Origin of the sequence: Cytobacillus firmus DS1 (assembly GCF_000565285.1) — a bacterium.
In the GTDB taxonomy this organism is placed as follows: domain Bacteria; phylum Bacillota; class Bacilli; order Bacillales; family Cytobacillaceae; genus Cytobacillus; species Cytobacillus firmus_A.
Genome location: NZ_APVL01000015.1, coordinates 1 through 111618 on the forward strand (window position 1 = coordinate 1; position 111618 = coordinate 111618).

At 42.3% G+C, this 111618-nt stretch carries 109 protein-coding genes, 2 pseudogenes and 3 riboswitches; of the genes and pseudogenes, 39 read left to right on the forward strand and 72 right to left on the reverse strand.

Features of this window, described 5'->3' with window-relative positions; translation table 11 throughout:
• Positions 1 to 349: 349 nt before the first annotated feature.
• Positions 350 to 1288 carry an alpha/beta hydrolase family protein gene (locus tag PBF_RS17875; RefSeq protein WP_035331612.1) on the reverse strand — a complete coding sequence of 313 codons (939 nt, stop codon included), beginning with the start codon at positions 1286 to 1288 and terminating at the stop codon, positions 350 to 352.
• A 125-nt stretch (positions 1289 to 1413) separates the two neighbouring features.
• On the opposite strand from PBF_RS17875, the gene PBF_RS17880 reads away from it, so the two are divergent.
• Positions 1414 to 1740, forward strand: coding sequence for a hypothetical protein (locus tag PBF_RS17880; protein WP_035331614.1), 327 nt, complete (start codon positions 1414 to 1416; stop codon positions 1738 to 1740).
• Between the two features lie 52 nt (positions 1741 to 1792).
• Here the strand turns inward: PBF_RS17880 and PBF_RS17885 are convergent, their stop codons facing one another.
• Positions 1793 to 2122, reverse strand: a complete 330-nt coding sequence (locus tag PBF_RS17885; protein WP_081757315.1) for a winged helix-turn-helix transcriptional regulator — start codon at positions 2120 to 2122, stop codon at positions 1793 to 1795.
• Positions 2123 to 2403: 281 nt separating this feature from the next.
• Here PBF_RS17885 and PBF_RS17890 point away from each other — a divergent pair.
• The 4 genes and pseudogenes from PBF_RS17890 to PBF_RS17905 all read left to right on the forward strand — a co-directional run bounded on the left by PBF_RS17890 (position 2404) and on the right by PBF_RS17905 (position 5571).
• A pseudogene (locus PBF_RS17890) lies at positions 2404 to 3599 on the forward strand (MFS transporter).
• A gap of 20 nt (positions 3600 to 3619) precedes the next feature.
• Complete coding sequence (locus tag PBF_RS17895; RefSeq protein WP_035331620.1) at positions 3620 to 4453, forward strand: aldo/keto reductase; 834 nt, start codon at positions 3620 to 3622, stop codon at positions 4451 to 4453.
• 461 nt (positions 4454 to 4914) lie between these two features.
• Positions 4915 to 5043 carry a hypothetical protein gene (locus PBF_RS27065; RefSeq protein ID WP_268745126.1) on the forward strand — a complete coding sequence of 43 codons (129 nt, stop codon included), beginning with the start codon at positions 4915 to 4917 and terminating at the stop codon, positions 5041 to 5043.
• A 15-nt stretch (positions 5044 to 5058) separates the two neighbouring features.
• A complete protein-coding gene (locus PBF_RS17905; protein WP_035331626.1) occupies positions 5059 to 5571 on the forward strand; it encodes a hypothetical protein in 513 nt (170 codons plus the stop codon).
• Positions 5572 to 5603: 32 nt separating this feature from the next.
• Here PBF_RS17905 and PBF_RS17910 read toward each other — a convergent pair whose 3' ends face one another.
• The 4 genes from PBF_RS17910 to PBF_RS17925 form a co-directional block, all read right to left on the reverse strand.
• Entirely contained in the window at positions 5604 to 7232 is a 1629-nt protein-coding gene (locus PBF_RS17910) for an ATP-binding protein (RefSeq protein WP_035331629.1), read from the reverse strand.
• Between the two features lie 141 nt (positions 7233 to 7373).
• Positions 7374 to 7715, reverse strand: a complete 342-nt coding sequence (locus tag PBF_RS17915; protein ID WP_035331631.1) for a zinc ribbon domain-containing protein YjdM — start codon at positions 7713 to 7715, stop codon at positions 7374 to 7376.
• Positions 7708 to 8490, reverse strand: a complete 783-nt coding sequence (locus PBF_RS17920) for a hypothetical protein (RefSeq protein WP_035331633.1) — start codon at positions 8488 to 8490, stop codon at positions 7708 to 7710. Before PBF_RS17920 ends, PBF_RS17915 begins: the two co-directional genes overlap by 8 nt.
• A gap of 3 nt (positions 8491 to 8493) precedes the next feature.
• A complete protein-coding gene (locus PBF_RS17925) occupies positions 8494 to 8823 on the reverse strand; it encodes a PadR family transcriptional regulator (protein ID WP_035331636.1) in 330 nt (109 codons plus the stop codon).
• A gap of 599 nt (positions 8824 to 9422) precedes the next feature.
• Here PBF_RS17925 and ahpC point away from each other — a divergent pair.
• Both ahpC and ahpF read left to right on the forward strand, forming a co-directional pair.
• Positions 9423 to 9986: an alkyl hydroperoxide reductase subunit C gene (gene ahpC, locus PBF_RS17935; RefSeq protein WP_009335870.1), complete on the forward strand. Its 564-nt coding sequence runs from the start codon at positions 9423 to 9425 to the stop codon at positions 9984 to 9986.
• Between the two features lie 14 nt (positions 9987 to 10000).
• Entirely contained in the window at positions 10001 to 11530 is a 1530-nt protein-coding gene (gene ahpF / locus PBF_RS17940) for an alkyl hydroperoxide reductase subunit F (RefSeq protein WP_035331639.1), read from the forward strand.
• 133 nt (positions 11531 to 11663) lie between these two features.
• On the opposite strand, the gene PBF_RS17945 is transcribed toward ahpF, so the two are convergent.
• The 9 genes from PBF_RS17945 to PBF_RS17985 all read right to left on the reverse strand — a co-directional run bounded on the left by PBF_RS17945 (position 11664) and on the right by PBF_RS17985 (position 19411).
• Positions 11664 to 12458: a Cof-type HAD-IIB family hydrolase gene (locus PBF_RS17945; protein ID WP_081757316.1), complete on the reverse strand. Its 795-nt coding sequence runs from the start codon at positions 12456 to 12458 to the stop codon at positions 11664 to 11666.
• Between the two features lie 18 nt (positions 12459 to 12476).
• Positions 12477 to 13148 carry a transaldolase family protein gene (locus tag PBF_RS17950; RefSeq protein ID WP_035331643.1) on the reverse strand — a complete coding sequence of 224 codons (672 nt, stop codon included), beginning with the start codon at positions 13146 to 13148 and terminating at the stop codon, positions 12477 to 12479.
• Between the two features lie 87 nt (positions 13149 to 13235).
• Positions 13236 to 13601, reverse strand: a complete 366-nt coding sequence (locus PBF_RS17955) for a PTS glucitol/sorbitol transporter subunit IIA (protein WP_035331645.1) — start codon at positions 13599 to 13601, stop codon at positions 13236 to 13238.
• 76 nt (positions 13602 to 13677) lie between these two features.
• Positions 13678 to 14691 carry a PTS glucitol/sorbitol transporter subunit IIB gene (srlE, locus tag PBF_RS17960; protein WP_035331647.1) on the reverse strand — a complete coding sequence of 338 codons (1014 nt, stop codon included), beginning with the start codon at positions 14689 to 14691 and terminating at the stop codon, positions 13678 to 13680.
• Between the two features lie 21 nt (positions 14692 to 14712).
• Positions 14713 to 15264 (reverse strand): PTS glucitol/sorbitol transporter subunit IIC, encoded by a 552-nt coding sequence (srlA, locus tag PBF_RS17965; protein WP_035331648.1) that lies wholly within the window; start codon positions 15262 to 15264, stop codon positions 14713 to 14715.
• 16 nt (positions 15265 to 15280) lie between these two features.
• On the reverse strand, positions 15281 to 15730 hold the full coding sequence (locus tag PBF_RS17970) for a transcriptional regulator GutM (protein WP_035331650.1): 450 nt from the start codon (positions 15728 to 15730) through the stop codon (positions 15281 to 15283).
• Between the two features lie 32 nt (positions 15731 to 15762).
• On the reverse strand, positions 15763 to 17682 hold the full coding sequence (locus PBF_RS17975) for a BglG family transcription antiterminator (RefSeq protein WP_035331652.1): 1920 nt from the start codon (positions 17680 to 17682) through the stop codon (positions 15763 to 15765).
• A 128-nt stretch (positions 17683 to 17810) separates the two neighbouring features.
• On the reverse strand, positions 17811 to 18611 hold the full coding sequence (locus PBF_RS17980; RefSeq protein WP_035331654.1) for an SDR family oxidoreductase: 801 nt from the start codon (positions 18609 to 18611) through the stop codon (positions 17811 to 17813).
• Positions 18612 to 18793: 182 nt separating this feature from the next.
• Positions 18794 to 19411, reverse strand: coding sequence for a DUF3298 and DUF4163 domain-containing protein (locus tag PBF_RS17985; protein ID WP_200870066.1), 618 nt, complete (start codon positions 19409 to 19411; stop codon positions 18794 to 18796).
• A 127-nt stretch (positions 19412 to 19538) separates the two neighbouring features.
• Here PBF_RS17985 and PBF_RS17990 point away from each other — a divergent pair, with 127 nt between their 5' ends.
• From PBF_RS17990 to PBF_RS18000, 3 genes are all read left to right on the forward strand, one after another.
• Positions 19539 to 21272, forward strand: a complete 1734-nt coding sequence (locus PBF_RS17990) for an ABC transporter ATP-binding protein (RefSeq protein ID WP_035331656.1) — start codon at positions 19539 to 19541, stop codon at positions 21270 to 21272.
• Between the two features lie 165 nt (positions 21273 to 21437).
• On the forward strand, positions 21438 to 21662 hold the full coding sequence (locus PBF_RS17995) for a hypothetical protein (protein WP_035331657.1): 225 nt from the start codon (positions 21438 to 21440) through the stop codon (positions 21660 to 21662).
• A 381-nt stretch (positions 21663 to 22043) separates the two neighbouring features.
• Positions 22044 to 23258, forward strand: coding sequence for an MFS transporter (locus PBF_RS18000; RefSeq protein WP_035331658.1), 1215 nt, complete (start codon positions 22044 to 22046; stop codon positions 23256 to 23258).
• 176 nt (positions 23259 to 23434) lie between these two features.
• On the opposite strand, the gene PBF_RS18005 is transcribed toward PBF_RS18000, so the two are convergent.
• Complete coding sequence (locus PBF_RS18005; protein ID WP_035331659.1) at positions 23435 to 24484, reverse strand: NAD(P)/FAD-dependent oxidoreductase; 1050 nt, start codon at positions 24482 to 24484, stop codon at positions 23435 to 23437.
• Between the two features lie 225 nt (positions 24485 to 24709).
• On the opposite strand from PBF_RS18005, the gene PBF_RS18010 reads away from it, so the two are divergent.
• The 8 genes from PBF_RS18010 (at position 24710) to PBF_RS18045 (ending at position 32198) form a co-directional block, all read left to right on the forward strand.
• Positions 24710 to 25558: an ABC transporter ATP-binding protein gene (locus tag PBF_RS18010; RefSeq protein ID WP_035331660.1), complete on the forward strand. Its 849-nt coding sequence runs from the start codon at positions 24710 to 24712 to the stop codon at positions 25556 to 25558.
• Positions 25506 to 26435 (forward strand): iron-hydroxamate ABC transporter substrate-binding protein, encoded by a 930-nt coding sequence (locus PBF_RS18015; protein ID WP_035331661.1) that lies wholly within the window; start codon positions 25506 to 25508, stop codon positions 26433 to 26435. Before PBF_RS18010 ends, PBF_RS18015 begins: the two co-directional genes overlap by 53 nt.
• A 100-nt stretch (positions 26436 to 26535) precedes the next feature.
• The gene (locus tag PBF_RS18020; protein WP_035331662.1) at positions 26536 to 27546 is read left to right on the forward strand and encodes a FecCD family ABC transporter permease; all 1011 of its coding nucleotides are present in this window, start codon (positions 26536 to 26538) and stop codon (positions 27544 to 27546) included.
• A complete protein-coding gene (locus PBF_RS18025) occupies positions 27543 to 28550 on the forward strand; it encodes a FecCD family ABC transporter permease (RefSeq protein ID WP_035331663.1) in 1008 nt (335 codons plus the stop codon). The genes PBF_RS18020 and PBF_RS18025 overlap by 4 nt, the downstream gene beginning before the upstream one ends.
• Positions 28551 to 28660: 110 nt before the next feature.
• A complete protein-coding gene (locus tag PBF_RS18030; protein ID WP_035331664.1) occupies positions 28661 to 29482 on the forward strand; it encodes a manganese catalase family protein in 822 nt (273 codons plus the stop codon).
• Positions 29483 to 29741: 259 nt separating this feature from the next.
• Entirely contained in the window at positions 29742 to 30449 is a 708-nt protein-coding gene (locus tag PBF_RS18035) for a polysaccharide deacetylase family protein (protein WP_035331665.1), read from the forward strand.
• Entirely contained in the window at positions 30446 to 31033 is a 588-nt protein-coding gene (locus PBF_RS18040; RefSeq protein ID WP_035331667.1) for a DedA family protein, read from the forward strand. The genes PBF_RS18035 and PBF_RS18040 overlap by 4 nt, the downstream gene beginning before the upstream one ends.
• 16 nt (positions 31034 to 31049) lie before the next feature.
• Positions 31050 to 32198 (forward strand): MGDG synthase family glycosyltransferase, encoded by a 1149-nt coding sequence (locus PBF_RS18045; RefSeq protein ID WP_035331669.1) that lies wholly within the window; start codon positions 31050 to 31052, stop codon positions 32196 to 32198.
• A 66-nt stretch (positions 32199 to 32264) separates the two neighbouring features.
• Here PBF_RS18045 and PBF_RS18050 read toward each other — a convergent pair whose 3' ends face one another.
• The 5 genes from PBF_RS18050 to PBF_RS18070 all read right to left on the reverse strand — a co-directional run bounded on the left by PBF_RS18050 (position 32265) and on the right by PBF_RS18070 (position 36736).
• Complete coding sequence (locus tag PBF_RS18050) at positions 32265 to 33101, reverse strand: DUF6843 domain-containing protein (protein ID WP_035331670.1); 837 nt, start codon at positions 33099 to 33101, stop codon at positions 32265 to 32267.
• A 258-nt stretch (positions 33102 to 33359) separates the two neighbouring features.
• The gene (gene tenA / locus PBF_RS18055) at positions 33360 to 34049 is read right to left on the reverse strand and encodes a thiaminase II (RefSeq protein ID WP_035331672.1); all 690 of its coding nucleotides are present in this window, start codon (positions 34047 to 34049) and stop codon (positions 33360 to 33362) included.
• Positions 34050 to 34108: 59 nt separating this feature from the next.
• Positions 34109 to 34210, reverse strand: a riboswitch (TPP riboswitch).
• A 140-nt stretch (positions 34211 to 34350) separates the two neighbouring features.
• Positions 34351 to 34839 (reverse strand): energy coupling factor transporter S component ThiW, encoded by a 489-nt coding sequence (gene thiW / locus PBF_RS18060; protein WP_035331674.1) that lies wholly within the window; start codon positions 34837 to 34839, stop codon positions 34351 to 34353.
• Positions 34840 to 34953: 114 nt separating this feature from the next.
• Positions 34954 to 35069, reverse strand: a riboswitch (TPP riboswitch).
• A 69-nt stretch (positions 35070 to 35138) separates the two neighbouring features.
• Entirely contained in the window at positions 35139 to 35522 is a 384-nt protein-coding gene (locus tag PBF_RS18065; protein WP_035331676.1) for a DUF302 domain-containing protein, read from the reverse strand.
• A 104-nt stretch (positions 35523 to 35626) separates the two neighbouring features.
• Positions 35627 to 36736, reverse strand: a complete 1110-nt coding sequence (locus PBF_RS18070) for an alpha-hydroxy-acid oxidizing protein (protein WP_035331678.1) — start codon at positions 36734 to 36736, stop codon at positions 35627 to 35629.
• 161 nt (positions 36737 to 36897) lie between these two features.
• Here PBF_RS18070 and PBF_RS18075 point away from each other — a divergent pair, with 161 nt between their 5' ends.
• Complete coding sequence (locus PBF_RS18075) at positions 36898 to 37269, forward strand: PaaI family thioesterase (protein WP_035331679.1); 372 nt, start codon at positions 36898 to 36900, stop codon at positions 37267 to 37269.
• 57 nt (positions 37270 to 37326) lie between these two features.
• Here PBF_RS18075 and PBF_RS18080 read toward each other — a convergent pair whose 3' ends face one another.
• Positions 37327 to 38175 carry a TVP38/TMEM64 family protein gene (locus PBF_RS18080; protein WP_035331680.1) on the reverse strand — a complete coding sequence of 283 codons (849 nt, stop codon included), beginning with the start codon at positions 38173 to 38175 and terminating at the stop codon, positions 37327 to 37329.
• 291 nt (positions 38176 to 38466) lie between these two features.
• Positions 38467 to 38604 (reverse strand): hypothetical protein, encoded by a 138-nt coding sequence (locus PBF_RS26200; RefSeq protein ID WP_160169269.1) that lies wholly within the window; start codon positions 38602 to 38604, stop codon positions 38467 to 38469.
• A 144-nt stretch (positions 38605 to 38748) separates the two neighbouring features.
• Between PBF_RS26200 and PBF_RS18085 the strand changes: the two genes are divergently transcribed.
• Positions 38749 to 39297: a GNAT family N-acetyltransferase gene (locus PBF_RS18085; protein WP_035331682.1), complete on the forward strand. Its 549-nt coding sequence runs from the start codon at positions 38749 to 38751 to the stop codon at positions 39295 to 39297.
• 51 nt (positions 39298 to 39348) lie between these two features.
• Here PBF_RS18085 and PBF_RS18090 read toward each other — a convergent pair whose 3' ends face one another.
• The 5 genes from PBF_RS18090 to PBF_RS18105 form a co-directional block, all read right to left on the reverse strand.
• Positions 39349 to 40131, reverse strand: a complete 783-nt coding sequence (locus PBF_RS18090) for a TerC family protein (RefSeq protein WP_035331687.1) — start codon at positions 40129 to 40131, stop codon at positions 39349 to 39351.
• Positions 40132 to 40145: 14 nt separating this feature from the next.
• Positions 40146 to 40271 (reverse strand): FbpB family small basic protein, encoded by a 126-nt coding sequence (locus PBF_RS25540; RefSeq protein ID WP_076258308.1) that lies wholly within the window; start codon positions 40269 to 40271, stop codon positions 40146 to 40148.
• Positions 40272 to 40590: 319 nt separating this feature from the next.
• The gene (locus PBF_RS18095; RefSeq protein ID WP_035331689.1) at positions 40591 to 41586 is read right to left on the reverse strand and encodes a hypothetical protein; all 996 of its coding nucleotides are present in this window, start codon (positions 41584 to 41586) and stop codon (positions 40591 to 40593) included.
• Positions 41587 to 41760: 174 nt separating this feature from the next.
• Entirely contained in the window at positions 41761 to 41967 is a 207-nt protein-coding gene (locus tag PBF_RS18100; RefSeq protein ID WP_035331691.1) for a twin-arginine translocase TatA/TatE family subunit, read from the reverse strand.
• Positions 41968 to 41982: 15 nt separating this feature from the next.
• Positions 41983 to 43737 (reverse strand): alkaline phosphatase D family protein, encoded by a 1755-nt coding sequence (locus PBF_RS18105; RefSeq protein ID WP_035331692.1) that lies wholly within the window; start codon positions 43735 to 43737, stop codon positions 41983 to 41985.
• Between the two features lie 309 nt (positions 43738 to 44046).
• On the opposite strand from PBF_RS18105, the gene PBF_RS18110 reads away from it, so the two are divergent.
• Positions 44047 to 44364, forward strand: coding sequence for a hypothetical protein (locus PBF_RS18110; RefSeq protein ID WP_035331694.1), 318 nt, complete (start codon positions 44047 to 44049; stop codon positions 44362 to 44364).
• 235 nt (positions 44365 to 44599) lie between these two features.
• Here PBF_RS18110 and PBF_RS25940 read toward each other — a convergent pair whose 3' ends face one another.
• The 5 genes from PBF_RS25940 to PBF_RS18130 all read right to left on the reverse strand — a co-directional run bounded on the left by PBF_RS25940 (position 44600) and on the right by PBF_RS18130 (position 49550).
• Positions 44600 to 44725, reverse strand: a complete 126-nt coding sequence (locus PBF_RS25940) for an FbpB family small basic protein (protein WP_139325615.1) — start codon at positions 44723 to 44725, stop codon at positions 44600 to 44602.
• Between the two features lie 68 nt (positions 44726 to 44793).
• Complete coding sequence (purU, locus tag PBF_RS18115) at positions 44794 to 45660, reverse strand: formyltetrahydrofolate deformylase (protein WP_035331784.1); 867 nt, start codon at positions 45658 to 45660, stop codon at positions 44794 to 44796.
• 138 nt (positions 45661 to 45798) lie between these two features.
• Positions 45799 to 45899: riboswitch (glycine riboswitch) on the reverse strand.
• Between the two features lie 158 nt (positions 45900 to 46057).
• Complete coding sequence (locus PBF_RS18120; protein WP_035331696.1) at positions 46058 to 47245, reverse strand: MFS transporter; 1188 nt, start codon at positions 47243 to 47245, stop codon at positions 46058 to 46060.
• A 133-nt stretch (positions 47246 to 47378) separates the two neighbouring features.
• Positions 47379 to 48017, reverse strand: a complete 639-nt coding sequence (locus PBF_RS18125) for a glycosyl transferase (RefSeq protein WP_035331698.1) — start codon at positions 48015 to 48017, stop codon at positions 47379 to 47381.
• 168 nt (positions 48018 to 48185) lie between these two features.
• Complete coding sequence (locus PBF_RS18130) at positions 48186 to 49550, reverse strand: aspartate kinase (RefSeq protein ID WP_035331700.1); 1365 nt, start codon at positions 49548 to 49550, stop codon at positions 48186 to 48188.
• A gap of 335 nt (positions 49551 to 49885) precedes the next feature.
• Here PBF_RS18130 and PBF_RS18135 point away from each other — a divergent pair, with 335 nt between their 5' ends.
• The gene (locus tag PBF_RS18135) at positions 49886 to 51028 is read left to right on the forward strand and encodes a PP2C family protein-serine/threonine phosphatase (RefSeq protein WP_035331702.1); all 1143 of its coding nucleotides are present in this window, start codon (positions 49886 to 49888) and stop codon (positions 51026 to 51028) included.
• 78 nt (positions 51029 to 51106) lie between these two features.
• Here the strand turns inward: PBF_RS18135 and PBF_RS18140 are convergent, their stop codons facing one another.
• From PBF_RS18140 to PBF_RS18160, 5 genes are all read right to left on the reverse strand, one after another.
• On the reverse strand, positions 51107 to 51919 hold the full coding sequence (locus tag PBF_RS18140) for a CheR family methyltransferase (RefSeq protein ID WP_035331704.1): 813 nt from the start codon (positions 51917 to 51919) through the stop codon (positions 51107 to 51109).
• A gap of 79 nt (positions 51920 to 51998) precedes the next feature.
• The gene (locus PBF_RS18145) at positions 51999 to 54782 is read right to left on the reverse strand and encodes a response regulator (protein WP_035331706.1); all 2784 of its coding nucleotides are present in this window, start codon (positions 54780 to 54782) and stop codon (positions 51999 to 52001) included.
• 433 nt (positions 54783 to 55215) lie between these two features.
• Positions 55216 to 57963: a dynamin family protein gene (locus PBF_RS18150; protein WP_035331708.1), complete on the reverse strand. Its 2748-nt coding sequence runs from the start codon at positions 57961 to 57963 to the stop codon at positions 55216 to 55218.
• 499 nt (positions 57964 to 58462) lie between these two features.
• Positions 58463 to 59665 carry an MFS transporter gene (locus PBF_RS18155; protein WP_035331710.1) on the reverse strand — a complete coding sequence of 401 codons (1203 nt, stop codon included), beginning with the start codon at positions 59663 to 59665 and terminating at the stop codon, positions 58463 to 58465.
• A 175-nt stretch (positions 59666 to 59840) separates the two neighbouring features.
• Complete coding sequence (locus PBF_RS18160) at positions 59841 to 60605, reverse strand: alpha/beta hydrolase (RefSeq protein WP_035331712.1); 765 nt, start codon at positions 60603 to 60605, stop codon at positions 59841 to 59843.
• 283 nt (positions 60606 to 60888) lie between these two features.
• Here PBF_RS18160 and PBF_RS18165 point away from each other — a divergent pair, with 283 nt between their 5' ends.
• The 3 genes from PBF_RS18165 to PBF_RS18175 all read left to right on the forward strand — a co-directional run bounded on the left by PBF_RS18165 (position 60889) and on the right by PBF_RS18175 (position 63511).
• Positions 60889 to 62580, forward strand: a complete 1692-nt coding sequence (locus tag PBF_RS18165; RefSeq protein WP_035331714.1) for a glutamine--tRNA ligase/YqeY domain fusion protein — start codon at positions 60889 to 60891, stop codon at positions 62578 to 62580.
• Positions 62581 to 62704: 124 nt separating this feature from the next.
• The gene (locus tag PBF_RS18170; protein WP_035331716.1) at positions 62705 to 63055 is read left to right on the forward strand and encodes an ASCH domain-containing protein; all 351 of its coding nucleotides are present in this window, start codon (positions 62705 to 62707) and stop codon (positions 63053 to 63055) included.
• 9 nt (positions 63056 to 63064) lie between these two features.
• Positions 63065 to 63511 (forward strand): hypothetical protein, encoded by a 447-nt coding sequence (locus PBF_RS18175; protein WP_035331718.1) that lies wholly within the window; start codon positions 63065 to 63067, stop codon positions 63509 to 63511.
• A gap of 153 nt (positions 63512 to 63664) precedes the next feature.
• Here PBF_RS18175 and PBF_RS18180 read toward each other — a convergent pair whose 3' ends face one another.
• Positions 63665 to 64390: a glycerophosphodiester phosphodiesterase gene (locus PBF_RS18180; protein WP_035331719.1), complete on the reverse strand. Its 726-nt coding sequence runs from the start codon at positions 64388 to 64390 to the stop codon at positions 63665 to 63667.
• 200 nt (positions 64391 to 64590) lie between these two features.
• On the opposite strand from PBF_RS18180, the gene PBF_RS18185 reads away from it, so the two are divergent.
• From PBF_RS18185 to PBF_RS18200, 4 genes are all read left to right on the forward strand, one after another.
• On the forward strand, positions 64591 to 66042 hold the full coding sequence (locus tag PBF_RS18185) for a TerD family protein (RefSeq protein ID WP_035331720.1): 1452 nt from the start codon (positions 64591 to 64593) through the stop codon (positions 66040 to 66042).
• Between the two features lie 188 nt (positions 66043 to 66230).
• Entirely contained in the window at positions 66231 to 67049 is an 819-nt protein-coding gene (locus PBF_RS18190) for an MBL fold metallo-hydrolase (RefSeq protein WP_235192291.1), read from the forward strand.
• Positions 67050 to 67160: 111 nt separating this feature from the next.
• A complete protein-coding gene (locus PBF_RS18195) occupies positions 67161 to 67508 on the forward strand; it encodes a hypothetical protein (RefSeq protein WP_035331722.1) in 348 nt (115 codons plus the stop codon).
• Between the two features lie 116 nt (positions 67509 to 67624).
• Positions 67625 to 68587, forward strand: a complete 963-nt coding sequence (locus PBF_RS18200) for a D-2-hydroxyacid dehydrogenase (RefSeq protein WP_035331723.1) — start codon at positions 67625 to 67627, stop codon at positions 68585 to 68587.
• 26 nt (positions 68588 to 68613) lie between these two features.
• Here PBF_RS18200 and PBF_RS18205 read toward each other — a convergent pair whose 3' ends face one another.
• Positions 68614 to 69291 (reverse strand): DUF421 domain-containing protein, encoded by a 678-nt coding sequence (locus PBF_RS18205; RefSeq protein WP_035331724.1) that lies wholly within the window; start codon positions 69289 to 69291, stop codon positions 68614 to 68616.
• Positions 69292 to 69458: 167 nt separating this feature from the next.
• A complete protein-coding gene (locus tag PBF_RS18210; RefSeq protein ID WP_051488945.1) occupies positions 69459 to 70427 on the reverse strand; it encodes a DMT family transporter in 969 nt (322 codons plus the stop codon).
• 297 nt (positions 70428 to 70724) lie between these two features.
• Between PBF_RS18210 and rpiA the strand changes: the two genes are divergently transcribed.
• Entirely contained in the window at positions 70725 to 71408 is a 684-nt protein-coding gene (rpiA, locus tag PBF_RS18215; RefSeq protein ID WP_035331726.1) for a ribose-5-phosphate isomerase RpiA, read from the forward strand.
• A gap of 38 nt (positions 71409 to 71446) precedes the next feature.
• On the opposite strand, the gene PBF_RS18220 is transcribed toward rpiA, so the two are convergent.
• From PBF_RS18220 to PBF_RS18270, 12 genes and pseudogenes are all read right to left on the reverse strand, one after another.
• Entirely contained in the window at positions 71447 to 71728 is a 282-nt protein-coding gene (locus PBF_RS18220) for a cupin domain-containing protein (protein WP_035331727.1), read from the reverse strand.
• A 27-nt stretch (positions 71729 to 71755) separates the two neighbouring features.
• Positions 71756 to 73045 (reverse strand): TRAP transporter large permease, encoded by a 1290-nt coding sequence (locus PBF_RS18225; protein WP_200870067.1) that lies wholly within the window; start codon positions 73043 to 73045, stop codon positions 71756 to 71758.
• Positions 73042 to 73518, reverse strand: a complete 477-nt coding sequence (locus tag PBF_RS18230) for a TRAP transporter small permease (protein ID WP_035331729.1) — start codon at positions 73516 to 73518, stop codon at positions 73042 to 73044. The genes PBF_RS18225 and PBF_RS18230 overlap by 4 nt, the downstream gene beginning before the upstream one ends.
• A 79-nt stretch (positions 73519 to 73597) precedes the next feature.
• Complete coding sequence (locus tag PBF_RS18235) at positions 73598 to 74626, reverse strand: TRAP transporter substrate-binding protein (protein ID WP_035331731.1); 1029 nt, start codon at positions 74624 to 74626, stop codon at positions 73598 to 73600.
• 34 nt (positions 74627 to 74660) lie between these two features.
• Positions 74661 to 75290 carry a bifunctional 4-hydroxy-2-oxoglutarate aldolase/2-dehydro-3-deoxy-phosphogluconate aldolase gene (locus PBF_RS18240; protein WP_035331733.1) on the reverse strand — a complete coding sequence of 210 codons (630 nt, stop codon included), beginning with the start codon at positions 75288 to 75290 and terminating at the stop codon, positions 74661 to 74663.
• Positions 75291 to 75316: 26 nt separating this feature from the next.
• A complete protein-coding gene (hxlB, locus tag PBF_RS18245) occupies positions 75317 to 75874 on the reverse strand; it encodes a 6-phospho-3-hexuloisomerase (RefSeq protein ID WP_035331734.1) in 558 nt (185 codons plus the stop codon).
• Positions 75871 to 76494 carry a 3-hexulose-6-phosphate synthase gene (gene hxlA, locus PBF_RS18250; RefSeq protein WP_035331736.1) on the reverse strand — a complete coding sequence of 208 codons (624 nt, stop codon included), beginning with the start codon at positions 76492 to 76494 and terminating at the stop codon, positions 75871 to 75873. The genes hxlB and hxlA overlap by 4 nt, the downstream gene beginning before the upstream one ends.
• A gap of 9 nt (positions 76495 to 76503) precedes the next feature.
• Positions 76504 to 77457 (reverse strand): sugar kinase, encoded by a 954-nt coding sequence (locus PBF_RS18255; protein WP_035331737.1) that lies wholly within the window; start codon positions 77455 to 77457, stop codon positions 76504 to 76506.
• A 24-nt stretch (positions 77458 to 77481) separates the two neighbouring features.
• Positions 77482 to 78483: a LacI family DNA-binding transcriptional regulator gene (locus PBF_RS18260; RefSeq protein WP_035331739.1), complete on the reverse strand. Its 1002-nt coding sequence runs from the start codon at positions 78481 to 78483 to the stop codon at positions 77482 to 77484.
• Positions 78484 to 78658: 175 nt separating this feature from the next.
• Positions 78659 to 78913, reverse strand: a pseudogene (locus PBF_RS26855) (M28 family peptidase); the annotation flags it as partial.
• A 121-nt stretch (positions 78914 to 79034) separates the two neighbouring features.
• Positions 79035 to 79595 carry an FAD-dependent oxidoreductase gene (locus tag PBF_RS18265; RefSeq protein ID WP_035331741.1) on the reverse strand — a complete coding sequence of 187 codons (561 nt, stop codon included), beginning with the start codon at positions 79593 to 79595 and terminating at the stop codon, positions 79035 to 79037.
• A 92-nt stretch (positions 79596 to 79687) separates the two neighbouring features.
• Positions 79688 to 79918, reverse strand: coding sequence for an excisionase family DNA-binding protein (locus PBF_RS18270; protein ID WP_035331742.1), 231 nt, complete (start codon positions 79916 to 79918; stop codon positions 79688 to 79690).
• A 205-nt stretch (positions 79919 to 80123) separates the two neighbouring features.
• On the opposite strand from PBF_RS18270, the gene PBF_RS18275 reads away from it, so the two are divergent.
• Positions 80124 to 81782 (forward strand): PAS domain-containing sensor histidine kinase, encoded by a 1659-nt coding sequence (locus PBF_RS18275; protein ID WP_035331743.1) that lies wholly within the window; start codon positions 80124 to 80126, stop codon positions 81780 to 81782.
• Positions 81783 to 81834: 52 nt separating this feature from the next.
• Here the strand turns inward: PBF_RS18275 and PBF_RS18280 are convergent, their stop codons facing one another.
• The 3 genes from PBF_RS18280 to PBF_RS18290 all read right to left on the reverse strand — a co-directional run bounded on the left by PBF_RS18280 (position 81835) and on the right by PBF_RS18290 (position 85425).
• Positions 81835 to 83001 carry a toxic anion resistance protein gene (locus tag PBF_RS18280; RefSeq protein WP_035331745.1) on the reverse strand — a complete coding sequence of 389 codons (1167 nt, stop codon included), beginning with the start codon at positions 82999 to 83001 and terminating at the stop codon, positions 81835 to 81837.
• A complete protein-coding gene (locus tag PBF_RS18285) occupies positions 82998 to 83654 on the reverse strand; it encodes a 5-bromo-4-chloroindolyl phosphate hydrolysis family protein (protein WP_035331746.1) in 657 nt (218 codons plus the stop codon). Before PBF_RS18285 ends, PBF_RS18280 begins: the two co-directional genes overlap by 4 nt.
• Positions 83655 to 84321: 667 nt before the next feature.
• Complete coding sequence (locus PBF_RS18290) at positions 84322 to 85425, reverse strand: SH3 domain-containing protein (RefSeq protein ID WP_035331748.1); 1104 nt, start codon at positions 85423 to 85425, stop codon at positions 84322 to 84324.
• 258 nt (positions 85426 to 85683) lie between these two features.
• On the opposite strand from PBF_RS18290, the gene PBF_RS18295 reads away from it, so the two are divergent.
• A complete protein-coding gene (locus PBF_RS18295; protein ID WP_035331749.1) occupies positions 85684 to 87600 on the forward strand; it encodes an alkaline phosphatase family protein in 1917 nt (638 codons plus the stop codon).
• Between the two features lie 80 nt (positions 87601 to 87680).
• Here the strand turns inward: PBF_RS18295 and PBF_RS18300 are convergent, their stop codons facing one another.
• The 6 genes from PBF_RS18300 to PBF_RS18325 all read right to left on the reverse strand — a co-directional run bounded on the left by PBF_RS18300 (position 87681) and on the right by PBF_RS18325 (position 93522).
• Entirely contained in the window at positions 87681 to 89144 is a 1464-nt protein-coding gene (locus PBF_RS18300) for a PAS domain-containing sensor histidine kinase (protein ID WP_035331751.1), read from the reverse strand.
• 105 nt (positions 89145 to 89249) lie between these two features.
• Entirely contained in the window at positions 89250 to 90629 is a 1380-nt protein-coding gene (gene rlmD, locus PBF_RS18305) for a 23S rRNA (uracil(1939)-C(5))-methyltransferase RlmD (RefSeq protein ID WP_035331753.1), read from the reverse strand.
• A gap of 297 nt (positions 90630 to 90926) precedes the next feature.
• Complete coding sequence (locus tag PBF_RS18310; RefSeq protein ID WP_035331755.1) at positions 90927 to 91862, reverse strand: diacylglycerol kinase; 936 nt, start codon at positions 91860 to 91862, stop codon at positions 90927 to 90929.
• A gap of 253 nt (positions 91863 to 92115) precedes the next feature.
• Positions 92116 to 92733 (reverse strand): TetR/AcrR family transcriptional regulator, encoded by a 618-nt coding sequence (locus tag PBF_RS18315; protein ID WP_035331757.1) that lies wholly within the window; start codon positions 92731 to 92733, stop codon positions 92116 to 92118.
• Between the two features lie 54 nt (positions 92734 to 92787).
• Complete coding sequence (locus PBF_RS18320) at positions 92788 to 93045, reverse strand: hypothetical protein (RefSeq protein ID WP_035331759.1); 258 nt, start codon at positions 93043 to 93045, stop codon at positions 92788 to 92790.
• Positions 93046 to 93162: 117 nt separating this feature from the next.
• A complete protein-coding gene (locus tag PBF_RS18325; protein WP_035331760.1) occupies positions 93163 to 93522 on the reverse strand; it encodes a hypothetical protein in 360 nt (119 codons plus the stop codon).
• Positions 93523 to 93891: 369 nt separating this feature from the next.
• Between PBF_RS18325 and plsY the strand changes: the two genes are divergently transcribed.
• The 3 genes from plsY (at position 93892) to PBF_RS18340 (ending at position 96789) form a co-directional block, all read left to right on the forward strand.
• Positions 93892 to 94518 (forward strand): glycerol-3-phosphate 1-O-acyltransferase PlsY, encoded by a 627-nt coding sequence (plsY, locus tag PBF_RS18330; RefSeq protein ID WP_035331762.1) that lies wholly within the window; start codon positions 93892 to 93894, stop codon positions 94516 to 94518.
• Positions 94519 to 94999: 481 nt separating this feature from the next.
• Positions 95000 to 95659: a DUF421 domain-containing protein gene (locus PBF_RS18335; protein WP_035331764.1), complete on the forward strand. Its 660-nt coding sequence runs from the start codon at positions 95000 to 95002 to the stop codon at positions 95657 to 95659.
• Positions 95660 to 95763: 104 nt separating this feature from the next.
• Positions 95764 to 96789 (forward strand): STAS domain-containing protein, encoded by a 1026-nt coding sequence (locus PBF_RS18340; protein WP_035331766.1) that lies wholly within the window; start codon positions 95764 to 95766, stop codon positions 96787 to 96789.
• Positions 96790 to 96973: 184 nt separating this feature from the next.
• Here the strand turns inward: PBF_RS18340 and PBF_RS18345 are convergent, their stop codons facing one another.
• Positions 96974 to 97738 carry a metallophosphoesterase family protein gene (locus PBF_RS18345; RefSeq protein WP_035331767.1) on the reverse strand — a complete coding sequence of 255 codons (765 nt, stop codon included), beginning with the start codon at positions 97736 to 97738 and terminating at the stop codon, positions 96974 to 96976.
• 163 nt (positions 97739 to 97901) lie between these two features.
• Here PBF_RS18345 and PBF_RS18350 point away from each other — a divergent pair, with 163 nt between their 5' ends.
• Positions 97902 to 98834, forward strand: a complete 933-nt coding sequence (locus tag PBF_RS18350) for a manganese-dependent inorganic pyrophosphatase (protein WP_035331769.1) — start codon at positions 97902 to 97904, stop codon at positions 98832 to 98834.
• 537 nt (positions 98835 to 99371) lie between these two features.
• On the opposite strand, the gene PBF_RS18355 is transcribed toward PBF_RS18350, so the two are convergent.
• From PBF_RS18355 to gatC, 5 genes are all read right to left on the reverse strand, one after another.
• Positions 99372 to 100439: an NAD(P)H-dependent flavin oxidoreductase gene (locus PBF_RS18355; protein WP_035331770.1), complete on the reverse strand. Its 1068-nt coding sequence runs from the start codon at positions 100437 to 100439 to the stop codon at positions 99372 to 99374.
• Complete coding sequence (locus tag PBF_RS18360) at positions 100440 to 101018, reverse strand: thioredoxin family protein (protein ID WP_035331771.1); 579 nt, start codon at positions 101016 to 101018, stop codon at positions 100440 to 100442.
• A 683-nt stretch (positions 101019 to 101701) separates the two neighbouring features.
• Complete coding sequence (gene gatB / locus PBF_RS18370) at positions 101702 to 103129, reverse strand: Asp-tRNA(Asn)/Glu-tRNA(Gln) amidotransferase subunit GatB (RefSeq protein ID WP_035331773.1); 1428 nt, start codon at positions 103127 to 103129, stop codon at positions 101702 to 101704.
• A 12-nt stretch (positions 103130 to 103141) separates the two neighbouring features.
• Complete coding sequence (gatA, locus tag PBF_RS18375; RefSeq protein WP_035331788.1) at positions 103142 to 104599, reverse strand: Asp-tRNA(Asn)/Glu-tRNA(Gln) amidotransferase subunit GatA; 1458 nt, start codon at positions 104597 to 104599, stop codon at positions 103142 to 103144.
• 13 nt (positions 104600 to 104612) lie between these two features.
• Positions 104613 to 104903 (reverse strand): Asp-tRNA(Asn)/Glu-tRNA(Gln) amidotransferase subunit GatC, encoded by a 291-nt coding sequence (gene gatC, locus PBF_RS18380; RefSeq protein WP_035331774.1) that lies wholly within the window; start codon positions 104901 to 104903, stop codon positions 104613 to 104615.
• A 225-nt stretch (positions 104904 to 105128) separates the two neighbouring features.
• On the opposite strand from gatC, the gene PBF_RS18385 reads away from it, so the two are divergent.
• Positions 105129 to 105482 (forward strand): cupin, encoded by a 354-nt coding sequence (locus tag PBF_RS18385; RefSeq protein WP_035331775.1) that lies wholly within the window; start codon positions 105129 to 105131, stop codon positions 105480 to 105482.
• A gap of 201 nt (positions 105483 to 105683) precedes the next feature.
• Here the strand turns inward: PBF_RS18385 and PBF_RS18390 are convergent, their stop codons facing one another.
• Both PBF_RS18390 and aceA read right to left on the reverse strand, forming a co-directional pair.
• Positions 105684 to 106118 carry a YueI family protein gene (locus PBF_RS18390; protein WP_035331776.1) on the reverse strand — a complete coding sequence of 145 codons (435 nt, stop codon included), beginning with the start codon at positions 106116 to 106118 and terminating at the stop codon, positions 105684 to 105686.
• A gap of 207 nt (positions 106119 to 106325) precedes the next feature.
• Complete coding sequence (aceA, locus tag PBF_RS18395; protein ID WP_035331777.1) at positions 106326 to 107615, reverse strand: isocitrate lyase; 1290 nt, start codon at positions 107613 to 107615, stop codon at positions 106326 to 106328.
• A gap of 305 nt (positions 107616 to 107920) precedes the next feature.
• Between aceA and PBF_RS27130 the strand changes: the two genes are divergently transcribed.
• Both PBF_RS27130 and putP read left to right on the forward strand, forming a co-directional pair.
• Complete coding sequence (locus tag PBF_RS27130; RefSeq protein WP_035331778.1) at positions 107921 to 108760, forward strand: STAS domain-containing protein; 840 nt, start codon at positions 107921 to 107923, stop codon at positions 108758 to 108760.
• Between the two features lie 445 nt (positions 108761 to 109205).
• The gene (gene putP, locus PBF_RS18405; protein ID WP_035331779.1) at positions 109206 to 110675 is read left to right on the forward strand and encodes a sodium/proline symporter PutP; all 1470 of its coding nucleotides are present in this window, start codon (positions 109206 to 109208) and stop codon (positions 110673 to 110675) included.
• 113 nt (positions 110676 to 110788) lie between these two features.
• On the opposite strand, the gene PBF_RS18410 is transcribed toward putP, so the two are convergent.
• Together PBF_RS18410 and PBF_RS25945 are read right to left on the reverse strand one after the other, a co-directional pair.
• Positions 110789 to 111340, reverse strand: coding sequence for a cysteine hydrolase family protein (locus PBF_RS18410; protein ID WP_035331781.1), 552 nt, complete (start codon positions 111338 to 111340; stop codon positions 110789 to 110791).
• A 114-nt stretch (positions 111341 to 111454) separates the two neighbouring features.
• The coding region (locus tag PBF_RS25945; protein ID WP_152539703.1) for an aldehyde dehydrogenase family protein at positions 111455 to 111618 on the reverse strand (164 nt) is incomplete at its 5' end.

Genomic DNA, 111618 nt, shown 5'->3' on the forward strand with positions numbered 1-111618 from the left:
TCCATATAAGAGTTGATTAAGCTCGAGTTGTCTTTTCAAAAAAAGACTAATGTTTAAACGTTGACGTTTCTGTTTTGTTTAGTTTTCAAAGAGCTAATGTGCTAACTTCTTTCGAAGTGACAACGATATTCATCTTACCATCTTCCCTTATGGAAGTCAACAGCATTTTTCACTTTTTTCTATTTGACATTCAAACAGATTAAAAGCTTTTTTCTTTGCCGCTGAGCGAATACCTCTTAGCGACAAAAACTATCTTACAATAATTCAAAACCTAAAGTCAATACTTTATATAAAAAAATTGCATACGCCATAATTTTTCTTTAAACCATGCGCATGCACCTTTTCTTTTTCAGAGAATATACTTCTTCGTCCATTCTTCAATTATGTCCAGCATTTCAGCGCTCAGCGGCTTTAAAAGACTTTTTTTATAAATTGACTTCAGCTTTAGCATAGAGGTTTCTTCTTCCTGATCCCTAAGAAGATGGTTCATATTCGGGATATTATAGCTCTCAGCTGGGCCATTCACTTTTTCAGCAAAAAGATGTACATGCTCAGGATCCACTTGAACATCTTTCTTGCCGGTAATGGCAAGAACGGGACATGTAATAGCAGACAAATCTTCTTCCATATTATATTGAAAATGCTCTCTAGCCCATTTTGCATTGATCTTTGTAAATCCTTTTTTCATCACTGCCTCTTCTGACTCCATCATTTCATCGAAAAGTTTCTTTTGTTTGGAAGCAGCCGTTTTATGAACTTTTAAGGCACGGAGAATAAAGCCATTAACCCCCTTCATCTCTTTAACTTCCTCTTCCAGCAGTTTCACTTGCAGCTCAGAAGCATTCCTGACATTTTCTGCGTGACCAGCAAGGAGGATAATACCCGCAGCTTCTGTCTTCTTATTAATAGGAGGAATTAATGTACATCCTTCACTGTGACCCAGCAGAAAAATCCTTTCCGGGTCAATTTCCGGCAGATCCCGAGCCGCCTTCACAGCTGCTATCCCATCGTTAACTAAATCCCACATGCCTGTTTGATAAAAATCACCGCCGCTCACCCCGGCTCCCCGCTTGTCATATCTAAGAACCGCCACGCCAGCGGATGCAAAAAACTCAGCAAGCATCTTATAAGCATTCATCTGCATAACCTTCGCATTGCCATCCCGGTCAACTGGGCCCGAACCATGAATTATAATAACAAGAGGAAGCTTTCCTTCTGACTCCTTCGGAAAACTCACTGTTCCCTTTATTATTATATCTGTATTAAATTCCACCTCACGTTCTTTCATTATGAGTACCCCCCTATTAATGTCTTTACTCATTAGACGCATACTAATAAATATCGTTCATTTTTTTTATTTTTTTGAGGCAATACTAAGAGCAATTCTTATTTGTATTAGAAAGGGCTGATTTTGTGCCAAGGAAAGCAGCATCAGCAAACAGCGGGGAAGAGACCAAGAAGGATAATGATCCACTATTAAATATACCTATCAAAAGAAGTGAGGATGAAATCGGCAAGCTAAATAGGATGTTAGCTTCTGTTTTAAATTATCTATCCGATGATGAGGTAGAAGAAATTGATATCGAGTATCTGCTTGCAAATACAGAAGGATTGCGGGAATGGTGGGACCAATACAGGGAAAATAATAAGAAACAAATCGAGGAAGAAATTAAGAAGTCACTTGGCTCTTTATCGCTTGAGGAGCTCGAGAGTATCCGAGAACAAATAAAGAGTAAATAGCTTAGCCATTAAAAAGGACTCGTTTGCTTAAAGCATACGAGTCCTAACTTTTTTATTGTTCCACAAGCTCTCCGCCTGTTAACTCAATATGTCCTTCTCCCCAGTTACACATTGCATCAAGAATCGGGCGAAGTGACCATCCGTAATCTGTTAAAGAATATACAACCTTAGGGGGCACTTGATCAAAAACAGTGCGGTTTACAACCCCATCCGCTTCAAGTTCGCGAAGCTGCTGAGTCAGCATTTTTTGCGTAATCCCAGGCATAAGGCGTTTAAGCTCGCTGGTACGCTTTTCACCTTTAATTAAATGACACATGATTACAACTTTCCACTTCCCGCCAATCACATCTAATGTAGCTTCTACCGGAATATTGTAAGCCAACTTCATTCCCCCTCTTTTTGATAGGAACTAAAAAGTACCTACATTACTTTGAAGTGCGTACTATTCATTTCGAATCATGCCATCCATAATAGCATAAGGAAGCATAAAACAAAATGGTGAAATTGACTATAGGTTACTTTTTAGTGCCTGCATTACTTTAAAGTACGTACTGTTCACTATGTTTGACATGCTCCATAATATCTATCATAAGATTGATTGGCCAAGGCGCCTGGCTATGCTTTCTTAACTGCTATTACATTAATAAGGAGGATTCATTGCTAATGAATTCAATTGCATTAAATAGACAAAAAGAAACAGGCGGCACTCCAGCCCTTTTTGCACTGGCAATCAGCGCATTCGGCATAGGGACCACAGAGTTTGTCCCTGTAGGGCTTTTATCTACTATATCAGGTGATTTGGGAATTTCCATTACATTGGCCGGTTTATTGATTTCCGGTTATGCCATGGGAGTTGCCATTGGTGCGCCTATACTAACTGCTTTGACCAGTAAAATGAACAGAAAGTCTTTGCTTATGTCATTAATGGTTTTATTTATCATTGGAAATTCTGTCGCAGCCATGTCTTCGTCTTTTGCTCTTTTGCTGACTGCGCGTTTTATAACAGCTTTTTCACACGGCATCTTTTTCTCAATTGGTTCGACCATAGCTGCTGATTTAGTACCTGAAAATAACGAGCCAGTGCGATCGCTTTTATGTTCACCGGTTTGACTGTCGCAACCGTGACAGGTGTACCGCTCGGAACGTTTATTGGACAGATATTTGGCTGGAGAGCCACCTTCTGGGGAGTGGCCTTTCTGGGGATAATTGGAATTATCGCCAGTGCCATACTGATTCCGGCAAATCTTAAACAAGCACCAGCTTCCAAGTTTAGTGAACAGCTGAAAATTTTAAACAGCGGAAAATTACTTTTAGCATTTAGCATTACTGCACTCGGGTACGGAGGAACATTTGTAGCTTTTACCTATCTGACACCCCTTCTCGAAGATGTAACAGGATTTAGCGCAAAATGGGTCAGCTTTATTCTGCTTGCTTACGGCGTGGCCGTGGCGATTGGCAATGTTCTTGGGGGTAAAGCTTCTGATAAAGATCCATTAAAAGCGTTATTTTGGATGTTTACTCTGCAAGCCATTATTTTAGGCCTTCTCACTTTTGCAGCACCTTTTAAAATTCTTGGGCTTATTGCTATTTTTCTAATGGGCTTATTTGCTTTCATGAATGTGCCAGGCCTTCAAATTCTGGTGGTAAACCTGGCTGAGAAATATGTTCCTTCAGCTGTCAATGTGGCTTCCGCATTAAATATCGCAGCTTTTAATATCGGGATTGCTATCGGCTCATTTGCTGGCGGACTGATCGTCGACTCTATCGGCTTAATTCACACACCGTGGATTGGCGGAGTAATGGTGCTTGGGGCCGTGTTGCTTACTGGATGGCTAAAAAAACTTGAGAAACAAACTTAACTAATTAAGGAGTGTCTTATATGAATAATCTATCTTTATCAAGTACTGCAGCACTTGCAAATGGAGTTAAAATGCCCAGGATTGGCCTTGGTGTATTTAAGGTGGAAAAGGAAGAAGAACTAATAACCGCTGTTAAAGCAGCTATTGAGATTGGATATAGAAGCATCGACACAGCTTCCATCTACGGCAACGAGGAATGGGTGGGAGAAGCCATCCGCCTTTCTGGCTTTAATAGAGAAGAGCTTTTTATCACTTCAAAAGTGTGGAATTCCGACCAGGGCTATGAAGCAACTCTTAAGGCGTTTAACACCACAATGGAAAAAATGGGACTTGAATATCTTGACCTTTATTTGATCCATTGGCCTGTTGAGGGGAAATACACAGAAACTTGGAGAGCACTGGAAGATTTATATAAAGAAGGTAAAATCAAAGCGATTGGCGTCAGCAACTTTCAGATCAGCCATTTAGAAAATCTATTGAAAACAGCTGAAATCAAACCAATGATTAATCAAATTGAATTGCACCCGAAATTGGCTCAAACTGAACTTCGTGACTTTGCTGCCAAACATGATATGCACATTGAAGCGTGGGCTCCACTTATGCAAGGCGGATTATTTGAAAATGGGATTCTGAAGGAACTTTCTGAAAAATATGGAAAAACCATTGCGCAAATTGTCCTGAGGTGGCACCTGCAAAACGGCATTATTGCCATTCCTAAGTCAACAAAACCTCATCGCATCAAAGAAAATGCAGATTTATTTGATTTTGAACTATCTCACCAAGACATGGAATTGATTAATTCCTTAGATGAACATTTACGCGTTGGACCAGATCCTGACAACTTTGATTTCTAAATATATCGAGACGAGGAGCAGCAGGCTCCTCGTTTCTTCTTATTAACACGATCAGATAACTAAATAAAACAGCCCCTAATGAACAAGATAAGAAGAAACAAGTTAATCCATTGAGACAAAGGGGGTTCATGCACAATGATTTTTCTTATTTACCTCGTGATCAATATATCCGTATTGTTGGTTTTTATTAAACTAAAGAAACATCTGCATATATTGGAAACCCTCATCTATTGGATGTTAAGCTCCTATCTTTTTCAAAATTTTTCAGCCCTATGCTATATGAACTTCAAAACTCTCATCATTCCGGAACAACTGAGTTATGAATTCGCCCATTTCCTTAATCGAATTTTGCTTTTCCCTGCATTCATGGTCCTCTTTTTGAACTATTTTCTTATCCAGAAAACATACAAGAGAAAGCTCCTTTTAATAATCTTTTTTATCTTGATCTTAGGCGGGCTGGAATGGCTTGGGCATACAACTGGAGTGCTGATTCATATCAATTGGAAAATTTGGTGGTCATTTACTTTTTGGCTGCTGTCACTACTGATTTTAATCGGCTTTATGAATTTTTTCCGGAAGATACTATATAGAGGAGTCTAGGCTGTATGAATGTAACATTTGATTGGAATGAATGGTTCTTTATTTTGACTTCTGCGATTGTAATACTCTTATTTCTGCCGATCCGAAAGTACTTTCCTCCAGTTTTAGTTATAATCATATGGGTTTATAACCTTGCATTGGTTGCGACCATTGATTACTTTCTGCTGGCCACGCCTTTTCGGATGTATATATTTGGTGACAACCCTACTTATGAACTATCGGGAGCCCTTTTTCATTTTTTCATGTATCCCTGTTCCGCTCTGATTTTTTTATTTGGCTATGACCGCTGGGAACTCTATGGCAAGAAGTCTATTTGGTACATACTGGGCTGGAGTGCATTTTCCATATTCTTTGAATGGCTTACTGTTAAAAATCATGCACTCATCTATACAGGATGGAAACTGGTCTATTCAATCCCGGTTTATCCGGCAGCGGCTGTCTTGCTCATTATTGTGTTTCGTTTTGCAAAAAAGAGACTTATGGATCCGGAGCTTGAAGGTTCATCCAAGATATATTGAAAAAAGCAAGGTCTCCCCCTGCTTTTTTCAATTTATGTAATTGCTTTTAAAAGCGGCAATGTAATCTCTATTAAAGTACCTTCACCAATCTTGCTTTTATATACGATGCTTCCATGATGCTGCTTAATGATCTTATGGCAAATCATAAGTCCCAGGCCAGTCCCTTTTTCTTTTAATGTATAAAAAGGTTCACCCAGTCTCGGCAGAAATTCGTCAGGTATTCCGCACCCCTGATCCTGAAAAGAGACAATACATCCCCCGTCATTATTACTCTTGAGGGAAATCTCAATATCCCCTCCGTTACCCATAGCCTCCATGGCGTTTTTTAAGATATTCAAAAAAACCTGCTTGATTTGGTTTTTTTCACATAATATCAAAAAATCACCATAAGCAATATTCAGCTTGAACTGGATACCGTTCATATTTGCCTGAGGGGATAATAACTCGACTGTCTTTACTATAATATCCTTTAAATCCGCAGTATCCATTTGTATTGCCTGCGGTTTTCCAAGCGTAAGCATTTCAGTGGTGATATTTTCAATGCGTTCCAGCTCACTGAGCAGCAATTCATTAATTTGGGTATTGTCGCTTCTATAAAGCTGCAGGAACCCTTTGATGGTTGTAAGCGGGTTTCTGATTTCATGGGCAACCCCCGCTGCGAGCTCCCCGACAATTGATAATTTCTCAGACTGCAAAAGAAATTCCTCCGCTTTCTTCCGTTCAGAAATATCCCTGCTGATCATGACAACATGCTCGATTACACCATTTTCACCCTCAACCGGCATACACCGTGACTCAAATTCAATCCAATGGCCATCTCTGTGTTTTAGCCGGAACTCCATTGCCATTCTCTCATTATTTTCGAATATCCTTTGCATGCCTGCCTGAAAATTTTCTGCTTCATCAGGATGAATAACAATATCTACTTCCATCTTTTGCAGTTCCGGCACTTCATATCCTAAAACAAACTCATGAGACGGAGATAGATAACTCAAACTGCGATCTCTGTCCATGACAGCGATAAGGTCTGAAGTATTCTCAGCGATTAGCCGGTATTTAGACTCACTTTCTTCCAGCGTCTTTTCCATCTGCTTTTTTGCTGTGATGATTCGAATCAGCCTTTCAAAGGATTCAATCAGCAAGCTTCCAACAATGACACCAAGTCCCACAAACAGAAGATATTGCAGATGAAAAATCAGGCTGTCCCTAAAAACGTTAAAAATGACCGGTACCGTAATAATATAAATGATACAATACACACCATATAATATGGCCGTTTTTCTAACTGCCTTATGGTGCTGGGTATATCTATGTATGACAGTAAAAGCAATCAAAATAAGCAGTACTCCTATTACGGCAGGCAGCCAATTCTCACTGACTGCAAGCCTTGTGGCAAGAGCAATAATTGCGGTAATAACCCCTGCTCCCGGCCCCAAATAGGAAAATGCCAAAATCAGAATGGCATAGCGAATATCATAGGAATAACCCTGCTCGTTAAAAGATAAACCCACAAGAATGACAGAAATAATTCCTGCATATATGCCGCCCAAAAGATGCAGGTCCTTAAGCGGTTTATGACTGATAAACGAGCGGAGAATTAAAGGTACACTGACCAGTAATGAAAAAATGGAGAGATTGACAATGTAGTCTAATAGTATCAAGGAGGCTCCCACCTATATTGAGAAATTCTTAATATTCTTTCTTTATCATAAACCAGCGGTGATGACCTTTCCACTACTATTTTAAGACCCGCAAAAGGAAATGTAAAAAAGCCAATCCATGGAAGGATAGGCCCTTTTTCGTTACACTATCTTCACAAACCCCGATTTCAGCTTCATGGCGCCAAAACCTTCAATCTTACAGTCAATATCATGATCACCGTCCACAAGACGAATATTTTTCACCCTGGTTCCAATCTTAATGACTGAAGAGGTGCCTTTCACTTTAAGATCTTTAATGACGGATACCGTATCTCCATCAATTAGTACATTTCCATTAGAATCCTTAAACACCTTTTCCTTCTCAAGACTGTTGATTTCAGATTCAGCTGCCAACTCATGTGCACACAAAGGACATACAAAGAGCAGCCCGTCCTCGTACGTATACTCTGAACTGCATTTCGGACAATTTGGCAAGCTAGACATTTCGTTTTCCTCCATTGTTCAGCATTTTTTTCCGTTTAACCATGAATACGAATATCATGATTGCCGCTATAATAACGAATGCGATAACAGTATATAAAATATATGTTGGATCTTCATTCACATCCTGTGGAATAAACCGATTGGCAATAGGTCCCATAGATATAAACAGGGGAATTATAATCGTAAACCATGTTTTTGTATAAATAGCAGAAACAATAAATATAACCGCACAAACAGCCACAATTACATTATTCTGAAAGGGCGTTGCTGTAAAGACTGGTTCAAACCCCTGTTTCTGATTCCAAAGTAAAACCATAACCAAAATACCTGTCACAGCAACACCAGTTCCTAAAAGAAGAACTGCACTCCACTTGGAATGAAGAAATTTAGGAAGCACTCTGAAAATCAGAACACTATAAGCCCCGACTGCAATTACTCCTGCGATAATAGCGATCCAAAGTGTACCTTTGGATAAAGAAAAGTTCCCTTCAATTGCAGGACCTATGCTGACATAAGCACCCAGCATAAGAATCATCAGCGGCACCAGCCCCGCCATCTGACGATAATCGGTAGTCATTGATTCCCCAATGCTTTTCATATATTGCTTTGGGCTGTCCCCGATAATATGAGATACATCTTTCCCATCGGCTTCAGCTTCCATTAAATGCACTTCAAGCTCTTCTGTAATTTCATTTATTTCATTATCGTTTTTCCCTTTTGACATCAGGTAAAAACGAAGCTCTGTCAAAAACTGTTCAGACTCTTTTGAGACCATTCTTCATATCCCCCTTTTATTCAATACATTGTCAACAGATGAACTTACCTGTTCCCAGCGCCCGATAAACATCACCAGCTCCTGCTCGCCCTTTTCAGTTAATGTGTAATATTTTCGTTTAGGTCCGGCAGTTGACTTTCGCAATGTGGCACTGATCAGCCCTTCTTTTTGCATACGCAGAAGCAGCGGATAAATAGTGCCTTCGCTCAATGAGCGAAATCCATATGACTCCAATTTCGCCGCCAATTCATATCCATATATCTCTCCTTCTTTAATTATGGCTAGCAAACAACCGTCAAGAATCCCTTTTAACATTTGCGTCGTATCTGACATTCACCTTACTCCTTCCACTACCTTGTATTACATGATAATTACCTGCTGTTAAATACCTTGCAATACAAGATATACTTTAAATATAAACCACACTATATTGTAATGCAAGGTATTTTTATAAAAATAGGGAATTTTTTACTTATTCAATCAAACGTTTGATTAATCAATTTTTACTGTCATATCGATTGTTTCCAGTCAAAGAGGGAATAATAATTTAATGTGGACCAGCCACTGCTTACTTATGCTTAATCACATTCTCAATTATAAACTTAAATCTCATATTAGTTGAGATTGGTACAGGCAAAAAAAGGGTAATAATGATAAGAAAGAGTTATACTGTTGTTAACAGAATCAAGTCTGCTTTTAAAGTTCCATTCCGTACTGATTTCACCTTTAATAAAAGCGGAATTTATAAAGGCTTATTATCTTGGCATTTAATATTTCCGCCATCCAGCCGAAAAGGGGCAAATTTCACAGCTTTTCCCTTGACAAAAAAATCATCGTATATGATAATTATTACCGAATTAGAATTATTATTAAATAGTTCGCTATTTAATTAATAATCATATCACTCAACCACTTTAAGGAGGAATTTAATCATGGCATTAATCGGTTCAGAAGTACTACCATTCGCAGCAAAAGCTTACCATAACGGTGATTTCATCGACGTTACTGAAGAAAACTTCAAAGGAAAGTGGAGCGTAGTATGCTTCTACCCTGCAGATTTCACATTCGTATGCCCAACTGAATTAGAAGACCTTCAAAATGAATATGCAACTTTAAAAGATATGGGCGCAGAAGTTTATTCTGTATCAACTGATACTCACTTCACTCATAAAGCGTGGCACGATAACTCAGAAACAATCAATAAGATTGAATACGTTATGATTGGTGACCCTAACCAAAGAATTTCCCGCAACTTCGAAGTTCTGAACGAAGAAGATGGACTTGCAGAACGCGGAACATTCATCATCGATCCGGATGGCATCATCCAAACTGTTGAAATCAACGCTGGCGGAATTGGCCGTGACGCAAGCCAGGTTGTAAGCAAGCTTAAAGCAGCTCAATATGTACGCAACAACCCAGGTGAAGTTTGCCCGGCTAAGTGGAAAGAAGGATCTGAAACACTTAAGCCAAGCCTTGATCTAGTAGGTAAAATCTAAGGAGCACGATAATCATGTTACTTGATGCAGATATAAAAGCACAATTAGCTCAATATCTTCAGATGATGGAGGGTGACATCCTTCTAAAAGTCAGCGCTGGATCAGACAAAGTATCCAGTGACATGCTGGCTTTAGTAGATGAGCTGGCCAATATGTCCTCCCACATTAAAGTTGAGCGCACTGAATTACAAAGGACGCCAAGCTTTAGTGTAAATCGTCCAGGTGAAGATACTGGCATTACCTTTGCAGGCATTCCTCTTGGACATGAATTTACTTCCTTAGTGCTTGCTCTGCTTCAAGTTAGCGGAAGAGCACCTAAGGTTGACCAGAAAGTCATCGACCAGGTGAAGAAGATTGAGGGCGAATATCGTTTTGAAACTTATGTCAGCTTAAGCTGCCACAACTGCCCTGATGTAGTCCAGGCTCTTAACGTCATGAGTGTTCTTAACCCTAATATTTCGCACACTATGATTGATGGTGCTGCTTACAAAGAAGAAGTAGATGCTAAAGAAATCATGGCAGTGCCGACAGTTCTTTTAAATGGCGAATCATTCGGCAGCGGCCGTATGTCCCTTGAAGAAATTCTGGCGAAAATAGGGACAGGCCCTGACGCATCAGAATTTGCAGATAAGGATCCTTATGATGTGCTTGTCATTGGCGGCGGCCCTGCTGGATCTAGTGCTGCCATCTATGCAGCACGCAAAGGTATCCGCACCGGCATCGTTGCTGAACGCTTTGGCGGCCAGGTCATGGATACTTTAGGCATCGAAAACTTCATTAGTGTGAAGCACACAGAAGGACCTAAGCTTGTTGCAAGCCTTGAAGAACACGTGAAAGATTATGGCATCGATGTCATGAATCTGCAGCGTGCCAAGAGACTTGAAAAGAAGGACCTTGTTGAAATCGAACTTGAAAACGGTGCTGTTTTGAAAAGTAAATCAGTCATCCTTTCAACTGGTGCACGCTGGAGAAACGTCAACGTGCCAGGCGAAGCAGAATTCAAAAACAAAGGGGTCGCTTACTGCCCTCACTGTGATGGACCATTATTTGAAGGCAAAGATGTAGCTGTTATCGGCGGAGGCAACTCCGGTGTTGAAGCAGCGATTGACCTTGCAGGGATTGTTAACCATGTAACGGTTATCGAATTCAATCCTGAATTGAAAGCAGATGCCGTTCTGCAGGAACGTCTGAACAGCCTTCCAAACGTAACGGTTGTCACAAATGCCCAGACAACTGAAATTACCGGAACTGACAAAGTTAACGGTATTTCATACATGGATCGTGAAACAGAAAAAACACATCATGTTGAACTGCAAGGTGTGTTCGTCCAAATCGGCCTGGTTCCTAACACGGATTGGTTAGGCGACCAGATCGAGCGTACCCGCTTCGGCGAAATCGTTGTAGACAAGCACGGTGCCACAAACATCCCTGGCGTATTTGCTGCAGGAGACTGTACAGACAGTGCCTACAAGCAAATAATTATCTCCATGGGATCCGGCGCTACTGCAGCTCTTGGTGCGTTTGACTATTTGATCCGAAATTAATTTTCAACCTAAAACCGCTTACTGCATTTGCAGGAGCGGTTTTTTCACACTCAAAAAAGTGCTTATTCCCGCACATTTTATACAGCGGAGAACAAGCACTTTAAGATTCATATAAAAAACCACTATTTAGAAATTAATAAACTAGTTTACTGTCTAATAAACCACACATTAATAAACCATTTAATATACCATCTTCATCATGTGAATTAGTTACATATCTCGCCGCCTTTTTAACATTATCTAAAGCATTCCCCATTGCAATAGGATGCTCAACCAACTGGAACATTTCCAGGTCATTTAATCCATCGCCAAAGGCATATGTTGATTCTCTTGGTATGCTTTTTGACGTGAGCAGCCTCTCAATTCCGGTTGCTTTAGAAGTACCAGCAGGATAAATATCACAGCCAAACGGAGAGTTCCTCACAAATTGGAAGTAAGGAAAACGCTCCTGATAATAGGCTTCTTCCCCTACTTCACAGAATATCAGCATTTGATGAATGGTCTCATTTAAGTATAGGCGATCATCTATTGGCGGATATACACCGCCAACCCGTTCATAGTTCTTTGTAATTAAATCTGAATTCCCGCCAGTAACCGTTATGTTTTCCGCATTGTAAAAAGCCAATTCATGTCCGTTTCGAAAAGAGCCTTCATGCAATGCCTTTACTTCATTAACATCTAATGGGTTCTCATATATTATTTCACCCTCATAAATAACATATTGGCCATTCATAGCTACACAGGATCGTATTCCTGTTTCCTCCATAACATATCCTATTTCCATTATCGTTCTTCCTGTAGCAATAACAGGCTCTACCCCTTGCTCTCGAATCCTATGAATCGCCTCAATTGAACTGCCTGCTACTTTTAAATCACTTGTTAAAAGTGTTCCGTCCAAATCAAAGAATACTATTTTTTTCTCCACCATTTTCCCCCTGCTTTCTTTTTAAGAATGGATTAAATCGATTCCATAGGCTTTCTGCCATTCTTCTTTAAAAACTTTAACGTCAGAAGCTGTAGCAGGAAAAGCAATGAATTTCTCAATGAGTTCCGGGCTGGCCGTAATTGTTTCTGCGCCAGCCAGGCAAACATCATGAATTTGCTGGACATTCTTAAAGCTTGCTGCGAGAATTTCTGTTGACAGCTGGTAGCTTTCAAATAATTGAGCAATCTCTGATACTGTGTTTACGCCGCTGCCTGTTAAATTATCAATCCTGTTCACATAAGGCGCCACATACTTAGCCCCCGCCAATGCAGCCATAAGTGCCTGAAATGAAGTATAGATCGTTGTTGCCAATACTGGGATCTTTTCTTCAGACAATATTTTAATTGCCTTAAGGCCTTCCTCTGTTACAGGAATTTTCACTGCTAGTTTTCCAGTTAATTCACTCATAATAAAATTAGCTTCTTCAATCATTTCTTCAGCAGTATCACCGACTAACTGCACAAATAATTCTTTCTCCTCGCCAATTACTGCTCTAATTCCTTTTAGCAATTCCAAGAAAGGACGATCTTCTTTTACAAGAATAGATGGGTTCGTTGTAACCCCTGAAATCGGATAATATTCATTTAGATGACGTATTTGCTCAATATTTGCGGAATCAATATATAGTCTCATTTTAGTCCTCCTCAAAAAATAGAGACTTAACCTTTTTAGATTAAGCCTCATTGTTTGTACGTCAGCAGAGGTTAATCATCTGCTTCATTATTCGCTGACAATCTTTAATTCAGTATTTAGATCAATAGGAGGAATTTCTTTACTTTCTAAATACAAGGTTCCTGGAAGCTCAGCCTCTTTCATGCCATCAAACCTTAAGGTAATATGGCCAAGTGTAGTAAGGTTACGCTGTACAAGATTACCGACGGCTGTAATTTCAAATGCTTCATTATCTATAAGCAGCTTTTGGCCCTCTTTAATTTCACCGTCTGTATTTACGACATCGATGTTGTAGCAAAAGTCCTTTAGATCCTGGGGAGCCTCATTCCCGAATAAAATAAACATTTTTTCTTCTAGAAATGTGTTTGCAAATGGACCAACATTTTTGATTTTGTTTTCATAAATCTTTTTCATAGCATTAGCATCAACGAGGAGTTGTGCTTGAACGCCTCCTTCTACTTCTAATTTGGTATAGTAATAGAACTTCTTTTTATTCGTATAATCCGAAGCTTGCCAGCCAGGCTACGAACACCCTCGGGACACCTATTAAGAAACGAGAATACAAAACAGATGGCACACCAACTTCTACTGTCTCTGGTTCAGCATCTGCCAGCCCTAAACCTACTGGAATAAAGTCACAGGCATTTTGAGTGTTAATAGCAAACAATGCTGGAAGAGCAAGGTTTGGCGGGATATTGCCTTTACCAATTTCAACCCCAATTAATGTACCAATAACCTGTGCGATAACCGCACCTGGTCCGAGTAATGGAGATAAGAATGGAAGCGAACAAATAAAACCGATCAATAGCAGTCCCCAAATGTTTCCTGCTAAAGGTGCCATGACATCAGCAAACACATTTCCAATTCCCGATCCCTGGATAATTCCAATTAATAGGGATACAAAGGCCATGAATGGTATGATGGTATTGATCATTGTTTGAACCGCATCACGTGCAGCCTGATAGAAAGTATTTATTACTTTTCCGGCACCTAAGCCAAACTTAGTTATAATGCTCTTATTTTTATTGGCAGCCAGCGTTTGGGAAATCTTTTTATCTGTGCTGTACTTATATTCTTTTTCCGGCTCAGGAAGCTTTTCTGCCGCTGCAGCTACATGCACTTCTGCATCATCCGCAGGTTCAATTTGATCTTTCCCAACAGAAGATACATAAATATCTTCAGTGATAAATTTAGCCAAAGGGCCTGTTTTGCCTGTCGGCATAATATTAATCGTTGGAATGCGTTTTTGCGGATAAATTCCGCAGCGCAGGGTACCGCCGCAGTCAATAATGGCAACCATGATTTCCTCATCTGGTACAGAGGTTTGGAACCCATTCACAGGCTCAGCACCTGTTAACTCTGCAATTTTCTCAACAATATCAGGCTCTGAACCACCGCCTGTAATATAGACAATTTTATTTCTTTTATCTGTAGGAGTAATCGTCAGCGGACCTCCGAACCCTCCACTGCCTTTTACAACTTTAATAGAACGATATTCAGCCATATCCTTAACCCCCTCAAAATCCTAGTGATTTAACTTAACTTCTGTTTTCAATTTAATTCCCTGCTGTTTTTCAACCATTTTTGTTGTGAAGTCCGTAATCCATCCTGCAAAGAAATTCATGACAAGACCAACCAGGAGGTAACGGACAGCCAATTCTGCTGTACTGAAACCAAGTGTTTCAATTCCTGCTGCAATACCGAGGAAGATAAATAGTTCACCAGGGTTGATATGCGGGAACAAACCATTGCTTGTATGACAGAAATAAGCTCCAGATGCATAGTAGCTTGGCTTATATTTTTCAGGTAAAAAACGCCCCAATGATAATGCCATCGGATTACCAAGCATAAAGGAACCAACAAACGGAAGAACCATATATCTTAATAGCGGGTTTTTCGATGATGCTTTTGCCAGCCTGTTAATTCGTTTCTCTCCAATAATTTGAATCAGCGTATTCATAGCCACTATTAAAAGTAATACAACTGGGACAATGCCGGTCATCCATGAAATGAAAACATCAGCGCCAGTTTGAAATAATTTCATAAAGCCTTCAGCAAATTTAATGATAAAATCCATTACCTTTCACCTCTTATTATTTTTTTATAGCAACAGTACGTTCAGCCTTCAGCATCATGTTCTTAAAAAGACTATTCTTTTCAGGAATGACTCCTCCGCTCATGATCGTCTTGTAATTGGATACTGCATCGAGGATGGCTTGCTTCAAGAGCTTATTGCAATGGACCAAATCCTCCTCTTTTAACGTTCTGATGTTCTTATCTTCAAAACCTGGCAAGTCCTTAACCTTTGCCATGATGGTAACTCCTTGCATTTTTTGGGCCTTTAAGATTCTTCCGCTATTTGAAACGGCAAAAAGGACAATGGTTCCCGCTCTAAACTTCCCAGGTTTCTTGCCAATGGCAACTTTGCCTATTCTTCTCAGCTCCGCATAGGAATTTGAAAAATGCTTTATTTGCAGAAACCCAAGTCCCATTTGAACCAGAAATGCCCCTGCGATAAAAATCATGATTACTAGAATATTCATTGGTTTTCACTTCCTAACATTTGATTCAGTTATTACCTGCTTGCATAAATCAGGCATTTGCCTAATTCTTCATAGCTGGATGAGTGTGCCATCTGATCGATCAGCTGATCGTCAGCTGCAATCCTTATGATTTCGTCATAAATTTTGACTAAGAGGCTCGCATCATAATCTGTTTGCTTTGGAATCCCTAATAAAAAGACCAGTTTAATTTCTTTTCCGTCAGCCAGGACGTTTTCCGGAAAGACCCCCAGCGACAGTTCAATTTTGTCTGTTGCGGTATTACTGGTGTGAGGCAAAGCTATGTACCGGTCAAATACCATCGAACCTTTAGCTTCCCTATCTGTTAATCTTTCTTTAAATCCCGCATCTAAGTATCCTTTATCCACTAAATGATCAACCATGTTCATCACATTTTCTTGATAGCTTTTGCGGCTGTCCAAGTGAAAAAACTTATCTTTATTAATTAACAGCTTCACGAGTGAATTATGCTGGCCCTCATCTTTAAGCTTAAATTTTTGCAGATAGGTCACTTTTTCAATTTGTTTTGAAACACTACTTTCATTGAATATTTCGTCAATCATAATGATTGGAGCATCGGTTTCAAATCCAAGCTTTACCGTTGTAAAAACAATATTGTAATGATCCAATAACTCTTTCGAAGCATCTGACTCAGCAAAAAGATCGATTTGAGTATTGGGATTTAAGACACGCTGAAGCTGTATCGCCACCAGATTGGCTGTTCCCCGGCCTGTGCCGCAGATGACAGCAACCTTCTGCAATCGTTTGGTTTTTACATCATTTTGAGTAATAAACACCCCAAAATAAAAGGCTATATATCCAAGTTCATCCTCTGAAACGTTTACCCCATATTCGTTTTCAATTACTTGACCAGCAATTTCTGCCATTTTATAGGCAACAGGATACTTCTCTTTCACATCTGCAAGCAGCGGATTATTGATTCGAATATTAAACATGAGGCGATTTAACATAAACGTTAAATGATATTGCAGATCTTTAAAAAACTCTTCATTTTCCAAAATGATGTCCTTTTCAAATCCCAGCTGTTCCATAATTAAGTTTAGAAGATTTTTTATTTCATCCGTAATGTTGATATCTGCCATGCTTCGAGTATTCGTCGGTGTCCTTCTTCCTGCAATTGGTATCGTAATGAACTGGATTTCCCGCTGCGGAATTTTGATTGGAAGCTGTTTTTCTATTGCCTCCGCTATCTCCTGGGCGAGCTGATAATCCTTAGTGTTCAATAATCGATTGTGCTTATCGCTCATCTTCTCAATAGAATGGCCTTTTAAAAATCGATCCAGCATGACAATAATGGATTTCATTAACCTGTCTTGTGTGGACGATTCAAAATCATGCTGCTGAGAGATCCTTGCTACTTGTTCTTTAATATCCTCATCAAGGGGATATTCGCTATATAGGTAGTCATACACGTTATCAAGAATAAAAAAGCGCAGATCCAGCTCACTGCCGGTTAGGTACATTCCGCTGTTTTGTTTACCGCGGATGGATAGATTGTATGTTTCTAATGAAACTGCAGCTCTTTTTAATTCATTTACAAGCGTTGTCTTACCTATATTCATTGCAAATGCTAATTCATCGAGTGTATTCGTTTCATCGCTGTTTATTAAATGATCAATAATAAAAGCAATCCGGCGCTGTGGTGAATCCAGCATAGCTTTGTCTGATTTAAATTTTCCGATAAAGTCTTCAAACAACTGATCATCCTTAATATCCAGCCAGTAGCCTTTTCCTCTTTCATTCTCTAATACAGCAATGCCGTCTAAGTCACTATTAAGCTGCTTAATATAATTGCGGATAGTTCGGGTGCTTACTCCGATTTTCTCTGCCAGATAATCTAACGGACAATATGTTTTTTTCCTGACAAGCTCAATGATTTGAAAGACTCTTTCATCTATACTTACATCAGTCATGTGATCACCACCTCCTCCGTTAAAATGAATGGCATAAATTATATCAGAATAATTTAAATAATGTTATATATTTTTAGAAGGTTTCCGATATCCTCTATTCATTTGATCTGCTTTTATCATCATTTGTATTATCCCCTGGATTTGCCTCCGGAAATATTGAAAGTTGTTCCGGTTACATAACTTGAACGGTCTGAAGCCAGGTAAGAGACTAAATCACCAACCTCTTTAAGCTGACCCTCACGCCCCAATGGAATTGACTTGCTATAATCAGTGTTCAATCCATCGACTGTAACTCCCCTTGTGTAAGCTAAAGCCTTTTCATACGCTGGCGTTCTTAAACCTGTTGTTTCCAAAATTCCAGGAGCAACAGCTACAACACGGATATTAAACTTACCCAGTTCCTTTGCCCATGCACGAGTAAATGAAATGATGGCACCCTTTGTTGCAGAGTAGCAGCTTTGTCCGGCTGAACCTTCTTGTCCAGCTTCTGAAGCGATATTAATAATAACTCCCTTGTTTTCCTTTACCATTTCTTTAGCAGCTGCCTGTGAACAAAGATATGGACCTTTTTGATTAACAGCCACCATAAGATCAAAATCTTTCTCACTCAGCTCATATTCCGGCCTTTCTCCAGCGGCATCGACCAGCAGGCGGGGTAAGTTAATACCGGCATTATTGACAAGGATATCCACTGAACCAAATAAATCGACGGTTTGGGCTACCATTTGATCAACGCTTTCTTTTTTCGTGACATCACATTTAATAAAATACGAACCATTTGCCTGCTGTCCATTTTCCCCATTTATATCCGAGACGACAACTTTAGCTCCGTTCTTAATCAGCTCTTCTGTAATTTGCAGGCCGATGCCAGAGGCACCGCCCGTTACGATTGCGACTTTTCCTTCCAATTCAAGCCAAGAACCACTCATATTTTTCTCCTCCCAATCCCTATTATGTAAAGCGGTTTCATTTATGGTTTAAGTATAGGTACATGGAAGGATAAGATTAATACACTCTTTTTCACCCTAAAGTGAAAACGGTTGCTATAATTAAATTTAAGTACACTGTAAATTAAAAAAGGACACTGCCAAAACAGCATCCCACCCTTCATTTAATTCACCGCCATCCTCTCCAGCGGCCCATTTTCATCAATTATATCCTGCAGATCATAAACGGATATAGGAAACATTGGGAATCCATACGCATAAGGCGTGATTTCATATAATTGGAAATAGACAACAAGCGCTTTATCTGCAATGTAAAAATCCTGGTCTGGTTTAATTGCAGTAAAATCAATCAGGAGCGGGATGTCTCTTTCTTTGATTTGCACAGCAATCAAATCAGAAAGCCGTTTTACATAGTCGCTTCCCGGCTTAAATAAATCCTTAAGTGCCGCCTGCTTTCCCTTCTGAAGATCAAACGTCAGTGATTTTATAACTGTCATTCCATGGGCAGCATGGTAATGATACACATAGTTGCTCAAAGACAAACTCAGCACATCCCGCTGATTATTTTTAATCTCATAATATCCATACAAATCCACAACGGTTGTATCCATATTGCCTGTCTGTTCGTTAATGAGCTGCTGGTTTTGCCTGATAATGGTATTGTTTATAGATTCCTGGAGCTGCTTATTCTGCATGCCTGATACACGGGGATAATAAACGACTTTGGTGGGCCCGGTGCTGATTGTCATCGTTTTGATGCCTACCGGAAAGTTGATTGCCACGGCCATCCATCCTTTTTGTTTTTTAACACATCCTATTCATCGGATTGGCATTAAGGTGCATAACAGGTAAATGGAAGTTTCAATGGTATATAATGATATCGATATATAAGAGACAGGAGCACATAAAATGGATAAAAAGCAAACCAGCCTAAAACCATTCATTTCACTCATACTATCAACCAAAATTCCAAAAACTGCCCTCATCATTGGTTTAACAGCGAGCATTTTAACCACCCTGACCGGCCTGGTGGTTCCACTGCTGACCAAAAACCTGGTGGACGGTTTTTCAGTTGAATCTTTAAGCGTTCCGCTCATCATCGCAATCGGGGCAGCCTTTATCCTCCAGGCGATTATCAGCGGGATTTCCATATACCTGCTGAGCTATGTGGGACAAAAAGTGGTAGCGCGGCTCCGGGACAGGATGTGGATGAAGCTCATAAGGCTGCCGGTCCGCTATTTTGATCAGCAATCCAGCGGCCAGACTGTCAGCCGCGTAGTTAATGATACCAGCATAGTCAGGGAGCTGATTACCAATCACTTTCCGCAATTCATTACCGGGATTATCAGTATTATTGGTGCAATTATCATCCTGCTTGTGATGGACTGGAAAATGACACTGCTGATGCTCACTTCTGTTCCTATTACACTGGCAATTATGATTCCGCTTGGCCGAAAGATGGCAAAAATATCCCGGGGCCTTCAAGATGAAACGGCCATCTTTACCGGAAACATTACCCAGACACTCGGTGAAATCCGCTTAATGAAGTCTTCTGCTGCAGAGCAAAATGAAGAAGAAAAAGGTTTGGATGGCATCGGCAAACTGCTTGGCTACGGTTTGCGGGAAGCACGCATTTTTGCCCTCATTGGCCCGACGATGTACCTGATCATGATGGTGGTCATCGTCATGATCATCGCTTATGGAGGCATGCGTGTGGCCAGTGGAACGATGTCAACAGGTTCTCTTGTAGCCTTTTTGCTGTATTTGTTCCAGATTATTATGCCAATCACTTCATTTGCGATGTTTTTTACACAGCTGCAAAAAGCGAAAGGCGCGACAGAACGGATCATAGAAATCTTAGAAGAGCCATTGGAGGATGGACAGGACGGCATCGAGATGGATATCAGCGGCAAGCCGATTATTATCCAAAACGTTTCTTTCTCCTATAGTGCAGATGAGAGTGTCCTGGAAAATATCTCACTCGAAGCACAGCCAGGACAGATGATTGCATTAGCAGGTCCCAGCGGAAGCGGAAAAACCACTCTGTTTGGATTGCTTGAGAGATTTTACGAGCCAGCTGAAGGTGAAATTAAAATTGGCCTTACACCCATCCAGCAGATATCGCTTAAATCCTGGCGCAGTCAAATCGGTTATGTTTCACAGGAAAGTGCAATGATGGCAGGTACAATCCGCGAGAATTTATGCTATGGACTGGAAAATCCCGAAAACATTCCGGATAAGGAATTATGGGAAGTTGCAAAAATGGCATATGCCGATCAATTCATTGCAGATTTTCCGAAAGGACTTGATACAGAAGTTGGTGAGCGGGGCGTGAAGCTTTCCGGAGGGCAAAGGCAGAGGATTGCCATTGCGCGCGCATTCCTTCGCGATCCTAAAATATTGATGATGGACGAAGCTACAGCAAGCCTTGACAGCCAATCGGAAGGCATCGTCCAGCAGGCTCTTACCCGCCTAATGGAAGGACGGACAACTTTCGTCATCGCCCACCGCCTTTCAACAATTGTCGATGCGGATCAAATTGTCTTTATTGAAAAAGGCCGGGTGACAGGCATTGGCACACATTTTGAATTAACACAAACTCATGAGCTATACAGGGAATTTGCCGAGCAGCAGCTTGCATAAGAAGCAGCCAGTCTATTGCAGACTGGCCTTTTTGCTGCAGATCTTGTAAGTCTAAATCTTATGATAAAATGTGACAAATTATCCATATAAACAGGAGGTTAAGTTCCTTATAATGGAATTAGGATCTTCATAGGATACACCAACCCAAGAAGGAGGTTGCGGACTATGCCATTAGATCATACAAAAAACATGCTTGAAACGTTAAAGTACTACAGCGATTGCCAAATCACCCAAACGTTTACCAAAGATCAATCACAGATTCTAGTGGTTCGTTATATAAAAGAGTCTCATTCTTTTGAGGTTACTTATACGGGAACTTCACAGAAAAGGACATATCCTTCCATTGATTCTGCCGCGGTTGCGATTGAACAGGCAATCGGCAGTCATTAATTCCTCACAAATCATTCATATCAATAAAAATACGCAGCCTGTACTCTCTATCCCGTGCCAGTACTGCGTCCACACCCTTTCAATCAAACGTTTGATTGATTTTTTTCTGCTTATTATTGTCCATTTACCGTGCTATTTCAACCTGAAGAACCTTCTTAATCTCCCTGCTGTCTTTTGCCAGAATGCTTTTCACATTTGGCCCTCTTTAACCATAATTGTCTTTAATTGAATAAACATGCCTATTTCCTCCTCTATTCTTTTTTGCTATTATAATTGATAACGATTTTCATTTTCATCTGTTTTAAAAAATAGATTCATTATTTTGTAAGTTTATAGTATCTTTAGATTATCGAAATTTTACTAAAATTGTGAGGCCGTTATATGTGGAGAAATAAAAATGTATGGATTCTTTTAGCTGGTGAATTTATAGCAGGTCTGGGCCTTTGGCTTGGCATAATAGGAAACCTCGAGTTTATGCAGGAAAAGGTTCCTTCTGATTTCCTGAAATCACTTATTCTTGCATCTGGTTTGCTGGCGGGAATTGCAGTCGGCCCCCTTGCCGGCAGAATTACAGACCAGCTGAATAAAAAGACGGTAATGCTCGGAGCAGGCTTTGTGAGGGCTATTAGTGTTATTTTCATGCTGATTGCTATTCAAACAGGATCTGTGTGGTGGATGGTTCTGTTCCTCGTTCTTATTCAATTGTCAGCGGCCTTTTACTTTCCTGCACTGCAGGCAGCCATCCCTCTTGTAGTTGCAGATAAAGATTTGCTGCAGCTGAATGGTGTACACATGAATGTGTCCACCCTTTCAAGGATATTGGGTACAGCATTGGCTGGTGTTCTGTTAGTCATTCTGCCATTATCCATGCTTTATATCGGATCGTTGGTCGCTTACCTGGCTCTATTCGGATTAACCTGGTTTATGGACTTCGAGGAAAAAAGGGAACAGCCAGGCACAGGAAAAGAGTCAGCCGGGAGCAGCGGAGGATTCAAGGAGGTTTTCCCGATTATTAAAGGCCTCCCTATTGTTTTCATGACACTGATCTTAACCCTGGTCCCTCTGCTGTTTCTTGGCGGTTTCAACCTGATGGTCATTAACATAAGCGAGCTTCAGGACAGTTCATCCATTAAAGGATTAATTTATACTGCAGAAGGAATCGGCTTCATGCTCGGAGCATTTATCGTCAAGCAAATCAGCCAAAAACGTTCGCCTTATGCTATTTTATTTTTCTTCTCATTTGTCATTGGCGTCTCACAGCTGCTTCTGTACTTTGCAGATGTGCCCGTACTATCCATTGCAGCCTTCTTTGTATTCGGGTTTGCCGTTGGCTGTTTCTTCCCAACTGCAGCCACCATTTTTCAAACAAGGGTGCCGAAGGAATTCCACGGAAGATTCTTCTCCTTCCGAAACATGCTTGATCGTGTTATTTTCCAAATTGTGCTCCTGCTGACAGGTTTCCTGCTGGATGCCGTCGGACTTCAGGTAATGGTGGTGATCTTTGGCATTCTATCCTTAGTCATGACAGCTGCTTTCTTTGTAAAATTCAAGCAAATTCGGACAGAAGTACAGATAAAAGAAAAGATCAGTACGTAAAAAACCGGCTCACATCGTGTGGGCCGGTTTTTTACAGTTATTTTGCCTTAATTCCTGGCGTTTTTTCAGTTTATGTGCGGATAGCCTTATTTTATGGGCGGATAAAATTTTTTCTGTGCGCATAACCCGGTTTTATGTGCGGATAAAAAAATTATGTGCGCTTAAGTTTTTTGTCCCTAGCGAACCAGCTGCTTCACCAATTCCCGGTTCCGTTTCTTAAAAACATCATTATGGGATGAAACCATCGCTGCCCCGGCTGCATCAGGTTCAATGTACTGCTTCGCTTTATTTACTGCATTTGCAGCATCCTGGAAGGCTCCGGCGATTAAGTGAAGCTTGCCGTCATGCTTAAGAATATCACCGGCAGCATATAGCCCTTCAACTGACGTCTCGCTGTTTGCATTGCCGGCAATATAGAAATTTTCCAGCATATTAATATTCAAATTGCTATTTTTCAAGAGTTCCGTATCCTGCTCATATCCATGGTTAATCACCACTTCATCGATGGCAAGATATGAAACCTCACCCGTTTCATTATTGGTCAATTCCACCTGTTCAATTTCCTCGTGATTTCTGCCGGCAATTAATTTGGTGATGGACGTATGGTTAATGCAGATAACCGAACTATTCATCAGCTGTGAAACCTGAGCTTCATGGCCAGTTAACGCATCCCGTCTGCAAGTGATGTATACCTGCCTGGCAACGGGCTCCAATTCATTGGCCCAATCTACTGCCGAATTGCCTCCTCCTGACACAATAACTGTTTTATCCTTAAAATGGGCAAGAGACTTGACTGTGTAATTTAAATTGGAGACCTCAAAGCGCTCTGCGCCTTCAATTTGCAGCTTTTGCGGCTTTAGAATTCCGCTGCCTACGGCCACAATTACTGTTTTTGAAAAATGCTCTTCGCCTGAAGACCCTTTCAAAACAAAAACTCCATCTTCATTCTTACTAATGGATTCCACCTTTTCATTTAGGACAACCGTCGGATTAAAGGTCAGCCCCTGCTCGACCAGCTGTTCAATCAGCTTTGCTCCTGGAGTAGGAGTCAACCCGCCGACATCCCAAATCATTTTTTCAGGATACACATGGATCTTTCCGCCCAGATGGGGCTGAAATTCAATCAGTTTTGTTTTCATTTCCCTTAAACCGCTGTAAAAAGTGGAGTAAAGTCCAGCCGGGCCTCCTCCAATAACTGTTACATCATAGATCTCCATCTGCTTCATTCCCGTTCACTCCTATAACCAATTACTATTGATTATCATTCTCACTTCAACTATACGTCCTTTCTTCCCCTTTTACAATGAAATTTTTTCTGAGGCTATTTCCTTTAAATTCTATTGACAGAAAAAACAGATAGACTTATAGTAAAAAAGAACCGAAATTGATAATCATTATCACTAGCAGGAATGCAATCGAAAATATACTCTCACATAAACGGAGGTTACATAATGGTCCGTCTATATACAGATGGCTTGAACATTGGGTATAGCGAACGACTAATTGTAAAGGATCTCAGCGTCCAGATTCCCGATAAGAAAATCACAACAATCATTGGTCCAAATGGCTGTGGGAAATCAACCCTTTTAAAAGCCATTACCCGGATCATTTCCCATCAATCAGGCACTGTCATCTTAGATGGGGAGAACATTTCAAAGGAAAATACGAAAATTCTTGCCAGGAAGATGGCAATCCTGCCTCAAACACCGGAAAGTGCAAGCGGTTTAACAGTAGGCGAGCTGGTCTCATATGGCCGCTTCCCTTATCAAAAAGGATTCGGAAGATTGACGAAAAAGGATTATGAAGTCATCGACTGGGCACTCGAAGTGACAGGCACTAAAGAATTTAAATTCCGGCCAGTTGACGCTTTGTCAGGCGGCCAGCGCCAGAGAGTGTGGATTGCCATGGCACTTGCACAGGAAACCGATATCATTTTCCTTGATGAACCAACCACCTATTTAGATATGGCACACCAGCTTGAAGTTCTCGAACTTCTTCAAAAGCTGAACGAGGAACAGGAGCGCACCATTGTAATGGTCCTTCATGATTTAAACCAGGCAGCCCGTTTTGCTGACCATATCGTCGCACTAAAAGATGGTGAAATTGTTAAATCAGGAAGCTATGAAGAAGTCATTACACAGGATGTTTTAAGGAAAGTGTTCAATATTGATGCAGTCATTGGACGCGATCCCCGCACAAACAAACCAATGTGTATAACTTATAATTTACTAAAAGGAGAAAATCCACATGAAGAAACTATTGATGATCCCATTTACGATCTTGCTGCTTCTGCTAATTAGCGCCTGCGGCAATACAGAAGAAAAAGATACAAACTCGTCTGAACCTAAGGAAGATAAAAAATCAGGTACGATCACATATGAATCTGAGACTGGACCGGTTGAGGTCCCAGCTGATCCTAAAAGAGTTGTCCTCCTTTCAGGCTTTACTGGAAATGTCATGCAGCTGGGCGTAAATATTGTCGGTGTGGATACCTGGTCCAAAAATAATCCTCGTTTTGAAGAACAATTGAAGGATGCTGAAGAAGTATCTGAAGATAACCTTGAAAAAATAATTGAATTAGAACCAGACTTGATTATTGCCTTATCTACTGTTAAAAACTACGATAAGCTTAAGGAAATTGCACCAACTGTAACGTATACATGGGGTAAACTAGATTATCTTTCTCAGCATGAGGAAATCGGCAAGCTGCTTAATAAAGAGGAAGAAGCAAAGAAATGGGTAGCTGATTTCAAACAGCGCGCGGAAGCAGCCGGGGAGGACATTCGTGCAAAAATTGGCGAAGATGCAACCGTTTCTGTATTTGAAATCTTCGACAAACAGCTTTATGTTTTTGGCGATAACTGGGCACGCGGAACTGAAATTCTGTATCAGGCAATGGACTTAAAAATGCCTGAAAAGGTTAAGGAAATGGCCCTAAAAGATGGCTACTATGCCATTTCAGCTGAAGTGCTTCCGGAATATGCAGGAGATTATATTGTTATAAGCAAATACTCTGATGCAGATCATTCATTCCAGGAAACCGATACGTACAAAAATATCCCTGCTGTGAAAAATAATCGTGTCTTTGAGATGGAAGGCAATGGCGCTTCCTTCAGTGATCCAATCACACTTGATGCACAGCTGGAGTTCTTTAAAGAATCATTTTTAGGCAACTAATACTGCAGGAGGGATTCTTAGTTTTTAGGAATTCCTCTTTCCTATTTAAAAAGACAGTTCCCGAATGGCAAAAATAAACCCGAAGAAAGATGGAAGTACAATGACTAAAGATGCTCAATCCTTCATTCCATTTATATATAAACTTGCGGCAGGCTTCATCATTTTTGCCGGTATGTTTGTGGCTGCTTGTGTGTTCGGGGCAGCCGATGTGACGGTCAGAGATGTTTGGCTTGCACTAACCTCCAATGCTTCCGGAGAAAAAATCTCCATTATTCGTGAAATCCGTCTGCCCCGTGAAATTGCGGCCATTTTTGTCGGAGCAGCTCTTAGCATCTCTGGAGCCATCATGCAGGGAATGACAAGAAATCCTCTTGCTGATCCAGGCCTGCTCGGATTAACGGCCGGAGCAAATGCTGCACTTGCCATAACTCTTGTTCTAATCCCTTCAGCAAATTATATTGGAATTCTGTTCGCCTGTTTCATCGGTGCGGCTATCGGTGCAGGGATGGTTTTCGGCATTGGCGCCATGAGAAAAGGAGGCTTTTCTCCGATTCGAATCGTTTTAGCCGGAGCCGCTGTTTCTGCCTTCCTTTTTGCAATAGCTGAAGGGACCGGCATCTATTTTAAGATTTCAAAAGATGTCAGCTTGTGGACAGCAGGCGGGCTTGTCGGCACATCCTGGAGCCAGCTGCAAATTATTGTCCCGGTTATCTCAGCAGGCATACTCGTTTCCCTTTTTCTTTCCAAGCAGCTTACGATACTCAGCTTAAACGAAGAAGTGGCTGTAGGCTTGGGGCAGAATACGACTCAAATTAAAATCATCCTGTTTATTTTAGTCACCCTGCTTGCAGGGGCAGCTGTTGCACTGGTCGGCAATATGGCATTTATCGGATTGATGGTACCTCACATCGTCCGTGCTTTAGTCGGAACAGATTATCGTTTTATTCTTCCCATGTCAGCTCTCACAGGAGCGACATTTATGCTTCTTGCCGATACACTCGGGAGGACCATCAATGCTCCTTACGAAACTCCTGTTGCGGCCATCATTGCCGTAATGGGGCTGCCTTTCTTCCTGTTCATTGTTCATAAAGGGGGTAAGGCGTTCTCATGATTCAGCCGGAATTAGTTAAAAAACAGCGAATTTTAATGGCCGTTTTATCCGTACTGATTATTGTTACCATTGTTATTGGAATGGGATTAGGATATGCCTCCCTTTCCTATGACCGGTTAATCCCTACCATCCTGGGACAGGGAACTTTTAAAGAGGAGTTTGTGTTATTTTCCATACGGCTGCCAAGAGTGTTTATTACAGTGTTAGCCGGTATGGCACTGGCACTATCGGGTGCGATTTTACAGGGAATTACACGCAATGACCTGGCGGATCCAGGCATCATCGGGATAAATTCAGGTGCAGGGGTTGCGATTGCCATTTTCTTTCTGTTCGTTCCGATTGAAGCTGGCACTTTCATCTACATGCTGCCGTTATGCGCATTTTTCGGCGCCTTGCTTACTGCTATTCTCATCTATGCTTTTTCCTATAAAAAAGACGAGGGGCTTCAGCCAGTGAAAATGGTGCTCGTTGGAGTCGGGTTCTCCATGGCGCTATCCGGTGTGATGATTGTCCTGATTTCTTCAGCTGAAAGAGAGAAAGTCGATTTCATAGCAAAATGGCTATCAGGGAATATCTGGGGAACGGATTGGCCTTTCATCTGGGCACTCCTCCCCTGGCTGCTTCTGCTTATTCCATTCACTTTATATAAAGCAAATCGCTTGAATTTATTAAGCTTAAGTGAGCCTGTCGCCATCGGCATAGGGGTATCCATTGAAAAAGAACGGATTGGCCTTCTGCTTACAGCCGTTGCATTGGCAGCTTCAGCTGTGTCTGTAACCGGCGGAATTGCCTTTATCGGCTTAATTGCTCCGCACATGGCTAAAGCGCTTGTAGGGCCAAGGAATCAGCTTTTCATTCCGATCGCTATTCTATTAGGAGGCTGGCTGCTCCTATTCGCCGACACGCTCGGCCGGAACCTGGCTGATCCGGACGGCCTGCCAGCCGGAATAATGGTTGCGATTATCGGAGCTCCATATTTTATGTATTTATTATTAAAGAAATGACGTGCCGGCCTGCACGTCATTTTTTTTATTATTTATGTTTTTTTCTGGAATTCCTGGGCAAATATATAGAGTCTTATCATTTAACAGTTTAATAGATTGGAGGAATTTAGATGTTTTTTCATGTAAAAGAATTGCAATTTGAAGCAAAGCCGGAACGTCCGGATCCCGTTTTTGCGAAAAAGCTGCAAGAATTGATTGGCGGCCAATATGGTGAAATGACTGTTGCCATGCAATACATGTTTCAGGGCTGGGCCACTCGCGGAAATGAAAAATATCGTGATCTTCTCCTCGATATTGGAACTGAGGAAATTGGACATGTGGAAATGCTCGCGACAATGGTTGCCAGACTGATGGACAATGCCCCAATTAATCAGCAGGAAGAAGCAGCGAAGGATCCAGTCGTCGGTGCGATCATGGGAGGAATGAATCCTCAGCATGCCATTGTCTCCGGACTGGGCGCACGACCGGCTGACAGTGTTGGGAACCCTTGGATGGGCACTTATATTACAGCCAGCGGGAACTTATTGGCAGACTTCCGTTCAAACTTGAATGCAGAATCACAGGGCCGTCTGCAGGCTGCACGTCTCTATGAGATGACAGATGATAAGGGCATTAAAGATCTGCTTTCCGTCCTGATTGCCAGAGACGCCTACCACCAAAACCAATGGGCTGCAGCAATAGCAGAGCTTGAGGAAAAAGAAGGCCTGCTTGTCCCCAGCACCTTCCCGCGGGAAAATGAACGCACAGATATCGCTTACACACTCTACAACCTGTCAGCAGGCGAAGAAAGCAGCACTGGCAGATGGGCACAGGGCCCTGCTCTTGATGGCCAGGGAGAATACAAATATGTAAGCAATCCGAAGCCTGAAGGAGACAAGCCTGTGCTTAAGCCTGCACCTCCAAATCTTCATAATACATTGCCAATGGATTAAAATAATTCCGAACAAAACAGGCTGATGCATTCAGCCTGTTTTACTATTCAATCAAACGTTTGATTGAATTGGACCGGTTTCCCTCATTAATTTCCGACTCTCCATTGACTTCCTTCAAATTTTTTATATGATAAAACCATCTCACCTTAAATCATGAATGGAATAATTTCCTTACATTCACACTGAACATTAAGGTTATCCTCACTATTAAAAGGGAATGAAAATAAGTGATTCACCCGCTGGAAAGGATCTTGTTTGTATGATTTATTTTATTACCGCAGCACTGATTATATTTATTAGTTATGCAGTTCTGCCCACTGTGCTCATACGATTGCTGAATTGGGGAATTGTAAAAGATATAACGGAACCAAATTCCATTGCATTAACCTTTGACGATGGTCCAGATCCCCAGTATACTGCGAGACTTCTCGATGTCTTAAAAAAGCATGAAGCAAAGGCAGCCTTTTTTGTTGTCGGGGAAAAAGCAGCCAAGCATCCATTGCTGCTTAAAAGAATGCAGGCAGAAGGGCATACAATTGGCATCCATCATTATCGGCATATCTCAAGCTGGATCCTTTCACCGGGATCATTAAAAAAACAGCTGGTGCAAACAAAAAAAGTTATAGAAGCTGCAATTAATGAAGAAGTCTATTTCTACCGTCCGCCATGGGGCCACTTCAATTTATTTACCCTTTGGATTGCAAGGAATTATAAGATTATTATGTGGTCGGGGATTTTCAAAGATTGGAAGACCAAGCATATCAGGAATACCCTTTCCGAATCGCTGGCAAAGGAAACCGTGCCTGGCCGTATTTTTCTTCTCCACGACAGCGGTGAAACTCTTGGCGCCGACTCTAGTGCACCTGAGCATATGATTGGCCATCTGGACGAGTATTTGCAGCAGGAAGCACTAAAAGGGATCCAATTTGTTTCTTTAAAAGAAGTATATCCGGGGCATCGCATATGAGTACTGAAACAATTATTGAATTTATTTCGTCATACGGGTATTGGATTATCTTTTTATTTTTATTTTTCGGGATTGTCGGCATTCCAGCTCCGGAAGAATCGCTATTATTCCTGATTGGCGTGTTAATTGGAAATCACAAATTAAGCTTTGCCGAATCTGCTGTGTGCGCAGAAGCAGGTGTGCTGCTCGGAATGCTTTCAGCCTATTGGATCGGTAAAAAAGCAGGTACACCCTTTCTCAGAAAATATGGCAGATATATCGGGATCACTGAAAAAAGATGGAATACCGCACAGAAAAAATACATGGAAAATCATCGTTTTATGATTTTTGCGGGTTTTTATATGCCGGGAATACGTCAGATTAGTCCTTACTTTGCCGGCATTTCAAAAGTTCCTTTTCATCAGTATCTTCTATATTCTGCGGCAGGCTCCCTCAGCTGGGTTCTCCCTATAATTGCTGCCGGATACTTTGCAGGAAGCTTATTTGATATAAATCCTGAATACGTGCCATACCTCGGGGTTCTATTATTAGCTGTATTCGTAATCTACATGCTCTTTAAGTATGCCAAAAACAAACTCAAGTGACAGAAAGGAGGGTATTATGAAAGTTCTCCTGCTCCCATTATTTCAATTCCCTACGGGACATTCAAAAGTTGCCAAAACCCTACAGGATAATATTAAAAGCCAATATCCTGATGCGGAAATCAAAATAGTGGACTTTCTTTCCTATTGCAGTGATAAGCTTGAAAAGCTGGTCTCAGGCATATATTTAAAAGGATTCCTGGGTGCCCCTTTCCTTTACAGGGCATTATATTACACCATTATGTATAAACAGCATCCTTTTAAATTGCAGCCTGATTTACAGGTTCTATCCTATTATTTTGAAAGAAAAATGAAGAAGTTCCTTGATGAAGAAAATCCTGATTTAATATTTTGCACTCATTCTTTTCCTTCCGGGATCATCAGTTCTCTAAAGCAAAAGGGACGATACCTGGACATTACTGCGGTGAATGTTTACACGGATTTTTTTATAAATGATATATGGGGAAAACGGGGAATTGACTTTCATTTCGTTCCTCATCCTGAGGCGAAGGAAGAGCTTATTAATAAACACCATATTTCGGATGAACAAATTTTTGTTACCGGCATTCCGGTTCATTCTGCCTATCACCTCCCGGCTCCATTTAAGAAAGATAACCGGATACGCCATATCCTGGTTGCCGGAGGAAACAGCGGCTTAGTAAACTGTGATTTTATAGAATCTATACAAAAGGTTCCGCATATTCAATTTCTGATCCTTTGTGGAAATAATGACGAATTATATAGCTCACTTCAAGCTCTTGATTCAAAGCAAATCGAGCCTATTGGATATATTGAAGACCCATATGAAATGAACCAGCTGTATAATAAAGCGGATGCTATTTTGACCAAACCAGGCGGAGTCACAATTAGTGAAGCACTGCAAAAGAAACTTCCGATTCTGGTCCATACCTCACTTCCGGGACAAGAAGAGATCAATTTAGACTATTTGCTTGAGAAAAATCTGGTGACTGTTATTTACGACAGGCAAATTACTGAACAGCTTAATAACGAAGAAGCTATGCTTAGTCTACGAAAACACATTGATTCTTATCTGGAAAAAGTCACTTGCCCATTGGACTATGCCATCTTCATTTCAATTAAAAGCACCGGCAGAAAAACGCCGGACACTGTTCATTCCCTGAGAGCCGTTCCAACTATTATAAAGTAAACCTTCAGGTCATTTTTCTAGCCTAAAATAATTTAACAGCCTGAGATCTCCAGGCTGTTTTTAATTTCAATCAAACGTTTGATTGATCAATCCTTCTTCATAAAGAATATCCTCAATACCAGGGCCATTTCCTTGATCAGCTATGTCCTCCTCACAGCCAACCGAAAAATAAGTATACGAATAATCATATCCGTCTCCCTGTACACCGCCTGCTCCGCCATGTGAAATACAGCTTTCCGGTATAGGTTCACGCTCTCCCTTGTCATCCACATAATAGTACAAGTCTTCAATGTACCCTTCACTCTGCGGTAAAGAGGTAATCGCATATCCCCTGTCATTCACCCGAAATACATCATACTCTCCTTCTGACTCAGGCACAGGTGCATTTTCTATTTCATGAACAATTCTCACCTGACCAGCATACCCTTTTGGAATAAGATATAGATCATGAGTTTTTTCTTCCAGATCTGCCTTCTGGAGCATCCAAAAGAACCCTATCGGCAGCAGGCATGCTACGAGGAAACCGGCTGCATTCAAGGTAACCTTCCTGCTTCCCGGCATCTCGCGGTCCCATTTCCGCCACTCGTCCACTAAAAAGAAAAGGACCGCAGCAATTAATGCGTAATAAGCAAACCCTTCCATAATAAAATAAGTCACAGCAGCTAAAAAGGTATGTATAAATGCAGATGCAGGGAATCGCCATACTGCCAGATTTCTGGTTAAAAACTCAGAAAGGAGTGAAACCGGAATACCGTATATAATATTTCCGAATAAACAGTACAAAAAAACCACAATCAGGAAAAAAGAAAACAGTTCCCCTTCAGAAAAGAAAAAGAGAAGCCAAAATCCAAAGGTAAAAAGAATGGAAGCCTGCAGGGCTGTTTTTATTTTTGATCCCAGCATAGAATGAGTCAATCCCTTCTTTTATTGTGAATATTTTCACATATATTCTAGCACAGATACTTGGTTAAACCCAATATATATCATAAATGTGACATACCCATCTATACAGTTTTCTTATCACTTGAACGCCTGCACTGCATAGACAGATGCAGGCGTTTTTATTATTAAGAAAATATAAATATTGAACTTCGATAACTGTCTAGCGCAAGCAGCCTGCCCCCTCGAGGTGTCGGGGGTGAGTGAGGCTCTTACGCTTATCTATCTGACTGCTGCCGTGTTGCCCGCCGGCCACTCTTCGCAGGTATAAGCCATCTCCCAGAAGCCAAGCTCCAGCTGGCAGCTTTTTCGGAAAGCATCCTTCATTCGCTGCCTTTCTTCCGGTGATGCCGCACCAGCAAGCTCATCCAAACGGTTCCTCATATTCATGGTCACAGCTTCGACCCTTAAATTTGCATAAAAAGAGATCCATGGATAAAACGGATGGTTCTCATCCGGCTCATATTGCTTCATGAGTTCAAGCCCAATCTCCCAATAAGTCCATGGGCAAGGCAATAATGCAGCAAGGATCTCACCCATGCCGCCTGTGTGGGCATGATACATCATATGCTTAACATAATGATCAGCTGTTGGAGGGAGCGGATAGCCCTGCAATGCTTCGTAATCCACGCCAATCTGCTGGCAAAAATTATGGTGGGGATGTACTTCGCTGTTCAATACAAATTCTATTTGCTGATTAAAATAAGCAATATCCTTACGCTCTGCAGACTTTGAAATGGCAATCCCATAAATATGCATGAACGCATTCAGATACTCAAAGTCCGCTTTAATGTAATGGGCCAGCGCCTCTTTCGGCACGTCCCCTCTCCCGATACCCTGGACAAACGGGTGCTCAAATATCAGCTGAAACAAATCTTCATTTTCCTTGCGCAGAATCTCTGAAAAAGTCATAAAAAATAGCCTCCTTATTTAATTCAGAAGCTGCCGGGGAAAAAGCATGAGGATATAGATCGAGGTCCTCACTGCTTCCCTGCGCTGGCATTATCCAGATCAGGTTCCAAGGGACAAAGGAAAAGCTCCTTATCTCAGCCGTAGCGCCCCTAGCAGTTTTCTAACGTTTTTAATTGTTTTTTTACCAACTTTCTTACTTGAGGTTTTTCGCTCATAACTCTTGAAATTCGCTAATAAAATCGGGTTGTTCTTCTTGCACCACTCGTTTGAGTTTACTCAACAGCTTTCTAGTCAAAAATTCTCATATATTCTGAACCAAATTCTTCTCTTTAACCTTCGCCAATACCATCCAGCCTATCGCCGCACCGGCAATGCTGCTGACCAGAAACGGCGGCACAAAGAAGAATGCACCCGTCGCACTGCCCATGAGTATATTTGCGTACGGAACGGCAAACAATGCACCGATTATGCCGGTGCCCACCACCTCTCCAACGGCAGCCCATATTTTCCGGCCGAATTTCAAATAAAGAACACCAGCCAAAAACGCACCAATCATGCCGCCTGGAAACGCAAGCAGTGTCCCGAATCCCAGCAAATTACGAAGCAAAGCAATCATAAAAGCAACGGCTGCTGCAGGCAGGGGTCCAAGCGTCACCGCGGCCAATACATTCACCGCATGCTGGACCGGATAGGCCTTGGCTATACCTGCTGGAAACCAGAGCAAATGGGATCCCAGTGTTCCAATTGCCGTTAATAAAGCCATAGTAGTTAACAATCGGGTTCTGTTCATCTAAACCTCCTTTCTAAACGGGCAGCCTGATTGCTTATCCGGATGAGAAGTATGTATACAAAAAAGCCAGATCCCCACAAAGGACCCGGCTTGGTTTAAGTATATGAATCGACATATTGTCAAATCCTACTTCCCTCCGCTGGCATTAACCAGATCAGGTCCATAAGAGTCGGAAAGCTATAAGCGCTTTCCTCTCAGCCCGCACATTCGGGGCACCCCTAGTAGTTACATAGATATTTAATTTGATAAGCTGTTTCAAGCTTAACAAATTATTCCGGAACTGTCATCAATCTTTTAGCTTATATACTTTTCTTGATGCACTGGATTAAGCGTTCTTCAATTTCTGCTGCGATGCTCTGAACAGATTCGTCATTGATTAGCTCAATCATACTTGTCGGTTTTGGCATGCCAATTTTCGTTTTGCCCTCATTCTCATAGACGACAATTTTACAAGGCAGGAAGTAGCCGGCCATTTTATTCTGTGTTAAAACGCGATGTGCTTCATTCGGATTACATACCTCTAATACATGGAATGCCTCGTTATATTCCAATCCTTTTTCCTGCAGCTTCTCCTGTACATTAAACTGCCATAGAACTCCAAACTGTTCGTCCTTCAGACTTCCTTCCAGTGAGGATATCGCTTCTTCTATTGATTTTTCGGTTTCAACTGTGTAATCGAACATGACTGCATCTCCTTTAGTATTGGCATATTAATTATGTACCCCTATAGGTATACTATTAAACACAGTCTCAACTGTCAACAAGCCAAGTTTTTTAAAAAAAAGCTTTATCGAATTAACTGCAGACCGGCAATATCCTTTAAGCTCCCCACCCCTGCCAGTGAAAGCGACACTTTAGTTTCTTCTATAAAGTTGGCAAGCACTTTTTCAACTCCATTCTGCCCGCCAATGGCCAAGCCGTACACATACGGCCGTCCCAGGCAAACGGCGTCGGCTCCCAGCGCGAGAGCTTTAACCACATCTGAACCTCGGCGAATGCCGCTGTCAAACAATACCGGAATCCGTCCTTTAACCTCCTTTGCAATCGGTTCAAGCGCATCAATCGCCGCAATCACCCCATCAAGCTGTCTGCCGCCATGATTGGAGACAATGATTCCGTCTATTCCTTTTTCAACAGCGAGCCTGGCATCTTCAGGGTGAAGTATGCCCTTTAATAAAATTGGCAGACTTGTTTTCTCTTTTAATCTGGCAACATGCTCCCAGCTTAATGTTGGATGATGAATATTATCAAGGATTCCCTGTACGACATCTCCATCCTGGAGAGAATCCATAAAGACTGGATCGCTTTCATAATTTGCTTTTCCATAGCCAAGCTTTAACGGGGAAAAATTGTTTCTTAAATCGGCTTCCCTCCATCCCATCATCACCGTATCAACCGTTAACACAATTGCCTCATACCCCGCTTCCTCCGCACGGCGAACCATACTGAACGATACTTCTTCATAATTGGACCAATATAATTGGTACCATTTTGGACTCGTGCCTGTTGCATTAGCGATTTCTTCAATGGAATAACTGGATACTGTGCTCTGGATAAAAGGAACTCCAAACGAAGCTGCTGCCCGTGCAGATGCCAGCTCTCCCTCATTATGTTCAAGCCGCTGCATCCCAATCGGTGCCAGGAAAACCGGGTAAGGATATGTTTTCCCAAATAATTTCACACTTATATCCGGCACTGAAACATCTCTTAGCATCCTCGGTACTATTGAGTATCTTGCAAAGGATTCGATATTCTTTTTCAGCGTTTCTTCCCCGCCGGCTCCTGATTGGACATAGCCAAATCCGCCTGCTCTCATCACTTTCACTGCTTCCTCTTCAAGCTCCTTAAATGAAATAGGAAAGTTTTCTGCGAAACTAATATTCTCTACATTTGCCACTTCCAGCCCCGCCTTTTTTTGAATTTATTGAAAATAATATCATTTTTTTTGATTTTAAGAAACCTTGTATTAATTTATACAGCCTCTTCTCAACAAATTAGCAGGGATTTTACAAAAAATCGGGAATACCATTTTAACTTTAATAAATTGGAGTGTAGCACATGCTTATCAAACAGCCTTTTGATGAATTTCTGAAATTCCATTACGAAAGAATCAGTGAAAGCCATATGAAAGTTACCTTGCCCATCCAGCCGCTCTTTATTAACAGCGCAGGCCTGGTGCATGGAGGAATTATTTCCACTCTTGCGGATGTAGCGATGGGGAATATTTTCGAGCCGGATGAAAATCAGAAGCAGTCCGTTGTGACCGCTGACTTGAAGGTCAGTTTCTTAAAGGGGGCGACAGGGGAATATCTAGTTGCCGATGCTCACCTTGTGAAAAGAGGACGGACACTCAGCCACACAGATTGCCTGATTTATAACGATCAGAATCAGGTGGTTGCCAAAGCATCCGGAATTTTCGCATCTATTTAGAGTGAACAATCCTATCGTTGCGTGAATAGTTTCGCTGACAGCGATAGGAGGAACCATTTAAAGCTTACGGAAAATCCTAATAGCTTCTTTTCTTCTTTTATAAAAGTGAAAAACACTGTAAAATACTCCTATCGCCATTGAAACAACAAATAAAAGCTGTAAGCCGGATAAAGATAGTGCATTTGCGAATGAAAGAGAGTAAGCCAGCAGCAAGGAAGTTGCTATTTTGGATATAGACGCAATTCCCAGGAACTTTTTAAATGAAACACCACCCATTCCTGCTCCAACACAAATGATCTCATCCGGCAATATCGGAATAACAAACAGCAGGACTAGTATGGTGTTTTCATTTCTCTCCATGTATTTTTTGTATTTGTCCAGATGCCGCTCCTTTATAAACCTCGATACAAGCTTTACTCCCCCTATCCTTGCAGTCCAGAACATAACAATAATCCCCGAAAGTGTACCTGTGAATCCAAGAAAGGCAGCGGCAGCAGGACCGAAAACGGCACTTCCTGCAGGCAGTGTGACGGCTTCAGGAAGCGGCAAAAGGATGGGCTGTAAAAAGCAAACCAGGAAAAAAATGAGCTTACCTTCCGCTTCATATTCCCTCAGTATACTCTCGAGCCCATAGGCATCAGTCAGAACGAGTATTTTTGTTAAATAAAAAGTAATAAAAACGATTAACAGCAGACTGAACATATAAATCAGTGCCAGTCTGCTGTATTTCACCCGTGATAACCTGCCTGCAGATATAAAGTAAAAATCCATCACTAATATGGCAGCCATGCCTGTACTAATAACCCATTTATACGCAGGCAAAAGTGTCGGCATAAAATTAAACAATATATATAATGATATTAAAATGATAAGCCCGTGCAAACTAACTTCTATTTTTCCATTCATACATTTTCCCCTTCTTGCTTTTCTTAACTATAGTTTAAAAAAGAATACAAGAAGGATTAAGCTCCCTCAGCATTAAAATAATCTAAGGCCAGAGACTTAGATAAGAAAAGCGCAAGCGCCTTGCCCACCCCCGACAAGCACAAGACGAGCCTCACGGAAAGGCGTCCTTTGCCTTTTTGGGAGGATCGGCTTGTGACCTCGAGGGGGTAGGCTGCTTGCGCTAGACAGTTATCGACGTTCAAAATTTTATACTTTCTTACCTTTTAAAAAAGCAGGATTATCCTGCTTTTTCTAATACTCTATCTCATCATAATCCTTAGGCTGCGGAACCGGCTGATCCCCTTTATATTTTCCAAACTCATTGACAAGCTCCCTCTCCTCTTTTGGACCTTGTGCCTGTTTTTTATTTTGCTCATCTCTTCTGGTCAATTCAATTGCTCCTTCCTTATAGTTCTTTAAATTAATATGTGCTCATTACTATTATTTAAAGCATACTTTAGAAGGATTTTTCCTGAACTCTGTAAAATAGATAAAAAACAGCACGTTCAGATGATTAATAAGAAGGAGATTCCCATGTTAAAATTAGAACCTTTTACAGAAAAAGATTTCGATTTGCTCATCAGCTGGATTAGCACACCAGAATTAATGGTTCAGTGGAGCGGTGCCCATTTCAAATTCCCGCTTGATCACGAACAGCTTGCTAAGTATATACGCTCTGCGAATCTGGAAACCAGCTCTGATTATATCTGCAAAGTTATTGCAAACGATGAAATCGTCGGTCATATCTCCCTTGGCAGAGTAGACCGTGTCAACGAAACTGCGAGAATTGGCAAGGTTTTCATCTGCCCTGCAGCACGGGGGAAAGGGTATGCTTCAGAAATGATCCATCAAATCCTGAACTTAGCCTTCCAGAAGCTGAAATTAAATAGAATCAGTCTCGGGGTTTTCGATTTTAATCTGCCTGCTATTAAGATATACGAGCAGGCAGGTTTCCAAAAAGAAGGGCTTCTCAGGCAGACCAATAAAGTTAGAAATGATTATTGGAACTTAATAGAAATGAGCATCCTGAAAGATGAATGGCAGGCCAGCGCCGGGCTCATGGGTATTCAATCAAACGTTTGATTGAATTGTGCTCATTAAAAAAACAGGGCGGATAACCTCCGCCCTGTTTGATCAGCTTGCTTTTTCCTCTGCTGGCACTTCCTGTTTTTCCTTGGAAAGGAACCATCCAGCTAACGCTATTCCAATTAAGACTACATAGAAAGTAGCTTTCCATTCCGTCGATTTGGCAAATCCTTCAGGCAGGATCGCCAGTGCCGGATGGGACATTGTGTAGACAGCCAGTTTGACACCAACCCAGCCGACAATACCAAATGCTGCAACCTCAAGTCCAGGTCTCCTGTGAAGCAGATCCACAAAGAGGTTAGCAGCAAAACGCATAATGATCAATCCGATCATACCGCCGGCAAAGATGACAAAAAACTTTCCGCCGTCTAGTCCACCTACATGGCCAAGTCCTGAATCCGGAAGAGCTACAGCCAGGGCGACTGCTGCCAGAATAGAATCTACAGCGAATGCTATATCAGCCAGTTCAACTTTAAAAACTGTCAGCCAAAAACCAGATTGTTTCTTTTCCTTCGTTATTTCTGCCTCTTCCTCGCCTTTTTTCACAAGGAACTTTCTTAATATGTGATTAGCCGCGATAAACAGAAGGTATAGCGCTCCAATGGCTTGAACCTGCCATACATCTACTAAATATGAAATCGCAAATAACGATCCAAAGCGGAAAACAAACGCTCCAGCCAACCCGTAAAATAAAGCCTTCTTCCTCTGCTCCTCAGGAAGGTGTTTAACCATAATCGCCAGGACCAGCGCGTTATCAGCAGCCAATAAACCCTCCAGCGCCACAAGCAGCAGCAGCACCCATCCATACTCAAGTATTAGTGATAATTCCATCTAAGCATCCTCCCTTATTTCACCTTTGTGTATTTTTCGTCTAAACGCTTTTCAATTTTCTCAAGCATTGCTTGATCTCTCAGCAGCTCTTCTTTGTTTTTCTTAATTAATTCAGCAAATGATATCTTAGCTTTTTTCATCTTGGTCTCCTTTCCTTTATTTTTTAAGTATTGAAAGCTTCGCACTGTTTCCCTGCAGTTATGTCGATTGAGGATTTTCATTACCCGTCATTTTAGGGCAATAAAAAAACCTCTACCAGCAAGCGGTAAAGGTTTTAAAAAACAAAAAGACCTTTACCTGAAACAGGCAAAGGTCTTGCTAACAACGTTAAGGTTGCCAACAAAGCCGGGAGCTCTTAACTCCGAAATGACGACTCTGCTGTAAAAGCTACTCCCCTTTAGGAGAAACTATTCAACTATTTAAATTAATGATATTCCATTTTGTTCAAAATGTCAATGCTTATGCAAATCGGTAATAAATTAAAATGAATGTCGCAAGAACGAAAATAAAGTTAAGGAATACAAACACAAATTGATCTGCTTTGGTTTTATGCAGCTTGATCGGCGGGTTATAGAAAGACACCCCTTCAATGATGAAAATAATCAGCACAATATGGATCATAAAATGCCCGATCACTTCTGTCATGCCAAACAGCATCGTGGTAGTGATGAAAATAACCGTCACGACGAAGCCAACTACACGGTTAAGAATCCCTACTACAAGAAGGTAACCGACTACAAACTCAATGAATGCAGCCATAACAACAAATGCAGCAGGTGCAAATCCGAATGTCGGGACTCCGTGATTGGCCACAATATCCAGAGACATGCTTGGATATACCCATTTTTCAACAGCCACCCAGCATAAAGATAAACCTGTGCCCAAATATAAGAATGGAAATCCAACCTTCTCCAGCTTCGTGCTGCCGACCAGCAGGACTCCAATAATAGCAACATAATATCCATAATCAAGCATATGGAAAATGCCATTCTGCATGGTAACGTACACAAACAGTCCCAGTAAAATAACGGCCCCGGCCTTTGTTGAAATATGATGCGGAATTAGCAGAAAGCCAATCGCTGCCCACGTTAAAATCATAGCAATCGTGCTGGTTAAATGAAATTCAGGCGCAAACAATGTTCCGTTTGTTATCTGGATTATTAATGCCGCAGCAGTTCCATACTTCAGGATATATCTGCTGTATTTGCGGAACCCTGAGAGCCAGTCATCAAGCTTTTTGACTTTGGCCCATTGTGATGTCCTAGGAATAACCAATGTCAATAGCGCAAGGACGATCGCAGCCGTCAGGGCCAGTCCCATAAATAGAGGTGATAATATATTTTCAATGGTTTCCTTTTGGGGCGCCACATTCGTGAACCATTTCACATGAGCGCTTGTAAAAAAAGGTGTCATGACTAAGCCTGTTATTAATAACATCTGAAATATTTTTTTCATGGTTTATTGTGCCTCCTTGATGGCATTTAAAATTATATAAACAATATAAGTACAGTATTAATATATAATACTTTTCATTCCAGTGGATTATTCAAAAATGAACATTATGTGAAATGTTTCACAAGTTAACACAATAAAAATACAGGCTAAATTTTGTGCCTGTATTTTCATTCCCTATTTTTCTCTTTTCAAAGCTGAAAGTGCCGGCTTTTTCTCTTCATTCTTTCCCTCATCTGACACTAAGTCCTTTGCCGCACTTTTAAACTCCGTTAATGTCCGCCCAAATGCCCGCCCAATTTCGGGAAGCTTGGATGGTCCAAATATGATCAAGGCAATGACAAGAACAAGAATTAAGCCTGGAATGCCAATGTTAGATATCATCTTCTCACCGTCCCATTAATGTAATACCTTTTCACGCTTTTTCTTAAGCTGCTTTTCATGGGCCCTTGAATGGGCGTGGTGGCGATCTTCTTCCACCTCAGAAGAGATTCCAGCCCCCTGAGGTACAGCAGATGCCGATACCTGCTTCAAGCCAGCCTGATCTTTTTCAAAAACAAATGTTGCTCTTGTTGAAATATCCGCTCCAGGCTCTGTTACGAATGGAAGAACCCGATAATCCGCACGCCATTGCTCTGGTGTTACCCGGCAGCGGACGTAGCCCCTATAATTATTAAAGAACTTAATATGCGGATTTTCTGCAAGCGTCTTTTCCGTATCTGCTCTCACATCTGATCCGTTCCCTCCTGATGTGATAGAGGTTCCGACAAATTCGGCCCCAATCAGCTTTGCATTTGGATCATTATAGTCTGTTAGAATATTGGAAGCCCAGCTTGCATGAACATCCCCAGTCAGTACAATCAGGTTTCCGATATTGTTTGAAGCAGCAAAATCAGCTAAACGCTGCCGGGCAGCAGGGTATCCATCCCATGCATCCATGCTGAACTTCGGCGAAGCACTTGTCCCAAAATTTCTCTGGGCAAAGAACACCTGCTGCGCTAGTACATTCCACTGCGCATTGGAGCTGGCTAGATTGCTTTCAACCCATTGTTCCTGTTCGCTGCCAAGGAGCGTCCGGGCTGGATCGAGCGACTCCGGCGTTTGCGGCTTGCTGCCATCGCCATTTGCCTGGTCATCCCGATATTGCCGGGAATCAAGCACAAGGAATGACGCCAGGCTGCCATAGCTGAACTCCCTATACAACTGCATACCATCACCATTTGGCATGGAAGATAACCGGAGCGGCATGTGCTCATAGTATGCCTGATAAGCTGCTGCACGGCGTTTAATAAATGCTTCAGCTGACTGGCCTTTTTCCGGAATCCCTGCTGCATAGTTATTTTCCACTTCGTGGTCATCCCAAGTGACCACCCAAGGGAAAGCAGCATGAGCTTCTTTCAGGTGCTGATCAGATTTGTACTGAGCATGGCGATTCCGATAATCTTCGAGAGAGATAATTTCCGGTCCGCTGTGATGGCGGACATTTCCTGTTGGTGAAATATATTCATTTGGTCCATATTCATATATGTAGTCGCCAAGGTGAATGACAAAATCCAAATTTTCCTTTGCCATATGCTGATAGGCTGTAAAAAATCCATGTTCATACTGCTGACATGAAGCAAATGCAAATGATAGCCCTGATACTTTGGCACCTGCAGGCGGAAGAGTCTTTGTTTTGCCAATTGGGCTTAGTTCATTGCCGCTTTTAAAACGATAATAATAGACAGTGTCAGGCATTAAGCCTTCTGCCTCCACATGCACAGAATGCGCCAATTCCGGCACTGCAATTTCTGTCCCGCGTTTAACAACTTTTCGGAAGTGTTCATCTGCAGCAAGTTCCCATTTGACCGGTACAGCATGCTTTGGCATCCCGCCTCCATTAAGCGGATCCGGTGCTAGCCTTGTCCATAAAACCACACTGTCCGAAAGAGGATCTCCTGATGCGACGCCGAGGGTAAAAGGGTATTTGCTGAACTTAGGAGCAGCATCAACCTTTAGATTACCCACCCCTAATGATTGCGCCATAGCCAGCGCCAGCGAAAAACCGGCTATTTTCCCTGCACCAGATAGAAAGCTCCGGCGGTCAATGTCCCTCTTTAAGTTCTCTTCATTAAACTTCCTGATTAAATCATCAATCGATCTCTCATTGTTCATTTTCTTCACCTCTTATCATGGATTCACAATTGATTATAAGAGGTGTTTTTTAAAGTAATATGAAGACATGTAAAGGAAGAAAATAGATTCTCTGCCTATTTTATCAGGACTTTTGTAAGGATTGGTTGTTCATACAGCCTATAATCTATATTTGCGGTCAACAATCCTTTGTATTCCCGCACCTTTTGCCCCAGATTTTTTTACAATATAAACATAGAATATTAACGAATCCTGTCAGATTCTTTTAGTTTACTAATCTTTAAATAGTGGTTATGATGGTAGTTATAAATCTTGCAAAGGGGTGAGGGAATGAGGACACATCAGGTAATGCCACTTTTACTGCTGTCTGTATTTTTATCCTTTCTCATTACCCAATACCCTGGTGTCCATTATAATGACATTCCGATGGACCAAAGCAAAGCGGTAACAGTTTCGGACTTTACCGAGAGCTTCCTATTAAAAGATGATCCCAAAAAACATATCTTCAAGTTAGATCTACTCTCTTTATCCATTACAATCCTGACAGTTATCCTTTTTGTATATAGTGCTCTGCACATTGCCCGCAGGAAAAAGATATTTTATACTCCAATTTTCTACGAGGCGAATTATGTCATTCAAGCTCCTTAATTGTCCAACAAAACAATTAAAGGAGGAAGACATAATGTGGATTAGATTTTTAATGATTGGGTTATTTTCATTAACAGCTTCCAGCCTGTTCTTTTATCAGGGTATGGAAATGTATCATGCTTTCACAGATTTCTTTAGACAAAAATGAGAAGCTGGCGCCCAGGGATTCCCTCCCGGGGCGTTTTTATTTCATAAAAAACCCGGCCTGTTTTATTTCCAGGCCGGGCGTACTTTCTTACTGTGCTTTTGCATATTTATCGTCTATTTTTTTTTCGATCTTCTCAAGCTCACGGCGATCTTTTAAAAGTTCTTCTCTATTAACCTTTATCATTTCAAGCATTGATAATTTTTTCTTTTTCATTTCTGCTCACCTTCTTTCATGATGTTTGTAATCCTTCTGGATGCAAGATCTTCTTTTTTTAGTGCCGCTTAAAAAACAATCGTCTTATTACCATGCACTATGACTTTGTCTTCCACATGCCATGCGACTGCCTGTGCGAGGACCTGCCTTTCCACATGCCTGCCGGCAATTTTGAGATCCTGTGCAGTGTGCCGGTGGTTAACCCGCTGGACATCCTGCTCAATGATCGGTCCTTCATCCAAATCATTTGTTACATAATGAGCGGTTGCCCCAATCAGCTTGACTCCGCGGTTAAACGCCCGTGCATAAGGATTGGCTCCCACGAAGGCCGGCAGAAAGCTGTGATGGATATTGATAATCCGGTTCGGATATTTGGAAATAAAACTCGGCGAAAGAATCTGCATATATCTCGCCAGCACAATGAAATCCGCTTTTCCCTCAAGCAGCTCAACCGCCTTTTGCTCGGCTTCTGCTTTAGTATCCTGCGTAATCGGAACATGATGATATGGTATTCCAAAACCCTCCACCACTTCCCTCATGTCAGGATGATTGCTGATCACCAGAGGAATATCCACTTCAAGCTCCTTCGATTTCCAGCGCCACAGCAGCTCGAGCAGACAGTGATCCATTTTAGAAACAAATATCGCCATCCGCTTGCGCTCGCCTTTGCCGCTCAGCCTCCACTCCATTGAGTATTCCCTGGCCATTTCAGGCAGATCCTCTTTCAGTTTTGAAAAGGACTCATCAAAATGGTTCATATCGAATTCGATCCGCATGAAGAAGATGCCTGCCTGCGGATCGGTTGTGTGCTGGTCAAAATGGACAATATTCGCGTTATGCTCCAGCAGAAAGTTAGAGACTGTGGAGATGATGCCTGGCCTCTCTGGACAGGATATCAGCAATGTCGCCCGGTTTGCGTTAACATTTGTATTCATATAGATTCCTCCAACTGCCTTGCCATCCATATAAAAAGGACAGAAAAAAGGCGGCTTCTTTATCCCCCTTCTCTGTCCTTTTACCTGAGAGTTTGACCCCTTTGGTGTCGCAAAGTCCATGCGCGCTCTCCAGAGATGCGTCCGACTGAGGTTCTGTCTACCTGAGAGATTGGCTTCAAGGGTATTTTTGAAGCTTGCTCCTTCGGTGGCTACTGTATGCTCTCTCCCGCAGCCGTCATTCGCTCAATATTTTTGTTATTTTCAGAATAATGTATTTTTTGATTTATGTCAATCGAACTAGGTTTCTTTCACAAAATTGCCACAATTGCAGCCTGGTTTTAAAGATGATTTCCTATGGGAAAAAGAAAAGCTTGAAGACAAGGTCTCCAAGCTTTTCTTACACAGCAGCCTTCGGTTTTGGCTCCTTTTTTTGCCATGCAACTGTGATAAATAACGTAACAATCAATAAGGCCAGACCAAGAACAAACGGATAGGTTATCCGTACATCATAAAGTACACCGGCAATCGTTGGCCCCAGAACATTTCCAATGCTCATATAAGCATTATTCATTCCCATCGCAAATCCCTGTTCATTACCGGCCATCTTTGAGATTAGCGTGGTTAAAACCGGGCGCAGAATGGAAGTTGCAAGGAAAATGATCAGCGAAATAACGAAGAAAAGTGCATAGCTGCCTGCAAACAGTGAAACTAGGAATCCTGATGCTGCAACAGCCAAAAAGACATTCAATACCTTTCCTTCTCCGAATTTATTAACCACACGATCGACTACAAATAATTGAACAATAACACTAATGACTCCTGTCGAAGTCACCATAATGGCAATTTCCTGCGGAGTAGCAGCAAATTCATTATCAAGGTAGAGCCCAAGAACTGACTCATACGCCATTAGTCCAAAGCTCATCACCAATGTAATGACAAGCGGAATAAAATAAGGCTTCTTAACGGACATGGCCAGTTTCTTGACCATCGGTTCCTCTTCAGCCATCTCTCCCGGCACTGTCTGCAATGTGCTGCTTTCTTCGAGGAGCACGATGGAGAATAGAACAGCCACTAGAGATACAAGCGCTGAAATCAGAAATGGCATTTTCAGGCCGAAGTCAGCCAAAAACCCGCCTATCCCAGGTCCAACCACAATTCCAAGTGACATTGCAGCTGAGACAAGACCATTCCCTTTTGCACGCTGCTCCATGGTAGTAATATCAGCAATGTAAGCAAAAATAGCTGGAATCAGCAAGGCAGCTCCAATGCCTCCAATGACACGTGAAAAGTAAAGCAGCCAAATGGAATCCACTGCATAAAAGACAAGCATGGATAATGTCAAACCAGCTAACCCGTAAATAATCATCTTTCTGCGGCCGTACTGGTCAGCCCATTTTCCCGCGATAGGAGAAAAAATCAGCTGGGCACCCGCAAAAATGGCAATCATCAGTCCTGCTGCCGTTCCTCCCTGATTAATGGATTCCAAATAAGCCGGCAAAATCGGAATGATAATACCAAAGCTTCCGATTGCAATAAACATATTGATCATCAAAATGATCATCTTTTTCTTTTGATCTCCTGACAAAACGGATACCCCTCCTTCTATATGTGAAAAATTTACATTATTTTTTTCGGCACGCTAAATAGCTTATAATGAGACATGCTGCTTTGTCAAAGGAAAAAAAGAGAAGCCCCAGCAAAGCTGAAGCCTCTTGCAATCACCCTTTGAATTTGTTCGGGAATTGCTTCACAACCGCATCAGAAATGGCATCTGCCATCATAATAATATGCGACACTCCCTCATCAATCGAAACAATTCTTGCTTCCCAATCCTTAACAAGACTTGCTGTCAGATCATTTGTTACTAATTCCAAATGCTTATAAAGCAGTTTTTTCACATCTTCATCTTTCAGACTTGGATTGGCTCCGCTTAGAAAAGCAGCGATATCATCGGCATTGCGATACCATTTTTTGTTCAGCTGGTTCACCTTTGCACCCTGTCCGCTCTTTGCTGCCTCCACAATATCACCAGCAATGACAATATGCTCTTTAAGCAGTTCTGTCAGCTTTGCTCCTGCAGCTTCTCCGTAATATGGCTTAATGGAATTCCCTATGTCCTCCTGATTTTTAAGCAGGCGCGCCAATTCCTGCTTCTGATCCTCCGCCCCGGCAGTTGTGGCACTTGTAATATAGTTGCTTGTCCATAATATATGGTCGATCCATAGTCTGCGGAATTCGTTGTCAAACTTAACCTCTGACTGGGTAAGACACGGTTTTTGTGCAGCTGCACTGCCCGGAGCTGCCAGCATATTCAGCGGCATGAGCAGCATTATTCCTATGATCAGTAATTTCTTCATATCCTTTTCTCCTTCCTAATTGAAAAAGTTTCCTTCTTATTTTGATTATCCTAAGATTTTTCATTCCCAAAAAATAAAGCTCGAGGCTAATGCCCCAAGCTTTTTCAATCAAACGTTTGATTGATTGCATATATAGCCTATTTACTTTGGCTCTTTTCGCATAAATGATCACACTACTGCCACCGCAGCAAAAAACTCATTATAAAGCGCCAGTACCGCACGTACCTCATCCGCTGCCTGTACGCCAAACATCATGCTCACTTCAGAGGAGCCCTGATTGATCATTTCCATATTGACTTTCGCTTTAGCGAGGGCTTTGGAGGCACGGGCCATTGTTCCAATGTTCTGGCGCATCCCTTCTCCAACCACCATAATAAGTGAAAGGCTATGCTGGATTTTCACTTCATCTGCATGAAGTTCATGCTGTATGCGGTTCAGAATTTCTTCCTCCACCCCATCAGTAAATTGGTTTTCCCTCAGGATAATGGAAATATCATCAATTCCTGAGGGTGTATGCTCATAGCTGAGGCCATTCTCTTCCAAAATGGTCAGCAGCCTCCTCCCAAAGCCGACTTCCCTGTTCATTAAGTATTTGCCGACATAGATGCTGCAGAATCCCTGGTCACTGGCAATCCCGATCACAGGTCCATTCGTGTTATCCCGCTCGTTCACAATCCTGGTGCCGGGAGCAGACGGATTATTCGTATTTTTTATTTGTACAGGAATTCCGGACCGAAATGCCGGTACAAGCGCTTCATCATGCAGGACAGTAAAGCCTGCATAGGAAAGCTCACGCATTTCCCGGTATGTCAGCTCTTTGATTTCCTTAGGGCTTTCTACAATAAAGGGATTTACCGAATAGACCGCATCCACATCTGTAAAATTTTCATATAAATCCGCCTTGGCTGCACCGGCCAAGATGGAGCCTGTCACATCCGATCCGCTTCTTGAAAATGTGAAGACCTGGCCATCCCTGCTATATCCAAAGAAACCCGGAAAGATGATGATCCCGTCCTGCTCCCTTAATGCAAGCAGCTTGTCATATGCTTCAGGAAGCACCTGAGCGTTGCCGGGCTCCGGACTGACAAGTAATCCCGCTTCCTTCGGGCTCACATATCTTGCTTCTATTCCCTGCTGCTGAAAATAGGCTGCTACAAGCTTAGCGTTGTTATCTTCACCGCTCGCTTTGATCAAATCCATAAAAACTTCAGGATTATGCGTATCACTGGAAAGCCTCGTAAAAAGATCCTCCCTGATGATATCTTTAATTTCCGGACCAAGCTCTAATTCATCAGCGATTTGGCCATACCGATCCAATACAGCTTTAGCCAAATCATCTGCTGCTTCCCCCTGAATCCGTTTCTCTGCACATGCGATTAATAAATCAGTAACCTTGTCATCCTCTGAAAATCGCTTTCCAGGAGCCGAGACAACAACGATCTTTCGCTCTGGATCAGCATTTACAATATTGAATACCTTCTCGATTTGCTTTCCGGATGCTAAAGAAGATCCTCCGAACTTCACCACTTTCATCCTGACATCTCCCAATCTCTGAAAATTTAATCTTTATTTTACTCTTATCCTCACAGAAATCAAGAGAAAATTCCACCATACAAATACAAATGTTCATCATAAAAACACACAAAGATATCTAGGTATAGTTTTAATACGTGTTTTCTATGAATATACCGTTAAATAATATTATTTTAAGAAAATAAAAGAAAACGCTTACAAAGACTATTTATTTTTTGGATTAAATAAAGCAAAAAATGATCAAATTAGTGGTTTTTACTCTCCCGCAATAGGGTATATGTTAAGGATATTTATATAAAGAATTAAATTGTAAAAAACGGGAAGGGAAAAAGTCTATGGGAATCCTAGTTGTGGACGATAATCAAGCCAACTTATTTGTTATTCAGCATATATTGAAACGCGCCGGGTATAAAGAACATTTAACGTTTTCTTCTGCAAAGGATATGTTTCAGCATCTTCAGGGATATTCACCTTTTTCAGCCGATATAAAAGCAGACGTGATCCTGATGGATATTATGATGCCCGAGATGGATGGAATTGAAGCATGCCGGCAGCTTCAGCAGATTCCACATTTGAAGGATATCCCGGTGATTTTTGTAACTGCATTGGAGGACTCGAATAAAGTTGCAGAAGCTCTTGATGCGGGGGGGACCGATTATGTAATGAAGCCCATTAATAAGACGGAACTGCTTGCCCGCATTCGTGCTGCCTTAAGGCTTAAATATGAAAAGGACTGGCATAAGGAGCAGGAAAATAAAATCAGGAATGAATTGGATTTATCCATGCAGGTACAAACCAGCATGCTGAGCGAACCGATTTATCATGAACATACATTGTTAAAGGCTTCCTATCTGCCAGCCAATAAACTCGCAGGGGATATGTATTACTGGCACCAAATAGATGAACATCGCTATGCTGCCATACAGCTTGATATGATGGGCCACGGTATTTCAGCTTCCCTTGTATGCATGTTTATCTCATCTGTTCTCAGAGATGCCATCAGAACATGCAGTGATCCTGAATACGTCATGAACGAACTAAATCGGTGGATGAATTCCCTAAACCAGCGCAATCAGCGAATTCCATATTATTTTACAGCTATTTACCTCGTTCTTAATAAAAAAGGCAGAACAATCGAGTATGTAAACGCCGGACATCCAGCCGGATATGCACTTGTAGACAAAGATGAAATGTACAGCTTATCAAGCAATATGTGTGCAGTGGGTTTTTTCGAAGATATTACGATACAAAAAGAAACTATTCCCTATACAGAGTCCATTCAGCTGCTCTTGTTTACAGACGGGGTGGAAGAAGCGGTAGAGCAGAATAATCTCAATCCCTGTGAGTATCTTCAGCACTTCGCATCCTTTCACTGGAATGCATCCAGAACAGCAGAGCCGATCGATATGATACTGACGAAGCAGCAGCAGGCCAGCGCTGATGATGATATGTGTGTTGTTCTGATTCAGGCAGATTAGGAATGTATACATAATATTTTTTACAAAAAAAACAGAGTGCAGTCCCTCAAAAAAGGAGTCCGCACTCTGTTTTTATTTTTAATGAGAAATCTTCCTGAAAATCTTTTCCTGCAGGTTGATTTCTTCAAATACAGGGTCCTCCATCCGCAGGGCTTCCTTGCTGCCAAGCCCCAGAAAACCTCCCATGCTGAGGCTTTCATTAAAAAGATTAAATACGTGGCTTTGCAGGTCAGTATTAAAATAGATCATCACATTGCGGCACATAATCACATGAAATTCATTAAAGGAGCCATCAGTCACCAGATTATGCTGGGCAAAAACCATTCGATTAAGCAGGGATGCATTCAGATAAGCTGCTTCACAATCGGTTGTGTAGTATTCAGAAAAGGATTTTTTTCCGCCTGCCATAATGTAATTCTTTGTATAGAGCTGCATTTTTTGCAGAGGTATTATTCCGCTCTCTCCCTTTTTAAGTACCTTTTCATTGATGTCTGTGGCGTATATCTTCGTTCGTTCACCCAGCCCCTCTTCTTCCATCAAAATAGACATGGAGTAGGCCTCTTCCCCAGTCGAACAGCCTGCATGCCAAATTCTGATTTCCGGCAATTCTCTGAGCATCGGGATAACCTCATTTCGAAAAGCCTTAAAAAAAGCAGGGTCCCGGAACATTTCTGTAACATTGATTGAAAAATCGCTCAGTACCTTTTGCAGATACCCCTCATCATGGATAACCTTTTCCGTGAGGCTTGTTATGCTGGGCAGCCGATCCCTGCTAAGGCGATTTTGGATTCTCCTGGCAATTGATGAACGCATATATTGCCGGAAATCATAACCGGATAAACTATAAATGGCTTTTAAAAGCAATTCTATTTCTAATTCTTCCTTTTTCAATTCCTTCAATCCTCAACTTTCGAGAACAAAATGATGTTGACGGTGTCCGTATGTTGTCCGGACTGGTCCTCCCTGTCATCTATGAAAGCCATACTCTCATTACTGACAGCAGCTGGTCCAGTTTTAAAGGCTTGCTGATATAATCTGTTGCACCCGCTTCCATGCACTTTTCCCTATCGCCTTTCATTGCTTTGGCAGTAAGGGCAATGATTGGAACACCCTGGTGCCTGTCCAGCCCGCGCAGCCTCTTCATGGTTTCATACCCATCCATAACCGGCATCATAATATCCATCAGTACAATGTCAATCTGTTCTGTACCCATTATCAAATCGAGGCACTGCATCCCGTTTTCTGCTGTAAGGACATTCATGCCTTCTTTTTTCAAAGCATTTTTCAGCGCATAAATATTTCTGTGGTCATCATCTACAACAATGACTGTTTTGTCTTTAAGTTCCGTACCTGTATGCTGATGCTCTGCTTCAGCATCTTGTGTTTCAGCTGTCTCAGACACTTCCTGGACAGGTTCTGCGGTTACAGCAGCTTCTTCAAAAGCAAGCGAACCTGCGGCTATTTCAGGCATTCCGTTTGGCAGATTCGGGATAACGAGTGTAAACCGGCTTCCTTTTCCTTCTTCGCTCTCCACTTTGCAGATACCGCCGAGCAGCTGGGCAAATTCCTTGGAGATGGACAATCCCAGGCCCGTTCCGCCATATTTCCTCATCGTGGCGCCATCAGCCTGCTGGAAGGCTTCAAAAATCAGCTCCTGCTTCTCGGACGGAATGCCAATACCTGTGTCGAGCACTGTAATTTTCAGCCAGTCATTTGTGTAGCTGGATAACGGCAAACCAAGGAAATCGCCTTTTAAAGCTTTTTCAAACGTGACTGCTACTGAACCTTCTTCCGTAAACTTAAATGCATTTGAAAGGAGGTTTTTCACAATTTGCTGCAGACGCTGCTCATCGGTATTGAATACAGAAGGGACTTCTTCCGAAGAGCTCACAGTAAATTCAAGATTTTTATGCTTTGCCACCTGTGTAAAATGCTGTTTCAGACGCTGCGACATTTCTCCCATATTGACTTCCTCAAAGCTGATTTCCAGTTTCCCTACCTCTACTTTTGAAAGGTCGAGAATATCGTTAATGAGGGCAAGTAAATCCTGTCCAGATGTATGTATAACCTTGGAAAACTCCTTCTGCTCCTCAGTAAGGATTTGATCCGGGTCTTCTGCCAGCATTTCTGATAAAAGCAGGATGCTGTTAAGAGGCGTGCGCAGCTCGTGGGACATATTTGCCAGGAACTCTGACTTGTATTTTGAGCTTAAACCCAGCTGTTTTGCTTTTTCCTCCAGTTCTTCCTTGGCAGCCTGAAGTTCTTCTGATTTCATTTCAGCATCTCTGGAGCGCTCTTCAAGCTGCTCATTAATCATACGCAGCTCTTCGGATTGACTCTGCATTTCTTCAGATTGCGCCTGCAGCTCCTCAGATTGGGATTGCAGCTCTTCAGCCTGTGCCTGCAGTTCCTCTGTCTGGGCCTGGGATTCGGCCAGTAAGCGTTCAATCTCCATTCTTCCAGAAATATTCGTAATGGCTATTCCTAATGTTTCTATTACTTTTTCCAATAGTTTGATCTGGGCTTCAGTGAACGGCCTCAAACTCGCCAGTTCCACTACTGCCACTGCCTCGTCCTTTAGCATAACTGGAGCCATCATGATGCTTTTCGGCCTGACATCTCCCAAACCAGTTGATAAGACCTTGTAATCCTCAGGAACATCCTCGAGGAAGATTGTTTTCTTATCCCTGACAGTTTGGCCTGCTAAACCTTCCCCCTCATAGAAAAAGTCTCTTCCTGCTTCATCCGCTCCATCTGCATAAGCAGCCTGCTTCTTAAATACAGGTTTGCTTCCGCTGTCATCTTTCACATAAATGACTCCAAGATCAGCTCCGGCGGCAGGTGCCAGCCTTGATATAAAATCATCTGCCAAATTGGCTATAGTCACATGCTGGCTATAGATGCTTACTAATGCAGCAGACTGGCTTTGGATCCAGTTTTGCTCACTGATTTCAGCCGAATAGCGCTGTTCTTTTTTGTAATAATTCTCCAGTGAATCAGCCATAGAGTTGAAGGCTGTCGCGATTTCACCGATCTCATCTTTTGTTTCGATATCCAGCCTTGAAATGGAAGAAAGGTCTTGATAATCAATATCCTTAATTCCCTTTGTAATTAAGCTGATGCTTCTGCCTGTACTTCTAATCACCCAAACCGTCACTCCGACGATTAAAATAATAGCTATTGCAACCGCAGCAACCAAAGTCGATACTAACTGACTATACGTTTCATTTGCACTTTCCAGGGAATCAGCCATGATTGATTCCTGATATTCTTTAAATTCAGCCAGCTTAACCAGAAGAGAGTTTCGATTTTCCCTTTCTTCCCTGTACAGATCTTCCAGGGAATCTAGATCTCCGCCTCCCATTAATCCGATGAAGCTGTTTTGCATTTGGGCATATGATTCATATGCCTGTTCTACTTCCTTTAATAGCAGGCTCGATTTCTGTCTATTTAATTCATTTTCCAATTTCAAAATCCGGGTTTGTATCCCTTCATGGTTTGCCTCAATCAATTCAGCCGTCATGGCTGGATCTGCCGATTCTATGTCGGTGAGCACACTTAGCAGCTGCTGGTCAGTCTGGTAAAATAGCTGTCTGATCTCTGTAGCCTGATTTACCTTATAGTATCGATCCTCCACAATTTCCAGCATGTTTGCTTTCATTCCGTTTACCATAGACAGAATGACAAACATCAGAATAAACAAAAAAAATACGGTTAAGCCCAATCCCAACATTTGCTTTCTTTTAAAGCTCACCTGTTCTCTCCTTCTTTCCCCCGATTTTTCTTCATCATTATTCTTGTGCATGTTCACGCTTTATGAGATTAAGGTTTTAATAGACCAGCTTCTTTACCCTTATTTGTTGGAGGTCAAACCTGTATTTCTATTTTTTCGCCTTTTTTATATAAATTATTGTTTTTAGCCTAAGTATCCGCCCGTTGATTTCCACTGCAGGTACTCAGCAAACCCGCGGGGCGGGCGGTGAGCCTCCTCGATGCTGTGCGCCTGCGGGGTCTCACCTGTCCCGCTACTTGCAGGACTTTGAATAAGCTTCCTTGAGGAAACACCGCACGAAGAAATTCGATAGCATTTTCGAGGATCTCGCACCTTCCACTCCAATCAACTCAGTGAAAAAAATAAGTTTTAAACATAACATAAAAAAAGAGGAAGGATTACTCCTTCCCAATGTTTAACGATATTCCTTTACTTTTTCCCCTGCTGAAGTCATCCATTCAAACTGGCGGAGCTTCAGGTCAAATAGTGTCAGAGGATCCTGGTAAATCTCAGGATTTTTGCGCATATCGCTTAATGCTTCTTTATTTTCTGCAATGTTCGTATATGTCTCTTCAACTGTATGATTCAATACGTCAAACGGATTTCTGAAGAACATCTTAATATCCCGCTCAAGCGATTTCTCGAAGAGTTCGAATTGCTGCATGAATTTATCGGTGATGAATTCTGCGATTTCGCTATAGTCTTCATGCTCAATGAACTGTTTATATTTATTATGGAGCATGGTTTTATTTTGCTGAATTGCCCCAAGCAGTTTTCCTGCACTCTTGAGCAGGAATTGCGATGGCGAAAAGCGGTTTAGAATATTGGCCTTTTCAAGCTGAACACTCCCGCGCGTCATCCGGTCAGCGTCGCGGCGCCAGTCATCCAGGACTCTGAAATCACAATCCAGCGCGATTTTCTCCTCGCCGTAAAGCTCATTGAAGCCTTGGCTCATTTCATCCAGATATGCCTGGCTGCTTCTGAACTCTCCTTCACTTTCCGCAATCCAATCCTGTATGGAAACATGAAACTCCGGCAAAACCGTATCTTCAATATATTGATGGACCCGATTATTCATTTCATCATTAAGCTCAGTATGGATTTTTCCAAAATCACTGTCTTCTGTCACCATTTCTGAACAGTTTCGAAGAAGTTCCGGAATCTGCTTCTCAAGATCCGCTCTCATTTCATCTTTAATCTTGCTGTACGATCTTTTAATCGTCCGGACCTTCTCTTCTTCCATATCCATCAGCTGGTTCTTGGCACCCTTTAGTTTAGTCACCATCTCTTCGTTCCATTTAATCGTATCAATCAAGCTGTTTTCCATCTCAACACGTTTTTCAAGCAGGAATTTAATGGATTTTTTTATATAGTAAAGAACCTTTGCTGTACGCTCTTCTTTCCGGTTCCGCCCATCCATTATCGACTTGATAAAGACGGCTAAATCATTGAGCTGGCTTTCGCTTTCATAATAGGCGGAGAAAGCAAACACCTTTGCTTTTGGGAAATAGGTATGAACACGGGACTGAGTTTCATCAAGAAGCTCTATAGCATCCTGGCTGTCCGGAATCCGATCCATTTTACTGAGAAGGAAATGAATAGGCAGTTCCGGAGCCTGTTCTCTCATTCTCACAGCAAGATCCAGCTCTTTATCTGTCAGAGGCGAATCAGCATTCAGGACAAACAGCATGCTGTCAGCAAAATGAAGATATTGGAACACACCATTTCGGAACTTGCTTTGACCCGCAAGACCTGGTGTATCGATGACAGCAAGTCTATTACTCTGTAAAAAGTTGAATGGCATCTTGCAGCGTATGAGCGTCTGCTGGCTTTTCTCTGCACTTTGCCTAAAATCCTCAAGATCAGAAATGCTTCTGACTTCCTCGTCCGTAATAGCATGGATTTCCGCTTCATTACTATCCTTGAACAGCACTGAAGCTGATGTAGAATCCCCCATCAGCTCTTCACCGAGAAGAGTGTTCACAAATGAGGATTTTCCATTTGAAGCTGCACCGGCAATCAGCAAATGCCCGGAATCCAAATCAAGGAGCTCACGGACCATCCATTCAAATCGCTCACCCATCAGGACGCCTTTTTCCTTTGCCCATTTCATGATATTTTCGAAAAGCTTAAAGCTTTCCTCCAGTCCTTCCTGATAACGGACAGAACGGTTCACAAGACTCTCTGCTTCACTGACAGCAGAAGAATCGATATTGGATGGGAATATTTCGCTCCATGCCAGCACTGCCGATGCCGAAACAAGATAATGAGAAGGGGAAGCTATTTTCACCCAATTCGTTATGTGATTTGGAATCAGATGGGATAAATCCCGGATTAAATGCTTGCCGCTGATCAGTTCAAGATAAGTTTCTTTGTAAAGCTCCGAAAGCACGCTCCATGTATGTGAGCGCCCCGGCTCCATATTCAGGAGAAGATGATTATATTCTTTCAGCCATAAGAAATACAGATCTGATGTCTTATAGCTATTCCACAGAGCCGCTGATAAATCTTCAAAGTGAGCCCGATCTGCACGGTATAACACCGAAAGCGCCTCACTGAAATAGTTCGGCTCCATTTTTGCTGTCCGCCCCTGTTCCACATACGAATGAAGAACTTCAAACCATGATAGGGATTCCGTCCTGATTGCTTCATTGACAGCCAGCTCCACTGCATTTCCCCAATCACTGTGTTCTTCAAAGAACCCTCGTGCCAGATCGGTCACATCCGGATAATCCGGATTTAGCCGGACTGCCTCTTTAATGGATTCAACAGCCAATTCAAGCTTGCCGCGCTGTATGTAAAGTGAAAACAGCTGGAGGAGCACTTCAGTCTTTAACACCTCTGAATCTGTTTCAATTGATTTATAAAAGTCCTCTGCATTTGAAAGCAGATCTAATTCAAAATAGGCATCAGCCATATTTTTCTGAGCCCACGGCCCCAATTCATTCGGTATGCTTTCCCATTTAAAAATGGCCGCTTCATAATCCTTGTTAAGGAAATAGACTTCACCCTGGGCGAAGCGGATATTAGTTAAATCAGGCACCTCGTTCTGCTGCTCAGCCACATACATTTCACCCAAAACCCTGATCGGATGCACATTTTCATTAGATTCCATGAAGGTCTTATAAAAGGTTTTGCTGATTAGCTGCTTCTCTAAAGTCATCTTGATCCCCCGCAGTGCTTTTTTTAAAAGTACGCCTAAAGGCGGCCCCTTCTAAAAGAATTTTATTGATCCAGCCGGCTGATTTCCTAATTTCATAGGGCTTTATCAGCATGCTTTATAAGAAAAGCGGAAGGCGCCCGCCTATCGGCTTGCATAAGACGGTCCCTGTAAGAAGGTGTTTTTTCCTTCTGGAAGGGAGCGGCTTATGACCTCGAGCCGATGACGCCTGAAGCTAGACAGTTATCTAACTTCAGAATTTACCTTCTTATCTTTATAAAAAAACGCATAATACGCCAATTTTTCATCCTTTATCCTTATATTGTAGCAAAAATTTTTCTGCAAAAAATTTCATTTCTCTATCATTTTTGAAACATTGCTGTATTCCTGTGTAATATTTTTAATAGTTAGAATCAGCTTCTCTTTATTAATACCACCTCAAATCAAAATAAAAACTGGCAGACAGAAATATATATTCCTGTCTGCCAGTATTCATTCTTCATTATGAGGCTTGCTGCGGCCGGGCGGCCCGTCGCTGTCTCCCATAGAGGACTGTAACAGCCATCCCAAGAATCAGGAACACACTTGATATTTGGAATAGTGCCGATGTTTCCACAAACTGTGCAAGCACACCGAACACAAGCCCGCTTAGTCCAATGCCAAGGTCGATGGAGGAGAAGAACATTCCGTTTGCCACACCGCGCCGGTTGGATGGTGTCATCGACAGCGTCCAGGACTGCAGAGTAGGAATCAATGAGCCAAATCCAATTCCAAACAAAATTCCGCTAATGATAATAAACAAATTCGAATGAGCGAAAGAAAGTACCCACATTCCTATGAAAGTCATGAACGTACAAAGCAGCACAAGCCCCATCGGCCCCCGCTGGTCAAACCACTTTCCGGCAGCCGGTCTTGAGAGCGATGCCATAATCGCATTAAACAAGTAGAATAGGAATATCTGATCAATGCCGCGCTCTTCCCCGAAAATAACGATGAACGTTACGATGGAGCCATATCCAAATGTCACAATTATTGTGATAAATGCAGGAAACCAGCTGGATTTTTCAACTAAAGAGTCCAGGTAAGAGAATTTAAGGTCCTCTTTCCTTGTTTTCATAACCGCTTCAGGCGTTTCGTAGCGGACAACAGCCAGGAGCACAATGGCAATCACCCCGAGTACGCTTGAGATATAAATAAGATTGGTAAAAGAGGTAATCTGATATAGGTAGATTCCAAGACTTGGAGCAATGATCATTCCAATCGTAACACTGAGGCCATAGTAACCCATTCCCTCTCCAAGCCTGGAATTAGGCACTACATCTACAGCCGCTGTCCCATTCACAGTAGTTGACCAGCCCCAGGCAAGCCCATGAATGAATCGGAACATCAGAAAAATCAGCACCACGCTTGAAAGAGGATAAATAATGGTTATTGCCAAAAGCGCTGCCGCCCCAATCAGCACCAGCTGCTTTCTTGCTTTATATTCAAGCATGAATCCAATGAATGGCCGGCTCAGAACGGCTCCAATCGAAAACAGTGCCGTCACCAGCCCAATTTCAAGACCAGTTGCCCCTATGGACTTTATATATGGAGGCAATGTTGGAATCAGCATCTGAAAAGACATAAAAATAAATAAATTACCGACCATCAGCATAATGAAAGACTTTGTCCATAAAGTCTCTTTTGCAGCCTTTTCCAAGTGCATCCCCCGCTTTCCTTTTATCTCCAGAATAAATCAGTTAATTATTTCGCATCACTAAATACTACCATAACTGTTTGGAAAAAGGAAAGGGAATTTGCATCATATCAAAGCGTAGATTGAGACAATGAAAATCTTCGTTATAAGTCCATAAAAAAAGGAGCCAGATTAAGCTCCCCCGTCACCCCTGCAGACTGCTTGTTTCCAGTGTCCGCTGCAGAAAATGCAGTGTTCTTTCTATTATGATGTCCTGATCGTTATCCAGCGTTGCCACATGATAGCTGTTGTCCAGGGTGACTAATTCCTTGGCAGCAGATTTAATGCCGCTGTATATTTCCTGTGAATTGGAAGGAGGAACTACATGATCTTCTTTTGAGACAAAAATCAGCGCAGGACAAATCACTTTCCCTAAATCGGCTTTCACCTTCTTCATCAGTTCCGTTATTTCACCAAGCGATTTAACCGGTGTCTTTTCATAGGCAAGCTCTTTTATATCAGGATTTTTTATGTCTGAACCAATTGCATCAAGGAAACGGACATCCTCCAGGCTGGCTGCTGCCGCCATATCAGGAATTTCAACAGCTGCATTAATCGGGATTATCCCCTTAATCTCCGGATATTTTTCGGCCATATACAATGTCAGTGTGCCGCCCATTGACAGACCTGTAACGAATATCGTACTGCAGCGCTCCTTCAGCCACCGATAGCCTTCTTCAACAGAATGAATCCAGTCCTGATAGGTCGTTGTTTCCATTTCTTCATAATGAGTGCCATGTCCCCTCAGCCGCGGACCGCAGACCGTATACCCTGCATTTGCATAAGCTTCCCCAAGCGGACGCATACTTTGAGTTGAACCGGTAAACCCATGAGAAACAAGAATCCCAATCTCATTTCCTTCAAAATAAAAAGGTTCTGCTCCTTCTAAAACCGGATACTTTTCAAACATATTCCTTCCTCCATTCAATAGATTATTTCCTATTAAGGAATATTCTTTTCACATCCCTCTATCCCTCCTTGTTTGAAAGTATTTAACATTTTTGTAAAACTTCACATCCAGCTTTCAGAAAAACTTTTTTTCCAGACTGGTCTTGTTTATAATAGATAGAATGGATAAAGAGTATTGCCCTATAAACGATTGCAAACACAGCTAAGGGAAGTTTCGCTTTATTTTCCTTCCCGATATTATTAAAATAAGTACTAACTACATAAACAGAAAGGCTGATACCGGTTTGGAAAACAATTCAAATTTTATACGAACGATTATTAAAGAGGATCTGGAGTCGGGAAAGCGCAAAGAGGTCATTACCCGTTTCCCGCCTGAGCCGAACGGTTACCTTCATATCGGACATGCCAAATCGATTGTCATCAACTTCGGCCTGGCAGACGACTTTAACGGCAAGACGAATCTTCGTTTTGATGACACGAACCCGCTTAAGGAAGATCAGGAATACGTGGATGCCATTAAAGAAGATGTTAAATGGCTTGGCTACGAGTGGGAGGAGCTTCACTTTGCTTCGAATTACTTCGAGGAAATGTATAACCGCGCCGTTCTTTTAATTAAGAAAGGAAAAGCTTATGTGGATGACTTAAGCCAGGAGGAGATCCGCCAATACCGCGGAACACTGACCGAGCCTGGAAAAGAAAGTCCATTCCGCAGCCGTTCAGTTGAAGAGAATCTTGATTTATTTGAACGTATGCGGAAGGGCGAATTCGAAAACGGAGCAAAAGTTCTTAGAGCGAAGATTGACATGTCTTCACCGAACGTGAACTTGCGCGATCCAGTTATCTACCGTGTTTCACACGCAACTCACCATAATACCGGTGATACATGGTGCATCTATCCGATGTATGCTTTTGCCCACCCGCTTGAAGATGCAATCGAAGGGGTTACCCATTCCTTGTGCACCACTGAGTTTGAAGACCAGCGCCCGCTATACAACTGGGTTGTCTCAGAGTGTGAAATGGAAAGCACACCACAGCAAATCGAGTTTGGCCGCCTGAATATTACTAATACAGTAATGAGTAAAAGAAAATTGAAGCAGCTTGTAGAAGAAAATTATGTTGATGGCTGGGATGACCCGCGCATGCCTACGATTTCCGGTTTAAGACGCAAAGGCTACACTCCGGAAGCAATCCGCGAATTCGTTAAAGAAACTGGTGTTTCAAAAGGCTCAGGTGTAGTGGATGAAGCGATGCTTGAGCATTTTGTGCGCGAAGACCTGAAAATGAAGGCTCCCCGCACAATGGGTGTACTTCGTCCGTTAAAGGTTGTAATTACCAACTACCCGGAAGATCAGACTGAAATGCTTGATGCAGAAATCAATCCGGAGAACCCGGAAATGGGCATGCGCCAAATTCCATTCTCAAGAGAGATTTATGTAGAGCAGGACGACTTCATGGAAGATCCGCCGAAAAAATATTTCCGCCTCTTCCCTGGCAATGAAGTCCGCTTAAAGCATGCTTACTTCATCAAGTGCAACGATGTCATCAAGGATGAGAATGGCAATGTTGTGGAGCTTCATTGCACATATGACCCTGAAACAAAGAGCGGATCAGGCTTTACCGGCCGAAAGGTAAAGGGTACGCTTCACTGGGTGGATGCCAAGAGTGCCATTCCGGCTGAATTCCGTTTGTACGAGCCTTTGATCCTTGACGAAGATGCCGATCAGAACGCTGAGACAGATACGGTTGAGGCTCTTGAAAACGAATCGGAAGGCAAAACGTTCCTTGACTACGTGAACCCGAATTCACTTGAAATTGTTCATGGTTACATCGAACCAAATATGAAGGATGTAAAAGCCCAGGATAAGTTCCAATTCTTCCGCCATGGCTATTTCAATGCAGACCCGAAACATACGGCAGCAGAAAAACCTGTCTTTAACCGGATTGTCTCACTAAAGAGTTCATTTAAATTAAAATAGGCATTAAGCTTGAGGGCTTGGTTCCCTCAGGCTTTTTTAGCCGTAACAATTCATAAACTGCCTTTCTGCTGAAAAGTATGGTAAGGTTTTAAAAGTAAGCATTTACATAAGGAGGAATAGCATAATGTCAAACCAGCATGACCCAAATACATTACCGCCGAAAACATGTTCAATAGACCGCATGGTGACAGTTAAAGAGGATGTTGAAAAGGTTCTTGCAGGAAAGAAAACAGCCACTCGCCGAAACGGCCGCTATGCTGATGTGGGAGAAATCATGACACTTGAAGGCAAGGACTTTGTTGTAGATAAAGTTTATTCCCAATCCCTTGGTGAATTAACAGACGAGCATGCCCGCCAGGAAGGTTTCGAAAGCTTGGAAGACTACAAACAATCCATTCTTTCCATGCATCCGGGAATGCCGTGGCTTCCGCAGATGCGTGTATGGGTTCATGAATTCAGCGCAGTGAAGAAGTAATCTGCCGGGATGGACATACTGTATCGAATACTGCTGTACATCCATGTCAGCAGTGCCATTCTTTCTGTTGGCCCATTTTTTATTCTGATCCCAATCGTCAATAAATTAGGAACGGCTCATCCCGGGGTCCAGCAGGCATATATCGGCATATTCAGGACATCCGTGCGGCTTGTCAAGCATGCAGGACATGTACTTGTAGGCTCAGGTATCCTTCTTATCATGAACAGCCACTGGGCCTGGACGACATCATGGGTCGTCGCTACCCTGGCAGTCATGGGAGGCTCAGTCTTTTTTCTCGCCCGGGCCTTCACTCCTGTCCTGAGGAAATTTGATGAACCGGGAGCTGATCAGCATTTCCTAATTAGAAAGCTTACCCGCTCCGTTTGGATCTATCTTTTTCTGTTAATGCTCATGCTCTGGTTCATGGTAGCCAAGCCGGTGCTTTGGCAGGGATAAAAAACAAGCGCTCATGATGTGCGCTTGTTTTTTTATGCATGGATAAATACATATTTTCGCGGTTTGAAGCAGCTTTATTTATCTTTTGCTGAAGATGTGGTGTCTCCCATGCGGATGCATGGATAATCAAAATTTTCACATCCAACAAACTAATTACTTCAAAAATCTTTCCGGAAAATCGGTCATAATCACTTCGACTCCGGCATTATTTAAGAATCCGCTGCGGGTTTCATCATTTACGGTATATACCCGCAGCGGAAATCCTGCTTCCTTTCCTTTCCTTCCATACTCGGATAGAGCAAACCTCTCTTCACAATGAATGCTGTCTGCACCGATTTTTTTGGCAATTTCGACTGTGTTTTCAGGAATACCTTCAATTAAATATCCCGTCTGTATAGTTGCATGAGAGTCCCGGACTCTCCTCAGGCTATCCGCATTGAAGGATGAGATAATGACACGCTGTTCCAATCTATATTTAAGGATAAGGTCAATCACCTTTTTTTCCATCCCGTGATAGTCAATCAAATCATTTTTCAATTCAATATTAATCAGCAGTTCGTTGCCCTCCTTCACTGCCCATTGTAAAAGTGTCTCCAGATCCGGGATTGTTTCACCGGCATTCACATCCGCAAACCAGCTCCCGGCATCAAGCTGCAGGATTTCTTCAAAGGTCATGTCCTTAATATAGCCGGTTCCGCCGGTTGTTCTGTCCACCTTTTCGTCATGAATGATCACAAGCGTACCATCCTTCGCCATCTGCACATCCAATTCAATGCCATCTGCTCCTGCCTCCAATGCGGCCTGAAAAGCAGCCATCGTGTTTTCCGGAAAATGTCCGCTGACACCACGGTGGGCAAATACTTTTGCTCTTTTATTCAACTTATCTCCTCCTATGACAAAAACATCATCATTAATATTCTATTCTACAACCAGTACCAAAATCATTTTTTCATTCCAAGAAAGTCCGCTCAAGTTTCACTTCGCATTAGATTCCATTATAATTAAACTATGAAACTTCTTTCTTTCCAGTACGTATAACAAATTATCCATACATAAAAACGAATTTAGGAGTGAAATCTGTGGGAGTTCGATTGAGCAAGGGACAAAAAGTAGACTTGACCAAAACAAATCCTGGTTTGCAGGTTGTGATGGCAGGATTGGGGTGGGATGTCAGCCACAATCAATCTCAATATGACCTGGATGCTTCAGCATTTTTAACAGGCGCATCCGGAAAAGTGCAAAGTGACAGTGACTTTGTGTTTTATAATAATCCATCCGGCGGAAACGGATCGATTCTCTACAGCAGTGATAACAGAACGGGAGCCGGCGCCGGGGACGATGAGCAAATCCGCATCGAGTTGAATAAGGTGCCGCAGCATATCCATCGAATTGCGTTTACTATTACCATTCATGATGCCCAGATGAAGGGGCAGAACTTCGGACAAGTTTCAAATGCCTATGTGAGAATTTTTAATGCCATGACGAACGAGGAGCTGATCCGCTTCGACCTTGGCCGTGATTTTACTGTTGAAACAGCCATCGTCGCTGCAGAGCTTTACCGTCACAATGGGGAGTGGAAATTCAATGCCATTGCAAGCGGATTTCAGGGAGGATTAGCCGCCCTGTGCCGCAATTTCGGTGTTTCCGTAGATGATGAGCCTGCTCCAAGTCAGCAGCCGTCATTCGGCCATGGCCAATTCCAGCAGCAGGCAAATTACGGACAGCAGGCTCATGGATTCAGTCCACAGCAAAGCCAGCAGACTCAATCAGGCTACAGCCCGTCGTCTTTTGGCCAGCCTGCCTACAATCAGACTGCATATAGCACACCTCCGTCCCAGCCATCTGCCATGGGTGGCCAAACCGGTTTTGGACAGCCGGTACAGGCTCAATCCTATACAGATGGCAATATTGCCTGCACCCGCTGCGGATCTACTAACATCCGCACCGGACAAAAGGGATTTGGCCTTGGAAAAGCGGCGATTGGAGGACTCATCCTTGGCCCTGTAGGACTTCTTGGCGGATTTATTGGAAAGAACCAGCTGAAGCTCACCTGTAATGCCTGCGGCAATTCATGGTCGCCTAACCAGACAGATTACGCACAGTGGGCCAATGACCAAAAACGCCGTGCACAGGAGCTGTTCACTCGATTCAAGAGCCAGGATGTCATGGACGCCGTGGTAGCTTCATGCGCTCTTGTTGGGATGGCAGATGGCAGGCTCGATCCGTCTGAACGCCAAAAGATGATTGAGTTTGTAAACAGCAGCCAGGAATTAAAAGTGTTTGATACACAAAAAGTGATACAGCAATTCAATATGTTCGTCCAGCGGATTGAGATGGATCCGATCATCGGCCGGGCTGAAGCCTTCAAAGCAGTTGGCCGGGTAAGAAATAAGCCTGAGATCGCCCGCCTCGTAGCCCGTTATTGCATCGCGATCGGCTATGCTGATGGGAACTTTGATCAAAATGAAAAACAGGCTGTTACCGAAATCTGTATGGAACTCGGGTTAAACCCGCATGAATTCCTGTCATAATTTGTGTTATAGCAGACTCTGCCTCATCCAGGCAGAGTTTTTTTTTTGCATTTATTCCCACCACCTCCTGAATATGCCGCATACAAAGTTTACATGCGGGTATACTCAAAAAGATAAGAGGTCTGTTATTTTAAAAAATTAGCAGGGAGGTAATATTTTTGAAGGAAAGTTCATCAACTGAACGCTATATGCCCATGACTTCTTCCACGAGCGGAATGATTGTAAACGAAGCGGATGGAGTTTACTGCCTGACAGTTCAGATTGTCAATGTTTGTTTTGTGCGTATATCAGAAAAGCCAGGCGACTGGGTTCTGGTGGACGCAGGCATGCCAAAATCTGCAGAGAAAATCATGAATGCCGCTGAAGAACTCTTTGGAGAGAATGCCAGACCGAAAGCCATTATTCTTACACATGGCCATTTTGACCATGTTGGTGCAATTATTGATCTGGTTGAGCGCTGGCAGGTTCCTGTATACGCTCACACACTGGAAATGCCATTTTTAACGGGACAGCAGGATTACCCAAAACCTGACGCAAGTGTTGAAGGCGGACTTGTCGCAAAGATGTCCCCAACCTTTCCGCATGAAGGCATCGATCTCGGAACCTATGTTCAATCCTTTCCTGAAGACGGAAATGTTCCCCATATGGAAGGATGGAAATGGATCCACACACCAGGTCATACCCCTGGCCATGTTTCATTGTTCAGGGAATCGGATCGTGTGCTGATTGCAGGTGATGCTTTCGTAACAGTGAAACAGGAATCCTTATACAGTGTCCTCACCCAGGAACAGGAAATCAGCGGCCCGCCCCGCTACCTGACGACAGATTGGGATGCGGCCCGTGCATCCGTGCAGAAACTCGAAGCCCTTCAGCCGGATGTCGCCATCACAGGGCACGGCATTCCCATGGCTGCCGCTGTATTAAGGGAAAGTCTCACCAGACTTGTAAATGATTTTGATGAAATTGCCGTTCCTGACCACGGAAAATATGTAGACGGGGAACGCTAGAAAAAAGCAAGGTCCAGCAAAACGACTGGATCTTGCTTTTTTGATGTTTAAAACAATCAAAAAAAGGAAGAGTATATAAAAACCCATTTTAATAGTTCAGGAGGTTCATATATGCACCTTGAAAACTTTGCAGGAAAAAAGGTCCAGATAAAATTCAAAAACTTTCCAAACGATCTCGTCGGCTCCATTACTGGCATTTTTCAGCCCGATGAGTGGTACCTTGTTAAACTGATCAAAACAGAAAGCATGGGAATCTGGGTTGAGAACCCTTGCTTCAAGCGAACAATGGTACAAAAAGAAGATGGTACCAACATTCCGGAAGAACAGCAAAAAGAAGAAGATTGCGTCACTCATTTTCTGATCCGCTGGGATTACATCAGCTCTGTCATTACCTTCCCGGACAAGACGACGCTCGGTGTTGATAAGAAAGCCAAATTAATAGGTTTTCAGCCCTCTTAATAGATAGATCCTCCCCTGGTGCCTTATACCCGGGGGATTTTTTATTAGAAAAGTTCTCCTTTATAGACTATGATATATTTACCGACTTTTCAAAAAATAAAAACGGAGGCACAAACATGACAAAAAGAACCTGTATCATTACACATGATCTGGAACCCTCACAGCTTGAAAAAATAAAAGAAATCATTCCCGATTGGGAGCTCATTTCCGGCAAGGATTCCGCAAACTGGCAAAATGAAATGAAAAAAGCCGAAGTCATCGCCGGCTGGAAAAAGGAACTTAAAGAAATGGTTCTCGAGGGAGACAGCAAACTCCGCTGGTTCCAATCCTGGAGTGCAGGTGTCGATTCTCTCCCTCTGACAGAAATGGAATCACAGGACATCCAGATTACGAGCGCAAATGGCGTACATGCCAATCCTATTTCTGAAACCATTTTCGCTCTCATGCTCGGGCTTACCCGCAAAATCCATACATATGTAAAAAATCAGCAAGTCAAAGTATGGCACCATTCCGGATTAAAGCTTGAAATACATAATAAAACCCTTGGCCTGATTGGCACAGGAGCCATCGGAAAAGAAACGGCCAGGATTGCCAAAGCATTCGGCATGAAGGTGATTGGAGTTCGCCATTCTGGAAGACCTGAAGAGTATTTTGATGAAATGTATACATCCGGACAGCTGAACGATGTGCTTCCTCAATGTGACTATGTTGTCGTCACACTTCCGCTTACACAGGAAACACGGCAGCTATTCGGAGCCGAACAGTTTGCCATCATGAAGGATTCTGCCTTCTTCATCAATATCGGCAGAGGGGAAATTGTAAAAGAAACAGATTTAATCGACGCACTGCAGAACGGCCTGATTGCCGGTGCAGGACTTGATGTATTTGAAAAAGAACCGCTTTCTGAAGACAGCCCCCTATGGGAGCTTGATAATGTCATCGTTACTCCGCATACAGCCGGATCAACGGAACACTATACCAGACGTGTGATTGAAGATATATTTATTCCCAATATAAAAGAGTATATAACCAGCGGTATACCAGGCATTAATCTTGTTGATTATAAAAAGGGATATTAATAGTGAGGGCCTTGCAGATGCAAGGCTCATTTTTTATAAGCTACTATATAAAACCCTTCTTCTTCCGACCATTCCGCACAGAATATTTCTTTGATATTAAAATAGCCTTCAGTTTTAATAGATTCCCTCAGCCACTCCCCATCTTTTCCCAATAATGTCAGGCCTTCTTCCACTACTTCGCCTTCATCAATCAGTAAAATGGAAGGATTCTTTTCCTTCACCTCAAGTTTCATCATTTCAGGAGTGACAGGCACTTCGTTTTGGTATTTCATTACACTTAAGCCCCCATTAGTTTCAAGATAAGCATATTTGACTTCATTCATGCTGAATATTCCTTCCTGGCGCAGCATAGTCCTCAGCTGTTCCATTTCAAGATGGTTTTTCTCCATTTCTTTTACATCCAGCTGGCCTTCCTTGACAAGGATCGACCCCCTGCCCTTTAAAATCTTTCTGAATATATTTTTCCTTTTTGCCAGAATTTCAATCATATAAATAAAAGTTCCCCATAGCAATGCAGAATAGATAACTTGAAGCACCGTGACTTTTTCATCATAAATCGTTTCCTCAATGATCCCTCCAAGAACAACCGCATAGACAAAATCAAACGGGGTTACCTGTGAAAGCTCCTTCTTTCCAAGAATACGGGTTACCGCTAACAGTGTTACCAGTCCCACAGCCATCTTTACTGTTATTGATAAATACATCCATACTCCTCCTCTCTCTATAGCCTCTCTATTCCCCTTAGAGGTCTTTGAATACACCTTTCCCGCTATTCCACTTTTTGCAAAAAAAAGAAAGGTGACAGGTACCTATACCACTTTGTCTGACTGGTATAGGTGCCTGTCACCGCTATTAATGTCAAGAGATCTCTTTACATATATTGGCTGTTTTCTTTTCTCCGCTTCCTTAAAACTAAATCCTCTAGTGCTCCAGATCCTGAAAGGACACCTCCCACAATAAGAACCAGCCCAAGCAAGTGGTTGATGGCGATAACTTCACCAAGGACCAGCGCCGAGCCTGCCAGTGAGAAAAAGGTATTCAGGTTCAAAAAAATACTGGCTTCTGCCGGCCCGATATTACGGATGGCTGTGTTATAAACCATGTGACCGACAGCGGTTGCCAATACGGCAGATGCGGCAAACGCAGCCCAAACATAGGCTGGGGCTTCGGTTATATCCTTAAGTCCGCCGGGTTCCATAATGCTGGCCATTACAAAAAGGATCACTCCTCCAAAAACCAGCATATAGCCTGTCAGCAATAGCGGATCAAGCGTTTTCGAAGCCTTGCTGATTACAATGAAGCTAAGAGCCTGTGAAAGAATGGACAAAAACACAAAGAAATCTCCCGGAGTTAAGCTTGATATCCCTTTATTCCCTGAAAGGACAATAAAAGTAACGCCTGCGCCGCCAAGCAGAAAACCCAGAACCTGAATGCCTGTTGGCTTATTGCGCAGCAGAATGGAAGACAGGATGGCTGTCAAGAGCGGACCGGCACCTAGTATAAGCCCCCCATTCACCGCACTTGTTCCCGTTAGACCTATAGCCAGAAAAAGATGGTGGCTGACAACACTTAAAAGACCGCCAAATAAAATGTACGAGATTTCCTTCCGACTTGGCTTTCTTACTTTCCCCATTATGCTTAATATCAAAAATACGGTTATACCTGCAGTTAGTATTCGCAGGGAAGTAATCGAAACCGGAGGAAAATAACTGACAAGAATTTTTATAATGCTCACATTCAATCCCCATAAAGCCATGATGGAAGTGAGTAGAATATATGTTTTTATGTTCTTCACATCGATCCTTCTTTCCAGAAAATCCAAGTTCATAATTTGTATCATTTTATCATATTTCAAATGGTAATATGACTTTTTAAAGCTTTAAAAAGTCAAAGTGAACGGGCATGAAAAACACCCTTTTTGTCAAAATAATCATCAGCAGAATGAAGGAAGGATCTGTTTGTCATCCAATCAAGCAAATTTCTTTAACAAACTCGTTGCCATTTAATTACCCTATTCCTGCTGGCCTACTGACTTACCAGGTTTTTTCAATGGATGAATAAAAAGGGTGCATGATAAAGTAATCGCCTCACTTCATTTGGTATAATATAACCACTAATATGTGGGGTGAATACTTGGATGAATTTTAAAGATTTGCAGAAAAAAGCAGCCGGGGAAAAAGCGGCCGACTTTGTAAAAGACGGTATGATTATCGGATTAGGTTCAGGATCTACAGTGTATTGGTTTTTAAAAAGGCTCGGTGAGTTAGTTAATGCTGGTCTAACAGTTAAAGGAGTTCCCTCTTCTCTGAGGACGGAGGGGTGGGCAAGGGAATTTAATATTCCGCTGGCAGACTTTTCCGAAACCCAAATCCTTGATTTGGCCATTGATGGAGCAGATGAGGTTGACCCTGAATTTAATTTAACAAAAGGGGGTGGGGGATCGCTTTTGAGGGAAAAAATTGTAGGCGCCAACGCTAAAAAACTTATCATCATCGTAGATGAATCCAAATTAGTGCAACAACTAGGCAATTTCCCCCTTCCTGTAGAAATTGTACCTTTCGGCTGGGAACTAACCTCTAAGAGAATTGCAGAATTGGGAGCCATACCACAGCTAAGGGTAAACGACGGAGAAGTCTTTGTATCGAATAACGGAAATTACATATTAGATTGCCAATTCGAGCGGATACCAAATCCAAAAGAGCTTCATAAACAATTAAAACAAATCATAGGTGTTGTCGAAACCGGGCTTTTTATCGAAATGACAGATTTAGTGCTAGTCGGCAGCACTGATAAGGTAGAAGCTCTCAATAGAATGGAATAATACAGAAAAGGAGAGGGTTTATCCTCTCCTTTTCGGTTCTAACTTGGCAGCAAGTCTTTTCTGATTGGGGTAAAAATATCTATGATAATACATTCTTCTATCACCTTTACCTTATGCTCAACATTTGATGGAATGTATTGAATATCCCCTTTAGAAAGGATTCTTTTTACTCCCTTTACTTCGAATTCCACTTTTCCTTTTTCAATATAACTTATCTGTTCTTCAGGGTGCTGGTCAGTTTCACCTGTAAACCCTTCTGCCAGTTCTACTTTTACAGCCATCAGTGAACCATCACTGTTTAAAACTTCTCGTTTTACCATGATGTCTCCTTTCTATACAAAACTTTTCTAAAATAATCCTGGGTTAATTAATTTAGGCACAAAGAATGCGATATCCGGGAAAAAGGCCACAAATATCAGCACAGCCAATACAATTAAAATATATGGGATTACAGCTGTTAAGGATCTTTCGATGCTGAGATTACCAATTTTCGCAGCCAACAATAAGCATAATCCGTATGGTGGTGTTACAAGTCCAATTGCCAAAGTCATAACCACTATAAGGCCCAAATGGACTGGGTCCATGCCAAACTGAGTGGCAGTCGGCAGGATGACCGGAACGAATAGAATCATGGCTGGAATGGCATCCATAAATGTCCCCACAAATAGGAAGAATGCAATGATAATTAAGATGAATACCCATTTCGCCCCGACATTATTAACGAAAAAGTCTTGAGCCATTGTAGATAATTGATAATAACTCATAAGTTCTCCGAGCGCACTTGCAGCAGCAAGGGCAAATAAAGACAGGGAACTTAACGCTAAAGTATCCATAAGTATTTTGGGCAAGTCTGACAGCTTTAAAGTTTTATAGAAAAACATGCTGATTAATAACGTATAAAGAGACGCCACAGCAGCAGCTTCAGTTGCTGTGAAGAACCCTGATATAATTCCTCCGATAATAATAATCGGGGTAATTAAGGCAGGAACTGTCTCATACACCAGCTTTAAAAATTGCTGGACAGTTGCTCTATCAGACCTCGGATAACCCTTTTTCAAAGCCATAATATACACGAAAAGCATCATGCCTAACCCGACTAAAATTCCTGGGACAATTCCACCTAAGAATAGAGCTCCAACAGAGGCATTGGTTAAACCTGCAAAGATAATCATCGGAATACTTGGAGGAATGATTACACCAATCGTGGATGATGCAGCAGTAACACCTACTGCCGTTTCCGTGTCATATCCTTGCTTTTTCATATTAGGAATAAGGATCTTCCCTACTCCTGCTGTATCTGCCTGAGCGGCACCTGACACACCTGCAAAGATCATGGATACCAGAATGTTGGCATGTGCAAGCCCGCCTCGGATATGCCCAACAACGGCAAGGGAAAGGTCGATTAGTTTCTGTGAAATTTTACCGCTATTCATTAAGTTTGCTGCCAGGATAAACAAAGGAACGGCAAGCAAAACAAATGAATCGATTCCATTTAGCATTTTCATCGGAACGGTTACTTCTGGTATATAAGGAACACTAACTATTCCAAGAAGGGCTACAATCCCTATGACAAAAGCAATTGGAACCCCTATAAGCATAAGAATCAAGAATAATCCTACTAGAATAACGCCAATCATATGTTAGCCTCCCTTCCCTTAAGCTGTTTAAAGTTATTGATCAGGTGGTTAATGGAGTAAATGGACATTGTTAGTCCCATGATCGGTATAGAAATCCAAACATAGCCCATTTTCATAGCCGGAAGGGATGCCCAGTTATAATTCCAGAAATTCTTTACAGCTTCAATTCCGTAATAGAAAAGAGCTAGAGCAAACAACAATACAATAGTATCAATAACAATCAAAAGTCCTGCCTTGGATTTGCCCTGAAGCTTTTGTACTAAAAAGTCAAAGCTAAAATGTTCCTTTTTATTCACCATGACAGAAGCACCCATAAAGACTGACCATATAAATGAATAATTGGCTACTTCCTCTGTCCAAATAATCGGTATTCCCAAGTGCCTTGTGACGATTTGAATAATAATCGCAATAAAAAATATCGATAAGCTTATCACGCCAATGGCCATTTGTATCTTCTCAAGAATCTTAATCATGCTTATCGTCTTCCCTCCTATTAAGGATTAAAGGGAAGACCGCATTTCACACTCTTCCCTTTAACGCATTCGTTTCGGTTTATTTAAGTTCTTTAATTTTCTTCAGCAGTTCTTCAGCACCCATGTCTTTAGCCGCTTTTTCTTGCATTGGCTCAGCCAGTTCAACAAATGGAGTACGGTCAATTTCATTTACGACAGCACCTTCAGCAATCGCCTTTTCTTTATACTCTTCTTCTTGGGCATAAACTGCTTCTCTTTCGGCTTGAACAGATGCTTCAGCCGCTTCTAAAAGAATATCCTGCTGTTCTTTTGTATAAGAGTCGAACTTTTTGCCGTTTACTAATAAGAATCTAGTTGTATAGTCATGGCCTGTTTCAGTTATATATTTTCCATTGTCTGTTTTGTGATGATTTTGCTGAATAAAATATGGATATGAGTTTTCAGATGAATCTACAACGTTTTGCTGTAATGCCTGGTATAATTCTCCCCATGCAATAGAAGTAGGGATGGCACCTGTTTCCTTCCAATAGTCAGCAATTACACCAGAAGTTTGCGTTCTGAATGTCAAGCCTTTTAAATCTTCCATCTTTTCAATTGGCTTTTTGCCATAGTAATGTCTAACACCAGCAGACCAATAACCAACTAATTTAAAGTCATTATTTGACTTTTCATTAACAAGCTTCTTCATTTCTTCTCCCACTTCGCCATCAACAACTTTTTCCCAATGCTCATAGCTGTCAAAAAGGTATGGAAGGGCTAATAAATCAATTTCCTTAATGCCTGTTTGAGTCATAAAGCCTGGTGATACTAAAACAACATCTGCTGCACCTAGCTTAAGCTTTTCGACTAATTCCGATTCTTCTGTACCGATTGTTCCTGCATGTACTTCAACTTCGATGTCACCGTTTGACTTGCTTTCTGCCACTTCTTTAAACTTTAATAAGCCTGTTTGGTAAGGATTATCTGGAGATGTCTGATTATGTGCCGCTACAATTTTAATCTTTTTGGAACCTGTCTCTCCGCCTGCCTCTTCTTTGCTGCTGCAGCCAGCTAATAGTGCTGATAATGCTAAAAGTAAAACAAAAGAAACTGACAATAACTTTCTCATTTTTATTTCCCCCTTGTTTAATTGGAATGATAAATTATTTATTAAGCAATGCCGTATATTCAAGCGCTTTCTTCGTCAGCGTCAGGTAATCCTCATCACTGTTTAAGTTTTTAGGATTTACCAGGTTGCCTCCAACCCCAATCGCCAAAGCACCACCTCCAATATATTCCTGCATATTGCTCTCATTAATTCCGCCTGTTACCATCAGCGGGATATGCGGGAATGGACCATGAATATTTTTAATGTATCCCGGACCAAAGGCATTGGCAGGAAAAACTTTTATCATGTCTGCACCATTCTCATACGCTGTTAAAATTTCTGTTGGTGTTAGTGCTCCGGGTATGCTTGCTATGCCATAGCGTTTTGTCATTTTAATTGTTTCAGTGTTAAGCGAAGGAGAAACGATGAATTGGCTGCCTGCCATTATGGCGGCTCTGGCTGTTTCAGGATCTAAAACTGTTCCTGCCCCCACCAGCACTTTATCGCCAAGCTCCACTCTTACTTTTTCAATCATCGCCATGACTCCGGGAGTTTCAGCGGTAACTTCCAATATTTTTACTCCCCCGTCATACAGAGCACTAGCGATCGGCACTATATTCTCTGCAGTTGCTTCACGTATAACAGCAACAATGACTTGCGCTTTAATAAAATCCACGGCTTCCATTTGTTTTACCTTCCCTTCGATTGCACCTATTCCAAATTGGTATGTCTCTTGGTCATTTCTTCATAAGCTGTATCCTGATTATCTGTTTGCAATGTTCCAATGATAATTGCATCGAGAACAAGATGGACTGATTGGTCAAATTGATTGCCGAGCGGCTGAATAGTGCCTGGTTCACCCGGTCTGCGGTACTTTGTGGCAGCCGGAATGACGAGTATCCCATCACATATGGAAGCAATCTTGGACTCTTTATTTGTGGTTATCAGAAAAACCTTTGCTCCCATTTCTTTTGATTTGGCAGCAATTTGCAGAATGGCACCCGTTGAGCCTGAACCAGAGATGGCCACTAGCAAATCATCCGATTCAATACTTGGCGTGACCGTCTCCCCAATCACATAAACTGGAAACCCTCCATGCATCAGGCGCATTGCAAATGCTTTTCCCATTAACCCGGAACGCCCTTCTCCATAAACAAAAATCCGTTTGGCTTCCTTGAGATGTTTGGATAGATGAATCGCTTCTTCTTCATTAATACTAGCCAGAACGGCTGAGATTTCATCAGCCACGGTTTTTATAATAGATTTCATTGATTTAACAATCCTTTCATGGCTAAAGCAGCTTCATAGGGACTTCCAGCTTTCGTGATAGCGCTGCCAACTATGACCGTATTAGGTCTTCTCTCTAAAATTGCCGGCAAAGTGTTTAGATTGATTCCGCCAGCAACAGCTACCTCCAGCCCGGTAAGCCCATGTGTAAGAGAGAATAAATCTGTTCCCATCTCCCCTTCGGCCTGCATATCTTTCCCAAAATGCAAGCTAACGAGTTCTACTCCCATATTCTGCAATTCTATAATTTTGCTGCGTTCCGATACGCCCAGCAAGTCGATCATAATACGTTTCCCATAATGCTCTGCTGTTTTAAGGGTATCTGCAATTGTTTTATCTGCAGAAAATGCCATTACCGTGGTAATATCAGCTCCTGCCTCAAACGCTTGTGCAGCTTCATATTTGCCGGCATCACATGTTTTCATATCGGCAACGACTGTTTTGTGAGGATATACTTGCTTAATCTCACGTACAATTGACATGCCATACTCCTTGATTACACCAGTGCCAAGTTCAATCCAATCCACAAAATTCTCTGTTTCTCTTAAAATCTTTAAGCACTCTTCCCTCGTAAGGCGGTCAAGGGCTATTTGAAGATTCATACTCTCACCCTATCTTTCTACGAATTCTCTTTCTCCCAATTGAACGAGAACGTCCTCCAAGTAAGGAAGGCCTTCATTATCCCCTGAAACACTCACGACCATAGAACCTATGACATTTGCAAACTGCAAAGTCTTTTGAAGCGGCCATTGGTTTAAAAGCCCGTAAATAAATCCGGAGTCAAATCCATCCCCAGCCCCTACTGTATCCACAACTTTTTTCGCTTTAAAAGCCGGAGCTTCAATGTACTCACCGTTCTGATAACCCACAGAACCTTTTTCCCCTTGCTTAATAGCGATATGGCTGATGCCGAAATCTTTGCCAAGTTCAATGACTTCTCTTGGGTCGCTGGATCCCAGCAATAATTCAGCTTCCTCCTCGCCTGTCAGAAAAATATCAACATACGGCAGAAACTCTCTTAAAACAGTCCTCGCCTCTTCCTTGGTCCATAGTTTCAATCTGATGTTTGGATCAAATGAGACTAGAACGCCGTGCTTCTTAGCGAGAGAAATTGCATATTTAATAAGGTCAATATTTTTCTCCTTATCCACTGCAGGGAAAATTCCGGTGATATGGAGGACCTTTGAATTTTTAATATATTCTTCACTTAATGTTTCAATTGTTAAAGCTGTAGTTGGAGAATTAGTTCGGTAGTAAAAAGTTCTTACACTTCCATCCCCCATAATCTCTTTAAAATTAAGAGATGTCGGATATCCGTCAACAAGCTCTAATTGTGAGACATCAATTCCTTCTCCGCGCACAGTATTAAAAATATGCCTTCCAAACTCATCATTTCCAAGACGGCTAATCCAGCCCGTCTTTAATCCTAAGCGGGAGCAGCCAATAGCAACGTTCAGCTCTGCCCCTCCAATCTTCCGTTCAAAAGTTGAAACAAATCTCATTGGCCCTGTTACTTCTGGATTAAACGTAATCATTGCATCCCCGATTGTAATTACATCATTCATGGCTTAACTCCTTTTTCGGTTCTATTAACACGACTCTCTAACAATTAGTTTTGGCTCAAACCGATAAACAAGCTTCTCTTCTGCCGCAGCTTTTTTCTGAATCTTGTTCAATAAGAGTTCTGCTGCTTTCTTGCCTATTTCAAAAGCCGGCTGTGCAACGATCGTTAATCCCGGTTCATAGAAGCTGGCAAAAGAGACATCGTCAATCCCTATAATGGCCAAGTCTTCCGGTACCTTTAAATTATTTTCTTTTACATATTTAAGGATTTCGATTAAAGTAAGATCGTTTCCGGCAAGAATCGCTTTCGGAGGATCTGCCAGCTCAAGCATCTCCTTAAGCCCTTTTTTTATTTTGCTGACTTCTAAACTTTTAATATAATCTTTCCTTAACGGAAGCCCATTCAATTCAAGCGTTTTTATGTACCCGTTTAATCTTTCCATTCTTGGGGTAACATTTCGAATTACATTTGTGATAATTCCGATTTTTCTGTATCCATTTTCAATAAAGTGCTGAACTCCTAACCCTGCTGCCTTTTCATTATCCAGGAGCATAGAGGGAATCGGCACATCAGGCACTGTTCGGTCTACAAAAACAATCGGGTATTTTTCTTTGAGCATTTCATTATAGAGATCTGCATTATCACCGGTGGGAAGAAGGATAATGCCATCAACCTGTTTTGCCCGAAGCATTTCAATATACTTTCTTTCCTTAATAGGGTCATCATCGGCATTACAGACTATAGTATGAAAGTCAGAATCATGACACATATCTTCAATTGCCCTGATAACCTGGGTGGAAAAAGAGTGAAGAATATTTGCCACAATAACCCCAATCGTTGTTGTTGATTTCTGCTTTAAGCTTCTTGCCACAATATTAGGTCTGTAACCAAGTTCATTAATGGCAGCTTCGATTCTTTTCTTGGTGTCCTCTCCCATGTAATCAAACCTTTTATTCAAATACTGGGAGACAGTGCTTTTTGACACTTTTGCATGCTGAGCAACATCAGCCATAGTAACCGTTTTCATTATGTTTTCTCCGAATCACTTCTTTTATCTAAATCGATTTACTAAACCGGTTTACTAAATCGATTTATCACAATTATAGAAAAACTGAAAGCGCTTTACAAGTCTTTTTTTAAAATAGACATCGGATAATACAAAAAAAAACAGCCTCCCATCATTTGGAAGCTGTTCTTTCTGCTTATTTCACATCCTGCTCATAAACCATCTCAGGTGCTGCTTTCATTTTATGCTTCTTTTTCGGTTTAGGGCCCATGTTATCAAAACGCGCCTTATCATAAATGGCGGCACCCACAATTTCCGCTGCAAACTGAAGTTTTTTTTGCTGATTTTATCAATTGTGCCTTCTGGAGAAATGGTACCATGGCTCAGTAGGGCTGTGAATGAATAATGCGGCAGGAATGCCCGCTTCAGCAAAAGGAACATGATCACTTCTACAAGATACTGGAATACAGCAGGTATAAAAATCTATATTTTGGATGTTTTGTTAATATCAGTAACTACCTAATAGAAAGATAGATAAAAAGAAGGCTGCACCATGCAAGCCTTCTTACATTCTATTTCATTAAATCATGGTCCACATAACGCTCGCCGTTCAATTCACTGATTACGTTAATCGCCACTTTCGCGCCGTCTCCAGCTGTAATGATTGTATGGACGCTGGCACCTGCAATAGTTCCGGCTGCCCAAATGCCATCAACATTCGTCTTTCCGTCAGCAGCAACATCCAGTACCGTTTTAATGCGAGGCTCAGTCCCATCTTTAGTCTTCAGACCGGCTTTTTCTGCTAAATCAGTCGAAAGACCAGCTGCTACAATCACATGCTTCGCTGAAAATGATTTTTCTCCTGCTGTTACAGTAAAACCATTTTCAGCTTTTTCGATGTCATCAACCGTTCCTTCTTCGATCTCTGCCCCAAACTTAACAGCTTGCTTTTTGCCTGTTTCAATCAATTCCGGGCCAGTGATTTCCATAACGCCATAATGATTTTCAACCCATGCCCGTTTAGTCATGCTTTTATCATTATCCACAACCACTACCTTTTTGCCCGCTTTGGCGGCAAATAGCGCAGCACTTGCACCGGCAGGACCTGCACCCACTATTAAAATATCAAACATCCATACTTCCTCCTTTAACACATTTTTTACTTATAGTTTATCCAATATAATAATAATTGTAAAATAATGTGATTTGAGGAAAAATGTGCAGTTTAATCTTCATCTTTGATATCCCGGTCCTCCGGTATCGGCTCATTTAAAATTTCCTCCACCAGCTCCCTGTATTTTTCCACCTGCTTTAGATGGGCATTAAACTGTTCCTTGTATATTAAATACTGTTCTCCGTCATAAATGGCGCGTATTTTCTTTTGCTGAATCAGGCTTTCAACATATGACTCAGGGTAAGATAAATATTCTGCGGTTTCTTTAATGGTCAGATACATGCTTGTCCTTCCCTTTCTTATTCCTTATAGTATGATTTTGCTAATTTCCAGGCACTAGAAGACTCAGCTAAAATCATATAGAATAGAAGCTATAAATAATCTGTATATGCAGCCTGTATATTCTATTATTATACGCGAAAAATACTAATTTGACTGAATTCCATCATTTTTTCAGCCAAATAGAGAACAGGAGAAATATAAGCTAATGAATAAAAAAAAGGTATTGGGCTTATATGTGATCATCAGCCTTATTTGGGTATTCGGAACGAATTACCTTTTGCATATGCTTGAACCCTCTTCTCTTGTCAATTTTTTATTCAGAGCAAAAGAATTTCTGTACATCATCACAACAGGATGGCTGCTCTATTATTTTATAGGCAAAAGAGATGAGCTCAGTGCCTCAAGAGAAGATGAAAAGCGCCTTTCCACTTTAATCAATTCAATGGTGGACTTTGTTAATTTCAAAGACGGTCATGGCCGCTGGATTGAGTCCAATGAATTTGGACTTAAACTATTTAATCTCGAAAATGTCGATTATAAAGGCAAGAGAGACTCAGAGCTGGCCGAATACACTGATTTTTATGCAGACGCACTTCGCTACTGCGAAACTTCAGATGAAGAAGCCTGGAGAAACGGTAAAATTACCCGCCTTGAAGAAGTTATTCCTTTGCCTGATGGAACCGAAAAAACGTTCGATACAATTAAAGTACCGCTCTTCCATGCGGACGGAAGCCGCAAAGGACTGGTTATTATCGGCCGGGACATTACAGAAAGAAAGCATGTGGAGAAGCTTCTTGCCGAAAGCCAGCAGCAATATAAATCCCTGTTTGAATATAATACCGAGATTGTCTTTATGACAGACCTTCATGGCACGATTACAAAAGTAAATCCCCAATTTAAAGCCGTGACAGGTTACAGCCCTGATGAAACATTAGGTAAAAGCATCAATGAAATTATGCCGGCTCCTTACAAAACGAAGGCAATCGAAGACTTTACAGACATCCTTGAGGATAAACAGCCAAAGTCCTGTGAGTTTGATTTTAATCATAAAAATGGCAGCAAATTGACTATTCAATGCACTGCCCTTCCGCTTATTGTGAACGGTCAAATTGCCGGAGTTATCGGATATGGAAAAGATGTGACAAAGCTCCGTCAGGCTGAAGAAAGACTCCGCCGCACCGAAAAGCTTTCTGTGGTTGGCGAGCTTTCTGCAAGTGTTGCACATGAAATCAGAAATCCTCTCACATCTTTAAAAGGCTTTGTGCAGCTGATGCAGCTGGAAGATGAAAAGCATCAGTTCTATTATCAGATCATGCAGGAAGAACTCGACCGGATCAATCATATTGTCGGCGAGCTTCTGCTCCTTGCCAAGCCTCAGGATATTTGTTTCACAAAAGCAGATGTTCAAAAAATCCTGTTTAATGTCATTTCGCTTTTAAAAACTGAAGCCAGCATGCACAATGTCCAGATTGAATTTCTGTTAAAATCGGATGTGTTTATGATTGAATGTGAACCCAATCAGCTGAAGCAGCTTTTTATTAATATCATAAAAAATGCCATCGAGGCATCTAAAGAAGGCGGCAAAGTAACCGTTACACTTCTGGCCGAAGACCATCAGCTGACTATCCTGGTTAAGGATACCGGCTGCGGCATGTCAGAAGATCGCCTGAATAGGATCGGTGAACCCTTCTATTCTTCCAAAGAGAAGGGAACAGGTCTCGGGCTCACAGTCAGCTTTAAGATTGTTCAATCCCATAATGGTTCCATTCATTTCAATAGCGAGAAAGGGAAAGGAACAGAAGCTGTCATCAAGCTTCCTGTAAGGAAACAAACACCTGCCCCTGAATCTGGAGTAACCGTTTAAACAGCAAAAGAGCGATGTTCAATCAAACGTTTGATTGAACATCGCTCTTCTTTTAATTCCCCTTAATCTCCAGCAGCTTCATCCTTAAGTCATTTTCCATATTGGCCAGGTCATGTTCTGCCTGCCGGCGCTTATTCCTGCCTTCTTCCTGGATCCTTAAGGTTTCTTCAAGAGTAGAGATTAAATTCTCCTGTGTTTTCTTTAACGTTTCGATATCGACAAGGCCCCGCTCATTTTCACGTGCCGTTTCAATTGTATTCACTTTCAGCATCTCCGCATTTTTCAATAGAAGATCATTGGTGGTTTTTGATACCTTCTTCTGGGCTTCGACGGCATAGCGCTGACGAATTAGCGTCAAGGCAATAGCCACCTGATTTTTCCAAAGCGGGATGGCGGTCATGATGGAAGACTGGATTTTTTCAACCAATGCCTGATTGGTATTCTGTATCAGGCGGATCTGCGGCGCACTTTGAATCGTTATTTCACGGCTCAGCTTCAAGTCATAAAGACGTTTATCCAAGCGATCGGCAAACTGGATCATATCGTTTACTTCCTGGAACTTCATCTGATCATTTGACTCTTCTGCCCTCTTTTTCAGCTCGGGAATCGTCTTTTCATGAAGCTCCTCAAGCTTTAGTTCTCCTGCTGCAATATAAACATTTAACGCATGAAAATACTCTTTATTATTATCATAAAGCTTATCTAACATGACAATGTCGGAAAGAAGCGCATTCTTGCTTCTCTCCAATTTGACACTGATGCGGTCGATTTGAGCACCCGTTTTCTGGTATTTGGACAACACTTCCTGAACAGAACCGGAAATCTTTCCGAACATACGCGCAAAAAAGGAAGATTTCTCAGGCTTCAGCTCATCCGGATTCACATCGCTGAATTTTTTCATCAGATCATTAATGATCGTTCCCACTTCACCAATGTCCTTTTTCTGAACATGCTCGAGCATGGTATGGGAGAACGATAACAGCTTTGATTGAGCTGGTGTTCCGTATGAGATCATCGCCTGGTGATTGGCCGGATCAATTTGCTTTGCAAGCTGATAGGCTTTTTCGCGGTTTTCTTCCGGAATCACATCTATCAGCCTTGTCCGCTTTTCCGATTGCAGCGGTGAGGAAGCAGGATGCTTATTTTCCCCAAAAGGATCTGCCAGCAAATCATCCATTAAATCAGTGTTTTTTAACAGGGACGGTTTTTCTTCGGTCATCTTAATCTCCTGCTTTCATCATGAATTCTTGATTCTTTTATCTTCTCAATCGAATTCCTGGCAACATCAATTTCAAGATGAAGCTGATCAATATCTTCTGCGATAACCCTGTGAAGATCTTCCTCTACATGATGGGTAAGTGCATCAAGTGTACGTCTCGTCTCCTGGAGGGACTGATCCAATTCACGCGATTTTCGCGGCTGGGAAGACAGGAAAACATACTTTTCCGCCAGCTCCACAGCAGAATCCAAATGAGAAAAATAAAACTGCTCCGCCTGATAAAACCGTTTCGGTTCACTTCTGGTCAGTCTGTAAATCCTCCTCGTCACCCTCATGAACTCCATGCGCTGCTTCAGCGTCGGGAAGTGCCGAATGGAGAACATCGCTTTATGCAGACGGGTTATTTTGCGGCGTGCCTCATCAAGATTTCGCTTTATATATTGGTATTCCCTTTTCGTCAATCCATGCTTTTTCAAAAAGCGGCGGCGCTGAATTAATCCTCCGGCCCAATAAGTGAGCAGCCCGGCTCCAGCTCCATAAACCCCTGACAGAAAAAATGTTTGCCCGAAAGCAAAGTAACTGGCCAGCCAGACACTGACAGACAATGGAACAGCCGTCAGCAGGCGAAAAGCAAATGCTAAAAAGGAATTCATATTTATCGACTCCTACTCATAGTCCTACTTATTTATACGTAATTGATAAACCTAAAGTTTCATCCACAGACATCTTTCAGCAAAAAAGGCATATATCCTTAAATCTATTAAAACACTTTTAAAAAACTTCTCAAGTTATACGATACAAAATAACACGATTGCCCGCCATAGACCACAAATGTAATCGTTGCTAAGACCTGAGACGTATATTAAATAAGAAAAGCGCAAGCGCCTTGCCCACCCCCGACAAGCACAAGACGAGCCTCCCGGAAAGGCGTTCTTTGCCTTTTTGGGAGGATTGCCCGAAAAGTAGAGGCGACTGCCCTTTCAAGGAACGCAGACTAAGAGCGCCACGTCCTGTGGCAACGTCTGCATGACCCGCATCCTCCCAAAAGCTGTCGCTTTTGGTCGTGCGCTGATTATGCTGACGAAGCCTTCCTTGTCCTGCGGGCCTCAGGCATAAGACGGTTCCTGCAAGAAGGCGTTTTTCCTTCTGGAAGGAAACGGCTTATGACCCAGAGTCACTAGGAGCCGCAACTAGACAAGCTTGTGACCTCGAGGGGGTAGGCTGCTTGCGCTAGACAGTTATCTACGTTCAAAAATTATATACTTTCTTATCTTTTTTAAAAAAAGCACCTGCGGAAATTTTTCCGCAGGTGCTTTATGGCTATTTAACCGCCAATGCACGCTTGCCCATGGCATTGTAGATCTTAATGAACTTTTCTTTTGGCATTTTAACATCTTTTTTAACAGCTTCACTGTCATTAAAATAAACATAATCGGCATCCACACCTGTTACGACAATACAGTGCAAAGGTGTCGGTGCACTGATCGTTTTGCCCGCAGGCGTTTTCCAGGTTCTTTTATTCGGCATTTCATGGCTGATTGTAAACCACGCCAGAACAGGGTTACCCTCTGAAACAGCCTTTTCTATTTCCGAGAAATCTTTTCCGGTCAGATTTACACCGCCAGCACGATATTGATCAAGCAGCTTTTTCAGTGGCCCCGGGTTTATCGTGTGTCCGTTGCCAAAAGGTGTTCCAACGAACCCGATATCAGGGTCCCCCCAGGTTTTAATTGATCCGTCTGCATTTCTTACCAGCTTGGTTGAGTCATATGGCATTTTTTCTGCCAGTGTGGTTTTGCTGACATTCACTCCATAAAACTTCAATGCCATCGCAAGGGAAGTGACTTCACATCCGCTTGGCAGCTCCGGACGCTGGGCAATGAGCGGCACATTAATTTTGGACAGGCGGGCATCACTGGCTTTCACATAATCACCGCTTACATAACCCGTTCCTCCATTGTAAGAAATTTCATACCAGCCATTGCTTTCCTTATGTATAACATTCAATACAGAACCGTTCTTAAAGGAACCTATTTTCCCGTAATTTGTACCCGGACCTTTCCGGACATTTAATGACGTGGCATCCACCCGGTAAAGCTTTTCATTTGTTTTTACATACTGGCCGCTGACATAGCCTGTTTTGCCATTATAGTTAATTTTGTACCAGCCGTTTGCAAGTCGTTCAATCGCCTGAATACTGCTGCCTTGGGCCAGGCTCCCAATCCGGCTGTAATTTGTTCCCGGACCGGAACGGACGTTCAGACTGGTTGCATCCACTGTGTATGTAGCGGATGCGGCTTCTGCCACCGTCTCGTTTGAAATGCTCGGAATTGTCGGCGACAAGACTCCTCCTACCAAAATAGCTGCAGCAACAGTGCCTTTTAATATAACTCTGTTTCCATATGAACCTTTTAAAGTTGCCATACACTTTCCTCCATATCCCGGATTTTATTTCTGTCGAATTTTGCGGACTACTCTAAAAATAAAGATTCGCAAACTTCAAGTCTACCTCTTTGGGACTGGAAAAATTTTATTGATTCTATTGAATCAGTTGGAATTTGCTTATTTAGCAGAGTCAGTATATTTGGCATCTGTATATCTTCCCTTTTGAAAAAGTTTAATTATAAAGGCTGCAGGGAATAAACTCTTGTACCAATTTACTTACATCTTGGAGGAAACATAATGAATAAGCACTATTTTTATATAGTTATTTTATTAATAGGATCGATTGTATTTCCTTCCTCAGGAAATGCAGAGGATTCGATTGGGAAGGAAAACAAGGTTGTACTGATTTCCTTTGATGGAATGAGAAATGACCTGACAAAAGAATTTGTTAAGGAAGGGAAGCTTCCTCATATTAAGTCACTTATGGAGAACGGAGTGGCCGCCAAGGATTCCAAAACCGTAACCCCCTCGCTGACCGCACCATCTCATGCAGCAATTGGCTCAGGTGCAGATCCATCTGAAACCGGCATGGTCAGCAATAAATGGCAGGATCCCAACAAGGAATTGGCCAATGGAGAAAGCGCATTTCATCAGCCGCTTGATAAAAGCCCGCTTTGGGCTAAAGCGAAAAAGAATGGCAAAACAACTGCCACCGTGCTGTTTCCCGGGTCAAACCCTGATGCAGGCGAGCAGGCTGATTATGCAGTATATTATGGTGAAACCTGGGCAGAAAGCTCTCTGGATAAGCTTCAGTTCAAAAAAACAAAGAGCTGGAAGCACACCGAAAACAGCTTTAGCCCTGCAAAGGAAGCTGCAATGAAGCTGCCATTGAAGAAAGCAAAGAATAAAGAGATTCACATATTAGCTTTAGACACTTCAGATGATGGAAAAACCAACTATAACCGCTTCATTTTTTCGGAAAATCGTTCGGCAGACTCCGAAGATGTTATCGTCAATGCCAATGAGTGGGGGGCAATTCCGGTAGAAGCGGACGGTGAATCTGCAGGATTTTGGTTTAAGCTGAAAACTGATGCCAGCCTTGAGAAAGCGAGCATTTACCGGACGGCCGTTACGTCAGCCCTCATTCAAGGTCCAGAAGGATTTGAAGAGGAGCTGCTATCGGAATTCGGCTTTTTCCCCGTTCAGGATGATACAGAGGCTTTTGAAAAAAATTGGATTACACGGGAAGAGTACGAAGAAATCGGTTCGCGTTTTGTATACTGGGCGACTAATGTGTCTCTTTATATTAAAGAAAAATACCAGCCCGATCTGCTGATGTTTTATACACCTCAGATTGATTATGAATCACATCATTTTCTGCTGACAGATCCACGGCAGCCCGGGTATTCAGAGGAAAATTCCCAAAGACATTCGAAATACATTGAATGGGCCTACAAGCTTGCAGATAATGTCGTGGGACAGACAATGGACAGCCTTAGCGAAGAAGACCACCTTCTTGTTGTATCTGACCACGGCATGGAGCCAGTCCATACCATTCTGGCTCCAAACACTCTTCTGAAAGAAGCAGGTCTTTTAAAGACAGATAAAAAAGGCAGAGTGGATGAGGAGAACTCCAAAGCAATGGCTGTAGCCAGCGGATCAGCTGCCCAAATTTATCTGAATGAAAACCTCACCAAAAGAGAAAAGAAAAAGACTGCAGACCAGGCAGTGAAACTCTTTAGCGAATATAAAAACAAACCGGAATTTAAGACAAAAATCCTAAAGGGCTATTTGGGTGAAGCCGGTGAGTTCCTCGCCGAAGGAAAGTTCAGCCATTTTAATCAAACAGCAAAGCAATTTTCCGATTACCTTTTCAGGAAACAAGAAAAGCCTTATCAGATTGCCTATGATAATAAAAAGGAGAATAAGCACCCTAATCAGGGAGACATATTGCTGCTTGGTGCAAGTGGCTATATGATGGGCAGCAGCTTAACAGACCCTCAAATGCCTGCAATAGAACTTGGCAGCCATGGCGGCAATCCTGAACGTAAAGAACTCAAGGCGGTATTTTTTGCACAGGGTCCTTCTTTTAAAAGTGACAGTGGAATTGGTTCGATTACCACACTGGATATCGCCCCGACAGTTTATCAACTGCTGGAGATACCGGCTCCTGACTTTTTGGAAGGTGAAGTTTTAACAGATGCTTTTAATTAAAAACACGGCCTTGCTATGTGCTGCAAGGCCGTGTTTCATTTTTGAAAAAAACCCACCCCTAAAGAGATGCGCAGAACAAACTATATACAATCCAATTCTACAGTTACTGTAGTTCCTTCACCTATAAAACTATCGATAGTCATCAGCCCTTGGTGTTCCTGTATAATTTTGTTGCTTACTGTGAGCCCCAGACCGATTCCTTTATCTTTTGTTGTATAAAAAGGGGTCCCCAGATGCTTCAGCATTTCATCATCAATGCCTGCTCCTTCATCTGCAAAAGCAATCCTTACACGCCCGCGCTCTATTTGCTGCATGCTGATATATACATTTCCGCCATTAGGCATAGCTTCAATCGCATTTTTTAAAAAGTTCACAAACACTTGCTTCAGCTGAGGAGGTGAACATAATAGCAAGATATCATTCTCACTATGTTTAAGATGAATCTGGACATTATGAAGCAGTGCCTGCGGATGAAGTACGTTAATTGTACTTTCAAGAATGGACATTAAGTTCCCTTTCTCAAACTCGATTGCCTGAGGCTTGGCCAAAGACATGAACTCATTGACAATGATATCAATTCGATCAAGCTCTTCCATAATAATGGATAGATAATTATCCTGTTTTTCCTTAATATCACTTGATTGGAGCAGTTTTGAAAAACCTTTTAGAGAAGTCAGCGGGTTCCTGATTTCGTGGGCAACCCCTGCTGCAAGCTGCCCGATAATGGAAAGGCGATCCAAATTCCGCAAAGCTGCATCATTATTCACTCTGTCTGTTATGTTTCTGCCTACCGCCACAAATAATTCAATCTCGCCTTTATCGTTTAATATTGGAGAAATGCTTGTCTCCACGTAAACGATTTCGCCATTAATGGTATCCATCTTTGTTTCAAGGATCTGAGGTTCTCCCGTTTCCATCAGCTTTTTACATACCTTGCAGAACTTTTCTCTCTCTTCCTCGGAATTTATGAAAGTGACGCAGTTCTTTCCAACAATCTGCACAGGCGAATATCCCAAAGCTTTCTCATGAGATGGGGAGGCATAAATCACCGTTTGATCCTTTGTGAAGACTTTGATCATATCTGTCGTATTCTCCGTTATCAAATCGTACAGCTCTCTTGTTTTTCTTAATTCCCTCTCCATGCTTTTAAACTCTGTCATATCCCGGAATATAGCCAGAACGGCGATGATTTTGCCCTTGGAATTTCTGAAGGGAGAATACGAAACTGATATATCCATTAGAGAACCATCCTGATGATAGCGCTGTGTGATCACATTGCTGTATACTTTCCCCAGCTTGACCAGTTTTATAATCTCCTTCACTTCTTCCGGGTTCTGAAAATCAGTAAACTTCCTGCCAATAACCTGCGCTTCAGTATAGCCAAAAAGCACCGTATACATATGATTGACCCTTATAAAACGGTTCTTCATATCAATGATGGCAACCCCATCTGCTGTGCAATTCAGGAACAAATCGAGCAATTCATCAGGATTGGAATAAATCGATTCACCATCATTGCCAAGTATCGGGAAATCATTGACCAATTAGCTCACCCCATTTAATAACTCTATAAACTATATTTTACAGAATTATAAGAAAAAAAGCATGAGGATTCTTGAGAGAACCTAAAAAAGCAGCTTCCCAATAGGTCAGCTGCCTTCTCTCCATTCCAATCCCGCGACTGCTTCACAATGCATAGTCTGAGGGAACATATCCACGGGCTGCACTTCGATGGTCTTATACCCGCCATCCTCCAAAATACGCAGATCCCTTGCCAATGTTCCCGGATTGCAGGATACATAGACGACTTTCTTTGGCTTCATGCTTAAGATGGTTTTCAACAGATCCTCATCACAGCCTTTTCGCGGCGGGTCAACGACCAGCACATCTGCTGTGTTCCCTTTTTTATACCATTCAGGAATTACTTCTTCTGCTTTCCCGACGGCAAATGAAGCATTTGTCATCCGGTTCAGATCCGCATTCCTCTTCGCATCCTCAATGGCTTCCGGCACGATTTCAACTCCGAACACTTCTTTTGCTTTCTGTGCCAGGAAAAGAGAAATGGTGCCAATTCCGCAGTACGCATCGATAACCTTTTCATCTCCGCTCAAATTCGCATATTCCAGTGCTTTATCATATAAAACCTTTGTTTGCTCCGGATTCACCTGATAAAAGGAACGGGCGGAAATCGCAAATTTGATATCGCCAATAAAATCATGGATCACTTCTTCTCCCCAGAGAACTCGTGTAACATCTCCCATGATCACATTTGTCTTCTTTGAATTCACATTATGGACGATGGATTTAACCCCATCAATGCTCGATGCAATCTCTTCCACAATCTTTTGCTTATGCGGAAGCTCCTTCGTCCTGGTAACAAGGACAATCATCACTTCGCCTGTCACAAGACCATAGCGCGCCATCACATGGCGGAGCTCGCCTTTATGACTGCCTTCATCATAAGCGCGGACACCATAGCGGCCGCATATTTCCTTTACCTTTTGAACAACCTCATCGTTTTTTTCCTGCTGAATGAGACATTCTTTCATATCGATGATCTGGTGGGTGCGCTGCTGATAAAATCCGCCGATCAGACCGCCCTCCTGCTCTCCAATCGGAACCTGCGCTTTATTTCTGTAGCGCCACGGATCCTTCATGCCGAGAACCGGATGCACTTTTACGCCCTCGAGCTTCCCGATTCTTTCCAGAACATCTCTGACCTGTTTTTCCTTGGCGAGAAGCTGGCCTTCATAGCTCAGGTGCTGCAGCTGACATCCGCCGCACTCCTTATAAATCGGGCAGGGTGCTTCCACCCGGTATGGGCTGCTTTCATATGTTTCGATCAGGCGCCCAAAGCCATATCCCTTATTCACCTTAATCACTTTTACCTTTGCTCTCTCACCGGGAAGCCCATCCGGCACAAAAAGCGGATAACCGTCCACCTTTGCCACTCCTGCCCCTTCATGGGTCAAATCCTCAAATGTAACATCTATATAATCATTTTTTTGCACAGGTAATGTTCTGCTCATCTTTTTCTTCCTTTTCAGCTTAATTCCGTGACCTATTTTGACTAGACAGATTGTATCATAAAACAGGGGTAAATACGAAATGCATATCCTTCCGACTCTGAACCTGCATACCTGCAGCATGCCTATTTGCAGAATCTAACCCTTTATTTGCATATTTCCCGGTCTATTTGCAAGATTTCCCTATCTATTTGCTCTTTCACTCTTCTATTTGCAGGAATACTCTTCTATTTGCATCGTTCACGACTTCATGTGTTTTTGCAAAATAAAAGCCCGCCCTGTTAAAGAGCGGACTTCCTATTATTCGTGGGAGCTTTCCCAATCGGTCGGACGGTCTTCTTCACGAATCTGGTCAATTGGGACAAATACTTCCAAATGCCTGTACAGGTTTACGAATTCAGCAGGAAGAAGCCCGCCAAATTCGCCATCAAGATTGAGCTGGACTTTCTCTTTGGATTGTACTTTAATACGGTTTGCCTGCGTATAGATGACGTTCGGGTCCTTTACATGCTCACCCCGGACTGCCATTGTCGCGATCCGGATAAAATCGGCGAGATTGGTTTTCTTTAAGATCAGCAGGGAAAATAGCCCGTCATTAATACAGGAATCCGGCGCAAGCTTCTCGAACCCGCCGACTGAATTTGTCAGACCGACAAGGAAAAGCATGACCTCACCCTCAAAGATTTTGCCATCAAACTCAATGCTCACTTCAGTTGAGCGGATAGAAGGCAGCATTTCAATTCCCTTAAGGTAATAGGCAAGCTGGCCAATCATGGTTTTAAGCTTGCTTGGCACCTCGTAAGTCAGCTCTGTCAGCCTTCCTCCGCCAGCAATATTAATAAAATATTTATCATTTATGCGGCCAATATCGACAGGAATGGTATCTCCTTTTACAATGATTTCAGCAGCCGCTTCTACATCTCTTGGAATATGGAGCGCACGGGCAAAATCATTAGTTGTACCCGTTGGGATAATGCCAAGGCGCGGACGGTAATCCTGTTCTGCGAGTCCATTTACCACCTCGTTAATCGTACCATCGCCGCCTGCTGCAATAACCAGGTCGAAGCGGCGTTCAACAGCTGCCCGTGCAGCTTCAATCGCGTCTCCTTCACCTGTGGTGGCATGGCATGAGGTTTCATATCCTGCACTCTCCAGTTTTTGCAGAACCTCTGCTAAATGTCTTTTAAAAATTTCCCGGCCTGAAGTCGGATTATAAATAATTCTTGCTCTTTTCATAGCCCATCATCCTATTTATTGAAATATCTAAACTTAATCCTTTTTATTCCATCTTTTTACATCATAGCGAATACTCTACGGCTTAGCAATTTTTTCACTGCTATCCGTTTCTATTCTATTCACTTCCTGGTGTTTGCACAAGTGGCCAGATACACAAATGAATTATACCCTCATTAGGTAAAAAAGTATCGTAATTAAGTTATATTTCTTGGGCATGTAACTGAAATAGCAATAAGCCGGATGCAATTGAGCATTATTCCTGTTTCAGGTCCTGCAAAACAAGGCTCTTAACATAGTCAATAATGGTTCTATATGGATATTCTTCATTAATGACTCTATGAAGCATGGCCCCGTCCATAAAAGTCCAGAATAATCCTGCTACATGATTTGGATCTGCATCCGGACGGAATTCCCCGGCAGTCTGCCCTTCTTCCATAATATCTTTTATCATTTTCAAAAAGAACTTCTTTCCTCGCTCGTTCAGAATTCGATTTAAGTTTTCATCTCTGGAAGAATGCAGCGTAAATTCCAGCTGTACAGTAATTCTATCTTTTCGTTCCTGGCTGAATGGGCTCATATCTCTATACAAATCAAAAAGATATTCCAGTTTCTCTTCCGCAGAAGAGAGAATGGAAATATTCTCTGCAAGTCTTGCATTGGCTGATTCTGTCTGCTCATTCAAAAGCTCCAGGTAGATTTCTTCCTTGCTTTTAAAATAATTATAGATAGCTCCCTTGCTAATTCCTGAATAAGCGACAATGTCATCAATGGTCGCTGCCTGAAATCCCTTTTTGGCAAAGCAAGCCAATGCGCCAGACAGGATCTCTTTCTTTTTTTTTCGTTTATATTCCTCTGATACGATAGGCGGCAATTCAGTCCCTCCAAGGCATTTGAATTATTCTCTTTCAGTTACGTTATACCTGCATCAGCAGCATTTCCTGCTGATTTCACTTCTTTTCAGAATTTCTTCTATATACACGCTGGCATGTTCACTCGTGATTTCCGTGTTTTCCTCCGCCAATCCCGCTTTTATCAAGTCTTCTTTCATTTTATCGAGAAATAAATCTCTGATAGCTGCTGAACGGCATGGCTGCATCTGTGCTGCCAAATCCCAAATCCATTGCTCAAGATGGATACTTTTGCTCTTTTTTTGCATTTCCTGCGGAACCTGCCTTCTTCCCATATCTCTCACTCCCCAGGCATTGTATTTAAAATAAACTGATCGGTCTTTTTTATTGTAAGTATTTTTATATGAATTTTCAAATTTTTTATAAAAAAAACTCCTAACTTCCGTTAAGAGTCACTCCTGATCTATTTGATTTTTCTCCCGGTACATCGTTATTAATCCCCCAATGAGCATAAAGCAGGCGAAGGCAAGAGGAAACCAGCGCTCAAACCAGGATTCTTTAGGAGGAAGCCCACTCTGTTCCTTAGAAACTTCTTCGGAAATTCCGGCTGTAATTTGAGCCATAACAAGATTGGTAAAGTCCCCTTCCCCCGGCATTGCGGGCAAAGAGTACTCCTCCTGGTCCATTGCTTCGAGGTATACTTCCAGACATTGATCACATATATAGAGATGATCTTCATAGAGTTCACGCTCAGGTTCAGAAAGCTCATTTTTCGCATATTTCTGCCATTCCTCCAATGAAAAATGCTCCATGAAAACCATCCTTCCAATATTCCTTACAGAGAGTGCTTTGAAACACAATTAATATCCTGAAGGGTATTATCCTAATCAAACATGTCCTTATAACTATTCGAATAACATGCTTTCTTTTTGAGTGCCGAAACAATCATAATTTAGAGAATAGAATAATTCAATACCTTTTTAATAATAATCTCTAACAAAAAAGTTACAGAATTTTCTATCCTAATTATTATAGATAATGATTAATTCTCCCTTTTCACTAAACCATTATATGGTAAACTGTAAGCAATGACTACATACAGAGGAGGCTGTTAAAAAATTTTCAAATAATGGACAACTCTAAAAAACAATTGAATATATTGATGAAAAAGGATGAATACGATGACTTTTCTTATTTACCTGGCAGCATACTTGATAGGATCAATTCCTACTGCCTTATTGTTTGGCAAATTTGCCTTTGGAATTGACATTCGTGATCATGGCAGTAATAATCCCGGTGCGACTAATACTTTAAGGGTTCTTGGCAAGAAAGCAGCCATCGTGGTTCTGCTGGTGGATGTGGGCAAGGGGGCTGCAGCTGCGGCAATGCCTGCCATTCTGAACGCTGAGGCTGATCCGCTAATAGTTGGGATGGCCGCAGTTGCCGGTCACTGCTTTCCGGTCTTTGCAGGATTCCGCGGAGGAAAAGCCATCGCAACCACTGCAGGTGTTTTGCTTGCAGCAAATATTTGGATGTTTTTAATCGCCTATATTTCTTTTATCGCTATTATTTTCCTAACGAAGTATGTATTTTTCGGCTCTTTATCGGTGGGTGCATCTTTGCTTATTTATTCATTATTTACTGAAGGCACTGAACATGAACTTATCTTTTCTATTTTCCTATTATTTCTGCTTTTCCTGCATCGTTCGAACATTAAAAACTTTATTGGTAATAATGAGCCTAAAATCAATGATAAGCGCTTAAAGGATGACCGCATCCCTCCAAGAGATGATAAAAAACGAGCCTAATTGAAACCCGGATCTTTGCATTCGGGTTTTTTATTATTTTTCACATGAAAGCAGCTCTTTAAGCAAAACCTTTGAATAAAGTGAAACTTCAATCAGTGGGGCCTTATCCCCCACTGATTGTTAGTCGCGTTCTAATGTCGCTAAGATCCCGCTAGCGCTTCGATCAATCGACTCTACGAACCCGATTGGTTTAACTAAGCCTCTGCCTGCGCGTCGGCAAGTTTCACTGTATCTCACCAATCGGGCCTTTACATTATAAAGCGAGGCGACTTGCCTTGGGGTGACAAGCATAAGACGGGCAGATGGTGGGGAGTGCTTTTCTTCCCATCAGCTGATTGGCTTATGATCTCGAGCCCCTAGGAGCCGCAGCTAGATTGGGCAGTTTGACCCCCACTTATCCTCGTTTGATTCCTCTGAGTCTTGAAGCGGGGGTCTTACTGCCCGTTAGACTGCGATAAAGTGCGTTCGAAGGAGTTTGCATATGGTCTTGATCTTAAAAATAGCGAGTCTTTACTTAATCACAATCATGATTATGAGGCTGATGGGGAAATCGACGATTATCCAGATGACTCCTTATGACCTTGTCGCCATCATAATCGTTGGCACAGTTGCTTCTGAGCCTCTCATTAGCACAAAATACTGGCCGACATTAGCAGCATTGGCCATTCTTGTAGGCCTTCACATTCTCTTCTCTTATTTGACTTTAAACCAAATTGGCAATCGGTTTTTTCTTGGGGAGCCGACCATGCTTATTAAAAATGGAGAAATCCTTGAAGACAATCTGGAAAAATCCCATTTATCCATGTCACAGCTGCTGTCGATCTTAAGAAGCAAAGGCTACCCAAAGATTGCGGATGTTGATTACGCTATTCTCGAGCCAATTGGTGAAGTGAGCATCATACCGAAAGTGGCCAATACGCCTGTAACAGTTGAACATTTAAAGATCAGCATACAGGATGAAGGACTCCCGATTGCGGTGATTGTGGATGGCAGGATCCAGTCCCGGAATCTAGAGCTGCTGGGACAGACAAAGGATTGGCTTTTAGAGCAGCTGCGCCAGAACAATTTAAACGAGAAAGAGATTATGTATGCTTATGTAAATGAAAAGTCAAAGAAATTGAATATAAACAGACGCAGATAATTTTCCAAAATAGGTTTATTGATTAAAATTAAGGGTAATTAATATGAGTTACATATCAGAAAAAAATTACTTTACTATACATATCAATATCAGGGGGTAATGGTATGAAAGAAGAAGGCCTAGTGCTTGAAACGAAAATTGACGGCTTTAATTTTAATTGGGATCTCGAAAAAGGTCTTTTTAACTTTGAAGGTGAAGACTCAGTCCTTTTTTGGATAAGTTCCGCCATGAAAAGCTTTTTCGATACGATTGAAGAGATTTCAGGAAAAGAAACCTCCAGCCTTGTACTTGAAACCGCCGGCTTCAGGCAGGGAATGGTTGTTGGGAAGTTTTTCAAAGACATGAATCTGCACATATCTGAAGTCGCCAATATCATCCCCAGAATATACGCTTCTGCCGGCTGGGGGAAGTTCATCATTAGTGATGTAGATCCCGCTGCCAAAACAGCCAGGGTCAGAACTGTTGACAGCTGGGAATATAAGATTAACAAGAAACAAGGGAAAAATGAATCCGGAACCTTTCTGCCTGGACATTTTGCGGGAATCTTTTCCTCTGTGTTTGGGACAAGCATATGGTATAAAAAGGAATTTGACCAGTTAGCCGGCCAGGATTATTCAGAGCTGAATTTCTTCCCTTCAAGCGTTACAGTTGAGGAAAATATCCACGCTTTAGCGAGACGGGAAGAATCCAAAAAAATCAGCGAGCTTGAGAAATTAGTGGAAGTGCGCACGTTAGAACTTAAGCAGCTTGTTAAAGAAATCTCTTCACCGGTTATTCCAGTCCTGGATGGAATTGTTGTTGTCCCTCTTTTGGGAAGATATGATGAATTCCGTTCTGAAGAACTCGTCGACAAAACTCTTCATAGCCTTCCGAGGCACCAGGCAGATTGCCTAATCCTGGACCTGACCGGGTTAAATCAGTCCATCAGTGCCTATACGGTGGAATTCTTAAGCAAATTGGCTGCGGCGGCTAATCTGATCGGTACCGAAACGATTCTGGTTGGCATTTCTCCGGAACTTGGCACTAAAATTACGGAAACCAACTTTAATCTCTCTAAATTTAACTGCTTCACAAACCTGCAGCATGGCATTTATTACGCTCTTTCCAAAAAAGGCAGGAAAATCTTTTAATCATACAAAAAGCTGACTCCGCATCGGTCGGAAGTCAGCTTTTTTGCGTTAATTCCATTTTTCAGCAAGGTCAAAATGGCCGCATCCGTAAAATTATGTGCGGATAGCTGGAATTTATGTGCGGATAAGATTTTTAATGTGCGGTTAAATTTTTTTATGTGCGCACAGGACCCAATGATATCTCCTATTTCTCTACCTGCACTTTCTTCGGCGCCCCCCTATATTTCGCTTCCCGCAGCTCCAGCGCGTAGGCCTCAAGCTTCGGCATTCCCATGTCTTTAGCAATGCTGATTTCTTTTTCAACATCATACGGAACCCGGACAATCTCGATGGAAAATGGCGCAGCCTCTTTTGCTAAGTATTCCCCATGCAATATCACATAGGTTGCCTGAGGGATATCAAGGGAGTTCCCGACGCTTCCTGCATTGAATAGTGTCTTTTGCGGATGAATCGGTTCGACCAGGGCTGCGTGAATATCCCCGTACCCGATAACGTCCGGAATCCTGCCATTCTCTCCGGCAGTAATATTTTCCGTATTCTCGAACATAGCCAGCTTTTCATCATATGAATCCCTCATCGGCACAACCCGGTGATAAATGCTTTTGGCTGAAGCATGGTAGAGTCTGATATATTTTCCGCTCATATAAAAATCATGATGGAACGGAAGCGTGCCTAAATAGGATAAGGCCTCTTCCCCCAGCTGTCTCTGATGCCACTGCCCCTCTTCAAAGTCCAGCGGCTTCTGCATAAAGTCATCCCAGTTTCCAAGGAGGACCACTTCACAGGTCTCTTTAATCCGTTCAACAGCTTTAAGAGAATTGGGTCCTTTTCCTATTAAGTCACCCAGGCAAAAAATATTCTCTATTCCGCGTTCACGGATATTGTCCAGAACAGCGTCCAGAGCTGTGATATTTCCATGAATATCAGATATTACGGCTACTTTTCCCATGTTTGTCTCCTCCTTACTTTTTTATAATTCTCCAAAACACCCATGCTTCCTCTAACAATTGAAAAAACAAAATTTGATTTTTCCCTGTACCGCCTTTACATTAGAAATATGGTAAAATAACAGCATGCCAAAACCAACATTACATATAGAAGGAGTAGGAATTATGTCAAAAGTATTTGTATTCGGACACAAAAACCCAGACACTGACTCAATCTGTTCAGCACTTGCTTATGCAGAATTAAAAAACAAATTAGGCGTTGATGCAGAGCCAATCCGCCTCGGCCAGGTAAATGAGGAAACACAATATGCCTTAGATTATTTTAAGACTGAAGCTCCCCGGCTTGTTGAGGCGGTATCCAAGGAAGCCAGCGAAGTAATTCTTGTAGACCATAACGAATTCCAGCAAAGCGCTGATGATATCAGAGATGTGAAAATCCTTGAGGTTATTGACCACCACCGCATAGCGAACTTTGAAACAAGCGATCCGCTTTACTACCGCGCAGAGCCTGTTGGCTGTACAGCAACCATTCTGAACAAAATGTACAAGGAAAACGGAGTGGAAATCAGCAAGGAAACAGCTGGACTCATGCTTTCTGCCATCATTTCCGATTCTTTGCTGTTCAAATCTCCAACATGCACAGATCAGGACATTGCAGCAGCACGTGAGCTTGCTGAAATCGCGGGAGTAAACGCTGAAGAATATGGTCTGGAAATGCTGAAAGCAGGAGCAGACTTAAGCAAGAAGAGTGTGAAAGAGCTAATCTCCCTTGACGCAAAGGAATTCCAAATGGGAAGCTTTAAAACAGAAATCGCTCAGGTTAATGCTGTGGACCTGAATGACGTATTAAGCCGCCAGGAAGAATTGGAGGCTGTCATTACTGAAAACATTAATAACAAAGAGCTTGACCTTTTTGTTTTTGTTTTAACTGACATCCTTAACAACGACTCAGTTGCTATCTCTCTTGGCAAAGAAGCTGCAGCAGTTGAAAAAGCTTATGATGTAACACTTGAAAACAACAGTGCCGTATTAAAGGGCGTTGTTTCACGCAAAAAGCAAATTGTACCGCCTCTTACAAACGTATTGGCTGGCAAATAAAGTGAAACTTCAATCAGTGGAGGTTTTCCTTATCCCCCACTGATTGTTAGTTGAACCAATCGGGCCTTTACGGGCAGTTTGACCCCCACTTATCCTCCGTTGATTACTCTGAGTCTTCAAGTGGGGGTCTTACTGCCCGTTAGACTGCGATAAAGTGAAACTTCAATCAGTGGGGGTTTTCCTTATCCCCCACTGATTGTTAGTTGAACCAATCGGGCCTTTACGGGCAGTTTGACCCCCACTTATCCTCCGTTGATTACTCTGAGTCTTCAAGTGGGGGTCTTACTGCCCGTTAGACTGCGATAAAGTGAAACTTCAATCAGTGGGGGTTTTCCTTATCCCCCACTGATTGTTAGTCGCGTTCTAGTGTCGCTAAGATCTCCGCTAGCGCTATGCTCAATCGACACTACGAACCCGATTGGTTCAACTAAGCCTCTGCCTTCGCGTCGCAAGTTTCACTGTATCTCACCAATCGGGCCTTTACGGGCAGTAAGACTGCGATAAGACAGAAGCAGTGCCGCCACCTGGCACTGCTTTTTACTTATCCAATAATGCTTCTGTCCCCTTAACAAGCTTGATCATGAGTTCCTTCACTGTCACCTCTTCAGCCATTCCCACTCCCTGCCCGGCCCATAAAGACATAAACTCCGGACGCTCCAGCTTGGCTGCCTGCTTCCGGATAGGAGCTGTCATATCATTCTGCAATGGATAAGGCAACGCTTGCCTGCCTTTCATTTCATCCATGAATCTGTTGCGAATCCCTCTTGCTGGCTTTCCTGAGAATGCTTTCGTCACATCTGTCTGATCTTCCCTTGCATTTAATAATGCCTGTTTGTACAGTGAGTGAGCTCCGCTTTCCCGGCATGTAAGAAAAGCTGTTCCCAGCTGGGCTCCTGCTGCGCCAAGCATCATAGCAGCCGCAATACCGCGGGAATCCATTATTCCCCCTGCAGCAGCCACGGGACAGCTGACCGCATCTGCTACCTGTGGTATTAGAGCCATGGAGCCGATCATCCCGCTTTCTACCCTGTGAAAAGTTCCGCGGTGTCCCCCAGCTTCAGACCCCTGAACAACAATTATATCTGCGCCAGCCTCTTCCCATTCCACTGCTTCTTTTACATTGGTTGCGGTTCCAATAATTATCGTACCCTGTTTCTTTAATTCAGAAATAATCGCAGAGTCAGGTATGCCAAATGTAAAGCTGCAAACAGGCACCCGTTCTTCCATCAAAACAACAAGCTGTTTTCTGTATAAAGCAGCATAATCCTTTTCTGGCAGAGAAGGTTTTTCCTCCATACCAAGCTCACTGCTGAATCGTTCAAGCACATTCCCCATGCTGCTGATGTCATCTGCATTCGCTGATACATCAAGATCCGGAACAAAGAGATTGACGCCAAATGGCCGATCAGTCAATTTTCGAATCTGTTTTATATCCTCTCTTATCTCCTCCGGACTCATATAGCCTGCACCCATATTTCCAAGTCCGCCGCAATTTGATACCTCACTGATTAATTGCGGCGTTGTCATTCCTCCAGCCATGGGAGCCTGAAAAACAGGGTATTTTATACCCAGCATCGCAGTGATGGAATTCCGGTTCCAGACCATTTAAAACACCCTTCCTCCTTTATTCTCCGAAACAATAGAATCTATTATACTATCAGCAACAAAATGCCAGATCTTAGAATCCTCCTGATAGGAAGCAGTTAATCTCCTGTACATACTCATTTGTTTTTCCTTAAAGTCCCCAGCATCCTGTTCGGGGAGCTTGCTTCTTTCATCATCCACCATTTCCTGAACCTGTTTCGCACGAGGTCCCCAGACAGCTTTTTCCTTCCCCGCTTCATCTATAAAAATATAAATGGGTATTGCTCTAGATGTTCCGTTAGTCAAATATTGATCCATAAGCTCAAGATTCTGATCCCTTAAAATAAAACGGACTTCCATACCGGATTCCTCTGCGATTTTCAGCAGAATCGGATTATTCAGCATGGCATCACCGCACCAATCCTCAGTGAGGGCAATTACTTTCATGCCCGCATCCTTAAGATCTGCCAATCTTGTTTTTTCCTCATCAGATAAAGAAAAACGATAATAGATTTTATTCATCTCTTCTTTGTTAACTTGCATCGCTTCATTATAATTCTGCGGACTTAGACCCTTCGCAAACCAATCCATTAATTCCATAAACCCACTCCCTTTTTTCAATTTCTTTAGTGTTTATTCTTTACCATACGCTTTCATTCCTGCATTTGCTGTAGCACTTTGTAAAACCAGATCTTTTCCTGGGAAATAGACTTTATTTTTGTCGAATATAGGAAAAGCGCAAGCGCCTTGCTCACGAAGGAAAGCAGACTAAGAGCGCCACATCCTGTGGCAACGTCTGCATGACCCCCATCCTCCCAAAAGCTTTCGCTTTTGGTCGTGCGATGATTATGCTGACGAAGCCTTCCTTGTCCTGGGGCCTCAAGCACAAGACGAGCCTTCCGGAAAGGCGTTCTTTGCCTTTTTGGAAGGATTGCCCGAAATGTGGAGGCGACTGCCCTTTCAAGGAACGCAGACTAAGAGCGCCACGTCCTGTGGCAACGTCTGCATGACCCGCATCCTCCCAAAAGCTTCCGCTTTTGGTCGTGCGATGATTATGCTTACGAAGCCTTCCTTGTCCTGCGGGCCTCAGGCATAAGACGATTCCTGTAAGAAGGCGTTTTTCCTTCTGAAAGGAAACGGCTTATGACCCCGAGTCCCTAGGAGCCGCAACAAGACAAGCTTGTGACCTCGAGGGGGTAGGCGCTGAAGCTAGACAGTTAACGATATTCAAAAATTTATACATTCTTACAAAAAAAGCTGATGGATTCCCATCAGCTCACCTTTTATCTTTTCTGTATTTCCTGCTGCAATAATTTGTTAACAAGCGGCGGGTTGGCCTGTCCTTTTGTGGCTTTCATAATTTGGCCGACTAGGAAGCCAATTGCTTTTTGCTTTCCATTTTTGAAATCCTCGATAGATTGCGGGTTCGCATCGAGCGTTTCACCGATAATTTTGAGAAGTGCGCCTTCGTCCGAAATTTGGACCAGGCCTTTTTCTTTTACGATTGTTTCTGGATCCCCTCCATTTTCAACCAGCTCTTTGAAGACTGTTTTGGCAATTTTGGAAGAGATCGTGCCGTTTTCGATCAGCTTAATCATGCCGGCAAGTCCTTCAGGTGTCAAAGCTATATCGGTTAGCTCTTTTTGTTCAGCATTCAAGTAAGCTGACAGTTCACCCATTACCCAGTTGGAAGCCTGTTTGGCGTCTGCCCCTTTATTCACAGTTGCCTCAAAGAAATCAGATGTTTCTTTTGTCACTGTCAGGACAGCTGCATCATAGGCAGGCAGCCCAAGTTCCTCAATATAGCGGTTCTTCCTTTGGTCCGGAAGCTCGGGAATCTCAGCACGGATACGCTCTTTCCACTCTTCATCAATATGGATATCAAGCAAATCAGGTTCAGGGAAATAACGATAATCATCCGAACCTTCTTTTACTCTCATTAGGATGGTTTTATTAGTTGCTTCATCATAGCGCAATGTTTCCTGCTGGATGGTACCACCTGAATTTAGAACCTCTTCCTGCCGCTTCTCCTCGTACTCAAGCCCTTTGCGTACAAAATTAAACGAGTTCAGGTTCTTAAGCTCTGTCTTTGTGCCAAATTCCTCCTGGCCGACAGGACGAAGGGAGATATTCGCATCACAGCGAAGTGAACCCTCCTCCATTTTACAGTCAGAAACGCCAGTATACTGGATGATGGACTTCAGCTTCTCCAAATATGCGTATGCTTCATTTGGCGTGCGGATATCCGGCTCAGATACAATCTCGATCAGAGGAGTACCCTGGCGGTTATAATCTACAAGAGAATATCCTTTTGCATGAGACAGTTTTCCTGCATCTTCTTCAAGGTGGATCCGCGTAATGCCGATTTTTTTCTTATAGCCGTCCACTTCGATCTCAATCCAGCCATGCTCGCCAATGGGCTTATCGAATTGCGAAATCTGGTAGGCTTTTGGGTTATCCGGGTAAAAATAATTCTTTCTGTCAAATTTTGTAACTGGTGCGATTTCACAGTTCAGCGCCATCGCAGCTTTCATTCCGAATTCAACTGCTTTTTTATTAATAACAGGCAGCACTCCAGGGTAGCCTAAATCGACGACCGTTGTATTGGAGTTGGGCTCTGCCCCAAAATGGTTTGGGCTTGCCGAGAATATTTTTGAATCTGTTTTTAGCTCAACATGTACTTCAAGTCCGATAACCGTTTCGTATTTCATGATTTTCCCCCCTTACAGTCCCGGTTTTTGCTTATGGAATTCTGTAGCCTGCTCAAAAGCATGCGCTACGCGGTAAACAGTGCTTTCATCAAAATGCTTTCCGATAATTTGAAGGCCAAGCGGCAATCCATCCGCGAATCCGCAAGGTACGCTGATTCCAGGCACGCCGGCAAGGTTTACTGGAATAGTCAGAATATCATTTGCGTACATGGTCAGCGGATCAGACGTATTTTCACCAATCTTAAAGGCAGGAGTTGGTGCTGTCGGTCCAATAATGACATCATATTTTTCAAAAACATTTTCAAAGTCCTGTTTAATCAGCGTACGCACCTTTTGTGCCTTTTTATAGTAAGCATCATAATAGCCTGAACTTAAGGCGAATGTTCCAAGCATGATGCGGCGTTTCACTTCATCTCCAAAACCTTCTGCACGGGTCTTTTTGTATAAATCAATTAAATTCTCAGGATCTGCAGTTCTGTAGCCATAGCGTACGCCATCAAAGCGAGCCAGATTGGCCGATGCCTCGGAGGATGACAGCAGATAATACGTTGCCAGTGCATATTTGGAGTGCGGCAGGGAAACTTCCTCCCATGTTGCCCCAAGTTTTTCTAACACCTTCAGGGCGTCCAGTACTGACTGGCGCACAACTTCATCTACACCTTCAGCCAAATACTCTTTTGGTACAGCGATTCTTAACCCTTTAATATCGCCAGTTAAGCTTTCTGCATAGCTTGGGACATCTACATTTGCTGAGGTAGAATCCATTGGGTCCACACCTGAAATAGCCTGAAGCAGATAGGCGTTGTCTTCAACTGTGCGGGTAATTGGTCCAATCTGATCCAAAGATGAGGCAAATGCAATCAGTCCGAAACGGGATACTCTTCCATATGTAGGCTTTAACCCAACAACTCCGCAGTATGAAGCAGGCTGTCTGATTGAACCTCCTGTATCCGATCCAAGAGAAAATAGAACCTCCCCTGCTGCAACAGAAGCAGCAGAGCCGCCGGAAGATCCCCCGGGAACTCTTTCAAGATTCCAGGGATTGCGGGTTACTTGGAAACCTGAGTTTTCATTGGATGATCCCATTGCAAATTCATCCATATTCAGCTTGCCGATTGTGATGGTTTCAGCATTATGTAATTTGGATGCAACAGTTGCATCATAAATCGGGTCAAAGTTCTCAAGAATCTTACTCGCACTGGTTGTGCGCAGCCCCTTCGTTACGATGTTATCCTTTACTCCGATCGGCATACCGAACAGGAGTCCTTTTGCTTCGTCCGTTCCGATTTTTTGATCCATTTTTTTGGCTGCTTCACGGGCTCTTTCCTCATCAAGCGTCAAGAAAGCCTGTACTTTGTCCTCTACTTCACCGATTCTCTTGTACGATTCACTGACAAGATCGGTAACCGTGATTTCTTTTTTATGTAAAAGCTGATGAAGCTCAGATACCTTATGATCAAATAAACTCACCATTTTCCCCTCCCTACTCAATAATAGACGGCACTTTTATATAGCCATCCAGATGTTCCGGCGCATTTTTCAAAACTTCTTGCTGTGGAAGCCCATTATTCGCCTTATCTTCTCTCAATACATTTTTCATATCAAGAACATGGGATGTTGGTTCAACATGATCTGTATCAAGCTCATTCAAAAGCTCTGCAAATGAAATCATTTTGTCCAGCTGTTCCATATAAGCAACAGCTTCCTCTTCAGTCATCGCAAGTCGCGCCAAGTGTGCAACATGCTTAACCTGATCAATTGAAATTCTCGACATAAATGCCACCTCCAAAAAATGAATACTGTCAATGCACAATTATTATGATCATACCAAACTTTCACGCGTTAAAGCAACACGCGAGAACGTGCTGTTTCAGCAATCTTCTGCTTATTTTACCATGAGTTGAGGGGGAAATGTGTGTTTGCATCTTTCTTTAGAGGATAAATGAAAAGCGAAACCGAATAAATGGGGATGTCATCAAAACTGCGAGGAGGTAAGATTATGGAATTTTTTCGATTTGATTCTGATGTCAGCAGGGAAATTAGTCAATTCAGCAGCCACAATGCCGGCATCAGTCCGATTATCAGAAACAAAACAGCTACAGTTGGGTGTATCCATCTTAAGGATAATAGTGTTTTAGGCATGCATCCGGCAGCATGTCCTCAGCTATTTCTCATCGTTGACGGCGAAGGATGGGTCAAAACTGCCGGCGGTGAACAAATTGCAGTCCAAAAAGGAACAGCAGTTTATTGGTCTGAAGGCGAGGAACATGAATCAGGCTCGTACCTTGGCATGACTGCCATTGTGATCGAAGGTCCTGATTTGGACCCGCATCAGTATCTGAAGCCTTTGTGATAGAAGCTGAGCACCTGGCATTGGCCAGGAAGTGTTGAGGTTTTGCGGGCATGTTATTGCTTTTGGCCGGAAAATCCTGCATTTCGTCGGGTATTTTAATCAATTTAGCCGGTAATTTCCGCATTTTGGCCTTTAAGTATGTAAAATGGGCCAGTATTACGATGCCTTCCCCCAATAATAGAGCAGCGTGGCAGACGCTGCTCATTTCCGCTTGAATAGTTTGGCAAACAGTCCGCCTTTTATCTCCTTTTTCGCATCTGCTTTGACCGCTTTCCTTTCCACAAAAATTTCCGGTTTATCAATCGCATAGTCATAGGCAAGAACCAGCCCGATCTCTGAATTATGTTCTTTGTTAGTGACAATTGTATATTCTACTTTATTGGCCGAAGCCAGTTTTATATATTTTGATAAATAGGAGTAGCTCATATTTCCATTCAGATAAAGATGAGCTTTGCTGTTGGCTTTGAGTGCCTCTTCCACCTGAGGATAGATTCCATCTTCCCTCATCTGCGGCTGCTTCAGGGCAATGATAACCCTCTCCCGAAGCGAACCAAGAAACTTGCGGCGCTCATCAGGCTTAGTCTGTTTTTGTCCATGAATCCCCTGTTGAAGATAATCATCTATATTTTCAGCCAATCGTACATCCTCCGTCCTTATATGACCTTTATGCTTTCATTGTATTCAGTATTATGCCCTATTTCAAATTTAGCTTATATAATATGTATGTTTCCGCAGCAGGTACTGTGCTTGCCTGTTAAGCAAAAAAACACCTCCCTTCCAAGGAAGAGAGGTGAAAATTAGGAGAATATACAAGGTAAAAAATCAAGTCACACAGGGTAGAAACTAAGCTTCCTGCTTTTCAGTGAACTGTTCTTCCTCGGTTGATCCCTTTAAAGCGGTTGTCGATGAAGTCCCGCCAGTGATGACCATGGAAACCTGGTCGAAATAGCCGGTGCCTACTTCACGCTGATGCCTCGTCGCTGTGTAGCCATGTGTTTCGCTGGCAAACTCGGCCTGCTGCAGTTCAGAATACGCAGCCATTCCGCGGTCTTTATAGCCGCGAGCCAATTCAAACATGCTATGGTTCAGCGCATGGAATCCTGCCAAAGTAACGAACTGGAACTTGTAGCCCATTTTGCCGAGCTCCACCTGGAATTTTGCAATCGTTTCGTCATCGAGCTTTTTCTTCCAGTTAAATGAAGGAGAGCAGTTATATGCTAACAGCTTGCCAGGGAATTTTTCATGAATGGCTTCAGCAAAGCGCCTAGCTTCTTCAAGATCAGGTTCAGATGTTTCACACCATACCAGATCGGCATAAGGAGCATACGCCAATCCCCGAGCGATCGCTTGGTCGAGTCCTGCTTTTGTCCGGAAGAATCCTTCAGGAGTACGTTCCCCCGTTATAAAAGGTGCATCATATGGATCTACATCGCTGGTAATTAAGTCAGCTGCGTTAGCATCAGTCCGGGCGACAATAACTGTCGGCACTCCCATAACATCCGCTGCCAGTCTTGCAGATATTAAATTCTTAACAGCAGTCTGCGTTGGAAGTAAAACCTTTCCGCCAAGATGGCCGCATTTCTTCTCCGAAGAAAGCTGGTCCTCGAAGTGTACTCCGCCGGCACCCGATTCAATCATGCCTTTCATTAGTTCAAATACATTCAGCTGGCCGCCGAACCCTGCTTCTGCATCTGCTACAATAGGAGCAAACCAGTCAATGGAATGATCCCCTTCCATATGATGAATCTGGTCAGCACGCTGAAGTGCCTGATTAATTCTTTTTACAACACTCGGAACGCTGTTGGCCGGATACAAGCTTTGGTCCGGATACATATTTCCGGACAGGTTCGCATCTGCAGCAACCTGCCAGCCGCTTAAGTAGATAGCCTTCAGCCCCGCCTTAACCTGCTGAACAGCCTGGTTTCCCGTTAATGCACCCAATGCATTGACGAAATCCTCTTCATTGACAAGCTTCCACAGCTTCTCTGCACCACGGCGTGCTAATGTATGTTCAATATCAATTGACCCTCTTAGCTTGATTACTTCCTCAGCCGAATATGGTCTTTCTACTCCACTCCAGCGTTCATCCATTTCCCAGCTTTCCTGCAGCTGACGCACTCTTTCATCTGCCATTTGATTAAATCCTCCTTTAAATTTAGAAAATCATCATTTCAGCAAGATCCCGGATGCAAAACATTTCTGTATTACAACAGAAAAAAATAATTTCTGTTATAAAATTAATCTATGTTGTTATAAAACAACTAAATATCTATGTTTTGTATTATATAACAGATACATTTTAATGGGAACCCCCTAATTAAAAAAATTCAAAATTTACTGAATAACACATCCCGCTTCATTGCAACTTCATCCTTTGTGCTATGATATAGAGAATTAGTTGTGTTTTGGAAATCATTCTGATGGATGAAGGAGAATGTATGGAAGATAAAAATCGCTCTTTATATAATTATCTAGTTGAAAAGGCCCCTGAAATGACGAAGGACTGGAGAGGCTTTCAGGTCGTAAAGGCAGGATCCGACTATTCTGCCGATGCCCCTCCGGAAAGGGCAAGGAAAGTTGAGGAGCAAAATACACAGTATTTTAGAACTGTAGCAAAGTCGCTGCTGCAGACAGAAGAAGAAATGAAGGAAACGATAGCCACTTGGACAAAACAGACTTCCGCTGATCGGGTTAAATCCAGAACATCCCTTGTCGACGTTCAGAGAAATCTTTCGATATTCCGAAAGATTTATTGGGTGCATATAAAACGTTTTGCTGAAACTGCCGAATTAGATATTCAAGCAGAGGATATTTTTCATTGGCAGGAAATTATTGATTATACGCTGGATTATGTAATGGAAACCTTCACCGAAAACTTTATGGATATATTGCTGAGCCAATTAAGCGCACAATCTATGTTAATTAAAGAACTAAGCACGCCGGTTATTCCCCTTTCCTCAGAAGTTGGGCTGCTGCCGCTCATTGGGGATATTGATACTGAAAGGGCCAAATTTATTATGGAATCTACTCTGCAGCAGAGTGTAAAGCTGGGGATCACCCATTTGATCATTGACCTATCGGGTGTCATCATGGTTGACACAATGGTTGCGCATCAAATCTTCAAGGTTATCAGCTCTTTAAAACTGACCGGTATTCAGTCAACCTTGCTTGGCATCCGTCCTGAAGTTGCTCATACAGCCATCCAGCTTGGAATTGACTTTAAGGATATAACCACTGAAAATTCTTTAGAGAAAGTATTTAAAAAATTAAATCTGTAAATTTTCCGGGACCTATGACAATTAGGTCTTTTTTTATTTATTTAAACCCTTCAGGTCACCAACTTAATTTTATTAATTTTGATGTATAGTTATGTTGTTATATGAGATATAACAGCAAATTAATGCGAAATTACGTATTTTTATACATTAATATCTTTGTAGTTTTTTAGATTTTTTGTCCTTCAATCTTTAATATGTTATGATAATAAACGTCTTTTCAAACCGGACTCTTCCCCATGCTATTTTTTCAACAAACACAAAACTGTATGTTACTGTATAAAAGGTGATTTTTCTACGAATTATTTTATGGGGATACTACAAGAAAATTGGAGGTGAACAAATGGATTTCACAATTGCGACCTGGCTTTGGCTTCTTATTCCAATGCCTTTATTAATCATACTATCAGGCATTTCATATTTTGCTGAAAGGAGAGGATAAATAAGTATGGATATAAATATACCAACGTTAATTGCCATTATTGTGTATCTGGTCGGCATGCTGCTGATTGGCGTGCTTGCAGCCAGAATGACAAAAGATTTATCTGATTATGTATTAGGCGGCCGAGGGCTGGGACCAGGCGTTGCAGCCTTGAGTGCAGGGGCATCCGATATGAGTGGATGGCTGATGCTCGGCTTACCTGGTGCCGTATATTTAGGCGGTATGGGAGAGATATGGCTACCAATCGGATTGGCTGTCGGCGCATATTTAAATTGGCAGTTTGTGGCCAAACCACTGCGTGTATACACGGAAGTAGCAAACGATTCTATTACGGTACCCGGATATTTTGAAAACCGATTCCACGATACTTCAAAAATATTGCGTGTTGTTTCGGCAATCGTTATTTTAATCTTTTTCACTTTCTATACTTCATCCAGCCTTGTCGGCGGTGCCATCTTGTTAGAGAACTCATTTGGGATGGATTACACACTCGCACTTTGGGTCGGAGCTGCTGTTATTTTGTCATACACATTGTTTGGAGGGTTCCTTGCAGCCAGCTGGACAGATTTCATTCAAGGAATTCTAATGTTCCTTGCTATGATTGTTATACCCATTGTTGCCATTCAGGAGCTTGGCGGATGGAATGAGACGATGCAGAAAATCGGATCTATGGATACTTCTTATTTAGATGTCTATTCCGGTGCCACTTTTGTTGGTGTAGCTTCACTATTAGCATGGGGATTGGGTTATTTTGGACAGCCTCATATCCTTGTACGTTTTATGGGATTAAAATCTACAAGTGATGTTCCAAAAGCACGTTTAATCGGTATGACCTGGATGATTATCTCCTTATTCGGAGCTCTGTTTGTAGGCTTTGCAGGTATCGCATATTTTGCAGATTCACCGCTGGCCAATTCCGAAACCGTGTTTATCATGTTTTCACAAGTACTATTTAATCCATGGGTAGCTGGATTCTTATTAGCAGCCATTCTCTCAGCAATCATGAGCACAGTTGACTCTCAATTGCTCGTTTCTTCAAGTGCATTGGCACAGGATTTCTATAAATCTATCTTCAGAAGAAATGCTTCCCAAAAGGAAGAAATGATTGTTGGCAGAATTGCTGTATTGGGCATTGCCATTATCGCTATCTTCTTAGGATATAACCCCGAAAGCAAAGTATTGGAACTTGTCAGTTATGCCTGGGCCGGATTTGGCGCAGCCTTCGGGCCAGTTATCATCCTGAGCCTGTTCTGGAAACGCATGACGCGTAATGGCGCCCTAGCCGGCATTATCGTTGGTGCTGTAACAGTAATTGTATGGGCACAGCTTACCGGCGGACTGTTTGATCTGTATGAACTGGCGCCTGGCTTCCTATTTGCAGCTCTGGCGATTATCGTTGTCAGTCTTCTGGATAAGGCACCATCAGCAGAAGTTCAGGAGCAATACAATCAATATAAATCAGTCCTAAAAAAATAATTGCAGAAACCCTCTTCCTATATGGAGAGGGTTTTTTGTATGTAAGTCGTTTTTCCAATACAGTAATAGTCTTCAGCTTGTATTTCCGGCTTAATTATTAAGCAGGAAATATATTAAATTACTTCTGCTCCAAGCGTCTTTGCAAAATGCCTTAAAGCCCACTCGTGGCCCTCCTGATCAAAGGATGCGACAGCATCTTTATAAACCACAGTTTTGAAGCCTTTATTATAAGCATCAACCGCTGTATGAAGGACGCATATGTCCGTGCATACACCAACCAGATGCACTTCCTCTATACCGCGTTCTCTCAGTTTAATCTCCAGGTCGGTTCCTGCAAATGCGGAATATCTGGTTTTGTTCATGAAATAAACATTTTCAGCTTCCTTGTTCGTTTCATAAACCTGCTGCAATGAACCGTAAAGATTTCTTCCTTCCGTGTTTCTGATATTATGGGGCGGGAATAAATTCGTTTCCGGGTGATGGACGTCTCCTTTATCATGAACATCAATGGCAAAAACAGTGAAATGCCCGCTTGCGATAAACTTTTTTGTGAGCTCTGAGATTTTCTTTTCCAAGAGCTGTCCAGGCTTTCCGCATGTCAGGGCACCGTCTTCAGCAACAAAATCATTTGTATAATCAATATTGATCAGGGCTTTAATTGGCATCTTGCATCTCTCCAATCTGCAGTTCTTATTTCATCATATACCTCATCGGGCTGAATAGCCATTTAAAAAAGAACAGCAACCAAGTTGCTGTTCCCGCCTCCAATTGGAGATTTATTAGTACATTTCAGAAGTAGTCTTCGCCTGCATGTGCAGAAGAATGTAGTCAGGGCCGCCCGCCTTGGAGTCAGTTCCTGACATGTTGAATCCGCCGAATGGCTGGTATCCAACAATCGCACCTGTACAGCCGCGGTTGAAGTATAAGTTTCCAACATGGAAGT

Excerpts from the sequence above, each read along its gene's own strand:
- PBF_RS17875 (WP_035331612.1), bottom strand. The coding sequence starts at position 1,288 with ATGAAAGAACGTGAGGTGGAATTTAATACAGATATAATAATAAAGGGA.
- PBF_RS17895 (WP_035331620.1), top strand. The coding sequence starts at position 3,620 with ATGAATAATCTATCTTTATCAAGTACTGCAGCACTTGCAAATGGAGTT.
- PBF_RS27065 (WP_268745126.1), top strand. The coding sequence starts at position 4,915 with ATGGCTTGGGCATACAACTGGAGTGCTGATTCATATCAATTGGAAAAT.
- PBF_RS17905 (WP_035331626.1), top strand. The coding sequence starts at position 5,059 with ATGAATGTAACATTTGATTGGAATGAATGGTTCTTTATTTTGACTTCT.
- PBF_RS17915 (WP_035331631.1), bottom strand. The coding sequence starts at position 7,715 with ATGTCTAGCTTGCCAAATTGTCCGAAATGCAGTTCAGAGTATACGTAC.
- PBF_RS17920 (WP_035331633.1), bottom strand. The coding sequence starts at position 8,490 with ATGGTCTCAAAAGAGTCTGAACAGTTTTTGACAGAGCTTCGTTTTTAC.
- PBF_RS17925 (WP_035331636.1), bottom strand. The coding sequence starts at position 8,823 with ATGTCAGATACGACGCAAATGTTAAAAGGGATTCTTGACGGTTGTTTG.
- ahpC (WP_009335870.1), top strand. The coding sequence starts at position 9,423 with ATGGCATTAATCGGTTCAGAAGTACTACCATTCGCAGCAAAAGCTTAC.
- ahpF (WP_035331639.1), top strand. The coding sequence starts at position 10,001 with ATGTTACTTGATGCAGATATAAAAGCACAATTAGCTCAATATCTTCAG.
- PBF_RS17945 (WP_081757316.1), bottom strand. The coding sequence starts at position 12,458 with ATGGTGGAGAAAAAAATAGTATTCTTTGATTTGGACGGAACACTTTTA.
- PBF_RS17950 (WP_035331643.1), bottom strand. The coding sequence starts at position 13,148 with ATGAGACTATATATTGATTCCGCAAATATTGAGCAAATACGTCATCTA.
- PBF_RS17955 (WP_035331645.1), bottom strand. The coding sequence starts at position 13,601 with ATGAAAAAGATTTATGAAAACAAAATCAAAAATGTTGGTCCATTTGCA.
- srlE (WP_035331647.1), bottom strand. The coding sequence starts at position 14,691 with ATGGCTGAATATCGTTCTATTAAAGTTGTAAAAGGCAGTGGAGGGTTC.
- srlA (WP_035331648.1), bottom strand. The coding sequence starts at position 15,264 with ATGGATTTTATCATTAAATTTGCTGAAGGCTTTATGAAATTATTTCAA.
- PBF_RS17970 (WP_035331650.1), bottom strand. The coding sequence starts at position 15,730 with ATGAATATTCTAGTAATCATGATTTTTATCGCAGGGGCATTTCTGGTT.
- PBF_RS17975 (WP_035331652.1), bottom strand. The coding sequence starts at position 17,682 with ATGACTGATGTAAGTATAGATGAAAGAGTCTTTCAAATCATTGAGCTT.
- PBF_RS17980 (WP_035331654.1), bottom strand. The coding sequence starts at position 18,611 with ATGAGTGGTTCTTGGCTTGAATTGGAAGGAAAAGTCGCAATCGTAACG.
- PBF_RS17990 (WP_035331656.1), top strand. The coding sequence starts at position 19,539 with ATGGATAAAAAGCAAACCAGCCTAAAACCATTCATTTCACTCATACTA.
- PBF_RS17995 (WP_035331657.1), top strand. The coding sequence starts at position 21,438 with ATGCCATTAGATCATACAAAAAACATGCTTGAAACGTTAAAGTACTAC.
- PBF_RS18000 (WP_035331658.1), top strand. The coding sequence starts at position 22,044 with ATGTGGAGAAATAAAAATGTATGGATTCTTTTAGCTGGTGAATTTATA.
- PBF_RS18005 (WP_035331659.1), bottom strand. The coding sequence starts at position 24,484 with ATGAAGCAGATGGAGATCTATGATGTAACAGTTATTGGAGGAGGCCCG.
- PBF_RS18010 (WP_035331660.1), top strand. The coding sequence starts at position 24,710 with ATGGTCCGTCTATATACAGATGGCTTGAACATTGGGTATAGCGAACGA.
- PBF_RS18015 (WP_035331661.1), top strand. The coding sequence starts at position 25,506 with ATGAAGAAACTATTGATGATCCCATTTACGATCTTGCTGCTTCTGCTA.
- PBF_RS18020 (WP_035331662.1), top strand. The coding sequence starts at position 26,536 with ATGACTAAAGATGCTCAATCCTTCATTCCATTTATATATAAACTTGCG.
- PBF_RS18025 (WP_035331663.1), top strand. The coding sequence starts at position 27,543 with ATGATTCAGCCGGAATTAGTTAAAAAACAGCGAATTTTAATGGCCGTT.
- PBF_RS18030 (WP_035331664.1), top strand. The coding sequence starts at position 28,661 with ATGTTTTTTCATGTAAAAGAATTGCAATTTGAAGCAAAGCCGGAACGT.
- PBF_RS18035 (WP_035331665.1), top strand. The coding sequence starts at position 29,742 with ATGATTTATTTTATTACCGCAGCACTGATTATATTTATTAGTTATGCA.
- PBF_RS18040 (WP_035331667.1), top strand. The coding sequence starts at position 30,446 with ATGAGTACTGAAACAATTATTGAATTTATTTCGTCATACGGGTATTGG.
- PBF_RS18045 (WP_035331669.1), top strand. The coding sequence starts at position 31,050 with ATGAAAGTTCTCCTGCTCCCATTATTTCAATTCCCTACGGGACATTCA.
- PBF_RS18050 (WP_035331670.1), bottom strand. The coding sequence starts at position 33,101 with ATGCTGGGATCAAAAATAAAAACAGCCCTGCAGGCTTCCATTCTTTTT.
- tenA (WP_035331672.1), bottom strand. The coding sequence starts at position 34,049 with ATGACTTTTTCAGAGATTCTGCGCAAGGAAAATGAAGATTTGTTTCAG.
- thiW (WP_035331674.1), bottom strand. The coding sequence starts at position 34,839 with ATGAACAGAACCCGATTGTTAACTACTATGGCTTTATTAACGGCAATT.
- PBF_RS18065 (WP_035331676.1), bottom strand. The coding sequence starts at position 35,522 with ATGTTCGATTACACAGTTGAAACCGAAAAATCAATAGAAGAAGCGATA.
- PBF_RS18075 (WP_035331679.1), top strand. The coding sequence starts at position 36,898 with ATGCTTATCAAACAGCCTTTTGATGAATTTCTGAAATTCCATTACGAA.
- PBF_RS18080 (WP_035331680.1), bottom strand. The coding sequence starts at position 38,175 with ATGAATGGAAAAATAGAAGTTAGTTTGCACGGGCTTATCATTTTAATA.
- PBF_RS18085 (WP_035331682.1), top strand. The coding sequence starts at position 38,749 with ATGTTAAAATTAGAACCTTTTACAGAAAAAGATTTCGATTTGCTCATC.
- PBF_RS18090 (WP_035331687.1), bottom strand. The coding sequence starts at position 40,131 with ATGGAATTATCACTAATACTTGAGTATGGATGGGTGCTGCTGCTGCTT.
- PBF_RS25540 (WP_076258308.1), bottom strand. The coding sequence starts at position 40,271 with ATGAAAAAAGCTAAGATATCATTTGCTGAATTAATTAAGAAAAACAAA.
- PBF_RS18095 (WP_035331689.1), bottom strand. The coding sequence starts at position 41,586 with ATGAAAAAAATATTTCAGATGTTATTAATAACAGGCTTAGTCATGACA.
- PBF_RS18100 (WP_035331691.1), bottom strand. The coding sequence starts at position 41,967 with ATGATATCTAACATTGGCATTCCAGGCTTAATTCTTGTTCTTGTCATT.
- PBF_RS18105 (WP_035331692.1), bottom strand. The coding sequence starts at position 43,737 with ATGAACAATGAGAGATCGATTGATGATTTAATCAGGAAGTTTAATGAA.
- PBF_RS18110 (WP_035331694.1), top strand. The coding sequence starts at position 44,047 with ATGAGGACACATCAGGTAATGCCACTTTTACTGCTGTCTGTATTTTTA.
- PBF_RS25940 (WP_139325615.1), bottom strand. The coding sequence starts at position 44,725 with ATGAAAAAGAAAAAATTATCAATGCTTGAAATGATAAAGGTTAATAGA.
- purU (WP_035331784.1), bottom strand. The coding sequence starts at position 45,660 with ATGAATACAAATGTTAACGCAAACCGGGCGACATTGCTGATATCCTGT.
- PBF_RS18125 (WP_035331698.1), bottom strand. The coding sequence starts at position 48,017 with ATGAAGAAATTACTGATCATAGGAATAATGCTGCTCATGCCGCTGAAT.
- PBF_RS18130 (WP_035331700.1), bottom strand. The coding sequence starts at position 49,550 with ATGAAAGTGGTGAAGTTCGGAGGATCTTCTTTAGCATCCGGAAAGCAA.
- PBF_RS18135 (WP_035331702.1), top strand. The coding sequence starts at position 49,886 with ATGGGAATCCTAGTTGTGGACGATAATCAAGCCAACTTATTTGTTATT.
- PBF_RS18150 (WP_035331708.1), bottom strand. The coding sequence starts at position 57,963 with ATGACTTTAGAGAAGCAGCTAATCAGCAAAACCTTTTATAAGACCTTC.
- PBF_RS18155 (WP_035331710.1), bottom strand. The coding sequence starts at position 59,665 with ATGCACTTGGAAAAGGCTGCAAAAGAGACTTTATGGACAAAGTCTTTC.
- PBF_RS18160 (WP_035331712.1), bottom strand. The coding sequence starts at position 60,605 with ATGTTTGAAAAGTATCCGGTTTTAGAAGGAGCAGAACCTTTTTATTTT.
- PBF_RS18170 (WP_035331716.1), top strand. The coding sequence starts at position 62,705 with ATGTCAAACCAGCATGACCCAAATACATTACCGCCGAAAACATGTTCA.
- PBF_RS18175 (WP_035331718.1), top strand. The coding sequence starts at position 63,065 with ATGGACATACTGTATCGAATACTGCTGTACATCCATGTCAGCAGTGCC.
- PBF_RS18190 (WP_235192291.1), top strand. The coding sequence starts at position 66,231 with ATGCCCATGACTTCTTCCACGAGCGGAATGATTGTAAACGAAGCGGAT.
- PBF_RS18195 (WP_035331722.1), top strand. The coding sequence starts at position 67,161 with ATGCACCTTGAAAACTTTGCAGGAAAAAAGGTCCAGATAAAATTCAAA.
- PBF_RS18200 (WP_035331723.1), top strand. The coding sequence starts at position 67,625 with ATGACAAAAAGAACCTGTATCATTACACATGATCTGGAACCCTCACAG.
- PBF_RS18205 (WP_035331724.1), bottom strand. The coding sequence starts at position 69,291 with ATGTATTTATCAATAACAGTAAAGATGGCTGTGGGACTGGTAACACTG.
- PBF_RS18210 (WP_051488945.1), bottom strand. The coding sequence starts at position 70,427 with ATGATACAAATTATGAACTTGGATTTTCTGGAAAGAAGGATCGATGTG.
- rpiA (WP_035331726.1), top strand. The coding sequence starts at position 70,725 with ATGAATTTTAAAGATTTGCAGAAAAAAGCAGCCGGGGAAAAAGCGGCC.
- PBF_RS18220 (WP_035331727.1), bottom strand. The coding sequence starts at position 71,728 with ATGGTAAAACGAGAAGTTTTAAACAGTGATGGTTCACTGATGGCTGTA.
- PBF_RS18225 (WP_200870067.1), bottom strand. The coding sequence starts at position 73,045 with ATGATTGGCGTTATTCTAGTAGGATTATTCTTGATTCTTATGCTTATA.
- PBF_RS18230 (WP_035331729.1), bottom strand. The coding sequence starts at position 73,518 with ATGATTAAGATTCTTGAGAAGATACAAATGGCCATTGGCGTGATAAGC.
- PBF_RS18235 (WP_035331731.1), bottom strand. The coding sequence starts at position 74,626 with ATGAGAAAGTTATTGTCAGTTTCTTTTGTTTTACTTTTAGCATTATCA.
- PBF_RS18240 (WP_035331733.1), bottom strand. The coding sequence starts at position 75,290 with ATGGAAGCCGTGGATTTTATTAAAGCGCAAGTCATTGTTGCTGTTATA.
- hxlB (WP_035331734.1), bottom strand. The coding sequence starts at position 75,874 with ATGAAATCTATTATAAAAACCGTGGCTGATGAAATCTCAGCCGTTCTG.
- hxlA (WP_035331736.1), bottom strand. The coding sequence starts at position 76,494 with ATGAATCTTCAAATAGCCCTTGACCGCCTTACGAGGGAAGAGTGCTTA.
- PBF_RS18255 (WP_035331737.1), bottom strand. The coding sequence starts at position 77,457 with ATGAATGATGTAATTACAATCGGGGATGCAATGATTACGTTTAATCCA.
- PBF_RS18260 (WP_035331739.1), bottom strand. The coding sequence starts at position 78,483 with ATGAAAACGGTTACTATGGCTGATGTTGCTCAGCATGCAAAAGTGTCA.
- PBF_RS18265 (WP_035331741.1), bottom strand. The coding sequence starts at position 79,595 with ATGTTTGATATTTTAATAGTGGGTGCAGGTCCTGCCGGTGCAAGTGCT.
- PBF_RS18270 (WP_035331742.1), bottom strand. The coding sequence starts at position 79,918 with ATGTATCTGACCATTAAAGAAACCGCAGAATATTTATCTTACCCTGAG.
- PBF_RS18275 (WP_035331743.1), top strand. The coding sequence starts at position 80,124 with ATGAATAAAAAAAAGGTATTGGGCTTATATGTGATCATCAGCCTTATT.
- PBF_RS18280 (WP_035331745.1), bottom strand. The coding sequence starts at position 83,001 with ATGACCGAAGAAAAACCGTCCCTGTTAAAAAACACTGATTTAATGGAT.
- PBF_RS18285 (WP_035331746.1), bottom strand. The coding sequence starts at position 83,654 with ATGAATTCCTTTTTAGCATTTGCTTTTCGCCTGCTGACGGCTGTTCCA.
- PBF_RS18290 (WP_035331748.1), bottom strand. The coding sequence starts at position 85,425 with ATGGCAACTTTAAAAGGTTCATATGGAAACAGAGTTATATTAAAAGGC.
- PBF_RS18295 (WP_035331749.1), top strand. The coding sequence starts at position 85,684 with ATGAATAAGCACTATTTTTATATAGTTATTTTATTAATAGGATCGATT.
- rlmD (WP_035331753.1), bottom strand. The coding sequence starts at position 90,629 with ATGAGCAGAACATTACCTGTGCAAAAAAATGATTATATAGATGTTACA.
- PBF_RS18310 (WP_035331755.1), bottom strand. The coding sequence starts at position 91,862 with ATGAAAAGAGCAAGAATTATTTATAATCCGACTTCAGGCCGGGAAATT.
- PBF_RS18320 (WP_035331759.1), bottom strand. The coding sequence starts at position 93,045 with ATGGGAAGAAGGCAGGTTCCGCAGGAAATGCAAAAAAAGAGCAAAAGT.
- PBF_RS18325 (WP_035331760.1), bottom strand. The coding sequence starts at position 93,522 with ATGGAGCATTTTTCATTGGAGGAATGGCAGAAATATGCGAAAAATGAG.
- plsY (WP_035331762.1), top strand. The coding sequence starts at position 93,892 with ATGACTTTTCTTATTTACCTGGCAGCATACTTGATAGGATCAATTCCT.
- PBF_RS18335 (WP_035331764.1), top strand. The coding sequence starts at position 95,000 with ATGGTCTTGATCTTAAAAATAGCGAGTCTTTACTTAATCACAATCATG.
- PBF_RS18340 (WP_035331766.1), top strand. The coding sequence starts at position 95,764 with ATGAAAGAAGAAGGCCTAGTGCTTGAAACGAAAATTGACGGCTTTAAT.
- PBF_RS18345 (WP_035331767.1), bottom strand. The coding sequence starts at position 97,738 with ATGGGAAAAGTAGCCGTAATATCTGATATTCATGGAAATATCACAGCT.
- PBF_RS18350 (WP_035331769.1), top strand. The coding sequence starts at position 97,902 with ATGTCAAAAGTATTTGTATTCGGACACAAAAACCCAGACACTGACTCA.
- PBF_RS18355 (WP_035331770.1), bottom strand. The coding sequence starts at position 100,439 with ATGGTCTGGAACCGGAATTCCATCACTGCGATGCTGGGTATAAAATAC.
- PBF_RS18360 (WP_035331771.1), bottom strand. The coding sequence starts at position 101,018 with ATGGAATTAATGGATTGGTTTGCGAAGGGTCTAAGTCCGCAGAATTAT.
- gatB (WP_035331773.1), bottom strand. The coding sequence starts at position 103,129 with ATGAAATACGAAACGGTTATCGGACTTGAAGTACATGTTGAGCTAAAA.
- gatC (WP_035331774.1), bottom strand. The coding sequence starts at position 104,903 with ATGTCGAGAATTTCAATTGATCAGGTTAAGCATGTTGCACACTTGGCG.
- PBF_RS18385 (WP_035331775.1), top strand. The coding sequence starts at position 105,129 with ATGGAATTTTTTCGATTTGATTCTGATGTCAGCAGGGAAATTAGTCAA.
- aceA (WP_035331777.1), bottom strand. The coding sequence starts at position 107,615 with ATGGCAGATGAAAGAGTGCGTCAGCTGCAGGAAAGCTGGGAAATGGAT.
- PBF_RS27130 (WP_035331778.1), top strand. The coding sequence starts at position 107,921 with ATGGAAGATAAAAATCGCTCTTTATATAATTATCTAGTTGAAAAGGCC.
- putP (WP_035331779.1), top strand. The coding sequence starts at position 109,206 with ATGGATATAAATATACCAACGTTAATTGCCATTATTGTGTATCTGGTC.
- PBF_RS18410 (WP_035331781.1), bottom strand. The coding sequence starts at position 111,340 with ATGCCAATTAAAGCCCTGATCAATATTGATTATACAAATGATTTTGTT.